A 115,343-nucleotide genomic window follows, 5' to 3' on the forward strand; every position below is an offset into this window, starting at 1 on the left:
TTATCGGATCTTTTTCTCCAACTCAGGTTCGGATGCCAATGAGGTAGCTTTCAAAATAGCCCGTCAGTATCATCACCAGAATGGTGAGCCTACGCGGCACAAGTTCATCTCTCGTCACCGTGCATATCACGGCAACTCCATGGGGGCACTTGGCGCTACAGGGCAAGCGGCTCGCAAGATCAAATACGAACCCCTCGGCGTTGGTTTCACTCATGTACCTCCGCCGTATTGTTATCGTTGTCCATTCGGTAAGAGTAAGGACGGATGCGGGCTCGAGTGCGCGACGATCTATGAAGAGGTCATTCGCTGGGAAGGGCCAGAGACCGTAGCCGCCGTCATTATGGAGCCGGTTATTACAGGGGGCGGCATGATTGTGCCTCCTCCGGATTACATGCGCACGGTACAGGAGATCTGTGAGCGCTATGGCGTGCTATTGATCGTCGATGAGGTCATCTGTGGTTTTGGTCGCTCCGGGCAAAAGTTCGGACATCACAATTACGGTGTGAAGCCTGATATCGTGACGATGGCGAAAGGCATGACCAGTGCGTACTCTCCATTATCGGCTACCGCCGTAAGAGCGGACATGTACGATTCATTCAAGGAACCTGGCGCGGATACACATCTTCGTCATGTGAACACCTTCGGGGGCAATCCGGTGTCTTGCCGGGTAGCGCTGGCGAATCTGGAGATTATTGAACGCGAAAATCTAGTCAGCCAAGCAGAATGGCTGGGGCGATTGCTCCGTGAGAAGCTCGAACCGCTCTTGTCGCTTTCGGTGGTCGGTGACATTCGCTCCTTTGGATTCGCCTGTGGTATCGAATTGATTGAGGCGGATGGCTCTCCGGCCAGAGCTGATCGGGTGATGAAGGTACTCGCTAGCTGTAAAAAGGATGGCATTCTCATCGGTAAAAATGGGGATACCGTACCAGGGTTTGCAAATATTCTGACGATTTCACCGCCATTCGTCACAACGGAAGCAGAGCTGGATCTCATTGCAGGCAGCCTACTGAAAGCACTACGTAATCTGGATTCAAGTTCATTAGACATGAACGGTGAAGCCATAACTGTACAAGGAGGAATTCGAAGTGCAGACGACTGAGGGGATCACCATTAATCAGGTTCGATTGGATGAGCGTATTGAACAACTATCTCGTATTGGACGCATCGTAGATACCGGTGTCTGTCGCTTAGCCCTAACACCGGAAGATATGGAAGGCATCATTCAGGTTCGTCTCTGGATGGAGGAGGCAGGGCTTACTACTCGGCTCGATGCCTTTGGTAATCTGATGGGTCGCTTGGAAGGTGCAGATCCTTCACTTCCGCTATTAATGCTGGGCTCACACATCGATTCCCAGCCATATGGTGGTCGCTATGATGGAGCGATTGGGGTGCTCGGCGCGCTCGAAGCGGTTCAATGTCTAATAGAGCAAGGGATTCAGCCCATGATGCCCATTGAGATCGTAGCCTTTTGTGATGAAGAGGGTTCGCGGTTCAATAAAGGTCTGTTCGGCTCCCGTGGGATAACCGGGCAGTTGGAGGAAGGCGAGCTGGAGCGACAGGATAAGCACGGGGTGACGCGGCGAGAAGCGCTTGAGTCCTTCGGCTGCTCCCCAGCACAATTTGCCGAATCGGTATACCCGCCTGGAGCGATTGGTGCATATCTGGAGCTGCATATTGAACAGGGACCTGTACTGGAATCGATAGATGCGCCAGTGGGTGTAGTGACTGGGATTTCTGGACCACTGTGGCTCACGGTGACTATGAAGGGGATGGCAGGTCATGCTGGATCGGTTCCGATGGGAATGCGGCATGATGCGCTTGTTGGCAGCGCCAAAGTCATTGCCGCGTTTGATGAGATGGTACGTGAAGATCCTGGTGCGCCTACGGTAGGAACAGTAGGAAGCCTGCGGGTGTTCCCCGATTCGCGCAACATTATTCCGGCAGAAGTTAGCTTTACCGTAGATTTGCGGGATATGGATATGGCGCGCAGAGATCGGCTGGAAGCCCGGTTCATGCAACTGCTGGAGGATGTAAGCAGGCAGCATGGGCTGAGCTATTCGCTCACGGTTGATACCAACAGTGAACCACGTTATTGTGCGGAGCGCATTAAATCTATGATTCACTCATCGGGAGAAGCGATGGGAATGACATTACCCGAGCTCATGAGTGGGCCTTTCCATGATGCACTGGCATTATCACATGTATGTGATTACGGTATGATCTTTGTCCGCAGTAAAGACGGCATCAGTCACCATCCGAGTGAATACTCTTCGCCAGAAGATATCGCACTGGGCACCGAAGTGCTATACCGAACCGTTCGGCAGATGTGTAATGGTCACACGATTATCGACACATTTTCATAAGGAGGCGTTCCAACATTATGGGCAAAATCAAGATTGGTTTGATCCAAGCGTCACACGCCATTGAAGGCACGGCTTCCGTTGAGGTTCATAAGGAAGCGGCGATACAGAAGCATATCGCCATGGTGCGGGAAGCTGCCGCCAAGGGAGCGCAAATTATTGGCCTACAGGAAGTATTCTACGGTCCGTACTTCTGCACGGAGCAGAGTCCGAAGTGGTATGCCTCTGCGGAGCAGGTACCAGAGGGGCCAACTACACAACGTTTCCAAGCACTGGCAAAGGAGCTTGGGGTAGTCATTATTTTGCCGGTGTATGAGGTGGAGGGCATTGCTTCGTATTACAACACGGCAGCCGTGATCGATGCGGATGGATCGTATCTGGGGAAATATCGCAAGCATCACATTCCGCATGTGGAAGCGGGTGAGGGTACTAATGGATTCTGGGAGAAGTATTATTTCAAACCTGGAAATCTTGGGTACCCGGTGTTTGATACGGCTTATGCCAGAGTGGGCGTGTACATCTGTTATGACCGTCATTTCCCGGAGGGAGCACGTCTGCTCGGTTTAGCGGGGGCTGAGATTGTATTTAATCCTTCGGCAACGGTGGCAGGCACGTCGGAATACCTGTGGAAGCTGGAGCAACCAGCACATGCGGTAGCCAATGGGTATTATGTTGCTGCGATCAATCGTGTAGGGGTGGAGACCCCTTGGAACATGGGAGAGTTCTACGGTCAGTCTTATCTCGTTGATCCGCGTGGCAAGATGGTTGCCATCGGCAGCAGGGATCAGGATGAAGTGATTATTGGTGAGATGGATACCGAGGTGATTCGGGAAGTACGCAATGTATGGCAATTTTACCGGGATCGGCGACCTGAAACGTATGAACATCTTGTTCATTTGTAGAGGTTGTTCAAAAAGTCCGTTTTTGATTACGAAGGATGCCCTGAGGCACAGATAGGATACACAGCCCAATAAATAATTTATGGAGGTGCATACGCATGATGAACAGCCCTGGAACCCCCATGTCCGACTATGGATGGGAGAGTCGTTTCACGGAGATGAAACCTGCGATGTCAGGTGCAGAGGCGATGGAGGAATCCAACCGCTGTCTATATTGTTATGATGCACCTTGCATCAAGGCGTGTCCAACAGATATTAATATTCCTTCGTTTATACGTAAAATCTCCACAGGTCACCTCAAGGGCTCTGCTCGAACTATTATGGATGCGAATCCGGTGGGAGCCAGTTGTGCGCGGGTCTGTCCGACAGAAGAGTTATGTGAAGGCGCCTGTGTTCTGAATGATTCGTCAAAGCCTATTCGCATCGGTGACCTGCAACGATATGCAACCGATTGGGCAAGAACGAAGAATGAACCTTTGTTCCATCCGGCACCTTCGAATGGACGTACTGTTGCAATTGTGGGAGCCGGCCCGGCAGGGTTGTCGGCAGCCAGAGAGCTGGGGCGTGCAGGGTATGAGGTGACGATCTATGAAGCGAAGGCGAAAGGTGGCGGACTGAACACGTATGGCATTGTATCGTTCCGTTTACCTGAATCCGTCGCGTTGTGGGAAGTACAGCAAGTGGAAGCACTAGGCGTACAGATTCGCTATGGAGTTCGTATTGGAGTAGACCTCTCGGCGGATGAGATTATGGAGCAATACGACTCGGTAATTCTCGCTTGTGGCATGGGCGCAGTGCCGATGCTTGGTATTGAAGGCGAGACACTTGAAGGAGTCTATGATGCCATTGAGCTGGTCGAATCGACGAAGCAAGGTGTCCCGCCAGCGCTCCATGGATTGAATGTTGCTGTGATTGGTGCAGGCAATACAGCCGTGGATGCGGCAACGTGCTCTGTACGTTTGGGTGCTGAGCGAGTACAGATGCTCTATCGACGCGGAGAGGGTCAGATGACGGCGTATGCGTTTGAATATACATTTGCGAAACAGGAAGGCGTGGAGTTCCGTTGGTTTACGATGCCGAGGCGCATTGTTGGAGATGAGAACGGCCGAGTTCGCGCTATTGAATGTGTGAAGATGCGGCTCGAGACACCGCCCGGCGGGGGGCGTGCATGGCCTGTACCGGTGGAGGGATCAGAGTTCACGATTGAATGTGATACCGTCGTGCGTGCAATTGGGCAGAATCGGTTGTTGCCGCTCATTGAAGCCTTTGGCTTGAAGCACCAAGGCGGTGTAGTGGAGGTGGAGCCGCACACTTATCGGACATCCCGTCCTCAGGTATATGCAGCAGGAGATGTTATCTTCGGTCAGGGGCAGGGCGAAGCCATGGTCGTATCCGCAGCCCAGCAGGGGAAGATGGCTGCGGCAGCGATCATGAAGGCATGGCCTGGTCAGGTGGAAGAGACAGCATAAGTTTGGAATCATGCCGCGCTCGGTGTAATGACACCAGCACCAGTCAATCAGTGAATGGTTTTGACGCCATCATTATTTGGAGCATATAGGGCGATTAATCTATCTCAAGCAATCCCAAGCCTGATATCAGGCAGCATCATTTGATTCGCAAATCAAGAGCTAATCAGTATCAAATCATAGATATCAATCCACATCTAGGAGGGATCGTTATGGCTGACTTATCTATTAATCTGGCAGGTATTCGATCGCCGAATCCGTTCTGGCTGGCATCTGCACCACCAACGAACACGGGATATCAGGTTCAACGAGCCTTTGAGGCAGGCTGGGGTGGCGCAGTGTGGAAGACACTCGGCGAGCCGATCATCAATACATCGTCGCGCTTTGCAGCAATTCATTTTGGTGGACAGCGTGTTGCCGGTTTTAACAACATTGAGTTGATATCAGATCGTCCATTAGAAGTGAATCTGCGAGAAATTGCCGAGACCAAGAAGCGTTTTCCGGATCGAGCGGTGATTGCTTCTCTAATGGTTGAGCCGAAGCGGGAGAAGTGGCATGAGATTGTGAAGAAGGTAGAGGCGGTTGGTGTCGATGGGTTGGAGCTGAACTTTGGCTGCCCTCATGGTATGGCTGAACGTGGCATGGGAGCCGCCTCGGGACAGCAGCCTGATCTGGTAGAGCTACAGACGATGTGGGTGAAGGAGGTAGCAACGACCCCAGTCATCGTGAAGCTTACGCCCAATATTACGGATATTACGGTGACAGCCAAAGCTGCCGTACGTGGTGGAGCCGATGCGATCTCCATGATTAACACTATCAACTCTCTTGCGGGTGTAGATCTGGATTCATGGAATACCGTGCCGCATGTAGGCGGTCAAGGGGCTCATGGGGGATATTGTGGCCCAGCCGTGAAGCCGATCGCTTTGAACATGGTTGCAGAGTGTGCGCGTAATCCTGAGGTAGGCGTGCCGATATCCGGTATTGGAGGCATATCCAATTGGCGGGATACAGCTGAGTTTCTGTTAATGGGAGCCACCGGCGTTCAGATATGCACGGCTGCAATGCATCATGGTTTTCGGATCGTGGAGGAAATGATCGACGGGCTGAATGATTACTTGGATGAGAAGGGTTTGCAAAGTGTAACCGAGTTAATCGGTCAGACAGTTCCTAAATACTCGGATTGGGGCAATCTTGATCTGAATTACAAAGTGGTCGCTCGTATTGATCGCGATGTCTGTATTAATTGCAACAAATGCCATATCGCCTGTGAAGACACTTCACATCAATGTATTGATATGTTGACCGATCCTTCGGGCTCCTATCTTGAGGTAGTTGAGGAGGATTGTGTAGGCTGTAACCTTTGTTCCATCGTATGTCCAGTGGACGGTGCAATTCAGATGGTGGAGGTCGGGCATGAACAAGCACCACTCACCTGGAATGAACGCCAATCGGCAATAGCGACGCTACAATGGACACGAGATCAATCAACGAAAGAGGCGATATCATGACTATCCGCAAATTGATTCGGAATGGTGTGTTGGTTACAGCGTCAGATACATTCGAGGCAGATATTCTAATCGAGCATGGCAAAATCACGCAGATCGGCATAGGGCTACTGCCGGACGAACGGACAGAGGTCATCGATGCTGCGGGTTGTTATGTGATTCCGGGCGGTATCGATCCACATACTCATCTGGATATGCCGTTTGGCGGAACCGTTACTGCGGATGACTTCGCGACAGGTACGGCAGCAGCAGCATTTGGCGGCACAACCACAATCATAGATTTTTGTTTAACGCAAAAAGGGCGACCGCTGCTGGAATCTCTCCAGCAATGGCATGACAAAGCAGAGGGTAAAGCAGCCATTGATTATGGTTTCCATCTGATGATTGGTGAGATGAATGACCAAGTGCTCGAAGAGTTACCTCAGATGATTGAAGAAGAAGGTGTGTCTTCCTTTAAGGTATTCATGGCATACAAAAATCAATTCCAAGCCGATGATGCCATCCTGTATCAGACGCTGCAAAAGGCGAAGGAGTATGGCGCTCTCGTCATGGTGCATGCCGAGAATGGTGATGTGATCGACCTCTTGGTGCGTGAAGCACTCGCGGCTGGTCGAACTGAACCGATTCACCATGCGCTAACTCGTCCATCGATCTTGGAGGGAGAGGCAACAGGTCGGGCGGCTCGACTGGCGGCGCTTGCCGATTCTCAGCTTTATGTTGTGCATGTGACATGCGCTGAAGCGGTTGAGCAGATTGCCCGTATGCGGGAGTTGGGTTATCGAATCTGGGGCGAGACATGTCCACAGTATTTAACATTGGATCAATCGATCATGGATCAGCCGAATTTTGAAGGTGCTAAGTATGTCTGGTCCCCACCTTTGCGGGAAGCATCTCATCAGGATGCATTATGGAATGCGCTCAAGAATGGTCAGCTGCAGACGATTGGCTCGGATCACTGTTCGTTTAACTTTAAGGGACAGAAGGATCTGGGAAAGGATGACTTTAGCAAAATTCCGAATGGCGGGCCTGTGATCGAGGATCGACTCAGCATCCTGTATTCAGAAGGTGTTGCCAAAGGTCGCATATCCTTGAACCAGTGGGTGGATCTGTGCTCTACACGGGCGAGCAAACTGTTTGGGCTCTTTCCGCAGAAAGGCACGCTGGCTGTTGGAACCGATGCAGATATCGTTATTTTTGACCCAGCGATGGAGAGAGAACTTTCTGCTGCGACGCATCATATGAACGTAGATTACAGTGCTTTTGAAGGAATGCAGGTTCAGGGATGTCCCGTTACGGTGCTGTGCCGGGGAGAATATGTGGTTCGTGATCGGCAGTTTGCAGGCAAGCCGGGTGCAGGTCAATACGTGAAACGTGCCAAATACGATGCTGGCGCGCCCGTTCCAGCGAAGAAAGTTGCGACAACAACGAGGGGGTGAGAGGGATGTCCGAGACAGCGGATTTTGAAGCAGAAAAAATAGCGATTGAACGTATGGTCGCTCTGGGCTACCGGATCTATACGGTGCAAGAGCATCTGGAGGGAGCGGATGTCGTCTGGGAACACCCGCAACAGCCGGGGGAGTGGAAGCAGCAACACGTCGGTACTGCCTCCGGCCGAAAGTGGTTTGGACACTTTCTCGTGCAGCAACTGCGAGAACAGCAGGGGGCATAATGAAGCTACGCGATCGGGCCGTTGACATATTCGTAACCATAGATGGCAAGCTCGATCGCAACCCTTTTCTCAGGAAGAACATAGTCTTCGCCTAGAAGAGTCTCGATTTTGTGTAATCGGTGATAGAGCGTTTGCCTAACGATGAACAGGCGGGTAGCGGTCTCTTGTTTGGAACAGCAGAGCACTAAATATTGCTTGAGTGTATGCAGAAGCTGCCCACCTTTTTCTGCATCATATCGGATGATTGGCCCCAAATACTCCTCGATAAAATCCTCCAAACTGCCACTCTGCTTCATGCCTGCAATAATACGGTAACAGTGAAGGTTGCTGTAGAAGGGCTGTTGCATCGCTCCAATATCCTTTTGAATCGCCAGTGTTTCTTTAGCTGAATCTAGACTGTCTTTGATACGAGCGAGGTTGGCACAACTCTGACCAATGCCTAGTAGACCTGAGAATAGACGATGGGTTTGATCTGCTTCGTGCTGCTGGAGCTGTTGAATGCAGTTCCATAGATGGCTTTTGCGTTGAATTCCAGGCTGAGGGTCGATGATGATAAGAATGATCTGATGATTAAGCACGGTACTGTAGAGGGTGAATCCTTCTCTTGAGAAAATGGAGCGGGAGACGATGTTGCGCTGAATGAGGAGCTTCTGTAGTTTGAGGCTATCTGAATAACCCGGAATACGGTCGAACAACATGACAGTGCCTGTGCCTGTTGCCAGAAGAGGGCTAGCAGTGGATAGATATTCGTGTATCTCTTTGGCAGAATGATGGCCGTTGAGCCAATCGATCACCCACATATCTTCCTTGTATCGGCGCTTCTCCTCCATGTATTTAGTGCGCATCCAGTCCTGGGCAATGGCAGCGGCACAACGCTCCATGGCTTGAAGGACGAATTCGCTCGACGGTTGATGTGTGTGCTCTAGATCCAGATCATGATTAGATGATTTGGCTGTGGTAAGTACGAGATCGGCAAAAGTATACTCTAGCGCTTGCACAGACAATGAGAGCGCAGCCGGAGAGGAACCATGATTGGTTGGCGTAGTGTTCTCCGTATGACTTTCCATTCTCGTTGTACCAGACTCCCGATGCATGAACCAGGACTGGCGGCGCGCTTCCAGATGTTCTGGTGCACAATAAGGCACCGCACTTGCCTCACCCTCAAGTGGATACAGAGCTACATCATAACCCGTCGTACGTGACAACAATCGAAGTAGTGGCTGCACACCATCGCCATTGAGCAGAAGTTGGTTGAATGAGGTGGTCAGGGTATCAAGTTCAGCGATTAACCGCTGGTGACTGCGGAGCAAAGTGAAATGCAGGTCTTGCGTAATATCGATATAGCGAACTTGTTCATGGAACCAGATGAGTGGAAAATCCTCGGCAGAAGCGATCTCTTTCATCGCCCCAAGCTGGGATTGGGTATGTACCCCAAGCTCAATACATAACCCCGCAGCCCCATGTGCAATTAACTGCCGTAGAAAAGAAAGCCCCTGCTGCGCATTATCCTGCCATCCGATGCCTGTAGTTAACACCAGTTCACCACCGTTTAGAAGGTTCCCCACTTCAGGCACTTCCATGATATGTACCCATCTGACGTACCTTGTCAGCGCACGTTCACTGGCGAGCACCTCTGCTTTGCGAAATACCGGACGTTTCAACATATCCCTCATCTGAATATGGAGCGTCGTCTCCCCCATATCCTCACCGTCCTTCCCCATGGTATGTCCTAGGCAATACCCAACCCAAGCTGCGCGGTTCTAGAAGAATGTTCTGTAAGCCATGAACGTATGTCATATCCGTAAACCTTAGTATAGAACCATTTCATAGAGATGAGATGATCTCTTACACCCATTTGTGTAATTTCCCAAAATGGATAGTTTGTTTTGTCATTTATTTCAAAGTTGCCATCGCGTTGACTACAAAACAAGCCCTGACTGCAAAAAAACACCCCTTGATGTGATGCTGGAATATGAAATCATTCCAATACATACCAAGGGGTGTGAATTGTTAATCTAGCTCAGATCACGAGTCGATCCTTGTGCTTAATTAATCTTCGATTCTTTTCTTTTTGAACTTCATCAGGAATTCATACACAATCGGCACGATCACCAGTGTGAGCAGCGTGGAGCTGATCAGACCACCGATAACGGTAATTCCCAGACCTTTCGAGATAATACCAGCGCTCTCTTCCAGCCCTGTAACGAGTGGAAGCAAAGCACCAATGGTAGCAAGAGCGGTCATCAGAATTGGACGAAGACGTGTTGCTCCGGCTTCCAGCAAGGCTTCACGAGTAGACAATCCCTCGTTTTCCTTGTGAATGACGCGGTCGATTAGGACGATGGCATTCGTGACCACGATTCCGATTAGCATCAGTCCACCCATCATGGCAGATACGTCGATTGTACCACCTGCTACGAACAGACCTACCATAATACCAATAACGGTGAACGGCAGGGAGAATAGGATGGCAAATGGCGCAAGTCCGCCGCCAAACGTAACAACGAGCACAAAGTATACAATAGCGATGGCTGCCAACATAGCCAGACCAAGCTGTGTAAATGTGTCATTAATTTGTTCAGTCGTACCGCCAAACTTCACTTCAACACCATCTGGCAGATCGATTTTGTCGATATTAGCCTGCAGATCCTGCGAAGCCTTCGCTACATTAGAAGCGAGAATGTTAGCGGATACCTGAACAACAACCTTACCATCAATACGCATGATGGAGTTCGGCGAAGTACCTTCTTCTACTTTTGCGACATCTTTAATGGGTACTTCGATGCCGAGCGGTGAAGTGACTGTTTCATTTTCAATCTCCGAAAGGCTATTAAATGTCTTTTTGTCCGTTTCAACATATACTTTATACGTTTTGTTCTCGATATCTACTTCGGTAAGCACCGGGCGTTCCCGCACTGGGCTTAGCGTCATAGCCAGTTGACCTGCAGTCAAACCAAGCGAACTTAGTTTCTCCTGATCTGCAACCAGCGTGTACTGTCCGTAGGTATCAGAGAGTGTTGTATCTGCTTTTTCGAATGATTCCGTATCTGCCTGAACCAGCTTCAGAATTTCATCGGAGACAGGCTTGATCTGTTCTACACTGTCGCCATAGATGGAAAGGCTCAGACTGCTTCCTCCCAGACCCCCAGACATATCAAGCTCACTCCAGGTTCCTACGGTAACTTGGTTCTTCAGACCTTCCACAAGATCTTTCTTCACTTGGGTAAATTCTTTGGTATCTTTGTTGTATTCAATATAGAAGAGTGCGGAGTTGGAGCTTCCTCCACCCATGCTGCTCAGCGGGTTACTGCCACCGATGGAGTATTGCATTTTCTCCAGACCTGGTTGCTGCAACAACCACTTCTCAGCGACAAGGGCTTCTTTTTCCACATCTTCACGCAGAGCTCCCGTTTCCGGACTGTACGTAACCATGACATATTTATCCTGTTGCTCTGGCAGGAAGCTTGCGCCGATGAACGGATACAGGAATAAACTACCGACCAATACGAGTACAGCGACACTTACAGTAATGAGTTTATGAGACAACGTCCAGTTCAAGAGTCGTTTGTATGTTTCCGCAAGCTTGCCCGGTTTTTCGTCATGATTTTGTTTGTTCTTAATCCCTTTGCGGAACAGGCTATGTGCCAGCATTGGTACGATTGTGATCGCAACAATAAGGGATGCCAGTAGGGCAAAGACCATCGTCAAGGCAAATGGTAAGAACAACTCACCGACCATACCGCTCACAAGTGCGAGTGGAAGGAACACGGCGATGGTAACAATGGTGGAGGAAAGGATCGGTACAAACATCTCGCGGGTTGCTTCCCGGATCAGTTCACGGCCTTTTAATTTCTCTCCTTTGAGTGTTAAACGGCGATAGATGTTCTCGATAACAACGATGGAGTCATCTACGACCCGCCCAATAGCAACCGTCATGGCGCCGAGCGTCATCATATTCAACGTAATGTCCATTACATTCAGCGCCGTCAGTGCAATGAGCAAGGAGAGCGGAATGGAAATAACCGAAATGATGGTAGAGCGGATATCACGCAAGAACAACAGAATAATCAAAATGGCGAACAAAGCACCAAACATCGCTTTGAACAACATTGTATTTACGGAATCTTGGATCGGTTTACCTTGGTCAAGTAAGACCGTTAGCTCCGCATTTTTGAATTGCGATTGCAATTCTTCTGCTTTTTTCTTAACGGCATTGACTACATCAACAGTATTGGCATCATTGGACTTAACGATAGAGATCCCGATGGATTCTTTACCATCTGTCCGAGAGATGGATTCTGCTTGACCAATAACTTCGATCTTCGCGATCTCACTTAATTTAACGGTTGGAATACCAGGTGCTGCGTTAGCTGCGCCTGCAGGATTACCAGCGCCAGCGTTACCGCTACCCGCTTGCCCTGCAGCTTGGTCAGATCCTTGTGCAGCCCCTGGTGCTGTACCTTGACCCGCTTCACCAGCTTGAGCCGATGAACCATCTGTTGGTGCTCCCGTGCCTTGTGGGGCAGTAACTGCACCATTACCTGCTGATGCGCCTGCACCACTTGGGATAACCGGAATAGCCAGATTGTTCAGGTCATCAATATCAATGATGTTACCATCAACAACGACAGCCTTTTGTGCTTTATCCAGTTCAAACAATCCAAGAGGTACACGGACAGACGAACCTTGAACGATGCCTTTGACTGTATCTTCCGTCAGACCGAGTTCGTTCATTTTGTCCTCGTCAAATTTCAGTTGAACCTCTCTAACGTATTGACCGGAAACTTGTACCTGAGCGACACCATCAATGTCTTCAAGTGCGGCCTGAATATCGTTCTGTGCGAGTCTTGTCAGTTGCTCCAGATCGCCGCCATCCTTATCGGACAAGCTCAGGGATACAACTGGGAATGAGTTGATGCTGAATTTGGAAATGGTCGGTTTCTGTACGCCTTCTGGCAATTGCACTTCGTTTAAAGCTTCACGAACTGCTGCGGTGGCATTATCCAGATCGGTTCCATAATCAAATTCAAGTGTAATGGAGGAGGCATTTTCCATGGAGGTAGAGGTGAGTGTTTTAATGCCCTCGACGTTCCTCAATGTTTGTTCTAGTGGTTTGGTGACATCCTCAACAATTCCCTCTGGTGCAGCACCAGGATCAATAGCAGTAACCGCCAGAAATGGAACGTTGATGTTTGGAATTGTCTCCTGCTTCATCGTTAGTCCACTGTATAGACCGGTAGCGGAAACGATGATGGTCAGAATCCAGATCGCAAACTTGTTGTTCAGTGAAAAGTTAATAATCCCTTTCATACGTTGGTTTCTTCTCCTCTCTGTTCTCCCTGTTTTTTTATTGGTTTGACGAGTCAGCTTGGATAAACCGGCTATACATGGCATCCATAATATGCTGAAGCTCGGAGTGCAATGGCTGAATGGCAGGAATGTGATTCAGATTGTGCATCATACCCAGGATAATCGCGCGCCTTGGCGTGAATTCCATCATCTCTCGTTTTAGAATGGCGATGGTCTCCAGCGCATCGGTTCGTAATTGTCCTGGTTGCAGATCAGAAGTGATGATATCCTGCATCTGTTTGATAATGTGAACCGGATGCCGCATGACGGTAGAATCTGCATTGAATTCACGCGTCCATGCTGGCCAGTGGTCTAACATAATTAAGGGCGCAGGCTTGTTCTGCAAAAGTCCTTGTGCTGCGTAATCCATCGTCCGCAGCAAGTTGGAAGCCATTTTGGCAACGGTGAGGGACGGCATTTCGGTGAACCATATTTTGACGTAGGAGAGAAACAGACCTTGCGTAAGCAGCATCAAATCAATGGTATAAGGTTCAATCTCGGGTCCATACATGGCCTCAAGCTTATCCTTGAACCAATGTAAGATGCGTACCTCCAGTTCTCTATGCTGCGGGTTGCATTGGTCACGGTGCTTCTGCTCATCGTCCATCATCATGCTGCGTAGCTGTACACGCAAAAATTCCCTCAGCTCAGATACATGGATGAGAAGTGTCTCAATCTGCTTGTGCAGACGTTCTCTTGAAGTGAGGCCAGCTTCTTGTTCAATCTGAGTCATTTCATCAATGAGAGTGAACATGCAGTATTCCAATGTGCTGGACTCTAATTCCTCCTTGGATTTGAACATGAGGTAGAGACTGCCCTTCGACATTCCGCACAGTTCAGCAATCTCCTGCATAGACGTTGCGGCACTGCCTTTGGCTGAGAACAGTTTGAGAGCTGTGGTAATAATGAGCTTTTTCTTTTCATTCATTTCATGGATAGGGTTCATTAACGATACATTCACCTCGTTATGGAACTTGTGAGTTCTCAGATTGACTTCAAGGTCAAAACAAGTATAAACGATCTGGGAGGTCGAATTCAAATGGAAGGGAATTGGAAAAAAGAGAGGAGAATACTTACCTAGTGAGGTCACATTCCACGCTGAAAATCATAAATAGCGAGCAGGATCACCGCTACGAGGGAGAACAGGAAGAACGCAGCTAATAGGATGAGGAAGGTGTACCCTGTGAATGCGCCAAGACGTCTCCATATTTTCTTCATATCCGTCAACCTCTTTTCCATACAAAAATAAAATCATTCGTTCGAATCGTTATGTAAAATGAGTAAATGAGTTTATGTCATTGACGTCCTCTACTTCCATCATATCTCAAACAGACGACTTCCTGATGAAGTCGCCTGATTTTTTACGTGAAATATAAATTTGTCTACCGTCGTATCAGCATTATTATCGTTTATCATTACGATATTGCTTGATCTTGCTGCATACGTTACGTAATTAATTTCAAACCAACCGCTGCGACCAGAATCATCGCAATAAATAGGAGTCGCTTCGCTTCTTTGCGTTCACCGAACAGGAACATGCCTGTCAGTGTGCTGCCTACCGTTCCGATTCCTGTCCACACAGCATAAGCTGTGCCCATAGGGATAGAGGTCATTGCGTAGGACAGAAGAGAGAAGCTGAATACAAATGAAACCAACATCAGTACGATATAAGGCCAGCCTTTTTTGGAGGAAGCTCCATTAATACCGATAACGCCAAAAATTTCACAGATACCTGCACCGACGATTGCTAACCATGCCATTATGCCGCACCTTCTTTCGCGGATTGCTGGTCTGTGACAAGTTTCAATCCAATAACACCACAGAGCAGTAAGCCGATCAGCAATATTTTAGCAAGGCGGAACTCCTCGCCGAATAACACCATTTCGGTTAGGACGGTACCTGCTGTACCAATTCCCGTGAAGACGGCGTATACGGTACCAACAGGCAGTCTTTTGGAAGCGGCGATGATGAGTCCAAAACTAATCACGATGGCGATCCCCGTTAGTGCCCATTCTAATGCAGTAGAAGCGTGCTTTAACCCACTTACCCATACAATTTCTATAATTCCTCCGATAAAAACATATAACCAGTTGCGGTTCATGATGGTGAATCTCCTTCCAGCACGATAGCTCGTGCTCCTTCGTTCAAATGATGTATGCCATGCCAAAAAACAGGCCAGGACGCTTCAAGGCGTCGTTTGTATCGACGTGAGCTTCCATAAATAATCTCCACCGTAATGCCGTCCAGGAACGTCATAAACGCAATCGCTACTTGTTCGGCTGGAACAGACGGTAGTTCTCCGTGGCGTATCGCACGCTCGAATAGCCGGATCAATATACGTTCCATGCCATCTAGAAACGGATACACAAGATCCATTACTTCGCTGTATAAATTCAGTGGTGGATAGTAACAATTGCGCAGCATAAAACGTGCGGATGCATGGGCGTGGTACTCTTCCTCAAACCAGAATAGTAAACCCTTCAGCCGTTGCTCTAGTGGTATATCCGCATGGTCACGGAAATATTCGAGTGTGTGCCGCCGTACCTCCTGGAATGCGAAGGCCAGGGTGTGCAAAAACAAGTCGTCCTTATTACTAAAATGTGCATATATCGATGGCTTCTTAATCCCGACTTCATCTGCGATGGCTCTCAGTGAGGCTCCTTCATATCCATCTCTAGCAAAATGAAAAAGTGCGGCATCCCGAATCGAATGTGCAGTCATAACATCACCTTCCTAACGGGCGTTAGGTAATAATATTTTCACATTTCACATCCCGTGTCAAGATACGAAACCGCCTGCACAATCAGCACAGGCGGTTAAGTTATAGTTATATGAAATTAGACTAACATTTACACCAGAGCGGAGAACCACAGAAAATCGCTTTGTAAAGGGTTCAAAAGGTCGTAAAGCCCAAGATGAGTTGAAGCTTATACAATATTCCTTTCAAGAACGTTGTTTTCTCCTGGAACTCATCGAGATTTAATGTGAATTCGGCATCATCATTATTCCATATACGGTCAAAATATTTCGCAATATTTTGAGTGAATTCGTTATCCGCAGGAGCGGCGACCCAAAGGTCGTTTTCCAAATTGTAATCATTCATATTCCGAGGTGTAAAATTGGTCGACCCGCCAAGGACAATGTGATCACCGTTTGCTTTGGCGATGTACATCATCTTGGTGTGATACTGTTCCTTGGTTGTGTTATACCAGCGAATCTGGATCTTCCCGTCTGACTTATCATGTAACTCGGCAGCTACAGGACGATTCGGAATGCCGATCTTCTCCTGACCAAACGCATTTTCGTTTGGATCAAGTACAAGCCGAATCTCTGTTCCGCGTTCTGCTGCTGCGAGCAACGCATCAATCACTTTAGGTGAAGCGATGTAGAACATGCCCATCCATAACACGTCACCCTTTTCGGCTGCGTTAATCTCATGCAAGGTTGCATCATTTACTTTGCCTTCGGTTAAGTAGCGGATACGCAGGTCACCCTCGTTCGAGTTCGTGCTCGACGTAGCGGGCGAATCGTTGGCAGAGGGAGAATATACGGGCACAGTACCACCACCGGAAATGTCTAATACCGCCTGTTCTGACCGAAGGATATCCTCAATTATTGGGCCAGAGACTTCAAAGGCAATGTTGGAATGATAGGCGCTCGCGTCATGGATATTGCCAGAGGAAACAATGGCTGTTTTCTCACTGACGACCACTTTGCGATGATTGGCTTTTACATTTAATAATTTTAAGTAAGATCGCAAGGTAACATCTGGGCCGTCACTTGCCATCAGGTTGGGAATCCAGCCTTTGCCGGACTGTCCGAACCATTGGAAGAAGGTGCGCCAGACTGCCGAGTAGACCGGTGTAGAGTCGCGGAGTGGATCAACATTGGTGATGACCACGTGAATTCCCGCTTGTTTCATTTGTTGCAGCAGCGGATTCGGCGCTGAGTTGTAATTTGTATTTACTTCGTCGGTAATAAACCAGATGTCCATTTCGGGATGCTGATTTTTTTTGGCTATCATCGCATCTGTGAATTCGGCACTGATTGGCGGGAATCGTTGTCCTTCATGCTGATAATCATTAAATAAAAACATATCTACGAGCACGAATTGTTCAGCATCTTCAACCACCTGAAGCATCCGCTGGAATATCTGCTGCTCATGCTCCATCAGTCCATCTTCGGAAGGGTACGTCAGATCATGAAGAAACTGCACTTGATCCGTGCGATACTCAGGACTTTCATAGGAAATGCCTGGTGGTAGCGGTTTATACGTCTGATAGAGCATGACTGCGATGAGCCATAGAATAAGAAGACCTAGAGCTATGCGTATGTATGGGAAGCGGCGTCCGGATGCCTTGGATTTAGTTGAGGTATGGCGAGAAGAAAACAAGTAATGACCCCCTTTCATATGTTGACTGACTACTATTACCACCTTCGACTGAAGGTTGACGCATCCCGCGAAATATAGATGATAAATTAGGCAAGCAGGATGTTACTGAATTGTCTTGATGAATCGACAGGGGTGTAGCTGTTGTGTATAATGAGTGTATTATTTTTGTAGAATGTTTTAAATTTCATATATTCTCGAAATGTGAACCTGGCGGAAACGGACAAGGCCACGGCAAGCATTTCAGAGCGTGTTTTATTGGAGATTTCAAGAAAGAGAGTGGGGACTAAAGTGTATTCCATCAAACAGGTCGCTGCCATGCTGGACATTCCAACGGTAACGCTCCGAGCTTGGGAAAATCGTTACAGCGCGGTCACTCCTGAGCGAACGGAATCGGGTTATCGGTTGTATACAGATGAAAATGTTGAAGATCTGCGCTGGTTGAAACAGCAGGTTGAGCAACATCAGACCAATATTTCAGAAGCGGTGCGAATGTTAAAGGCAAACAAAGCCAAGCCAGTCGAGCCATTCATTCCCACCCCGGTTACGGCTCCTGTGCCCACCATGGAAGAATCGTACCAACGGATTGCGGATCAAATTTACGATTCCCTATATCAGTTCCAGGGGGAACGAGCCAACGGTCTGATTGATTTTGGTTTTACAATGTATGGATACGACTCGATGTTCTATCACGTACTTGTGCCCATTCTAGTTCGGGTTGGTGATGCTTGGGAGCAGGGTAGAGCCTCTGTAGCGCAAGAGCATTTCATGACCCAGCTGATTTCACAGCGGTTTTATCAGTTTTTCCATCTGTTCCCGATCTATCCGCACTTACCCAAAGTTCTGGCGTTGTGCCCGGAAGGGGAGCATCATCAGGTGGGATTACTGCTATTTTCCCTGTTTATGCGTAAAAATGGAGCTGAGGTGCTGTACCTCGGAGCCAATACGCCGGAAGAGGGCATCTTTCCGATCATTCGTGAGCAGAAGATCAAGCTGGTCTGTCTCTCCATTACGAGTCCGGGATTGATGGAGCGCTGTGACCAATTGGTGAATCGAATCAAGGATGAATTTCCGCATATGCGTTTTGTCCTTGGAGGAAAAGGATATGAGCGTTCAGAGCATGCAGCCTATCCAGACTGGATCATGCCGGAGCATTCGTCCGAATGGCAAGGTTGGTTAGAGCGAGAGTACTTGGTTGATATGCCACCAGGCTCACAGTATTAACGTTGTAGAGTGAAATGTAAGGGACAGGTTACTGTATAGCCTAATAGTCAATTTCTGTGAACTAGCATCATTTGTTTAAATTTTGCATAAATAAAATCAATAATAAGCATCCTTGTACGCAGTAGCGCAGGGGTGTTTTTTTTGCATTCAATTTGATGTTATGTGTATTAAACAGGACGTGCAGATTGTACAGTTTACAAGGTCGTATAATATTTGTATTATATTTGTATAACGTTTATCATTTTATCCGCTTCGAAAGTTGTTGAATGGTTTAATAGTAGGTTAGAGGCTATAAGAATAGCGTAGCGAGATGAAGAAAGGTGAGTGGCTTAATGCCCAATCAGCAACGTAAACGTGCCGCTGTCATTGGCGCAGGCCCAGGTGGGCTTGCAGCAGCCATGTTGTTATCCGGTCAAGGATACGAAGTGGATGTTTATGAGAAACAACCTGTAATTGGTGGACGCTCTTCCAGACTTGAACTCGGCGAATATAAGTTTGACCGAGGTGCAACGTTTCTGATGATGCCCCAATTACTTGAGGAAATGTTCGATGTCGTGGGACGCAAGCTATCCGATTATGTGGATATGAAGGAACTGAACCCGCTGTATGCACTGAACTTTGGTGACACAGTATTCACGCCTTCTCGGGATCGCGAGCAGACAGCCGCACAGATTAAGGAGCTTTTTCCTGGCAATGAAGATAACTATCTTCGGTTCATGCAGGATGAAGAAGTGAAATTCGGCAAAGTGATGCCATTACTTCGTAGACCCTTTGGCAAGTTGACAGACTATCTGCGTAAGGATGCCATAACAGCTCTTCCTAAGCTTGATATCAACAATACCGTTTACGGGATTTTGTCACGTTACTTTACAGATGAGCGGCTTCGTTGGGCGTTTACGTTTCAATCGAAATACTTAGGCATGTCTGCCTGGGATTGTCCTGGCACATTCACGATTCTATCTTTTATAGAGCATCAGTATGGACTGTATCATCCAATTGGTGGTGTGAACCGTGTGTTCCATGCGATGGCTGATGTGATCACAGAGTTCGGCGGAAGAATACATACATCCTGCCCCGTAGACCAGGTCATTGTCCGCAATGGTCGCGCAGAAGGTGTGTTGCTTGAGAATGGTGAACGGATAGAAGCAGACCATGTTGTTGTAAATGCAGACTTCGCACATGCCGTAAGTAATCTGTTTGAGCCTGGTGTACTCAAGAAATACACACCTGAGAAGATGAAACGGAAGAAGTACTCCTGTTCTACAGCTATGCTCTATCTCGGTGTAGATGGCGAGATAGATCTGCCGCACCATTCCGTGTACTTCCCGGACGATTACCGAGTGAACGTAGACGAGATTACGAAGCACAAAGTGATGTCCGCTGATCCATCTCTATATATTCATAACCCCTCTAAGCTGGATTCGACGCTAGCTCCTGCAGGAAAATCTGCAATTTATGTTCTTATGCCCACTCCGAACCTTACAGGAGACATCGATTGGGAGAAGGAACGGGAGAATGTTCGCGAAGCGATGATGAAGCGGATGGAGGCGATTCCTCAACTGGCAGACATTCGTAGTCGCATTGAAGAATCGATGCTGTTTACGCCACTTGATTGGGCAAATGAACTGGATGTATATAACGGAGCAACGTTTAATATGGCTCACAATCTGGGTCAAATGATGTATCTGCGACCGCACAATCAATTCGAAGAGCTGAAACAAGTATGGCTCGTTGGTGGTGGGACGCATCCGGGTAGCGGATTGCCTACGATTTTTGAATCTGCACGAATTAGCGTGAGACTCATTCAAGAAGAAGATGCACGCACACAGTCCCGCCCGACTCCTTATGTGCAACAGTCGGCAGAAGCCGGAGGTCATTCATGAAACGAGCGGCGATTATAGGTGCAGGCATTGGAGGATTGACGTCGGCGTTATTGCTGAATCGCCAAGGTTGGGATGTTACGGTATATGAGCGAGGTTCACGTGTTGGTGGACGTATAGGATTCGAACAAGAGGGAGAATACCGGATCGATCAAGGACCAACGATTGTGCTTCTACCAGAGATGTTATTAGGCATTTTGGAAGAAGCAGGTGTAGATCGTTCCAAGGTGGAGTTGTTACGCTGTGACCCCCTGTACAGGGTTCATTACAGCAGTGGTCGAGTCATGACCAAAATGACCAGCCGTTCACTTCAGGCAGAAGAGATTGAGCGTCTGTTCCCTGGCGAGAGTAAAGGATTTAACCGATTTATGTCGGATATGGACACCCTGTTTCCAGCAGGACGTGCAGCGTTTCTAGAGCGGGATTTTCCTCGGAAAAGGGATTTCTTCACCCCGTCCCTGATGTCGCTCATGGGCAGACTGCGTGCACACAAAAGTGTGCGGAAGGCTGTGGGCGATTATTTTGAACACGAGGAATTACTTGATGCCTATTCGCTACAAAGCTTGTATATCGGTGGATCACCGTTCGGTACCCCTGGAATCTATTCGTTGTTGCCTTATGCGGAACATGAATATGGAATATGGATGGTCAAAGGTGGTTATGCGGCACTGCCGGGTATATTGGAAAAGGAACTGATTGCGCGCGGTGGACGCGTTGTATTGAATACCGAAGTGACTGGACTCCAGATTAACCAAGGAAAATGTGAAGGCATTGAGACTGCAAACGGCTTCGAGCCTATGGACGCTGTAATCTATAATGGCGATTTTCCTCACTTATCGGGTTTACTTGGAGAGATCCCTGAAGCACCACGAAAACGCAAGCCGTATCGTCCTTCTTCTGGATGTGTGTTAATCTATCTAGGAGTAGACAAAAAATGGGAGGATGCTACGACACATCAATTTTTCTTACCTCCAAGCCTTGATGGGAGTTTACGTGAAGTGTTCGACCGACGCCGAATTCCAGATAAGTCCTCATTCTACGTGTTTAACCCGGCTGCGTTAGATGAGACGGCTGCACCTCCAGGTCAGAGCGTATTGTATTTCCTCATTCCCGTACCGGATGCGGAAGGCGTGGACTGGTCACAGCAAGGTGAGTTGCTCGTAGAGCGTGTGCTTGAAGAAGCAGAACAACGTGGGTTCTCGGGACTGCGTGCTGCGATCCAATGGAAAAAAGTAAGAACGCCAGCAGATGCAGAGCGCGATGGACTATATGGCGGTGGAAGCTTCGGTATTGCGCCGGTTCTGTTTCAATCCGGGGTATATCGACCACAACCTAAGCCGTTTCCTGCAATTAAGGGGCTATATGCTGCGGGAGCATCCGTACATCCAGGTGGCGGAGTGCCAATCGTGATGCAGGGTGCGCGTATGGCTGTAAATCAACTCATGAAGGAGATGGGAACATGAACGAAGCAATTTTGAGCAGGTGCGAAGAGTTGATGAAGAAAGGTTCAACTTCTTTTTATCAAGCCTTTAAAGGTCTTCCCAGTCCACGTCGTGAAGCAGTGTATGTCATTTATGCGTTCTGTCGCATGATTGATGATAGCGTGGATGAGCCGGAACAATCGGCATATACCATCCATGAGATTCGTGATTTGTTTACACAACTGGACGAAGCCGAAGGACATTTCATATGGCCAGCGCTGAGATGGTTATTTGCAAGCTTTCCACATCTGGATAAAGGACCATTTTTCCGCCAAATGGAAGGGCAGCTCACGGATCTGGAAGTGACGCATTACACCACGATGAAGGAATTGGAGCATTATTGTTATCTGGTTGCTGGAACGGTAGGCGAGATGTTACTGCCTGTACTGCGTGATGATAATGGTGCAGAAGTGGCTGTCAACGGCATTGCTCTGGGCAAAGGCATGCAGATTGTGAATATTATTCGCGATGTGGGCGAAGATCGGGCAAGAGCACGGCGTTATGTACCGCTCGAAGTAATGGAGAAGCATGGATATACGGAGCTTGATTGGCAAAATGGAGTCATTGACGAACGCTGGATCGCGATCGTTCATGAATTGAAGGTCGCTGCACTGGACTGGTTCCGTGTAGGAATGGATCGTCTGGATACCTATCCGGTGGATAGTGCATTTGCGATTGAACTGGCTGCTGCATTTTATTCAACGATCTTACATGCGGTGGAGCGCAATGAATATGATGTATATTCCAAACGTGCTTATGTTACCGATGAACTGAAACTGGAGATGCTGGGTGCAATTGTGAAGCGGTATCCAATGCTGGCATTTCAGGCTTCCCGAACGGCGGTTTCCTAATGATTCAAGGTTTATATTGGGTGTGGTATACAATCGGCGCTGTACTAATGCTTACGATTGGTGTGCCGGATGTCTTATCCTTTTCTAATGGGCTTTTCTTAATCTTCTATGCGCTATATGTGCTAGACCTAATCTACAAGGGACGGTACCGAACTGGAATGTCCGACCGGTCAGTCATTTGGAAAGAACCCAGTCTCTGGCTGGCTTCATTCATCATATGGCTTGGCGGGATGGGCATTGAATGGCTGGGCGTTCACACCCAGTGGCCGTTCGGTGAGTATGCGTATTCGGACTACTTCGGCATCCACCTATTCAGCGTACCTGTGACATTAGGCTTCGCTTGGATTGCGGTTGTTGGCAACTCGGCGATCCTTAGTGGTGGTGGTTCAACGTGGTCCGGCAAGCTCATTCGTGCAGTCAAAACCGGATTCTGGGCGATTGTGCTGGACTTGGTGCTAGACCCGGTAGCTCATGCTCGCGGATTCTGGCATTGGGGAGCTGGGGGTGGATTCTACGGCGTTCCGTGGAGTAACTACGTAAGCTGGTTCATTATGGGCGCCTTTCTTTCGTTATTCCTGCCGGCTATGCCTGGAGATCGCAGCACACTGCTACGTGCCAAATGGTTATATCAATTGTTCATCCTTCTGTTCGGTGTGCTTGCACTGAAGGAAGGCATTACAGGTAGCTTCGTGATTGCACTTGCTGGCGTGCTTCTGGCAGAAGGGAGCTGGCTGTATGATTCGCGCCGCAAAGTCCAAATCGTTTAACCACGTGTTCTCACGGTATAACCACTATTATTTGCTGCGTCGGCGTTTTCGTTCGTTTACACTCTCAGGCTCGCTTGATCCGCACCGGATTCCCGGCTATGAGATGAAAGTCGAGCCGAAGAGACCCGTGATCTATTTCATGAATCACAGTTCCTGGTGGGATGGTCTGTTGCTTTATCATGCAACGCAGCAGACCTCGGTAGGAGATCATTACGTGATGATGGAGGAACAGCAGCTACAGCGGTTTGCTTTTTTTCGTAAGTTAGGGGCTTATTCGATCAACAGGGAGAGTGCGTCGGCGATCCGCGAGTCTCTGCAATACACGTCAGAACTGCTGAACGCAGGCAAAAGGGTATGGATCTTTCCGCAAGGCGAGATTCTGCATCAAGATGTAAGACCGATCCAATTCCGTCCGGGAATCGGGCTGCTACTTCGGCGCTCGCCAGAGGCGATTGCTGTACCCGTGACCCTGTGTCATGGCATGGTGCAGCATGATTTACCCGAAATCTCTATGCGTGCAGGTCTGCCGATCCTGGAAAACTGGCATGCTTGGAAGAGTGAAGAGATTGCCGCCAAACTTCGATTGGTGTTAGAACAGCAGCTAGATGATCACAAGGCAGAACTGATGAATAGCGCACAAGGCCAGTTGCAAGACGCGACGCCGTTGATTCGTCATCGTTCTTCCACGAGCGAAAAATACGATGCCGCACGGAAGCAGGTGAACCGTAAGCGATGACTGCATCTGAAATAGGTTGGATCGTTCTCACTGGTGTATTAGGTGTGCAATTGCTGTTTGCGATATGGAATCTATCCTGCTTGCCTAAAGTCCGTGCATTGGATGCACTGCGTATACTGCGTTCTCGCTCAGACGATGAAATTCTCGTCTCTGTGCTGATTCCTGCACGTAATGAAACACTACATATTCAAGGTTGTCTGGAAAGTGTGCTTGCGAGTGATACGTCTGGCTTCCGCATGGAAGTGTTGGTACTTGATGATCGTTCTGAAGATGATACGGCTGAGATCATTCAGCATATAGCGAATCAGGATTCACGTGTACGTCTATTACAGGGCATTGATCTGCCTCCAGGGTGGATGGGGAAATCTCATGCCTGTCACCGGCTGGTGCAAGAGGCGGCGGGGCAGTGGTATATGTTTGTTGATGCGGATGTACGATTGAAGCCTACTGCCATTCGGCAAACCCTTGCCGCAGGCGTAGAGCAAAGTAGAGGCTTAGTAACGGGTTTCCCTTATCAGGTCACGAAGACATGGATGGAGAAGCTTGTCGTACCGATGATGGTGTTCACCATTATTAGTCATCTGCCTATTTTTATGATACGCAGGTCGTCCAGCCCACTCTTCGTTGCTGCTACAGGAGCCTTCCTGCTGATCCATCGTTCCAGCTATGAAGCATCCGGAGGACATGCTGCCATTCAAGCGCATCTGGTAGATGATATGAGCCTTGCCAAGGCGGTAAAACGTGCAGGTCACCCTGTTACGCTGGCTGATGTGCATGACGTGACGACAACCCGGATGTATCAGAATGGCACGGAAGTGTGGAATGGGTATAAGAAAAATATGTATGAAGGCTTAGGGCGCAAGGATGCGCTCCTGCTGGGTACGCTGTTAATGTATACGCTGATGTATCTTGTGCCGCCGCTCGGTGTAATCTTCGGTGTGTTCACTGGTGATATGACCGCTCTTACGTATGGGCTCGTAGGAACCGTACTTGGCATGGCGGTAAAAAGAGTTGCGGACTATGCCGGGGGACAGCCTTGGTGGCTTGCACTCCTGCAACCGATTAGCATGGCCTGCGTTATAGCGATTGGCATTGCCTCGTGGCGGGCAGGACGATCCGGTAAAGGGTATGTATGGAAAGGCAGGCGGTATAATTGAAGAGAAGCGTCATTATTATCGGCGCAGGATTCGGTGGTTTATCCTGTGCTATTCGACTGGCTTCACAAGGCGTGCAGGTGACCATTCTGGAACGTCAACAGCAGGCGGGAGGCAAGCTGCAGCAGATTGAGAAGGACGGATACCATTTTGACCGCGGCCCAAGTACGATCACGATGCCATCCACATTTCGTTCGGTCTTTGAACATGCAGGTGTTGAGATGGAGGATTATGTGCGGTTGTATGAGTTAGAGCCGCGTACACGTAATGTTTTTGCAGATGGCACGGTAGTGGATCTGTCTCGGGATCGGCAGTGGATGAAGGAGCAGATTGCGGTATATAGCCCGGAAGATGCGCTCCAGTATGATACTTTTATGAATGAGTCGGCTGCACTCTATGCAGAAGCGAATCAACATTTTCTCGGTAAATTGCTGATCTCTCCCAAAGAAAAATATAACCTGCAAATGCTGCGCAGTCTGTTAAGGGTACGTCCAATGGTTAAGCTGGATACGCTACTTCGCTCCTACTTCAAGCATCCGCATACGCTAGCGATGATTGGTCGTTACGCCACCTATGTTGGATCATCGCCCTATCAGGCACCCTCAATCTTTGCGATGATGGGACATGTTGAAGCAGATGTAGGGATCTACGGCGTCGAAGGTGGAACTTATCAATTAATTGCAGGTATGGTGAAGCTGGCACAGGAGAAAGGCGTTCAGATCGTTACCGGGATTGAAGTTCAGCAGATTGTTGTTCGAAATGGGCAAGTGGTTGGGGTAGATACGGATCAAGGCTTCCGGGAAGCAGATCAGGTGGTTGCCAATGGAGATGTACTTAGCGTTAATCGGTTGCTGGTCGAACCTAAATATCGGAAACAAATGACGGATGCCCGTATTGCCAAATATGAGCCGTCCATTTCCGGTTTTGTTACATTGGCAGGTGTACGCAGACAATATGATGCATTGCTGCACCACACGGTATTTTTCCCAGAGCAGTACGAGCCGGAGTTCAAGGACATTTTCCGTGATCGTACGATGCCAACCGATCCAACGATCTACATCTGTTACTCCGGTTATTCGGAAGCGAGTAGAGCGCCTGTAGGTGCAAGTAATCTGTTCATTCTCGTGAATGCTCCCTACTTGTCGGATGCGTGGAACTGGGATGAGCAGATGGATCGGTATGGCGAGTTTGTGTTAGATCAACTGGAAGCGCGGGGCATCACGGGACTGAGACAATCGGACGTCCTCATCCGTTATACGCCTAAGCAGATTGAACAGGACACGCTTGCGCATCAAGGTTCTATCTATGGCATTTCGTCCAACTCGGTGAAGCAGACCTTTGCAAGACCAGGCAATCGGAGCAAGGATGTGCGCGGACTGTGGTACGTTGGCGGAACAACACATCCGGGTGGTGGAACACCTATCGTAACCCTGTCCGGTCAGTTGGTTGGGGAACAGATTGCTTCTGAGATGAGCGTAAGATAAAGACGGAAGAACTCCCCGGAATTCATACGTAGAATAAATTGTGTTTCGGGGCAACCTTTCATTCGTTAGTATGGAACGGTATACTGGTAGAGTTGATGCCAAATAGCGTCTACAACCGCTGAACCGATACGTTGCAAACGAGAGCGTTTGTACGGTACATATAAATACAATGGAACAATGAGTTTATAGATTGAACTAGACATTTACACAAGAGCGGAGAGGACAGAAATAACGTGAAGAAGCGAAGCGTTCGCCTTTATCCCCGGATTTTCCCTTTGGAAAAAGGAATCAGAAAAATCTGGGGATAACAGCGATCGGAGGGTTGTTCTGTCATCGTAGTGGTCAGTGTAAATAACGATAGTTTAATTTATATAGAAGTAGGAAAGTGGGCAGGTTATCCTGTCGATCAGCGCAATTCTCACATAAGGGGGTCTCATCATGAACGAACAAGAGCGAGCTGGCCAAAGACTGCTTCCTGACGTGGCTACAGGCGAACGGAAGCTGGAACATGTGCGCCTCTGTCTTGAGGAGAATGTGGCAGGGGAAGGGATAACCAGTGGTATGGAGCGGTATGCGTTTCGTCATAATCCACTGCCTGAATTGAACTTTGACGAGGTGAGTCTAGAGACGGCCTTTATTGGAAAAAAAGTACGTACGCCCTTGCTCATCAGTTCGATGACGGGCGGAAGTGAAACAACTGGCGCCATCAACGAACGGCTGGCGCGAGTAGCGAACGCCCGAGGCTGGGCGCTCGGCGTAGGTTCAATCCGGGCTGCGGTGGAACAGCCCGAACTAGCACATACCTTCAATGTACGACGCTGGGCACCGGACATCCCGGTCATTGCTAATCTTGGTGCGGTGCAACTGAATTACGGCTTCACAACCGCTGACTTCCAGCGTGCTGTAGACATTGCGGGTGCCGACATGCTTGTGCTGCATTTGAACAGCTTGCAGGAGATTTTCCAGCCTGAGGGCAACACCGACTTCAGTGGACTGTTACATCGGATCGAGGAGCTGTGTGCGAAGCTAGATGTCCCCGTTGGTGTGAAGGAAGTAGGCTTCGGCATGGATGGAGAGATGGCACAGCGGTTATATGCAGCAGGTGCAGCCTTCGTGGATGTAGCAGGTGCTGGCGGCACGAGTTGGGTGCAGGTCGAGAAATATCGGAATACCAATCCGGTACGACGTGCGGCAGCAGAAGCCTTCGCAGACTGGGGCATTCCAACAGCGGATTGCATCCGTGAGGTGCGTACGCTGAATCCAACAGGCGCGCTCATCGGCAGCGGCGGGCTCTATAGCGGAGTCGATGCCGCTAAAGCGATTGCGCTTGGCGCTGACCTTGCCGGGTTCGGACGCTCGCTGCTCGAATCGGCTGTTGCTTCTGATGAAGCGTTAAGCCAGCGGCTAGAGCAGGTCGAGTTCGAGCTACGCACCGTGATGTTCGGCATTGGTGCTGGGACTCTGGATGAGTTGCGTGGTACGCCGAGGCTTATGGAGAGGCGATAGGATAATTTATAGGTAGGGTATGGGGTTTGTTGCTGTCCCCAGTAAGGAGAGTTTTCTGTTCTGACAGGTGCGAACCCCAAGCTCACAATGCGTTTCCCAGGAGATTCGTCCTTCAGCAATACCCTTTCCAATAATACAAACAACCTTTCTTTTACTTGATGGTTAGTCAAATAAAGGAAAGGTTGTTTAGCAGTTAACGATAGGTCGTATCTACATCAAAATCCTTGTCAATTAACCTAATATATTATTCAAACCGTTAGATTAACTGCTTATACTGTAACAATCGATATAAAACATCAGCCAACAAGGCTCTTGTTACGGGTTTATTCACACCATTTTCAATGTCCTCTGCCTTCATAATCTCTAATTCTGATAAAGTTTGAGTGTAGATATAACTCCAATGTTTATTTTCTCCTGTAATTTTAGCTTGCTTTATATTAAACGCTTGTACTAATATTTTGGCAAGCTCACCTAGTGTTAACTGTCCTGATGGATTAAATGAATTTTTATAACCATCAATAACTCCACCTTGCTGTAGGTTCAATATTGCACTGTAGCTGGGATGCTTCGTCGGCACATCTTCAAAGTTTACAGCTTCCCTTACTGCATCAAGCTTTACTAAACGATTGATCAACAATGCAAGATGATGTCTTTGGATGAAGTCATTTGGACCGAATTGACCATTTTCATATCCCTTCAATATCCCTTTTTGTGCTAATTTATTAATACTATTCTCAGCCCAATGTCCATCTATATCAGTAAAATATTTTTCTACTGGTGCTTCAGGTTCTTGTTCTGATTCAATGTTTTCTGTATCTTCTATTTCTTGTTCGACAACTGCTGGCGTAACTGATGTTGTAACTGATGGTACAACCGGTGATGTAACTGGAGCTGGTGACGTAACTGGTGGAACAACCGGTGGGTTATTAATAGCAGTCCACTTTGCAAATAATGTTTTATTTTCTGTGACTTTGTCAGTATCGAAATTCCAAGTTGTTGTAAGAACTTGATCTACATACCATCCTCCGAATACATAACCTGACCTTGTTGGAGCCACTGGTGCTGTAATCGTCGTATCATAGGTTATATCAGCTAGATCCGCCACCTGACTACCACCATTGCTATTAAAGGATACCGTTAATTTATCGGGAATATATTTTGAATAAAATGTTGTATTAGGATCTATTGAATTAGTAAAGTCCCAAGCTGCTTGCAATGTTTCGTCGCTATACCAATTTTCAAATGTATAATTTGGTTTTGTTTGCGAAGCAACAACTGACGCATCCAATGACGGTAAGCTACCTTCAAACGTAATCGTATTAAGACTGTTAGAAGCAAAAGCGTACGAATCGATACTTGTAACGCTAGCAGGAATTGTTACATTGGTTAATTTATTGCTATTAAAGGCATTGTACCCTATCACAGTTAAGTGATCTGGAAGAGTTATACTCGTTAATTCATTACTGCTAAAAACGCCACTTGCAATAGAAGTTACACCATTTGGAATCGTTACATTCACTAGTTTATTATAAGAAAATGCATCTCTTTCAATAGAGGTTACACTATTTGGAATACTAACATTCACTAGCTTATTTTGAGAAAAAGCATCTTCTTTAATGGTAGTTACACTGTCAGGGATAGTCACACTGATTAATTCATTACTATGAAAGGCACCATTACCAATACTCGTCACACCATCAGGTATAACTACATTGGTTAATTTATTACTCATAAATACCGAAGGACTTAGACTCGTCAAACCACTAGGTAAAATGATACTTGTTAAATTATTATAGAAAAAAGCACCAGTGCCAATAAGCGCAACATGGTTTGAAAGTGTCACATTACTTAGATTATTAGAGGAGAATGCATAATCTCCTATACTTGTCACACTATCAGGGATAACAAGATCAACGATATTATTCGAAGCAAAAACACGATCTGAAATAGAAGTGATGCTGTTCGGAATCGTTACACTTGTTAGATTGTTACTATGAAATGCGCTACTACCAATGGATAGTACACCTTCAGGAATCGTTACACTTGTTAATCTTTTAGAACGAAACGCTTCATTTCCTATGGCAGTTACGGGATACCCATCTATTTCATCAGGGATAATAATATCGCTTGAACTACCCGTATATCCGGTTATTGTCGCCATTGAATTAGACTCTGTATATGTAAATTCACTTGGCATATCAGCATTTGCCTTATTAAAACTGATCGGTGAAACTAACAATGCTACTGCTAACATCAATCCCACTATTTTTTTCATAATCATTCTCCTTCTAATTATTAAAATTCTAAGTTAAAACTAATTTTGGAATGAAACATATAAATATATTGGTTGTGTCTTGTTACAATCACTTGAAATATAGCACACTTCACTTTACCTGCTCTGAGTGTAAAGAAATCTTTGTAATTAAAATCTGGATTATTCAGTTCAGTAGTAACGAATTGAGCCAATTTCAAATGATCAAGAACAAGCAATGGTATATTTTAATTTTTAACGATAGGTAATAATTTACAAGTAAAATATTGATATTAAATGTAAAAATAATGTATAATTTTATTGACCGTTGCCTAATTTCTTATTGAAAGGTGGTGTTCTCTTGAATTCAATTACCACAATTCGCGATCATTTCGAAGGTTATCTTAAGAGTAAACATATGACATTAAACTCTTTTTCCGAATTATCAGGTATTAATTCAGGCACACTCAGTAGTACGTTGAGTGGGCAACGTCCCATAGGAGTTCAGCAACTAGATCGACTCACCGCGGGGATGGGTTTACCCGAGGGATATTTCTACGATTTATACATAAATGAGTGTTTTGTTAATACGAATCCTGACTGGCGGAGAATAGGCCCTTTTCTTAAACGTTGTGCCGAACTCGGTAGAGTGGAGTGTATCGAAGCGACGGTTAAACTATTAATGGATAATCTTTCCTATGCCCCTCTCTTATTTGAGTTGGCTGAACAACTATATGCAGAAGGGAGGCTAGAAGCGGCTAAACCCCTTTATTTCTGTGTGGCCGAGAGTGAGAAGATGCAGCACTCCGAACGATTGGCTCTGAGTCAGTATCGTTTGTTCTCTATCGGACTTGGTAAAGATCAGCAAAAAAACTTGTCGCTAGCTACCCAATTCGAATTTTTTGTGGATCGTCTCGACGAGCCCTATCAGTTGGATGGGTTGAATGATTTGATCAATGCTTATGCTTCATTACGTCGCTGGGACAAGGTGGAGATTCTGGCTGAACAATTGAAAGTAAAGGCAATTATTCAGTATGAATTCAAGAAGATATCTAGAGCGACAGAGACCAGAACTAAAAAGCAGGTTATATTCTATGTTCTATACGCCTATTTGGCGCTTGGTGAAGTTTGTTTCAATAAAAAAGAATATCAAGATGGACTGGAGTATATCCTTTTATACAAGGATCATAGTTGGGTTAATGACCCGAGTGATAATGAAATAAGAGTCATTCGTCAGTTTGAGGAATGGGCTGAGGGTAACTACTATTTGTATGAGTTAATGTCTGGTAAGACAGAAGTGTTGCCAAGATATCTAAACTACATTTCAGCAAGAGAAAATGAAGTTTTCCCGGCATTGTGCGCAATAGTATCCGCAGCTAATCAATTTGAGATGAATATTCATTCCATCCTTGAACAGTATGACTCTTATTTCGCATACCGAGAGCAAGTCAGTCATATCGGGAAAATTAATGAACAATACACGAGTGACCAGTATGTCACTTTATTAGCAGATTTGGGAACATATTATTTAACTCATCGAGAATATAATAGAGGAATACATTTTATCCTTAGAGGTCTACAACTCGCTATTACAATTAAGAATAAAGACGGTATGTTGAGTTGCATCAAAACGTTTGAAGAATTTCGATATAATGCATCTGAAGAGGATAAAGTGAAATACAAAAATTTGATTTGTGAGGTGTGATGAAAATGAAATCAAAATTAGCTTTAATAGCAATTACATGTAGTGTGGCAGTATCTATATTAATCCCGACTACTCAACCAACACCTCCGGAAACAACACCTCCTGTGATCATGACAACGAATGGTCATGGAATGGGAAGCTAACGGTTGATATGACTTGAAGAGTGACACCATTGAGGTATTTATTTATACAGCAAAGAAGCCCTATGCGGATGAGCATAGGGCTATTATAAATTGGTGAAACCAAGCCTGGGGTTTGGGATAACCTTAAAGTTAATTAAAAAGACCTTATTACCAAATAAAATATAAAATTGATATAAATTGAAGGGGTGCTGTATAATTCTTATTTATTACTACTCAGTCGTATACCTCAGATAAGGTGGTGTTTTCTTGAACTCAGCAGCGACCATTCGTGATTATTTCGAGGACTATTTAAAAAACAAACGTATGACACTTCATCAGTTTTCAGAGGTATCTGGTATTAATTCAGGCACTTTAAGCAGTACCCTAAGTGGGCAGCGTCCTATAGGTGTGCAACAGTTAGATCGGCTCACTGCGGGTATGGGGTTACCTGAAGGGTACTTTTATGGATTATACATAAATGAAAGTTTTGTAAATGCGAGTCCGGATTGGCGCAGACTAGGCCCTTTTTTGTACCGCTGTGCTGAGTTAAATCAAATTGAAAATATAAAAGAAACGATCAGTTTAGTGATGGATAACCTCACGTATGCCCCTCATTTGTTTGATCTGGCGGAACAGTTATTTTCTGAAGGAAAGCTGGAAGCAGCTCGCCCCCTCTATTACAGTGTTGCTGAGAGTGAGAAGATGCAGCATTCAGAACGATTGGCTCTGAGTCAGTATCGTCTATTTACAATTGGACTTTCTAACAATCAACAAAATAATCAGTCACTTGCAACCCAATTTGAGTTGTTTGTAGATCGTTTGGATGAGATGTATCAGCTTGATGGGTTGAATGATCTAATTAATGTATATAGTTCATTACGAAATTGGAGTAAGTTGTTAGAACTGAGTGACAAATTGAAGATGAGAGCAGAAATTCACTATAAGTTGTATGGAAGACGTAAAGATGAGTGGGTGAAAAAGGAGATTGTTTTTTATGTGTTGTATGCCCACCTAGCAAAAGGGAGTGCGTACTCTTATCTTGGAGACTACAAGAACGCCCTGAAGTATGTTGAACAATATAGCAATTATACGTGGATAAAGTCTCCTAATGAAGCTGAATTGGTAGTTATAAATCAATTTAATGAATGGGCGGAAGCCAATCGGTATCTATATGAGCTGAAGTCAGGTAATGTTGATGTTCTTGAGGATTATCTTGAATATATATCTGAAAGAAAGAATGAAATCTTCCCAGCGCTATGTGCAATTGTAAGTGCAGCGAATCGATATAATATGAATATTGATTCGGTATTGGAACAGTATGAATCCTATTTTACCTACCAGGAGCAGGAAAATAGAATTGGAAAAGTTAGTAAGTATTTAACAAGTGACCAGTATGGGTCGCTATTGGCTGGATTAGGAACGTATTATTTAACAAATAAAAACTTTGATAAAGGCATGGAATACCTTCAACGAGGCTTGGATTTTGCCATGAATAATGGTAATAAGGATGCGATGCTGGACTGTCTTGGGTTATTTGGTGAACTTCGTGATTATCCTAATGGGGAAGGCAGTAGCACCAAAGCGGCTGTTCTTTTGGAGAAGATTAGTGAACGATTCTCGCACCCTAGTTAATCCCTTGAAAGCTAGTATATAGAACAGATATACGGGTGTTCCCTATGTGGATGACTTCCTTTAATGAGGAAGCTGGATCATACGGGACGCCTTTTTATGTTGATTTTTACAAATTAGCGTGTAAGGTTTTACGAAATGGGGTAGAACGACATGTAAAATTAAAATCAAGTTGGAGTATATATCCTTTCCCACTAAATAGCAGAATGCTCTAGAATATCACATCAGGGGAGGATGAATATGGAACGTAGTGACTTGATAAGACGAATTGAATTAGCGAGGCAGAAGCTGTATCAGACGAAGCTGAAATATGTAGATCTTCTGCATCCTGATGTCATTAAGCAATCCATGATTCTGGATGAGTTAATCAATGAATATAACCAGGCCAAAACAGAAAAGCCGATCAAGTAAACCCCATTGACTGTGGCTGAGCTCTTGGCGAGTCGCTCTTCCTATCATTTAATTTCAGCATGAGTTACAGTGTGGACAAGCTATTCATCCGTTGGATGAATGCTACGTACTTACTCGCTTAGGAGCATTCTTCGTTAACGGATATCGTATCGTTAGTCACCGTTACACGGGTATGACCAGCTAAATATTCGGTATAGCCGCAGACGGTCTTAGTGTAATTATTCCCACGGCTATCGCTAAATTTCAGATATATACTTCCCTCTCCAGAGAGCTTGAGCTGTGGAGTGAACTGAATCTTATGCCCACTAGGCAAATCTTGACCGGGGATGAAGAGGGACTTACCCATAACATTTGCGTTCTCAGAGCCGATCAATCCTGATTGGATGCCAGTAAGTTCGTATGCGGACTGATTGTCTATGGTGATGCGGAAGTCTTTGAATCGATCTATTGCATTCTGATAACTAAGATATAAGATGACTCCAACGAACAACGTTACAACAAGGAGAATAACAAATCTGGGCGTGAACCGCCTGTGACCTTTGTCCATTCTAATTCTCTCCTTTCTCTTAACATTATGGTATTAAACGCAAATTAGGGCGTAAAGGTTGTGCCCCCATTTTAATATAAAGATAGATATACATAGCTAAGATAAACAGCTTGTGAATTACAGGGCATCTACGTATGCTGTGAAATAGGAAGTTATAGCATGATTAATGGAGTAGAAAGAAGGAGAATTGAATGAAACTAGTACCTATGGGTGAGCAAGAGTTCGCGAGTTTTCGCGTTCGCTCCATTCAAGATTTTGCACGAGAGAAGGTAGAAGCGGGGACGTGGGCATCAGAAGAAGCACAACAACTCGCAGAAGCAGTGTATGACAAATACTTACCAGAAGGCATGAACACCCCTGGTGCTTATGTGTATAACCTCGTGCATGAGATGGACGGAAATGTAGGTTATATCTGGTTTAATATTACGGATAACCTTCGGGGCAGGGAGGCGTTCCTGCTGGATATTTTGGTTGAAGAAGCACATCAAGGCAAAGGTTATGGTACGGAGACCATGAAGGCACTGGAACAGGCTGCTATAGGTCTGGGGGTAGTTCGAATCGGTCTGCATGTGTTTGGACATAATGGTCGTGCAAGCAACTTGTATAAGAAGATGGGGTATGAGGTTACAGATCTAACGATGTACAAGGAATTGCGGAAATAATTCCGTTCATAGCGAATTAGCGAACTTCCTTGATGCACTGGGGGTTGTCATATATAATGAATAGGATTATTCGAACCGAACAAGTAATGAATGAGGAGTTGTCATATACATGGCTTTGAAAGCTGGAATCGTGGGTCTGCCTAACGTGGGTAAATCTACATTGTTTAATGCAATTACACAAGCTGGTGCGGAGTCTGCTAACTATCCGTTCTGTACAATTGACCCTAACGTAGGGATTGTTGAAGTCCCTGATGAGCGTTTGGACAAATTGACAGAACTCGTTGTACCGAAAAAGACAGTACCAACGGCGTTTGAATTCGTAGATATCGCGGGTCTGGTTCGTGGTGCAAGTAAAGGTGAAGGTCTTGGTAACAAGTTCCTTGCTCACATCCGTGAAGTAGACGCTATTGTACACGTGGTACGTTGCTTTGTCGATGAGAACATCACTCACGTAGATGGCAAAATTGATCCGGTAAGCGACATTCAGACGATTAATCTGGAGCTGATCCTGGCTGATATCGAGAGTGTTGAGAAAAAAATCGACCGTTCTAAGAAAAACATGAAGGGCGGTAACAAAACGGCTGCTCAAGAAGTGGAAGTACTGGAGAAAGTGAAGGCTGTTCTGTATGAAGACAAGCCAGCACGCAGTATGGAGCTTACAGATGAAGAGCGTCTGATTGTGCGCGATCTGCACTTGCTTACCCTCAAGCCTGTTCTGTATGCAGCCAATGTAGCTGAGGACGAAATCGGCGATGTAGCGAACAATGCTTATGTGCAAAAAGTAAGAGAATTCGCTGCTGCCGAGAATGCAGAAGTGGTGCCAATCAGTGCGAAGGTCGAAGAAGAGATCTCCGAACTGGAAGGCGAAGATAAACAAATGTTCCTGGAGGAACTGGGCATCGAGGATTCCGGTCTGAACCTGCTTATTAAAGCAGCTTACAAATTGCTGGGACTGTACACGTACTTCACAGCAGGGGTACAGGAAGTTCGTGCATGGACAATCCGTAAGGGTACCAAAGCTCCTGGCGCAGCTGGTGTAATCCATACTGACTTTGAGCGTGGATTCATCCGTGCAGAGGTTGTTTCCTATGAAGATCTGGTTGCGGCTGGTTCCATGAATGGTGCCAAAGAACGTGGACAGCTTCGTCTGGAAGGTAAAGAGTATGTTGTTAACGACGGCGATGTTATGCACTTCCGTTTCAACGTATAAACCTCTGAACTCGTATCAAACTTTAAAAAACTGAACCTACCAACGTAGGTCTATTGAAAATGGCTCTGTTACCTTCTTAGGAAGGTGGCAGGGCTTTTTTTTAACGATGATAAACACTGGAACTTACTGGATTATCCGAAACGTGTGGATATAATATAAGAAAGAGTTTTCTGGAGGTGGCCTATGGAACAACAGCTAACCAATGTTAGATACGACAAGGCTCTAGTTGAAGCTGCTCAGTTGCCGAAGGAGACGCAGGAACTGTTACTGCAATTGGGGTTACCGCAGCTCCGTTTGGCAGATGAGCATGTGCTCGGCGTTCATTTTACACCCCTAACGGATCAAGGACTGATTCAGACCTCAGATGGATACAAAACGTTGTTTCCAATCGGGTATGAATGGGAGGATAGTTCGATCATATTTGCTCTGGAAACAGAGATCGGCACACTCTACAGGTTGGATGGGCAGAAGGGTGAATATAGCGTTGTTAACACCAATCTAAGCCTATTTCTGGAGTTCCTACATCAATACATTTCGTTCATCCATGAGCATTCGAGAACCTCTGAGCCGAGTGTAATGACGTTGGAACAAGTGCAGGCGAAACTAGAAGCTTTCAGGAGAGGCGAAATTAAGCCTATAGCACAACCATCTTCTGATTCAGCAAGAAAAAATGCGCTGCACCAGCTCCGACAATTCTATACGGAGAAAGACCCGGTGAGTGTCTCGGATGAAGAGAGTTGGTGGAGTGTTGTGCTCGAACAATTAGAGGACGACCTTCTGTAGGTTGCTCATAACCGAAACAAGTATGCTAGTGAAGATACTATGACTTAGTTTCATGAATAGATGAAGGATGTTTTTCAGTTTCCGATTCATCATTGCCCATTACAATCTCTTGGAATGTGCAACTCTTATGTATTGAATAACGTTCAGGTAGTAACGTTACAATAACCATAAGGGGAGATTGTCATTTTAATTAAATCAAAGTTGTTGTATGTTGCATTTAGTATGGTGGTTGTGTTCCTAATATCGGCTTGTGCAAATGATACAACTAACGAGCTCTCTCCGAATATGCGAATTGAACCTTACCGTGTTGCGCTAGAAGAATTGATATCGATAGACGCGGCTCTTAATGCGAATATGGAGTACATTTCTCTGGTGCTGAACGAAGCAGTCCCTATTGAAGATTCTGAGCGAGAAGCAATTGAATCCTACCTCCTACAAAAATATAACGTTCCCATCTATAACTACACACATGAGCAATTGATCGAGCGGAATTTTGCTGAGCAGGGTGGAACAAGGCTTAAAGGCATTCTCCTAACCATTGAAGAACATAAGCCGTCAGACGATACGAATGAGATGACTCTTGAGGTCAGTAAGTATCGTGCGAATGAAGGTGCAATTGCTTTGGAAATGATATTAGCGTATCAAGAAGGACAGTGGGAAATTTCCGGTTATGTTACGGAGAGAGAAAGTTAGGGGCGAGATTCGCTTCTGGTGTCCGAAATAGAGTATAGTGGGCATAGTTGAACTTGATTTATAGGAGGCTACGACCATGTCACAGGATATCTGGATGAACCTACCGGTCAAAGATGTTGTGAAGTCAACAAGCTTTTACAATGAGATTGGATTCCATGCGGCGAACGTTGGTCACGAAAGAGCCAAGCTTACGATAGGTCAAACGACAATTCTGCTGTTCCCGAATGCGACGTTTGAGAAATTTACAGGTTCCCAAATTGCAGATACTTCCCATAGCGCAGAAGTGATATTCTCCATTGGTGCGGAGAGCCGGGAAGAAGTAGATGCCTTTATTCAAAAAGTAGAGAGCGCTGGAGGCAGCGTCTTTGGTAAGCCCAGTGAAACGGACGGCTGGATGTACGGTGCAGGCTTTGCCGATCTGGATGGTCACCGTTGGAACTTACTGTACATGGATGAGAGTCAAATGCCAAAACGTCAATAGAAGTCGTTCCATCCAAAAGTATGAACATGTATGAATGTGAAACGCCGGTTGCCTCATGAAGGTTATCGGCGTTTTTCCTACTCCATATAGATATAGAAAATTTAGTTCATCCGGTAGCAGAATGGTTGCTATTCAGATTCATAAGAATATGCTATAATTAAGAGTCGTATACCTTGGTTGAATGTGTTGCTTAACTCGATGAACGGAAGCGGGTTCTGTACAGGGTACGCGATTTCTTTATATCACTTTAAAAGTAAAGGATTTGATGACGTTGTAGCGATGTTATACGTCGATCGTCGATCATATATGAATATTTAATCCATGTTAAGGCCAGGGGATTTCACGGAAATCCTATGCGACTGAGAATTATAAATAGTACGAATACCGGTATGCAAGAAACGAATGAAAATAATACGTGAGGTGACGATATAATGTTGGATAAATTACAGGCTTTGGCCGACCGTTACGACAAGCTCAGCGAGCTGTTGTGTGACCCGGATGTAGCAAGTGATAACAAGAAGCTGCGTGAGTACTCTAAGGAACAATCCGATCTGCAACCAACTTACGATGCGTACAATGAATACAAACAGGTAAGTGAAGATCTCGATGCTGCGAAGGAAATGCAAGGCGAGAAGCTAGATGATGAGATGCGTGAAATGGTCAAAATGGAAATTGAAGAGCTGAGCACCCGCCAGAAGGAATTGGAAGAACTGATTCGTGTGCTTATGCTGCCGAAAGATCCAAATGACGACAAAAACGTTATTGTGGAGATTCGCGGAGCGGCTGGTGGAGATGAAGCAGCATTGTTTGCAGCGGATCTATATCGGATGTACACACGCTATGCAGACGCACAGGGCTGGCGTGTTGAGCTGATGGACGTGAACACGAACGATCTCGGCGGATTCAAAGAGGTTGTCTTCATGATTAACGGCCGCGGCGCTTACAGCAAAATGAAATACGAGAGCGGTGCACACCGTGTGCAACGTATTCCAACAACAGAATCTGGTGGACGTATTCACACGTCGACGTCAACGGTTGCGGTTATGCCGGAAGCGGAAGATTTTGATATTGAAATTCATGACAAAGACATTCGTGTAGATACGTTCTGTTCCAGTGGTGCTGGTGGACAATCGGTAAATACAACGAAATCCGCTGTACGTGTAACTCACGTGCCAACGGGTATTGTAGCAACGTGTCAGGATGGTAAGTCCCAGAACTCCAACAAAGAAAAAGCGTTGCAGGTTCTGCGTACACGGATCTTCGATATGAAACGTATGGAAGAAGAAGCGAAAATTTCGGTTGAACGGAAGAGCAAAGTGGGAACGGGTGACCGTAGTGAACGGATTCGTACGTACAACTTCCCGCAAAGCCGTGTAACGGATCACCGTATTGGTTTGACGATGCACAAGCTGGATCAGATCATGAACGGAGAAATTGAAGATATCTTGTCTGCACTGACCATTGCTCAGCAGACTGAGTTGATGGATAGAGGAGAATAATCTGTGACCCGCGCCCAGTTTGTGATGACGCAGGCACAGAGCTGTCGGGAAGCCTTCGTAGAGGCTTCCTCTTTTTTGGAGAAGTGCGGCGTGTACGAGCCGCACAATAACGCACGGCTGCTGCTGGAACATGTACTTGGCGTCTATGGCGCCCAGTACTATATGATGCAGCCGGAGCCCTTCCCAAGCGAGCTTCGCAGCCGCTGGGAAGACGCCGTCACGCGCAAGGCTGCGGGTGAGCCGGCGCAATACATTATCGGCAGCCAGGAATTCTACGGGCTGCCGTTCGAGGTCACGCCGGCCGTGCTAATCCCGCGGCCGGAGACCGAGCTGCTGGTCGAGGCTGTGCTGCGCGAAGCGGACCGCGTGTTTGCGAGCGGCGATGCAGTGCACGCCGTCGACATTGGCACGGGCAGCGGTGCCATCGCGGTGACGATGGCTTCGCTTCGCCCGCAGTGGCAGGTGGGCGCCGGGGATATCTCGGCGGCCGCCCTGCAAATAGCCGCGCGGAACGCGGCTGCGAACGGCGTACAGATCGACTTCCGTGAAGGCGATCTGCTCGCTCCGTTCGCTGGGGCACGGGTGGACATCCTGGTGTCCAACCCGCCATACATCCCGGCGGCAGATATCGCCGGGTTGCAGCCTGAGGTGCGCGATCATGAGCCGCGCACTGCACTGGACGGCGGCCCGGATGGGCTTGCGCCGTACCGGGTGATGCTGGAGCAGCTTACGCTGTTGCCAGCGCCGCCGCAGATTGTTGGTTTTGAACTGGGGCAAGGCCAGGCTCGTGACATTGCTGCCTTGCTGGAATCCGCCGGGCATTGGCCGGAGATTATCATCGTACCAGACCTTGCCGGGATCGAGCGGCATGTACTAGGTGTTCGCACTTCGGAACAGGTGACATAAATGTAAGATTGCGGAGGTTTTCTTTTTGCCGTGAAATCCTCTACAATGAGATATACCGAAGATTGCTGAATGCTTGGAGGAACATAATTACATGCTGCATAAATTCAAAAAAATTGACTACAACATCGTATTTATATTAGTTATCTTGATGGTTATCAGTATTTTATCCATTTATAGCACCACGTTTGGTCGTCCGAGGTGGGAATCCTATCCCCAGCGGGCTGGGATATTCTATATTATAGGTTTCATCGTGTTCTTCGGAATGTCCATGATCAACTACAAAGTGATTATCAAAAACTATTTATACATTTACGGTGGCGGTCTACTGCTGCTTGTTATCGTTAACTTTTTTGGTGTGACCTATTACGGCGCGCAGGGCTGGTTGTCCATATTCGGTCTAAGTTTGCAGCCGGCAGAGCTGTTTAAGTTGTGTTTGATTGTCTTTTTGTCTGCCTTGCTGTCTCGAAAGAAGAACAGACCTCTGTTATTTGGACGAGATGTCATCCCGATTGCTCTGTGTGTGTTGCCGCCATTGTTACTCGTTTTATTGCAAAATGACTTGGGGAATGCGCTCAGTTACGTCGTGATTCTTGTTGGATTGCTGTGGATTGGTAATGTGAAATTCAGCCACGCCCTGATTGGTTTTATCATCGCAGTTGCTGCTTTTGTTGCGGGAACGCAAGCGTACGTTCACTATCACGATCAGATCACCAAATTCCTTCAGGATATCGGGCGTGCTCACTGGGCAGATCGTTTCGATCCTTGGCTTGTACCAGATCAGACCTCCCGTGACGTCCTATGGCAGACGTATAACGCTAAGCTTGCCATTGGTTCTGGAGGTATTAGTGGTAAAGGATATTTGGAAGGTACAACCATCCAGTCCAACCGGGTACCGTTGGCGTATGCCGACTCCATCTTTGTTCAGATCGGGGAAGAGTTCGGTTTTGTAGGCGCTTCGGTGCTGTTACTGCTCTACTTCATTCTGATTCATAGGCTGGTATTGATCGCATTGGAGTGTAAGGATCGTGCCGGACCGTATCTGATTGTGGGTATCATATCGATGTTACTCTATCAGATTTTTGTTAACATTGGTCCGTTTATTGGTCTGATGCCACTGACGGGAATTACGCTGCCGTTTATCAGTTTCGGGGGTACCTCTCTTGTGCTCAATATGCTGAGTATGGGGGTTGTCATGAGTATCAAGGTGCACACGGAGGAGAACGAGGATATTCTGGGTTCGTCAGAACAACTTAGCATTACGGAACTGATTATGAAAGTGTTTAAACGCAAACCGTCACAGCAAGAACAATCCTGATTTTTGTTTTAAGGTGTGTAAAATGTGTAAGATATAAAACCTGAAAGCCATAGATTCGAGCAACGTGGATCTACGGTTTTCAGGTTTTTTTGTTATAGTATCGGTTTTGTGGTATCGGTGGATTAGGAAGGGGTGTTCCTTCAACATATCCATAAGTGTAAGGATTTCCATTTTTCATTCCAATTCTATACAATAAAGGGAGGAGAGATTGGCAAGACCATCTTAGGGGGAAGAGTGAGTACATGCTGAGAATGTTGAAGAAGATGGATGGAATCATACTGTTTGTACTGCTGTTGCTTATGGGAATAAGCATAGCTGCCGTATATAGCGGGACGCAGACCGATTCTACATTGAGCAACCATCATATCAAAACCTTACAATTTTATATCGCCGGATTCATTGTCGTGATTGGAATGGGGCTTATCAATTATAAGCTCATTGTGAAATATGCTTTTTATTTGTATGTCATCGGAAATATTTTGCTTCTCCTCGCCAATTTCGTAGGTGGCTCGGTCAACAATGCCAATGGCTGGCTAAAGCTAGGGGATACTTTCTCATTTCAACCTGCGGAACTGTTTAAAATGATCTTAATTCTATTTCTCGCCCATTTGATAATGAAGCGAAAAGGAAGAGAACTCGGTTTTTGGAGAGACATCGTGCCGATTGGGTGTTGGACCTTTATTCCCTTTGCACTTGTTATGATACAGAATGACTTGGGAAATGCCTTGGGGTATGTTGTTATTTTGGCAGCAGTGCTCTGGATCGGTAATATTAAGCTGAAACATGCCTTGATTGGTATTGCCATTATTGGTGTGGCTTTTTTTGGCTTCGTTAAATCATATGTCACGTATCATGAAGAAATTTTCACCTTTCTAGAGAAGGTAGATCGAGAGCATTGGGCAGAACGGATCGATCCTTGGCTTGTACCGGAGAAAGCGACTGCCAAAGCAACCTGGCATACCAAAAATGCGGGTCTAGCTATAGGATCAGGCGGCATTATTGGCAAAGGGTACTTACAAGGTACATCGGTGCAAAGCGGGCGAGTGCCTTATACATATTCAGATTCTATTTTCGTCGTGATTGCTGAAGAGTTTGGCTTTGTGGGCGGTGCAGTGCTGCTATTGCTTTATTTTGTCTTGATCCATCGGATGGTGCTTATTTCACTGGAATGTAAAGATCGAGCGGGGCCAGTAATTATTGTCGGGATTATAGGGATGCTGCTATATCAGGTGTTTGAGAACATTGGTGCTTTTCTGGGGTTGATGCCGCTTACGGGTATTACTTTGCCGTTTATTAGCTACGGAGGAACGTCACTACTTATCAATATGGCCTGCATCGCGATTGCTATGAGCATCAAACTGTATGGCCCCGAGGATGAAGATGTCATCGTGTCGGAGGAGCAGCCACCGAGTTTGCCAGCAAGAGTTCGGAGTTGGGTGGCGGGGCTGGATATGCTGAACAAGAGCAAGAAGAAGGAAGAGGAACTTGAACAGATAAAGGGAGAGGCGGGAAAGGGAAAAGATCAAGTAGGGATGTAATTGGAGTATGAACTAAACGGAAGCACGGATATAGAGTTAAACAAGAGTAGAGACAAAAACAAAGACAAAGACAAAGACATAAACAAAGGCACTAACAGAGGAACTAACAAAGACACAAACATAAACATAAGTATGCTATACGCAGGTGGTGTGGACATAAAGGTGCAAAGAGAAGAAAGAGTGGATATAAAGGTCGATAGGTAGGGGAGAAAGGAAAGGGAAGTATGAGCGTGTGAATGTTCTCCGCATGTTGAGGATGTGTTCCCCTTCGTTATAGCGGCATTAAACGGTAGAGTCGGTTATCACCATTAGAGGTGGGAGCGGCTCTTTTTGCTCTAAGGTGTGTCTGAGAACTCTTTGAAGGAAGGCAGAACTTGAAATTTTCGTTTCAAGCAAGGACGTTTTCCGCAGGTATGCCGGGTCGTCATGAGAAGTGACACAGCAGGCGCGAAAAGACGTCGGCAGTGGACGATGCCCCCTAAGTGAGCGTGAGATTTGAAGTTACGACAGTTGATCATGTGTTATCTCTAACGAACTCAGTTGGCCTTATTGGCGGGAAAATGGCACTCAGGAAATGCTAACGAATCGTTGACACGCTAATACTCCATTGGGGCGCGAGTTTTAGACTCATTCCGTGTTATTTTGTAATATAACGTTTCTCAGATTCGTTACCAGTTCCATTTGCCGTGATACGACCAAATAAGGTCTCTCAGATTCGTTAACGCCGACGTTGTATGGAGAGGGTTTCACCCTTTAACTGCTCCGTTTCAAACGTAACCTTCACCTGCTCTAGACCTGCTCCACGATCATCATTTATTTCTAATCATCTGTGCATCCTGCTCGTTGCCTCATTCGTTGTATTTCATACGTTTCTTTCAACACACGCGACATGATTTATTTGTTTAGAGACACATCCTAGCATATGTTGGATAAAAAAATTAAGAGTTATGGAGTTTAATAGGTTTAACCCTACTTCCTCTGGGCATACTGATAGACATGAGAGATTTATAGTGAGTTCATAGCGTAAGCACTTATAAAATCATGATCATGAGAGCCAAGGGGGAGAACGGCATGAGTAGACGAATCGTGAAACAAATTGGACTAATTGTGGTATGTCTTATGATGATTATTATGATGTGGGAAGGCCAGAAAACGGATGCGGCTGTAGCAGCTGCGGCAATTCCAGAGCAATCCATTCGGCTCCGTATTCTAGCCAACTCGGATTCGGCAGGAGATCAGTTGGTGAAACGTGAGATTCGTGATGCTGTTGTTGCTCAGATGGATCAATGGGTGACGGAGCTTGCCAATCCTCAAGATCTGGAGGAAGCCCGTGGAGTGATTCGTCAGCATTTGTCTGAGATTGAAGAGAAAGTTGGAGAAGAGCTTGCCAGTCGTGGTCTGGATTATGATTACCAGGTGGAGCTGGGGGTGGTTCCTTTTCCGACCAAACTATATGGTGGTACTGTATATCCGGCTGGAGATTACGAAGCAGTTCGTATAACAATCGGTAAAGGTGAAGGTCAAAACTGGTGGTGTGTATTGTTTCCTCCATTATGCTTCATTGATGCAGGTACAGGAGACGCAGTGACGAAGACGAATACAGCTGCAGCCGCCGCTTCGCCAGGAGATGTGGAAGCATCCGTACAAGTCGGAACACCGGAAACACGTTTCTTCCTCTGGGATATGGTTGTAAAGTTTTGTGGTTGGGTGACGGGATTGTTTGCTTAATCGGATCGTGAATAGGTTGATGTGATGTAAGGGCGACTTCAAGATTGATGAGGTTGCTCTTTGTTGTAGTGAGCTTTGTTGTGAATGGTGAGAGTGCGTAGTTTCATCTTTGAAACGAAGAGATATGTTATAATTATAGGAATTCAAAACCATAATCAATGCGGGTAGTCATTCATCAGACGTTTACGCATGTTTTACAACTTCGAAAGAAGCAGGTTTGGTTGAATTTTCGTTCAACACCAGGAAGTTTTTCGCTTACGTACCAGGTTGAGTCAAGAGAAAGTGACACAGCAGGGAGCGAGAAGACAGCGAAAGATGCTTGAGGTTAGATATAGGATACACCCAATGTTTACTACCTTATTGAAGCTTAGGAATGATGGATATATGAGAAATGAACAAGAGGCCAAACAGAATAAATTGCAGCAGAATGAACATGAACACACACCTTTAGATCGCGAGCAAATGGGGCGTGATGGACAATTGGGGAGCCAAGAGTTGCTTTTGACGTCAAAGGTTCAAGGTAACATGGATACACATCGACTCGACCAGCAGTCATCCCTTCAAAGTATGGAGGGCGAACCGGGTTTGGGTGAACAGGGGCAGGGATTGGCGCAGGAGATGGTTACCCTTATGTGGGATGTTCATGTGCTGCTTCATACCGCTGGAACGGATATGAATAATGCCAACGATGGTGGGAATCAAGTGGAGCATGAACAACAGGAGAGCTTATCTGCTGGACAAGTGTCTCTGCAGGTGACCACACCGAATGATGAGTCTGATGAAAAAAGGGAGAGCGCCTATGAACAGGCGCTCGCAGACTTGCGGGCTGCCGCAGCCTGCATTCGTCAAGGACAAACCGTGGCCTTTCCGACCGAGACAGTCTATGGTTTAGGGGCAGATGCCCGGAGCACAGCAGCGGTAGAAGCTGTGTTTGCGGCTAAAGGTCGCCCATCGGATAATCCGCTGATCGTGCATATCGCCCACCGTGACCAGTTGGATGCACTAGTCACAGAAGTGAATGCCACCGCGGAAGCGCTGATGACGGCCTTCTGGCCGGGACCGCTGACGCTGGTGTTGCCGGTTAGACCTGGGGCGGTGTCTCCACGGGTCACCGCCGGGCTAGACACGGTGGCCGTGCGTATGCCGGATCACCCTGTGGCGTTGCAGTTGATTGCCGCGGCGGCATGCCCTGTGGCTGCGCCGAGCGCTAACCGCTCCGGGCGACCAAGCCCAACCCTCGCAGCACATGTGCGCGAGGACTTGGCTGGCCGCATCGGCGGCATCGTGGACGGCGGCCCCACCGGGGTGGGCGTCGAGTCCACGGTCGTGCAGGTCGGTGACGACGGTACCGTCACCATCCTGCGCCCTGGCGGCATCACAGCGGAACAATTGTCCGCTGTGGCCGCCCGTGTCGCCACGGACCCGGCGATCCTCGCCGAAGGGTCCGCAGGCGAAGCCAGCCCGGCGCCGCGCTCGCCGGGCATGAAGTACACGCACTATGCGCCCGAAGGTGCGCTGTGCGTGGTGGAGGGGCCGCCCGCAGCGGTGGCGGCCTGGGTTAGCGCCGCCCTCGCAGAGGCGGCGCAGCGCGGAGAGCGCACCGCGGTGCTGGCGTTCGCCGAGCACGCGGAGCAATACCGCGCCGATGCCGTATTCTCGCTGGGCGATGCCAGCGAGCTGGAGGAAGCAGCGCGCCGGCTATATGCCGCGCTACGGAGCTGCGATGAGCAAGGCGCCACATATATTGTGGCTGAAGCCTGCTCACGCGAAGGGCTGGGCGCAGCCGTCATGAATCGGCTGCTCAAAGCGGCGGGTCACCGACTCATACAAGTCGGTTAACCCGCAACATCTACATGTCCAGTCGCCCAGTGTTCCCCATATATCAAGGCGAGTAGAACTCGCCATATAATCGGGTAAGCCAGGTTGCCTGGACGAACCAAGATATTTCGCAGAACTTAAATTGTCTGCGATCCGATTGTTCAAACATATCCTCTGGTCATGTTTAGGTCCTTGTCCGCATATCGTGTACAAGAACCTTTACGTGATGGGGGTATGGGAATGTGGGATATATCTGCCCATGTAGGGCAGTTAGTAACCATTTTGATTATGGCTGTGGCTCTGGGTTTCGACGCCTTCTCGCTGGGAATCGGGATGGGCATGAAAGGCATTCGTTTACGGGATGTACTGCGAATCAGTACAATCACCGCCCTGTTCCATATCATCATGCCACTGATCGGTATGTACACAGGCAAGTATGTCAGTTCATTGCTTGGCAACATCACCACGTATGCGGCGGGTGGTTTACTTGTTCTTTTAGGCGCGCATATGATTTTGAATGCGTTCCGTGAAGGAGAGACGAAGCTCGTGAATCCTCGCTCACTGGTGGGTGTGACTTTATTTTCACTAAGTGTCAGCATAGATTCGTTTTCCGTAGGGGTTTCCCTGGGGATGTTCAGTAGTGATCTGATCTTAACTGTGCTTGCTTTTGGTGTGTGCGGCGGCTTAATGTCAATGATGGGGCTGTTGCTTGGACGACGAGTGAGTCATAACCTTGGGGATTATGGTGAAGCTGTAGGTGGAGCAATCCTGCTCGCCTTTGGATTGTTGTTTATCTTTTGAGCTGTAATCGATGTTTTCACTGACTACATTGGACTCGAGTTCTGGCTGGTTCAGAGCCGGACGGTTGTATATCATTCTGGTGCGAGTATAATCGAATGAAAGAGATTGTGCAGACAGTAAGCTTTGATTACGGCGGATGCCTTGAGTAACTTCTCAGCCGAAATAAATAGAAGCATACGAAGCTGGTTTCCTTCGGGGGAAAATATAGTTGTCCACGTAGTTTAGCCTACGCCCTGTTCATCCATTTCTAGCTTTATCCCTTTTTTCTGAACATGGACTTCATGCAACTAATGTTGTGTAATCTGAATTGAATTTCTGAAACTATAATGTATACATTTGATAACATATATAAAATGGGGAGGCTACCACAATGAAACATATTTTGTTTGTATGTACAGGTAATACGTGCCGCAGCCCCATGGCAGAGGGGCTTTTGCGTAAGCTTGCTTCGGAGCGTGGCATTCAAGTAGAGGTGCGTTCAGCAGGTGTTGCTGCGACACAGGGAATGCCGATTTCACGTCACGCCGAGGCGGTACTGAGGGATCATCGTGTAGAGGGGCCGCCACACTCCACACAGCTGAGTGCAGGGCTTGTTGGCTGGGCTGATCTGATCCTAACACTTACTCGCAGTCATAAGCAGCATGTGCTGCAAGTTTTTCCAGACTCCGTCCACAAAACCTATACACTCAAAGAATACGTGGAAGATGATGAGCAAGTGATGAATGATCTGCAGGAACTGGACAGCCTATTCGCGACACTGGAGATGAAGCGTGCACTTGGTCAAGAGATATTAGCATCCGAGCGGGAACGTGTCATTGAGATTCGACAACGAATTCCAAGCTTCGACATCTCCGATCCGTTTGGCGGCAATCGGGATGATTACAACGTAACGGCTGCCGAGATTCGAACCGCGCTTGATCGACTTCTGGATAAATTGGAATAAAGCAGAGTGCACAGGGGTAATGTAAACAACGTATCAATAATGTAAACCTCGGAAGCTGAGATCGGTGATCAGTTTGATCATGCGATCATAACGCAGCTTAGCCATCCAAGGTTGAACCTTAATATTATTGATAGACATGCCTCACGTACTTCAAATGCCATATAGAAACAGAACATGGGATGTAAATTACCCGTTGATTTTAAGCGCAGGTTGTTTTATGATGAAGGGGAAAACAGGGATCCGGTGTAACTGGCGACGAAGTGGGCACAACCACAATGGAGCACCGGAACAAACGGCCGGTCGCCTGGGCAAAAGAGCAATTCTGCGATACCCGCAGACTGCTCTTTTTTTCGTCTTTCATCTGTTTATTCGCTATAATAGTACCTGAAATGCCATGTTGGAATACGAAAGGCTACCAATCGGAAGCTGGGCATGATGATATCGGGAGGCGATAGGATGACTATTGAGTTAGATTCGGAACAACCCGGATTGCAGGAACAGACCGCATCCATTTTGCGTGAACTGGCCATTGCAGGGAAGCTAGGTCCAGGACAGATCGTTGTCATTGGTACGAGCACGAGTGAGGTGGCAGGTAAACGCATTGGTACGAGTGGTGCGATTGAAGTGGCACAGCAGCTTCTTGCGGGTATTCGTGAGGTGCAGCAGGAATTCGGTTTTGAACCCGTCTTTCAATGCTGTGAGCATTTGAATCGTGCGCTGGTGATGGAACGTTCTGTGTTATTACGTCTGGGATTGACCGAGGTGGGTGCAGTACCTGTGCCTACAGCGGGTGGTTCAATGGCATCTGCAGCTTATCGATCACTTACCGATGCATGTCTGGCGGAACATGTGCAGGCACACGCAGGATTGGATATCGGAGAGACGATGATTGGCATGCATTTGCGGCATGTAGCAGTTCCTTTCCGTACATCGCTTCGGTACATCGGAGATGCCCGCGTGACGACAGCGTTAACGCGTCCGAAGTTGATTGGTGGGGAACGTGCAGTGTATCGTATGGAAGAACAGCCTGATTCGACATTTTGTGACTAACGTATAAAGTGAAATTATGTTTACACGTAAACGGAGAGTGCAACACCAATCTGGAGAAGCAGAGCGTTCGCGTTTATCACCGGATTTCCCCTTTGAAAAAGGGATTCAAAGAAATCTGGGGATAACAGCGATCGAAAGATGGTGAGGCAATCGAAGTCTGGAGTGTAACCTTATGTTTCACTTTATAACTTCACTTATATTAGGAGGAATTTAATCATGGAACAATTGCGTAAGAATGACCCGGCAGTGTTGGAAGCGATGAATCTGGAGTTGAAACGTCAGCAGAACAACATTGAGTTGATTGCATCTGAGAACATTGTAAGCGAAGCGGTTATTGAAGCGCTTGGTTCCGTTTTGACGAACAAATATGCTGAAGGATATCCAGGCAAACGTTACTATGGCGGTTGTGAGCACGTAGATATCGTGGAAGATATCGCACGTGATCGTGCCAAAGAATTGTTTGGAGCAGAGCATGTTAACGTTCAACCACACTCTGGTGCACAAGCGAACATGGCAGTTTACCTCGCAGCGCTTAAGCCTGGTGATACAGTACTGGGTATGAATCTTGCACACGGTGGTCACCTTACGCATGGTAGCCCAGTGAATGCATCTGGTTTGCTCTACAACTTCGTAGCATATGGCGTACAAGAAGATACATTCTTGATCGATTATGATGAAGTTCGCAAAGCAGCGTTCAAGCACCGCCCTCGTATGATCGTTGCAGGAGCGAGTGCTTATCCACGTACAATTGATTTTGAAAAATTGGCTTCCATTGCAAATGATGTAGGCGCATTGTTCATGGTAGACATGGCACACATCGCTGGATTGGTTGCTGCTGGTTTGCATCCAAGCCCGGTTCCACATGCACATTTCGTAACAACAACAACACACAAAACATTGCGTGGACCACGCGGTGGTATGATTCTCTGTACCAAAGCTTGGGCTGCTGCAATTGATAAAGCGGTATTCCCTGGTTCCCAAGGTGGACCATTGATGCACGTTATTGCTTCCAAAGCGGTAGCATTGGGTGAAGCATTGCAACCATCATTCAAAGAGTACGCGCAAAATGTAGTGAAAAATGCACAGGTTTTGGCTGAAACGTTGATCTCCGAAGGCTTGAACATCGTATCTGGCGGTACAGATAACCACTTGATGCTGATCGATACACGCAGTGTGAACATCACAGGTAAAGAAGCTGAGCACGTACTTGATTCCATCGGAATTACTGTTAACAAAAATGCAATTCCATTTGACCCAACAAGTCCGTTCATCACTAGCGGTATCCGTATTGGTACACCTGCGGCTACTTCCCGTGGCATGAACGAAGAAGCTATGGTTTCCATCGGTAAGATCATTGCTAAAACGCTCAAAAACCCTAAAGATGCGGCAACACTTGATCAAGCTCGTGCAGAAGTAACGGCACTGACAGATCAATTCCCGCTCTACACTGACCTTAAATACTAAAAAACGTTGCTCGCGCTGTTTGTATTTGAGTGTTCTTAAAATGGGATACAAAAAAGCGAAGCAGACAGAATGAAGCCGGAGAAGCGTAGCGTTCGCCTTTATCACGGGATTTTCCCCTTATTATGTTGAGGAGAATCAAAAAAATCCCGGGATAACAGCGATCGAAGGATCATTCTGTTAGCGGAGTGCTAATGTATCAATCATTTTTATCTTCTCAACGACATAACAGCAAGAGTCAAAAGGACCGGAAGACATCATGTTTCCGGTCCTGTTTTTGTAGTATTCGGTATTCTGTAATGATTAGGTGCCCTTTAATGGTGTAATTCGGTGTTGGTGATGATATAATATACAGGATTTATCGAGCCTATGAATGATGATTAGGCATTTATGGAAATGCTGTAACATGATGAACTTACCGGAGGGACAAATTAGATGGGAAAATTAGTAATATGTGATCACCCTTTGATCCAACACAAACTGACGTTTATACGCGACATGCGTACGAATACGAAAGATTTTCGTGAATTAGTGGATGAAGTAGCAACGTTGATGGCTTATGAAATTACAAGGGATGTTGAGCTGGAGACGATCGATGTACAAACTCCTGTAGCAGCAACACAAGGTAAAGTTATTTCTGGACGTATGCTTGGACTGGTGCCAATTCTGCGTGCAGGACTCGGGATGCTGGACGGCGTTGTTAAATTGTTGCCAGCGGCAAAAGTAGGACATGTTGGTCTGTTCCGTGACCCGGAAACACTTCAACCTGTTGAATACTACACCAAGCTGCCTACGGACGTAACAGAGCGCCAATTGATCGTGATTGATCCGATGCTAGCAACGGGTGGTTCGGCAATCGCGGCAATTGACGTGCTCAAAAAACGCGGATGCACACAGATCAAAATGATGAACCTCGTAGCCGCTCCAGAAGGCGTAAAAGCTGTGCAGGATGCTCACCCTGATGTGGACATCTATGTAGCTGCTCTGGATGATCGTCTGGATGATCACGGTTATATCGTTCCAGGCCTTGGAGATGCAGGAGACCGTCTATACGGCACTAAATAAGCATATGACATGCTTGTAGAGGTACGCAGGTAATAGAGGTTCGGAACTTATAGAAAAGGGGCTTTGCTCGAATGTCTAACAAAATTAAAGTGATGACGATCTTCGGGGTACGTCCAGAAGCAATCAAGATGGCTCCGCTTATTTTGGAGTTGCAGAAACATCCCGAGTCTATCGAATCTATTGTTTGCGTAACTGCGCAACATCGTCAGATGTTGGATCAGGTACTTGAGGTATTCGACATCCATCCGGATTATGATCTGGATGTGATGAAGGATCGTCAGACATTGAATGAAATCACGATTCGTGTCCTTGGAGGGCTGGAGCCTGTACTGCGTGAAGCGAAACCAGACATTGTGCTCGTTCACGGAGATACACTGACTACATTTGTAGCCAGCTATGCAGCGTTCTTGCAGCAGATTCAGGTAGGGCATGTCGAGGCGGGACTACGGACGTGGAACAAGCTATCTCCATATCCGGAAGAGATGAACCGTCAATTGACGGGCGTACTGGCTGATTTACACTTTGCGCCAACAGATAGGTCCTTTGATAATCTTGCCAAAGAAAATAAACCAGAGTCTAGTACGTACGTCACAGGCAACACGGTTACAGATGTGTTTCAATATACAGTACAGGAGGGCTATAGACATCCGGTACTTGATTGGGCAGAAGGCAAACGCCTTGTGCTGTTGACAGCTCATCGCCGTGAATCTCAAGGCGAGCCTCACCGCAACATTTTCCAGGCCGTCAAACGAATTGCTGATGAGTTTGAAGATATCGCCATCGTGTACCCGGTACATCCAAGTCCTGCTGTGAAGGAGCCGGCTCACGCGATATTGGGGAATCACCCAAGGATTCAACTAATTGATCCACTAGACGTAGTGGATTTGCATAATTTTTACCCGCATACACACTTGATTTTGACCGATTCAGGCGGTTTGCAGGAAGAAGCGCCTTCGTTCGGTGTGCCTGTTCTTGTCCTGCGTGATACGACAGAGCGCCCAGAAGGCATCGAGGCTGGAACGCTTGAGCTTGTAGGTACAGATGAAGAACGTGTATATGAACGGACAAAAGCGCTGCTTACAGACGAAACGTTGTATGCAAGCATGAGTCAAGCTGCGAATCCATACGGTGATGGACATGCTTCGGAAAGAATTGTCAATGCGATTTTGCACCATTTTGGAGTTAATAGCGAACGTCCGGAACCATTTCACAGAAAGTTCAAAAAATAATTCAAATTTTCTAGCGGATTTATAAAGGGCATAGTATACAGTTAAACTGTACGGTTTACGCGGGTTTATGGGCTCTGAGAGCCTGTTTACCTGTCGTTTTACCCTTTAAAACGCTAAAATCATTCAATTGACAAAGGCTCTCATCATTCAGTAAAATTAACTGGGATTGCAAGGGTGGCGTGGAAAATGGCCGATTCGAACAAACCAAATTCATCCCGTAACCATGACGATAATGTGTGGAAAGCAATGGGACTCGTGACAGCTTTTGGGATCGAGATTGCCATACTCGCTGTAGTCGGATATTACGCTGGCTCCTGGTTGGACAAGACCATTGGAGGTAACGGAATATGGATCGCCGTAAGCGTTCTCTTTTTTCTGGCAGCAGGCGGGGTAAGCATCTACTTTATCGCGAAAAAATTCATGGGGGAAAGTGATGAGTGAACTAACCAGATACCGCAGAATGATGACTGTTTTCATCATGTACTTTCTTATGATTTGTTTTCTCGCAGCGGCCTTCATGCCACGTGTGGAGACAATTGCTTTGGGATTGGCTCTGGGTACGGTAATTAGCTGGATCAATGCATTTTACCTAGGCTACAAAGTAAGGAAAATGTCTGATGATGCGGCAGAAGGTAACTTGAAGCGTGTGAACCTAGGATTTTTGACAAGAGCGGCGCTCGCTGTGCTCGGTATATTCATATCGATGCGCTTTCCGCAATACTTCAATACATATGCGGTTGCAGGCGGTCTGGTTATTGCACAATTTTCCTTACTGATTATAGGGATTGTCTATTCCCGCAGAGCAGAATGATGTTAGGTGCTGCAGCTTTCAAGTCGAGAAAGGGGTGAGAAAAATATGCATGAAGCTCCAATTATTATGCTTGGCGGATTTCGACTGGATTTATCTGTTGTGCTGATGCTGGTAGTTACAGGTGCCCTTGTTTTTATTTTCGCTGTACTAGCCACACGAAGATTATCCGTTGAAAACCCCGGCAAGCTGCAAAATTTTATGGAGTGGGCAGTAGAATTCGTCCGCAATCTGATTTCCAGTACAATGGATATGAAGAAAGGTAAACATTTTATCTCTCTCGCTCTTTCCATGATTATGTTCATTTTTGTAGGGAACATGCTCGGACTTCCGTTCCAAGCAGTAACCGCAGTGGACAGTGCAGAACACGCGCAGGTGTTTGGTAAGCCGATTGTAACCGCGGTGGAGGCGTTTGAAGAAGCGCATGCCAAGGATCCTGAGGCTCATCCACACGTCGAACTGGCTTGGTGGAAATCACCAACAGCCGACTTGTCTGTAACGATGGGACTAGCTCTTGTAGCGTTCCTCGTATCTCATGGTCTCGGATTATTCCGGAACACAAGAGGATATCTCAAGCATTACCTTCAGCCATTTGCCTTGTTCTTACCGATCAACTTGATCGAGACGGCATCGAAGCTGTTGACACACGGTATGCGTCTATTCGCGAATATCTTCGCGGGTGAGGTGCTGATCACAACGATCCTGAAGCTGACCACATTCAAGATATTTGGTGCCATTGCAGCGATTCCGCTATTAATGGTGTGGCAAGGCTTTAGTATCTTTATCGGCGCGATCCAAGCATTTGTATTTGTTATCCTGATGATGGTGTACATTTCACAAAGCATTGAGACGCACGAAGAGCATTAAGTTTCAAGCCTTCGAAGATTTCTTCATCAGGCTGAACAATAAAAAATTCGATTTATAATTTTAAGGAGGATATACAAATGGGAGCAATGGCATTAATCGCAGCAGCAATTGTTGCAGGACTGGGCGCATTTGGCGCAGGTATTGGTAACGGTATGGTTATCAGCAAAACGGTGGAAGGTATTGCCCGTCAACCGGAAGCTAAATCCACTCTTCAAACAACGATGTTTATCGGTGTAGGTTTGATCGAGGTATTGCCGATCATCGGTGTGGTACTCGCGTTCATGTTCTACGGTATGGCTTAATTAAATTGATAAAGGTTTGGCGGGGAAGGCCACAGCCGTCCGCGCCTTCTTTTTAGGTAATATCCGTTACTAGCGGATGAACGTTTCAAGGATACCTCCAGGAAGGAGTGAACAGATTGAGTTTCGTATGGGAAAATACGCTTCTTGCGATTATTGCATTCGCAATCTTATATTGGCTGCTTAGCCGTTACGCTTTTGGTCCATTGTTCTCCATTATGGAAAAACGTCGTGAACTCGTGCTGTCGCAGATGAATGAGGCTGCTCAGACTCGGGAACAGGCGATCGCCTATGTGGAGGAGCAAAAACAAGCTCTTGAGCAAGCACGTCAAGATGCTTACGACATCATTGAACAATCGAAACAAACGGGTGGCAAACAAGCTGAATCGATTTTGGCTGATGCCAAAGCGGAAGCTAATCGTCTGAAAGACGACGCAGTACGCGAAATCGAGAGCGAGAAGAACAAAGCAGTCGCAGCGCTTCGCAGCGAACTGGGTACCGCTTCCGTTCAGATTGCATCCAAATTGATTAAAAAAGAAGTTGAGAACGGTCCTGCACAAGAAGAGCTTGTGAACCAATACCTCAATGAGGTAGGAGGCCGACAATGAGCCGCGATACGATTGTTGCCAAACGTTATGCGAAAGCATTGTTCGAAGTTGCTCTTCAGCAACAACAAGTACTTGAGGTTGAACAAGAGCTGCGCGCCGTTGTCAGTGCATTGACTGGTGATTCCGATATTCAGAAGTTTATCGTATCTCCTAATATCTCTGATGAAGCTAAACGGAACGTGCTTCACTCAAGTCTTGATGGCAAGGTATCCGAGTCTGTCCTTCGCACAGTCTTACTGTTAATTGAACGCGGACGCGTTGAATTGCTGGAAGACTTGCTGAATGATTATCGGAAGATTCAGGGCGAGTCGCTCGGGATTGCTGATGCGCGTGTATACTCAACTTATGCATTGAATGATGAGGAAAAAGAAGCGGTTGCTCGTGAATTCGGTGGCCGTGTGAATAAAAAGATTCGTATCGAGAATTTTGTTGATCCGACTCTGCTGGGCGGATTGAAAGTCGCCATTGGCGATACGATCTATGACGGCAGCTTGGCTGGCAAGCTCGAACGTCTTGAGCAGTCTTTTAACAGACGAGTACAGTAGATTGGGGTGAGGACACTTGAGTATCAAACCAGAAGAAATCAGTACATTAATTAAGAGCCAAATCGAACAATACAAGACCGATATCGATGTAGTCGAAGTCGGAACGGTTATCGAGGTTGGTGATGGTATTGCTCGTGTTTACGGACTTGAGAACGTAATGTCCAACGAGTTGGTTGAATTCCCAAGCGGTGTTATGGGACTCGCCATGAACGTAGAAGAAAGCAACGTCGGTGTCGTTATCCTGGGACCTTACTATGATATTCGTGAAGGCGACCAAGTTAAGCGTACTGGTCAGATCATGCAAGTGCCTGTAGGCGAAGCATTGATTGGGCGCGTTGTGAACCCGCTCGGTATTCCAGTGGATGGCAAAGGGCCAATTGCTACAACGGAATTCCGTCCGGTTGAAGGTAAAGCACCAGGCGTAATGGATCGTAAATCGGTTCATGAGCCAATGCAGACTGGGATCAAAGCCATTGACGCAATGGTACCTATCGGTCGCGGACAACGTGAGTTGATCATCGGTGACCGTCAAACGGGTAAAACATCCATCGCGATTGATGCCATCTTGAACCAAAAAGGTAGCGGCATGAAGTGTATCTATGTGGCTATTGGTCAGAAACAATCTACGGTTGCACAGGTTGTGGAAACTCTTCGTCGTAAAGGCGCAATGGAGTACACAATCGTTGTAACTGCAGCAGCTTCTGATCCATCACCACTCTTGTACATCGCACCGTATTCCGGTTGTTCGATGGGTGAGTACTTCATGTACAAAGGCGAGCACGTTCTGGTTATCTATGATGACTTGACTAAACAAGCTTCTGCTTACCGTGAGCTTTCCTTGTTGCTTCGTCGTCCACCGGGCCGTGAGGCTTATCCGGGTGACGTCTTCTATCTGCACTCCCGTTTGCTGGAGCGTGCTGCGAAGCTGAATGATGAACTGGGTGGTGGTTCTTTAACCGCACTGCCGTTCATTGAAACACAAGCTTCCGACGTATCTGCTTACATTCCAACGAACGTAATTTCCATCACGGATGGACAGATCTTCTTGGAAGCCGACTTGTTCAATGCTGGACAACGCCCGGCGATCAACGTAGGTATCTCCGTATCCCGTGTCGGTGGTTCTGCTCAGATCAAAGCGATGAAAAAGGTTGCAGGTTCCCTGCGTCTCGACCTCGCTCAATATCGTGAGCTTCAAGCGTTCTCCCAGTTCGGTTCCGATCTGGACAAAGCGACTCAGGCTCGTCTGAATCGTGGTGCACGCATGATGGAAATCCTGAAACAAGGTGTTAACCAGCCGTTGCCTGTAGAACAACAGGTTGTCAGCTTGTACACTGCAGTTAAAGGATTCTTGGATGAAATTCCAACAGGTGATGTTACTCGTTTTGAACGTGAGTTCCTTGCGTTCATGGAGAGCACACATCCGGAAATTCTCGGATCCATCCGTGATACAAAAGAATTGACTTCAGACAACGAAAACGCACTGAAAGGTGCAATCGAGAAGTTCAGAAAGAGCTTCGCTGTCTCTGTCTAAATAGATGATTGCAGTCTGCGGAGTTGTTAACCGATTCCGCATGTCTGCATGTCAAACTTTGACTCTGTCAAAGTAAGATAATGCTTATGATCTAGTTTTGGCTTGGTCAGAACGAGTGTTGAGGCTTACGAAGTAACTTTGGCTTTGCCAAAGTTAAGGTTATGCTTACGATGTAGTTTTGACTTTGTCAAAACTGTGTGAATGCTTACGAAGTAACTTTGGTTCTGCCAAAGTTTTGAGGTGGTGAAATCATGGCAAAAGGCATGCGCGAAATTAAGCGGCAAATTAAAAGCGTACAAAGCACCAAGCAGATCACCAAAGCAATGGAGATGGTTGCAGCTGCAAAACTGCGTAAAGCGCAGGAAAAAGCTGAGGCAGCCCGTCCTTATTCGGAGAAGCTGAAAGAAGTTGTAGCTAGTATTGCATCCAGTACGCAAGGTATTCAGCATCCGATGCTGGAGAGCCGTCCGGTCAAAAAGACAGCTTATCTAATCATTACATCGGATCGCGGTCTTGCAGGTGGTTACAATGCGAACGTTCTGCGTCAGGTTAACCAGACGCTCAAGGAACGCCACACCTCTCAGGATGACTACGAATTGTTCGTCATTGGACGTAAAGGACGCGACTACTTCAGACGTCGTGAAATTGCGATGGCATCCACAACAACGGATCTGTCGGATTCACCTTCATTTGCAGATATCAAATCCATTGCACACGAAGCTGTTCATGGGTTTGAACTTGCTCAATTTGATGAATTGTACATTTGTTATAACCGCTTTGTGAATGCGTTGACCCAGATTCCTACGGTAGAGAAACTTCTTCCGATGGAAACACCTGAGGTGTCTGCTGCGGAAGGACCAACAGCAAGCTACGAATACGAGCCGTCTGCTGAAGCTGTACTTGAGGTTTTGCTACCGCGTTATGCGGAGACGCTGATCTATGGTGCACTTCTGAACGGTAAGGCGAGTGAGCTAGGCGCGAAAATGACGGCAATGGGTAATGCAACCAAAAATGCATCTAAACTCATTAATGACTTGTCATTGACTTATAACCGTGCCCGTCAAGCGGCGATTACGCAGGAGATTACGGAAATTGTGGCAGGTGCCAACGCAGCACAAGGATAACCGTTTTTTATTAATGAAGGCTTGCAGAGCAAAGATAAACGAACGGACATTATTTTTGCAAAAGTAGCAGGCTTGTAGGAGGGGAACGTTAAGATGAACAAAGGACGCGTTGTGAGCATCATGGGTCCGGTTGTTGACGTCGAGTTTGATCGCGGCGGTCTGCCGGAAATCCTCAATGCCATTACGATCACTACAGTAAGTGAGAGCGGCGTAAGTGTAAACCTTACACTCGAAGCTTCGAAACATCTGGGTGACAACCGGGTACGTTGTATCGCGATGTCCTCTACGGACGGTCTCGTTCGTGGTATGGAAGCAGTAGATACTGGAGCTCCAATCTCTGTACCAGTCGGAGAAGCGACACTGGGTCGTGTATTTAACGTACTCGGCGAAGCAATCGATACTGGTGGTACAGTAGCTGCTGAACACAAGAACCCGATTCACCGTTCAGCTCCTGCATTTGATGAACTGACTACCCAAGCAGAGATGCTGGAGACAGGAATCAAAGTTATCGACTTGCTCGCGCCTTATGCGAAAGGTGGTAAAATCGGTCTCTTCGGTGGTGCCGGTGTAGGTAAAACGGTAACAATTCAAGAGCTGATCAACAACATCGCACAAGAGCACGGTGGTATCTCCGTATTCGCGGGTGTTGGTGAGCGTACACGTGAAGGTAACGACTTGTATCACGAGATGAGTGATTCCGGCGTTATCAACAAAACAGCAATGGTCTTCGGACAAATGAACGAGCCTCCAGGCGCACGTCTTCGTGTAGCCCTCACAGGTCTGACGATGGCGGAATATTTCCGTGATGAAGAAGGCCGTGACGTGTTGCTCTTTATCGATAATATCTTCCGTTTCACTCAAGCGGGTTCAGAAGTATCTGCCTTGCTTGGACGTATGCCATCCGCGGTAGGTTACCAGCCTACTTTGGCTACAGAAATGGGTCAATTGCAAGAGCGTATCACTTCTACCAAAAAAGGATCGGTTACATCCATCCAGGCGATCTACGTACCTGCGGATGACTATACTGACCCGGCTCCTGCAACAACATTTGCTCACTTGGACGCAACAACGAACTTGGAGCGTAAAATCTCCGAGATGGGTATCTACCCTGCGGTAGATCCACTTGCATCCAGCTCACGGATCTTGGCACCAGAAGTTGTAGGTGAAGAACACTACAGCGTTGCTCAAGGCGTTAAGCGTATCTTGGCTCGTTACAACGAGCTGCAAGATATCATTGCAATCTTGGGTATGGACGAGCTCAGCGAGGAAGATAGAGCGCTCGTTTATCGTGCGCGTAAAATTCAACGTTTCTTGTCCCAGCCTTTCCACGTTGCTGAAGCATTTAACGGTATTCCGGGTAAATACGTTCCGGTTAAAGAAACGGTGCGCAGCTTTAAAGAAATTCTCGAAGGCAAGCATGACGATCTTCCGGAAGCAGCATTCCTCTTCGTTGGTACAATTGAAGAGGCAGTGGAGAAAGCCAAAACACTGGTATAATCTGACTCCAGGATTGTCCTTATGAAGCGAGCTATCCTTCGGATAGTTTTCAGGAGGGATGGAATTGAGCACCTTTTTGTTGGAGATTGTAACCCCTGAGCGTCTGGTCTACTCCGAACAGGTTAATAGTATCAGCGCTCGCGGTGTTGAAGGGGAACTGGGTATTTTGCCAGGACATATCCCTATGGTCACACCTTTGCAAATCGCACCAATCTTGATCAAAAACGGAAAAGAGACGAAACAAGTCGCTATTGGCGGTGGTTTTATCGAAGTCCGTAAAGACAAAGTGGTTGTACTTGCAGAGAGTGCCGAGTTTCCGGAAAATATCGATGTGGACCGTGCGCGTGCGGCCAAAGAGCGGGCAGAACGCCGGCTTGCTAGCCAAAGCAACCAGGATCATTTTGATCACCGTCGTGCAGAGATTGCTCTGCAAAAAGCGGTTAACCGGATTAACGTATTCGGCAAATAAACGATTCAATAAGTCTGGCGGCTTGTTCCGCCAGGCTTTTTTGACGTGTACAGGTGACATCTAAGCCGATTATATTGAGGTGAATTTGCTTTTATGTCTGTTTGCCCTTTTGAAATGGATGAAGGTCAATAGATCTGTGCAGATTGTTCTGTAGAGTCACGACTGTTGCATACAATGAGATCGCATCAATTTGAGCATCGATTTACAGTTCTGATTCCTACATATATGGATAGCTAGGCAATAGTGTTGCACGGTAAATTTGCATTTTTAATATGTTAAATTGTTGAGATGACAATCACCGTTTGGGTGGGCATGAATAGGATATAGGACTAAAGTAATGATGATAATGAAGCGGTAAGAACCATTTTTATAGACCAAAAACCAAATTATTTCCGAGGAAATGACAAGCTTGATATCAAAATAGCGCTCTTTTATGTCGTTTTAGTACCAAAATCCCGAATAATTTCATTTAGAATATTTCCGAAGTGGAAATCAATGTAATTGACAATGTATGATGAAAGAGCCTATATTCCATAGAGTCAGCAGAAGACGCAGTTGCAGTGATGAAATTCATAGTCATTCATAGCCAGTTTGTTGTTACTCAGTGATTGGGCATTGGAGAACTCACTTAGGTGCTCTCCAGCAAAATAGGCTCAGTGTATGCCGTGTTAATGATCAGTTTATCCTTACAAGACTACTTCAAAGGATGACAAGCAAATTTGCGCGGATCGCTGCAACAAATGTGGAGGTAATGAATATATGGATACTGATCTGACGAATCAGGTAAACCAGGCTCTAAGTACAAATGGTCTCGTTTCGATTATCGTCTCACTGATGTGCATAGCGTTGTCTTGGTGGGCTCTTCAGAACTTGAAGCTCGATCTAGTGATCAGACAGCCTAAAGGAGCTCAGGGAAGGTTGCTACACTTATTACTGGCCATCATTCTGGGGCATGCCGTTTCAGGTTTCGTTATCGATTACTTGTCATGGACACAAATGTTGCGTCATTTGTTTTAATCTTGAGATGGTTGGTTAATTCTCTCTTAGGCTCTTTCGAGTAGTGTCATTGTCGAATAACATCGATTAATTGTGTTAACAATTAGAGTATGGATTGTCGACGTGCTAATTACGAAAAAAATGTGACGTGAAATTGGATGATTTTGAGATGTTTTATGTAAAAATGCTTGTATCGAACAATTCAACAATGTTATGATGGAAGTTAGGGAAATCACAAATGTTCACTATTTATAAGGCTATAAACGGGATCTCCGGTTAAATCCGGCTGAAAATTATCCCAACTGTCAGTTTTTATTTTTCGCCGATCCATATGTCTTGTTTAACAAGGTATTGTGCACTTGATTCGGCTGTGTCATCATCAAATTTTTGAACTATAAACCAATTCTTTTCTGAGCAGACATCGATGGTATATTTTGCCATGATATGTCGGAATTCCACACACAGCAACAGTCCTTCTGCAAGAAGGGCTACACGTATTCCGGAATGAAGAAAAGGGAATAAACGCGCGGAGGGAACCATGATGAGCAAATTTATCGTCCGCGGTGGCAAAAGGTTGACCGGAAGTGTCAAAGTTAGCGGCGCTAAAAATTCTGTTCTTCCGATCATCGCTGCCTCTCTCTTAGGGGAAGAAGGACAAAGCGTTATTATTGACGCACCTCCTCTAGACGATGTGATGACGATTAACAAGGTGTTGGAATCGCTAGGAGCGGGTGTTACATACCGGGACGAAGTGATTACCGTAAATGCGGAAAAACTTACTTCCTGTGAAGCTCCGTATGAGTGGGTAAGTAAAATGCGGGCGTCATTTTTGGTAATGGGACCACTGCTTACACGTATGGGTCACACGAGAATATCGCTTCCTGGTGGATGTGCCATCGGTACACGACCTATTGATCAACATCTGAAAGGCTTTGAAGCCATGGGTGCGGAGATCAGTTTGGGTCAAGGTTATATAGAAGCACGCAGTCAAGGTAGACTACGTGGTGCTAAAATTTATCTAGATGTGGCATCTGTGGGTGCTACTCAAAATATTATGATGGCTGCAACATTGGCTGAAGGCGTGACTGTTCTGGAGAACGCCGCTAAAGAGCCAGAGATCGTGGATCTCGCGAACTTCCTGAATGGGATGGGAGCGAAAGTACGCGGTGCTGGAACTGGTGTAATTCGGATCGAGGGTGTGGAGAAGCTTTCTGGTGTTAGACACACTGTTATTCCGGATCGGGTTGAAGCAGGAACCTATATGGCTGCTGCTGCAATCTCCGGTGGCGACGTCTACATTGAAGGTGCAATCTCTGACCACTTGGGATCGGTTATTGCGAAGATGGAAGAGATGGGTGTAACGATTCAACCTGACGAGAACGGAGTTCGAGTTATCGCAGATCGTCCACTCAAGGCGGTAGATGTGAAAACATTACCATACCCTGGCTTCCCAACGGATATGCAGTCTCAGATGATGGCACTATTGCTGGCTTCCGAAGGAACTAGCGTAGTAACCGAGACGGTATTTGAGAACCGCTTCATGCATGTGGATGAATTCCAACTGATGAATGCGGAGATCAAAGTAGAAGGTCGTTCTTCTATTATTACCGGTAACGCCAAGCTGAAGGGTGCTAAAGTAACAGCTACCGATTTGCGTGCGGGTGCCGCACTTATTATCGCGGGTCTTGTTGCTGAAGGTACAACAGAAGTGGGCGGTGTTCATCACATCGACCGTGGTTATGTTCATTTGGCTGAGAAGCTGAATGGTCTTGGAGCCGATATTTATCGGATTTCCGTTGAAGAGCCTAAGCTTGATGCAGCGAAAGCATCCAATGATAAGGTTGAAGAGGAAGTACCGTTGTTCAAGGTACAACCAACTTTGGCTTAACATTGATGTGTGCTTAGTTGTTCGCTGTGCTTAACTGTTGTTGTGCGTGGTCATGCGAATGATGAATGAACTGTATTGTAAAGATGAACCAAAAGCTAAGCCATCTGGCTTGGCTTTTTTTTGTCCTTTTTTGGAACTAGGATCACGCTTAAGTGTTGATGTAAGTACCTGATTCTATTAATAGCTGATCCTAATCTATGTGTAGCATAACATTCAATTCTGAATTGATGCTGAACGAGAGAGAAGAGCTGGGAACGCTGGGAACGGAGTGATTAAGTAGGGGACGACGAAGCGTCAGATCGCGTCAGATCAATATTTATCGGTACTAAATACGTTTATAGATGCCCAAATGAAAGAATAGAAGAGAAGTGTGTTTCTCTTAAATGATGTTCTATCAGATCGATTCAACTCATACCCTAAACTATGGAATTGAACAAATTAGGCCGGTGCACAGTCACTCGTGGACAACGGAGGGTTATGTCGAAATGAAAGAAGCACGCATACAGGTTAAGGTACCTCTTGTGCCTCGCCCAGGAACTACAGATCAAGGCGAACAATCTTCTAATTCAGGTATGGAAAAAGACAAGCTAGCCTCAGTGACACCTATTCGGTTAGCATCCGTCGGCTCAGTAACAGCATCTGCTCCACACAAAGCGAGGGTAGATGCATCAGATGATGCAACAACAGGCGAGATGCATGTGCCTGTTATTGAGCTAGATCATTTCCGCCCTGTGAAGCGGCGGCGAATGCGGACATTTGGACGAGGAAATCGGTGGGGAAGACACAAGCCTCCACGTTGGCAACCTGTTGCAGCGGCAACTACACTACTCACGCTTGCCTTGCTCATCCCGGTTATTCTGGTCTGGCCGCGAGCAGATGACCCGGTTAAATCGGTACCAGCATCACCGACCGCCAATAGTACATCTACTCCAGCACCCACTCCTGCTGTACCTGTAACGTACCCAGAGCCTAATGTACGGGTATATCTGTCGGCGACAGGTACAACAATGGAGCTTCCACTGGAGAAGTATGTATCCGGCGTGGTCGCCGCAGAGATGCCAGCTGAGTTCAGACTGGAAGCGTTGAAGGCTCAAGCAATTGCAGCTCGCACGTTTATCGTCAGGAGATTGGCGGCTAATGATACAAGCGGTGTGCCCTCAGGAGATGCGGACGTTACGGATACGGTAAGTCACCAAGTATTTATCCCACCAGATCAAGCAAAGGCTGAATGGACGCGGCTTGGCAAAGCGAACGATTGGGAGAAGCTAGAGCAAGCCATTCGTGAGAGTCGTGATGCGGTCATGACGTATCAGGGCCGAGCAATAACCGCTTCTTTTTTCTCAACAAGCAATGGGTATACCGAGAATGCAGAAGACGTATGGGGAAATGTTGTGCCTTATCTTAAAAGTGTAGACAGCCCGTGGGACAAGAAGATCGCCCCGAGATTCGAGGAGACCGTTACGATGAAGCGTAGTGAAGTGTTGCAAAAGTTAAAGCTCAGCGCCAGTGCAATACCTGTCTCAGCTCAACAAGGAAGTGCATGGATGGAAGTGCTATCGACAACGAAGGGACACCGGATCAAAGAAATGCAGATTGCTGGTCAGACGTTCAGCGGCCCTGAGGTTAGGAACTTACTCGGACTCCGATCGAGTCAATTCAGTTGGAAGAGCGATGGCGACGAAATCGAGTTCACAACTTATGGATACGGTCACGGTGTAGGCATGAGCCAGTGGGGAGCCAACGGCATGGCGCAAGAGGGCCACACGGCAACGCAAATCCTCAAACACTACTATACGGGCATATCTTTCGGACAGGCATCCAAGATGCTGGCATCAAAGTAGAGGAGATGGGTGCCGTTGGTGTTTAACGAATCTGAGAGACATTATTAGGCTCTATCACCGCGATTGGAAATTCTAACGAACCTCAGAAGTGTTATAGCGAGAAAAACCACAGAATTAGTGCAATCATAGTGGCCAAATGAGTGATTAGCGTGTCGACGATTCGTTAGAATTCTCTGGATGCCATTTTCTCACCAATAAGGTCATCTGAGTTCGTTAGAGATATAACATGCTTGGTGTGTCCAACCATCTCTAACGAATCGATAACTTAGCCGTTGCACCAACTCCCAAACTAGCAAATTACTGGCTCATTCAGTGCACCAACGACAAGTTAGCGAATTAGGAACTCATCCAGAGCACTTACCACCAAACTAGCGAATCCCAACTAAGCTAGTACACCAATCTCAAACCGGCAAATTGCCTATATGCCTGCTGAAGCTAATCACCATCTATCTAACCCAAGGCTACTCTACTTACCTACCCTCCCATTCTAATACTTTCAGCTTTGTCTATATGGGTAGGTGTACATTGTTAACCTGAACGGAGCGGAGTGCATACTATTTACTCCATCCTACCCCACCTGCCCGCCTATCCTTAAAACTTTCAAGCTTTGACTATATCATCGGAGGGAGAGTGCGAGTGTTGGGTGAGCGTAGGGGACAGAAAAGGCCTGTAGAAGCGAAGCGTCCGCCTTTATCCCCGGATTTCTTCCTTAGGAGATTTTAATCAGGAAATCCGGGGATAACAGCGAGTAGAAAGGTTTTCTGTCACCGGAGCGGAGCGCATACCAACTGCACATCTATGTCATCCTATCCTACTACCCGCCCCGTCTTAATACTTTCAGCTTTGCCTATATCGGATGGTATGCATTGTTGCGCCTGAACGGGGCGGACAGAGATAATCTGGAGAAACGGAGTGCTCGCCTTTATCCCGGGATTTCAACCTTTGAAAAAAGGTATAAAGGAAATCTGGGGATAACAGCGATCGGAAGATTGCTCTGGCTGTGGAGTGGTCTAGGGTAACCCGCATCACCCTTATATAGCACTCTCTGAAAGTTTTATGAAAATAATTAGAGTCGCGCGTGTATAAAAGAGTTGCACCCGGTAACACTTGTTACTGAGGTGATCAAGATGAATGAACAAAACAAAAAAACAGTCCAAGAAGAAACTCCTAAAACAACACAAGGAGTACCGGCTAGCCAGCCCTCTTCATGGAAAAGAGCAATGTCCAAACGTTGGGTGTTCCCAGCAGCCTACATCGCAGCAGCAGGTATTATACTAACATTAGTGTGGGTCTATCAGGGAACAAGCGAACAAGCGCTTAACTCGGATCCAGCGGGTGTAGTAGAAACCGGCACCAAGGGTACAGAAGAAACAGCAGTGGTTGATGGCGAACAGGAAAGTGTGGAAGTTGTTGCGAAGTCGGAAAGTTTTGTATGGCCAGTAGCTAGTCCTTCGGAAGTATCAATTGTTAAGCCTTTCTATGAAAACGAAGGTTCGACGGAAGAGCATGAAGCTGCGATGGTACAGTATAACGATACATTTATCCCGAATACCGGTGTAGACCTGGCAAGAGGAGATAACAAATCGTTCGAAGTAAAAGCAGCACTTAGCGGAACAGTAACCCGGGTTGAACAAAATCCGCTGACAGGTCAAGTTGTGGAAATTACTCACGACGAGAACCTTAAGACGGTATACCAAAGCTTGTCCGATGTGAAAGTAAAAGAAAATGACGAAGTGAAGCAAGGAGATGCCATTGCATCTGCAGGCGTGAATGAGTTGGGTAAAACGCTTGGCAACCATCTGCACTTCGAAGTTTATGAAGACGGACAGCCGGTTAACCCAAAAGGATTTCTCCCGGAAAAATAATTGATTTTTTACCGCAGTATGCCGAAGGCAGAGGGAACGCTCCCTCTGCTTTTTTTACGTTTTCTGAAAATTATGGGACCTTCGAAGCTTGTCACACCTCTAAACCGCGAATATATAGGCATGCTCCTCATATAATGTACCAAACTATCCACACAGTAGGGAGGCGGGAGCGTGCACGATTACATCAAGGAACGGACCATCAAAATTGGTCGCTGCATTGTTGAGACAAGAAATACGGTCCGTACCATAGCCAAGGAATTCGGCGTGTCAAAGAGTACTGTGCATAAGGATCTGACGGAGCGTTTGCCGGAAATCAACCCTGATCTTGCTGACCAGGTGAAACACATTTTGGAGTACCACAAGTCGATCCGTCATTTGCGGGGCGGGGAAGCGACCAAGATCAAATACAAAAAAACGAGTGGAAAAAAGCGTGAAGTGTTGGCTTCTGCAAAATCGTAATCATCTTTGACAAGACATAGGCCAAAAAGCTCAAACTTGGATTGAATCCCTCCCCTGAAGTATGATATGTTAAAAGCTGGTACAGGATCGAATTATGACATCTTATCAGCCCGATTTTTACATATATATGTTGCACTTTGTCGAACGAGCGGTGACGTGATAAGGGACTCTTTTTCACAGGATACGCTGACCAAATAATATCACTTTGGGGGCTCTTTTATGTTAAGCAAGGATATCGGTATTGATCTTGGCACGGCGAACGTGCTAATTCACGTGAAAGGAAGCGGGGTTGTCCTCGATGAACCTTCCGTTGTGACCATTGAAAGCGATACGAAGCGGGTCCTTGCTGTTGGGGAAGAAGCGCGTCGTATGGTGGGGCGTACTCCAGGTAACATTGTTGCCATTAGACCGCTGCGTGACGGCGTTATTGCGGACTTCGAGATTACGGAAGCGATGCTCAGACATTTCATTAACCGTGTGGGGGCGAGAAGCTGGTACAGCCACCCACGGATTTTGATCTGCGCACCGACCAATATTACTTCCGTAGAGCAGAAGGCGATCCGTGAAGCCGCTGAGCGCAGCGGTGCCAAAGAAGTATTCCTAGAAGAAGAACCGAAAGCGGCAGCGATCGGTGCAGGCATGGATATTTTTCAGCCGAGCGGCAATATGGTCGTGGATATCGGCGGCGGAACGACTGACGTTGCAGTCCTGTCTATGGGCGACGTAGTCACCGCCTCTTCTATTAAAGTTGCAGGGGACAAGTTCGACGAAGCAATAATCAAGTTTATCAAAGCCAAATATAAGCTCATGATCGGTGAACGTACAGCCGAGGATCTGAAGATTGCCATTGGTTCTGTGCACCCAGGCGGACGTCAAACGGAGATGGATATCCGTGGTCGTGATATGGTAACCGGTCTACCGATTACCGTAACGGTGTCAGGCAATGAAGTACAGGAAGCCCTGTGGGATTCGGTACAATCCATCATCGTAGCAGCGAAGTCCGTATTGGAGCGGACACCACCTGAATTATCAGCGGACATCATTGACCGTGGTGTTGTGTTGACAGGCGGGGGCGCTTTATTGAACGGATTGGACGAGCTGTTATCGAATGAATTGCATGTACCGGTATGGGTAGCGGAGGATCCAATGCATTGTGTTGTAAAAGGAACAGGCATTATGCTGAATAATTTGGATCAAGTGGTTAAGAAAAAATTCTAATCTGCCGATATAATCAACAAAGGTTCGCCCATGCTCGGGTTAAGAACGGACAAGCCATAAGCCTGCTAATGCAGGACAAGCGCTTGAGGAGAGGGGATCAACCATGCTAAGAGGTCTATATACGGCCACCGCGGGAATGCTTACGCAACAACGTCGCCATGACACAGCAACTCAGAATATCGTGAATATGAACACAACGGGATACAAACAGGTGAGTAGTGTTAGCCGTTCTTTCCCGGAAATGCTCATTACTTTGGTGGGTGGAGATGCGAATACTCCAACAAAGCGGTTGGGTAGATTGAACTCAGGTGTATTTGCCGAAGAGAGCTTGTCCATGAATGTGCAAGGTGCGATTAGAGAGAGTGGGCAGAAGAGTGATTTTGCCATTTCATCTAATTTGGTGGTAAACGATCCACAGACGGGACAACCTGTTACATTTGATGCATCAGGTAAGTTTGTGAGAGAAGATGGTACCGTTACGTACCAACCACAAGCGTATTTTACGGTACAGGATGCCGATGGTAATACAAGATACACACGTGATGGACATTTCACTGTTACGGGAACCGGACAATTGCTGAGCTCGACGGGCTCACAAGTGTTGGATAATAATGGACAACCTGTCGTGTTGACAGGTTCAGTGGAGCAATTTAAAGTGGATGAGCAAGGTCGTCTCGTGAATGCAACTACAGGTGCACCGACAGGCGTTACACTTGGAATTAGCGTGGTTGATCTGCCGAATCAGTTGGTACGTCAAGGTGACGGTAACTTCAGCCTGGACGAACAGGGCGGTGCAACGGCGAGAATGATGGCTGCTGGGGATAACGTTCAGATTCGCCAAGGTTACTTGGAGGGCTCCAATGTGGATGCATCTCAAGCAACGGTGGATATGAATGCTGCGTTCCGTGCGTATGAAGCCAATCAGAAAATTGTACAGTTCTATGACCGAAGTTTGGATAAAGCCGTTAATGAAGTTGGACGTGTATAACGTCAACCGTAGATATAACCACGTAGTGGGGAGGGTAAACCACCGATGAATAATTCCATGATTAGTGCCAAGGTTTCCATGACTGGCATTCAGCAACGTCTGGAAGTCATTGCCGATAATATTGCCAACGTGAACACGGCAGGATATAAGAGCAAGCAGGCAGCGTTTGAAGATGTTTTGACTCGTGTACAACAACAGCCTGAGAAGTATCAACTAGATGGTCGTTCTACACCGATGGGATTTAACCTTGGGTTTGGCGTGCGTTTGTCAGATGTTACGAAGGATATGACGCAAGGACCGCTTAATGAGACGGGTAACCCGACGGATCTGGCAATTGAAGGCAATGCTATGTTTGCTGTGGAAGCGAATGGACAGAAAATGTGGACACGTCAGGGTGCATTCCATTTTGTACCTGATGAGAGACCGAATCCGAACCCGAATGCACCTCAGATGATGGTACTTGTTAACGGTGAAGGACATTTTGCACTTGATCGCCAAGGCAATCGGATTACCGCACCGCTGAATAGCAAAGTCGCATTTGATGAGAATGGGAATTTGCTGATTCGTCGTGGTAATGCGGCTAATGCAACCATCGGTGCTCAGTTGCAACTCGTTGATATTGAGCGTCCAGAAGGTTTGGTGCAGTTTGCCGATAACCTGTTTGGTTTGGACGTTGGTTTAACCGAAGATGATGTATTTGGAGCTAATGCGGCGACGCGTCAAGCGGCAGCTACAATTCGTGCGGGTTATCTGGAGCAGTCCAATGTGGATCTGACTTCGGAGATGGCTTTGCTGATGCAAGGACAGCGTACGTATCAGTTGGCAGCTCGGGCACTGACATCCAGTGATTCGATGGCGGGTCTAGCCAACAATTTGAGAGCATAAAAGGTGAATGTGATGACAGATACAGAGCAGCAGAACAGTAAGCCGGATAAGACGAAAGTCAAGAAGAAGAAGAGTGGATGGCGTATCGCCAGATGGTTTCTGGTTCCGTTTCTGCTTGTTCTTGCCCTCGCTGGTGGTATGGTCGCTGGCTATGTAGTACTGGGTAAACAGGATATCGGCTCCGTATTGGAGTGGAGCACTTGGGAGCATGTGTATAATCTGGTGTTCGCTCCATAGGACGTGTAATGAGGGAAAACTCCTGCGTAGGCAGGAGTTTTCTTTTTGGTGTTGAAAACAGTATAATGATGGATGACGTTTGACTTCTGATGTCTAATGCCTAACGTCTAACGTCTAACGTCAAAAGAGGCCTCCCCTGCGAATGATATGCGTCATCGCCAAGAGAGACCCCTTATCTCAACCTTCACTACTGCAGTCATGAAGGATATTTCTAGTGTTAACCGAAAATGCGCTTTTTAAACAAATACAATAACTATATTTTATATGAGACCTGTTTTTTAAATGTTTGTCATATCAGCATACGTAGTGTAGGGAAAGGAATCGATTCTGAAGAAGCGAAAGCTACAAGCTTTCTCAAGAAAGCTTACTTCGGAAGCATAAACTCACCTTTGTTTTCTAATTTTAACCTTTTAAAAAGTAAATTCAGATAAAATTAGAAAACAACAGCGATCGAAAGAACGATCCGCACCCGGAGCGTCTACGAAGCAGGTAACGTAAATCATTTAGCCACGAGTCTCATATAAAACACGACACGAAAGGAGAATACAACGTGCTCGATAGCAAACAGATTCAAGAGATCATTCCGCACCGTCCCCCGTTCCTACTGGTGGACAAGATTGTAGAGATGGAGGAGGGCAAGCGTGCCGTCGGTTTGAAGAATGTAACGATTAACGAACCGCACTTCCTGGGTCATTTTCCAGAGTATCCGGTAATGCCGGGTGTTTTGATTACAGAAGCACTGGCTCAAGTTGGCGCAGCGGCTATGCTTAGCATCGAGAGCAATAAAGGCAAGATTGGATTTTTGGCGGGACTGGACAATTTCCGATTCCGTGGACAAGTTGTGCCTGGAGATACGCTGATGCTTGAAGTGGAGATCACTCGACTGAAGGGCTCTATTGGTAAAGGTAAAGCTACAGCTAGAGTGGAAGATAAAATTGTCGCTGAAGGCGAGATCATGTTTGCATTGTCTGACCCAAGCTAAGAGATAAGTAATTTATTGAATGGACATAGAGGAAGGGGTTTGCAGGAATGGAACAGTTAAGCGAAACAGCAGCATTGACGCTGCAGCAATGGTTGGAGGATGCTTCGATTGATGAAGCGACGAAACAGGAGCTTCGTGACTTGCAGGATCAGCCGAAAGAGCTGGAAGACCGTTTCTATCGTAATTTGGAGTTCGGTACAGGTGGATTACGTGGTGTGATTGGCGCCGGAAGCAACCGGATGAACCGCTACACGGTGGGTCGTGCAACACAAGGATTCGCTCGGTATTTGTTGGAACAGCATGGTGACAAAGAAGGCAGGCCTTCTGTGGTCATTGCGCATGATTCCCGTCACTATTCACCAGAGTTCACACTGGATGCTGCACTCGTTCTGGCAGGCAACGGGATCATGGCGAAGCTGTTCACATCCTTGCGCCCTACGCCTCAATTGTCCTTCAGCGTGCGTCATTTGCAAGCAACAGGCGGCATTGTGGTGACAGCGAGCCATAACCCTCCTGAATATAACGGATATAAAGTGTACAACCACCAAGGGGGTCAACTTGTGCCGCATGAAGCGGAGAAGGTGATTCAGTACATCCAGGAGGTTCCTTCTCTTGCCGATGTCAAAAAGTTGACTCAAGAAGAAGCCGAAGCACAAGGGTTGCTCGTATGGCTTGGGGAAGAAGAAGATCAAGCATTCTTCGATACGGTGGCGAGTCAGAGCTTGAGTCGTGAACTGATCCAAGACGGTGTAGGACGTGATTTCAAAATCGTCTTCACACCACTGCACGGAACAGGAAACGTTCCTGTACGTCGTGTATTGGAACAGATCGGATTTGAACAACTGCACATCGTAGCAGAGCAAGAACAACCAGATGCGGAATTTTCTACTGTGAAGTCCCCTAACCCGGAAGAACGCGAAGCATTTACGCTGGCGATGAAGCTGGGCGAAGCAGTTGGAGCAGACATTTTAATCGGTACAGACCCCGATGCAGACCGCATGGGTGCAGTGGTTAAAGACAACGATGGCAAATATTTCGTCTTGTCCGGTAACCAGTCCGGTGCCATTATGGTTCATTATGTATTAAGTCGCCTGCAAGAGACAGGTAAGCTGCCAAGCAATGGTGCGGTAATTAAAACAATTGTAACGAGCGAGTTGGGCGCGGTCATCGCGGAGCATTATGGTGCAGAAGTGATGAACACCCTGACAGGCTTCAAATATATCGGTGAAAAAATGGATCAATTCGAAGAAAGCGGCAGTCATACGTTCTTGTTCGGATATGAAGAGAGCTATGGTTACCTGGCAGGTAATTATGCACGCGATAAGGATGCCATCCTTGCTTCCATGTTGATCGCTGAGGCAGCTGCATATTACAAGAGCCAAGGCAAAACGTTGTACGACGTACTGCAAGAGCTGTATCGCCAGTTCGGAACGTTCTTGGAGAAGCTGGAGTCCCGTACATTGAAAGGCAAAGATGGAGTCGCTCAGATTCAAGCTAAAATGACAGACTGGCGCTCCAATCCGCCACAAGAAGTCGCGGGAATCGCAGTACAAGACGTACTAGACTACTCGCTTGGCCTAGACGGTCTGCCAAAAGAAAATGTACTCAAGTTCATTTTGGCGGACGGATCATGGTTCTGCCTGCGTCCATCAGGAACTGAGCCTAAGATCAAAATTTACTTTGCCGTACGTGGTGAGAGCACAGACGATGCTCAGAGCCGTATCGAGCGTTTGTCTGACGCAGTAATGGCGCGTGTAGACGCGTAATTCAGTTACAGGTTCTAAAGGTTGTAGCTTGAACATGAGAAAGCCTCTCCGCACCGAAAGGTTGGTTGGCGGAGGGGCTTTTATTTTAGAGTGAAGAGTTAAACTTAACGTTTACATGAGAACGGAGAGGACAGAAATAACATGAAGAAGCGAAGCGTTCGCCTGAAAGCTTTCTGTAAGAAAGCTACATCGGAAGCATAAGCTATCCCCGGATTTTCCCTTTAAATGAAGGGTTCAAAAAAATCTGGGGATAACAGCGATCGGAAGGTTATTCTGTCATCGGAGTGGATATTGTAAAAGTGGAATGAATGATGGAATTACTTGAGCTGAACGTGGATTTTGGTTCCAACACTTGAGGAGGTACACGTATAGTGCGTCAAAAATGGCTTTATTGGAATACCGCTTCCCGGAAGTGGCTGTGGCTTGTTGTCATCATTGGATTGGTAGCCTCCATTCCAGTGATTAGTGATCGAGTGCAGACGGAGTCTTCTGCCAAGAAGGTAGAACTGGTCTTCAATTATCGGGGTCTGCTGGATATCTCAGCATATCAGGCTCATCCGCAAGATTTTATGAATGAACAATTAACACGTCTAAAAGACGCTGGCGTAACGACCATGGCGGTGTTCGAAAGTACACTGGATGAGTTGAGAAAGACACGCCGTATTATGGTATATAACGGTCAGGATCTCGCGAATCTGACGAAGAATGTGATTCCTTCGAATGAGAACTACACCTATGTGTTGTTCACCAATGAAGCGAATGCACAGACATATGCCCCTATCATTGAACAAACGTTCGCTGACCGCCAGATTCCTGTGGTTCCATGGGAATACGAAGGCCGTAGCGGCTTAATATTGCAGACGCCACCGGAGAATGCCAACATGCAGCCATTGCAGCCTGACCCGGTTGCTGTGAAAATGCTGCGTGATCATGGCTTCCACATCTTGCCGCGGATCTCGGATAGTGTACCTTACAACCAAGCCTCCATGGAGAGACTGCTGTCGTTTTTCAAAGAGAATGGCGTTACACGCATCTTGTTTGATGGGGATGCTGTGAAAGGGTACAATGATAATGCGGAGATGAAGAGTATTGATCAATTCGCTCAATTGCTCAATAAATACGATATCGGACTCGCAGCAATCGAGAATCTGAAGAAGCCGCAATCGGGCTTCCAGACACTCGCTTACAAAATTGATTATAATGTTGCACGCCTATATTCCCTGAGTGATGCCGATGCCAATCTGGACGTAGATACCATTGCAGACCGTTTCGTATTGGCTACGAAAGACCGTAACATTCGCATGCTCTACATGAATGCTTCACCAAGTCGGAATACGTCCAAAGCCATGATTACAGATCCAATAGAGAATCTGATCAACAGTCTGGGCGAACCAGGCCATGCGGTTGAACGTATGGGTAAATTCGGATTCGAGCTTGGACAAGCTGAAGCATTTACGGTGAAGGATTCGTCCATTCAGCGTTATGCCAAGCTGGTTGCTCTGATTGGTGCGATTGCCTTGATTACACTCATGGTATCGTACTTTGTACCACTGCTAACTCTGCTTGTGTTCGCACTAAGCTTAGTGGGAAGTGCAGGATTGTTCTTGCTGAAACCGACACTGCTTGAGCAAGGGATCGCCTTGCTAGTAGCCATTGCGGCACCGACAATTGCCATGGTGCTTGCCGTTCGCACGGTGAATTACCAACAGCAACGTCAGCCAGATGCGTCAGCAGGTCGTCGTTTAGGTCAGACCATCATTCTCTATGTAAGAACATCGATTCTTTCATTTATGGCAGTGCCGTTTGTGATCGCTTTGCTGAACAGCATTACGTACAGTCTGGTCATTAACCAGTTCCGGGGCGTAAGCCTGTTGCACTTTGCACCAATCGCGCTGGTCGCGATTTATGTTGTGTTCTATCGGGGTTCGGGCAGCTTCTCGATTAAGAAAATCAAAGAAATGCTGCGCATGCCAATTAACGTGTTGATGGTTGTTCTCGCAGTCATTGCTGCAGCTGCAGGTTATTATTATTTGACGCGGACAGGCAATTCAGGCTCGGTTACACCACTTGAAATGTTCCTGCGTACAGCGCTTGAAGATACGTTCGGCGTTCGTCCAAGATTCAAAGAGTTCATGGGAGGACACCCACTGTTCATCGTTGGTGTGTTCGCTGCATTGAAATATCGTAAATTCGTTTTTGTTCTTATTATTGCAACGATTGGACAGTTGTCCATGGTTGATACGTTTGCGCATATCCACACACCAGCTGTGTTGTCCCTCATTCGTGGTGTGATGGGATTGGGACTTGGCTTAATCTTCGGGATCATTGCTGTGGGTGTGTGGCAAGTCGCGGAAGGATGTTGGAAAAAATGGTCACCACTTCTCAAAAATTAGTCATCTCAGGATATTACGGTTTCCGTAACAGCGGAGACGAAGCGGTGCTGAAGTCAATTCTGACAGCACTGGAAGAGGAGAGCCGCAAGTCGGGGATCACCATTGAACCCATTGTGCTCTCCGGGGATCCAGAATCGACCACTGCAATGTATGGTGTTCGTTCTGTTCATCGTATGAAATTCAAGGAAGTTCGAGAAGCCATCAAGGAAAGTGACGGGTTAATTAGCGGTGGTGGTAGCCTGCTACAGGATGCAACAGGGCTGAAGTCCATCCCGTATTACCTAGGTGTTATCAAACTTGCCCAGTGGTTGAAGAAACCAACGTTTATATACGCACAAGGGATCGGCCCGGTGAACCGGAAGATTTTTAATCCGATGATCCGTTCCGTGTTCAAAGCCTGTAAATATGTATCGGTTCGTGATGAGCAATCTGCTGAGCTGCTTCGCCAGCTGGGATTACAGTGGAATCAGATTCACGTTGTACCTGATCCGGTAATGGGACTGCCATTGCCGGAGAATGGAGCAACAGAGAAGTCTGTTGTGGCGGAATCAGGTGAGAAGCCTTCGGTGAATGAGGGACCTTCCGATAATAACCATTCCCCGGGGAATACTAAACTTCCCGTTATCGGGATCTCGGTTCGCTTCTGGGAGTCGGATCGCAAAGAGCTTACGGCTATTGCAGCTGGATTGAAGAAGCTCTGTGTGCACAAAGCTGTACATTTGAGATTCATGCCATTCCATCTGCCTAAGGATCAAGAAGCATCACGATTCGTGATGGAATTGATGGGCGATGTGAGTAGCAAAGGGAGCGAGGTCAGCATAACGGACAATCTGACCGATCCACAGCTCATGCTGCAAGAGGTAAGTCAGTGTGATATCGTCATTGGTATGCGACTGCACAGTCTGATCTATGCGGCTTCGCAATATGTACCGCCAGTGGGAATTTCCTACGATCCGAAGATCGATCAGTTCATGCTTCGCCTGGACAGCGATCCTGTAGGTAGCACAAGCACGCTTGATGCAGATCAACTGGCCAAGCATGTATCGAAGCTTCTCGATCAGCGGTCACAATGGCTGAAGGAGCATGAGGAGCTGATTACGGAATTGAAGCAGGAGGCCAGAGTGCCTGCCCAGCAGATTATTAACTATTTAGGCCGCAAAGGGTGAGAAGATAATGAGTCAGACCGGCACTATACCTACCGTTTCCATCTACGGTATTCCTTTTTCCAAATTGCCAATGAGTGAGACGGTAGAGGTTCTCCGAGAAGCGGTGCTGTCGAAGCAGCCGCATCACGTCATTACAGCCAATCCAATCATGGTTATGGCGGCAATGGAAGATCCAGCCATCATGCGCGTTATGCAATCGGCTGAGATGGTCGTCCCTGACGGTACAGGCGTTGTATGGGCTGCGAATTATTGCGGGGATCCTGTAGCTGAGCGTGTTCCCGGATATGAACTTTTACATGAATTGCTGCGCGTTGGAGAAAACTATCGTTGGGGTGTATATTTACTCGGTTCTACACCTGAGGTGATTCAAGAAACGGCAGTTCGGTTACAACAGCAGTATCCGGCGATTCGTATTGTAGGTTATCGTGACGGCTTCTTCGGTTCGGATGAAGATGATCAAGTCGTGGCTGCAATTCGTGAAACTGCTCCGGATCTATTGTTTGTTGCGCGGGGTGCAGATACTCAAGATCCTTGGATTAACAAGTTCAAGGATACACTCCAAGTTCCGGTGATGATGGGTGTTGGAGGAAGCTTCGATGTCATCTCAGGCAAAACGAAACGTGCGCCAAAACTGTTCCAGAAGTTAAGACTGGAATGGTTCTATCGCTTGCTTCGAGAACCAAGTCGGGCAGGTCGAATGCTTGCGCTCCCGAAATTTGCACTTAAAGTCATAACGGACAAAGAAAACGTGACAAAAGCCCAATAAATATAGGCTAATACGAGAAAAATGCGTGTTTTTGCTAAAAATTGAGGTTGGCGTTTCGTTGGGGTTCAGCGTATAATTCGTTCTGGATTACATGTGTGCCACTGAAATGAGTAAAACGTTACACTAACCACTACAAGATCAAGGCAACCTTTCGATCGCCGTTATCCCCAGATTTCTTTATTCCCCTTATATAAGGGAGAAATCCGGTGATAAATGCGAACGTTGCACTTCTCCAGGTTTTCCTTGCTCTTTCCGTTACCGTGTAACAGATAGTTCATCATTAAACATGTCTAACAAGTAATTTTATATATAAAAGAGGATTAAAACCTCAAACAGAGATCAGGGGATTTAACATTATGCACGGCATTATAATTGGGGGTCGAATGTTCAAATGGTAGCGATCTTTATCATTGGATTTATCGTGTCAATGGGACTGGCTCTTGCCCTGACACCGCTTGTCAAAAAGTTCGCAGTACGTATTGGCGCGATGGATACGCCGAATGCACGTAAAGTGCACACTCGGATTATGCCACGTTTAGGTGGACTCGGAATTTTTCTAGCTTTTGTTATTACGGTTGCAGCCCTGCTGCCTTTTGTGTCGGCATGGTTTACAACAAGAGATATGAGTTTTGTTAGTGCGTTTCTGATCGGTGGTTCCATTATCGTGCTGATTGGTGCACTGGATGATCGATTTGAATTGTCAGCCAAAGTGAAGTTGCTTGGACAGATCGTTGCTGCTTCTGTAGTTGTGTTTGGCTTCAATATTCGTGTAGACTTCGTTAACATTCCATTTCAGGATGCGTATTCTTCACTGGAAGCTTGGGTAGCGATTCCGCTGACCATCTTCTGGATTGTTGGGGTAACGAATGCGATCAATCTGATTGATGGCTTAGACGGTCTGGCAGCCGGTGTGTCCGGTATTGCCATTGGTACAATCGCCGTGATGTCCTTCTTGATGGGGAACATGATGATTGCCTTGATGTGTCTTGTGTTGCTCGGAAGTATTATCGGGTTCTTGTTCTTTAACTTCCATCCGGCGAAGATCTTCATGGGAGATACCGGATCACTATTCCTTGGTTTCTCACTGGCGATGCTGTCTATGCTCGGATTCAAGCAAATTGCAGTCGTGTCCTTCATTACACCGCTTATCATCATCGGTGTGCCGCTTTCGGATACCTTCTTCGCGATCATTCGTCGTGCGGTACAACGGAAGCCGATTTTCTCACCGGATAAAGGCCACTTGCATCACTGCTTACGCGAGCTTGGGTTCAGCCACCGCCAGACGGTGCTGATCATTTACGGTATTGCTGCATTCTTCGGTGTGCTTGCGATTATCCAATCGTCTGCTGCCATGTTCGAAGCCAACTGGGTGACGTTCGTCGTGATCTGTATCATGATGTTCTTCCTGCAAGTCGGCGCAGAGGTCATTGGCTTAGTCAGCAAAACGAGAAGACCAGTTATTAATTTCCTAATGCGCATGCGCGTCAAACTAAGTCCAGAGACTCGCTCGAAATCATAACATAATAAACGATATGCCTAACGCTATATATACCATTTTTCTGCCCCAAGCCTTATCCCTCGTGGATAAGGTTTTTTGTTTTTTTTGCTGTTTTTACTAAATAATTGGAACCTTCTGTCCGATATATAACTCTAACTGACTTAAAAGAAGGAGAGATGATACTTAATGCAACAGAAAAAACGACCATTGGTATGGGTCATGTTGGTCGCTATGGTGTTCTCATTGTTCCCACAAGGACTGTTCGGTGGATTCGTTGCTTCCGCAGCGGATGATCCTGCTTCAACTGGGCCGAGTACAGCCTCTTATTTCATACCGGATTTGAAAACCTTGCGAGAGACATCTGATCTTTCAATTGATTCTACGATTACGGGCAAGACGTTCCTTACCAGAGATAAAGCCTATGTAACTAAAGATTCAAAAATTACGGTTACGGGTACATTCTCGGGAGTTAGCACAGATAACTTAAAAGCTTCTGTAGAACAGCTAACTTTATCTAGTAACAACACTAAATGGACAGTGGATGCAGGAAGAACGAGAACAGGGAGTATCCTAGCTGATGCGGGTTCTCAAGCAGCTCCTAAGTTTACAGCTACATTAGATCTATATCCAGGGTTTAACCGGGTTACTCTAACTGGAAGTGGGCTAAATAATGTTGAACGGTCTAACACATTTTATATTTTATATGAGGAAACTCCGTTAATTGAAAAATTAACTGTAACTACAGATTTCACCACAGGGAATGGACAAGAATTCAACCTGAATGGTGTGTCTGAGACAGTAGTAGATACGAAAGATGTTACTTTTGGTTTAACACTTCAAAATGCAACAAAGGTTTCCCTTTCTATTAATGGTGGGGCAAAAGTGGACGCTTTTCCTACACAAAACAGTGAGATTAGTCAGAAGTTCTTTACTCCACCATTAACACTTGCGAGTGGTAAAAACAAAGTTGTGTTTGACATTGTTGGTCCGTCAAGTTCAATGACTGTCGAAAGAACGTTATATTACTTTGACAAAAACCAGTCATTTGCAGACCTACAAATTACCATTGGTGAAGTCGCTGGAGCCGGTGGAGAGAAGAAGTCTGTTCTGAATAACAAAGCTAACTTCTCAACACCAGGAACAACGGCCAAACTGTCGGGTCAAATCATCGTGCCTTACTCTACAACTCCATTTGATGGTGCGACAGGTATTGAAGTGAATGATGTAACCTATCCTGTTCAAGTTGACGCTACTAAAGAAATTCTTATTACTGGGGCTAACGGGGTTGACTATCAGTACCGTATGATAACCTTCGAGGGTGTTGGTGAATATACTCTTGCAGCTACAGGTGGCACAGTTAACAAGAACCAACCGATCAAAGTTGTTGCAAAATATGGATCATTCAATACGGGCTACACAGGTGAATTCACGTATTCACCAGATAGTAAAGACATCACGAATATTTACTATCTACCTGGTTACACAAGTGGGCCGGTTGATTCAAAAGTTCTTTTGAACAAAACCGATTATACGAAAGTCTCGGATAATACTTTTTACATTTTGGTTGAGTCAACTCAAACAATCAAGGGTGTAGACATCAATGGTAAGTATCTGCCTTCATTGACATCAGTCCTTGATATAGATACGGTGGACTCTAGTGATGCAGGTCTCAAAGATACTCAACAAATCTATAAGGTTAACAAAATGTCAGGTGGGCAACAGAAGATTAGTTTCTTTTACGGAGATGCAACCAAAGCACCTGAATTGCCTTTCGTAGGATGGGTAAGTTTTGCATCAAGCAGCTCGATCTATATTGAAAACCTTCAAGACGGACAAACATTCACATTCAATTCAGGCAATAACTCTGCCAAATTAGAAGTGATTGGTAAATACCTTGATTTCCGCAATGTAGATATTGCAAAGGGGCCTCTAGAAGGTTTCAAATCAGAATTACAGGTAAATGGTAAGGTTGAGAAACCGACGACAGGGTTCCCATCTTCAGGTGGTAATAACTTTAAATTCGATCTAGGGATTACAAAAGACGGCCCTCTAGGCTATGGTCAGAATATCATTCGTATTACGGCTACAGATGAGGATGAAAAGGGTGCGCCAGTAATTATTACGAGAACAATTACGGTGTATATCATTGACGAAAATGTATCTACTATTGATTCATTTATGCCTACGGCAGTACCCAAATCTTCTAATGCACGTGCACCATTTTATGAGAAGGAAATAACAAGCTATACTACTGAAGAGATGAATAACATCTTTGCAGTAACAACTGATTTTGCGTTCAAAGAGAATAAATACGTAACAAGTGAGGACACCTATGATCTCGTGTTCCGAGGTGGAGGCGCACAGATTGCGAATGTTTATTTCGGATCTGAGTTGATTTTCCGTCATGATCAGACGAGCACAGTGACACTTGATTTAGATAAAGATGGTCCAGCACCGCAATCGAAGAAGTATGATTTTGCGGGAACGGAGAAACAATTCATAGCTCGGATCAAAAACCTGAAATTTGATTCACCAGGAACTCAGGTATATACACTTGAGTTAATCAACAGCACTGGTGCAAGAACAACACAAAGGCTCGAAATTGTACGTGAACCATCTTCATTCCGTATTGTCGCTCCACAGCCGACAGTTGGGGATAAAATTGTTGTCAACAAAAACTATATCCGATTCGATATCGAAGCGGAGGGTGCATCCCGAGTATTAATTGACAAGAATGTGGCAACAAAACGTACAGATATGAACAATCGATATATCTATGATTACGTTGGCTTGAAACCAGATAAAGATAATAAGATCAAAATTTCGATTGAACGAGATGGTAGTACAATCAATGAAACCATCAATGTATTCTACACAGGCGCAGTAACCGTAGATAGTCAGTTTATGGCTCCTAAAGTAGCTAACAAATACACAGTTTTTAATAAAGAATTAACGTTATCTTTCCCTAAGGGAACAATTCTTAAAGCGAAAGTGGATGGAGGAACCAAGTTCTACCCTGATAATAAAATTCTATTTGGTATTGCTGATCCACTAAACGGTGTACTAGAGCGTAAGAATGACTACGGAAATGTAATGAATATTGACCGTGACATGAGAACCGTTCGTGGAGAGAGTGCTATTGCTCTGCGCGAAGATTTGATTAGTGCATTTAGTTCAACCAATAATACAGGAAACTTTACGTTGATCTCAGATGTATATTGGATTAATGGTGGTCTTGGTGAGCTAAATAATCTACCTTATACAGATGGAATACCACCATACTCAATTTATGGTTATTATCCTGAATATCCAACTTCAAGAATTCTCACTCCATCACAGAGGGGGAGTCTGACGCTGAAATATGATCCAAGTATTGTTGATGAAGTTGGTTCGACGATTACAGTATTCCGCTATACAGATGTAACCGACCAGAAACAATGGATACCAATTGGTGGCGTTGTGGACACTAAAGCACACACGATTACTGTACCTTTTGATGAATTTGGTTATTATAAAGTCATGAAGCAAAGTAGAAGTTTCCAAGATGTGACCAACCATCCTTGGGCTCGTAATATGCTGAATGCTTTGTATTCCAAAGGCATCATGAAAGCTCTACGTACAGCTGAGTTCGGTGCAGATGATCAAACCACACGTGGAGAATTTGCCACTTTGTTGGTCAAAGGTCTGAACATCCCACTGAATTATGACGAAAATAAACAGACGTTTATTGATGTATCAAAAAGAGCAGAGAAGAACTCTTGGAGCTTTGCTGCCATTGAGACAGCAGCTCGTGCGGGTATTGTAACAGGATTAAGCGATGGATACTTTGGGGTGGAGGATCGAATTACGCGCGAGCAGGCGGCTGTCATGATTGCGAGAGCGATGAGTAGTAAGCTTGCGACAAATGATAGCAAACTGTCATCTGCTCTTGCTAAGTCGTTCCAGGATTCCGGTTCTATTGAGTACTATGCTCGTCCAGCTGTACAAGCTGTAACCAAGGCTAAAATTATGGAGGGTAGTCCTGTAACAGTAACGGGTTCTACTAAGCAGCAATTCCAGTTCAATCCAAAGGGTAATCTGACACGTGCAGAGGCTGCTAAAATTGCAGTAGAATTACTCAAGAAAAGCACGAAGTTATTCCCTAAAAACTTGAGTTAATTCATTCAAGATATCAATGCATTTAGGAAGGACCTGTCCCTTACACTAAAGGGGCAGGTCTTTTTATGATTGTTCATTAATCTGTAAAGAACACTTTTATAATAGAAGAAACAGATTTTTTACCAATAACTAATTTTGTAATTTGCTAGAGTTTAAGATACAATAACGGTAAATACACAATGATCTAGAGGGTGAAGTTAGCTAATGAAACCGATTTATTCAAAAGCTCAGTTGGGCTACATGAAGGCAAAGACACAGTTCGAGAAGCAGGCAGTCATTCTGGAGAAAAAGTTGGAAGATACACGTAAGACACAAGAGATCTCTCAGGAAGTCATGGAAGGACTTGTACAGTCTACTGGATTCCATGATGCATACAATAATTTGGTCTTGGCTGAGAATGAACTAATTGAATGGTCTCATACAACAATGAAGCATGAGAAAACATATCGTGAGAACAGACTTCCGATCGATGATATGTATCTGAGATTGAATAGTGATCCACAAATGCGTGCCCAAATTATTGAACTTGCGATGAAAATTCGCTAACCAATATAGCCAAGAATACGCAAAAGCATCCTTACGAGGATGCTTTTTTTATTTTCGAATTTGAGAAAAATGTCGGTTCAAGGATAAAAATGGAGGGTATATTTAAACGTTGGCATTCGAGTGGAAACAAATCCTAAGAGTTGGAAACGCTGATGTATCAATGGTTTGCGGAGGTTTTGAATTCTAAGAAGACCCGCATGGTAACAGTACATAAATAAATTCAAAACTTTTTTTGTGGAATCCGCAACTTTTCAGAATCTACTGCGTTTAAGATGTAGAGTCAAAAACATTGGGGAACTTACCAAGAATGACCTCGTGAAGAATCTTGTCTATTTATTAGAAAAAATTGCTTTACGACTCGCAAGACCCATTGTATAATACGTAGGTAGGATTAGGAAACTACTCTATTTTCGTATGATTCTGCTTTGCGAACTAGTTTACAAGTTTCTGTGATAGCTCACAGACATCATTTATATTAACTTGCTCAGAACTCTGGAAAGGGGGTGCCACAATAGAATGAGAAATACGAGCAACCCTATTAAAGAAAATTCCAATGTTATGAACACCCAAGGAGGAGAAAAAAAGGTTATGAAGAAAATTTTATCCGTCGCTTTGTCTACAGCAATGGCATTCTCAATGTTTGCATCTGTAGCATTCGGTGATACAGCAGTTTCACCACAACAGAAGTTTGATGCATTGAAAGCAAAAGGTATCTTCAATGGTTATCCAGATGGTACAGCAGGTCTTGAAAAAGACATGACTCGCGCTGAGTTCGCTAAAGTCATCACTAAATTGCTCGGCCTGAAAGAAATTACTGGTCAATTGTCTTACACAGACAAAAACTACACAGCTAAGAACTGGGCTGTACCTTACATTGAAGCAGTAACTGCTGCAGGTATCATGGAAGGTAAAAACGTTGAGAAGAAAATCTTCGACTTCAACGGCAAAGTGACTGTGTCCGAGATGGCTACAATCCTTACTCGTGCACTTGATCTTGAAATCCCAGCTGAAACAAACAACAGCGCTCCTGAATGGGCTAAAGGTTACGTTCAAGCAGCAATCAACGCTGGATTCTTGGATGCTAACGCTAACTTCGCAGGTAACGCTTCCCGTGAATTGCTTGTAGGCGCAGCTTACGTAATTGACGAAGCTCAAAACCTGAAAGTATCTTCTTACACAGTATCTGAAGCTGGTAAAGTAGTTGAGTTCAAAATCAGCGACGGCGAAACTGTAAAAGTAACTTTGGATAAAGCTCTTGAAGCTAACAAAGAAACTGAAGTGAAATTCACTTACAAAGATAAAGAGTTCACTGAGAAAGTTACTTATGTAGTAACTACTGCTACTAAAGTAGAAAAAGTATCTGCAGCTAACCTGAAAGAAGTAACTGTTAACTTCGATGGTACTGTTGATGAAGATACTGCTACAGACATTTCTAACTACTCTTTGAAATCAGGTAAAGCAATCAAAACTGCTACATTGTCTGATGACAAGAAAACAGTTACAGTAGAGTTGCAAGGCACTCTGAACAACAATAAAGTTGATTTCTTGAATGTCTCCAACGTTAAAGCTGGTAATGTTGTAGTAAGCGCAAAAGATGTTGAATTCTCAATCGCGGACAATGAACTTCCTGAAGTTGAATCAGTTAAATCTTTGGGTACTAAATCCGTTAAAGTAGTATTCAGTGAGCCGGTACAATTGCCAGCACAAGGTAACTTTGAACTTGATGGCAAAGCATACTTCGGCAAAATCACTCAACCTACATTGAGAACAGTTGTGTTGACACCTTACAGCACTTCAGCTCTTACTGTTGGAGATCACAAACTGACTGTAGTTGGCGTTAAAGACTATGCTGGGTTTGTATCCCTGACTTCTTCACATGACATCACAGTTGTTGAAGATAAAGAAGCTCCAACAATTACTGCAGCAACAGCAACTTTGGAAAGTGTAACACTTACATTCTCTGAAGAAGTTGATCCAGAAACTCTTGATTCAGACAACGTATACTGGAAATCCGGTACTGACAAAATCAAAGCTACTGGAACTCCAAAAGCATTGGCTGACAACAAATACAAATTCACTTTTGACAAAGCAAACGCTCTGCCAACAGGTGCTGTATTGATCTATGTTGAAGGAGTAAAAGATTACTCTGGAAACCAAATTGCTAAGGACACTTCAGTTACAGTTAACGCTGAAATTGACCAAACTCGTCCTGAAGTAAGAAAAGCAGAAGCAATTGATTCAAAACACGTTCAAGTGACTTTCTCTAAAGCTCTTCTTAATGAGTCTGTTACTGATACTAAAAATTACAGTGTGACTGACAAAGACGGAAAAGTTGTTGCTGTTAAAGCTGCTACAAGAAGCGGAAATGATAACAACGTTGTTACAATTGAATTGTATACTGCTTTGTCCACAGGTGATAACACAGTAACAATCAAAAACATCAAAGATAACACAAGACTTGGTAACACAATGCTTGATTACAGCGGTAAAGTGAACTTGGCTGATGTAACGACTCCTAAATTGGATTCGAAATTGGTTAGTGTGAGCAACCGTACTGTAATTGTTGGCTTCGACAAGAAAATGGATCCAGCAACACTTGCTGACTACTCTAACTATCACGTTCAAATCAACGGAGACAGAGTTACATTGACTCCTGAATTGGCTGATATTACTGTACTGAACGACAGCAAAGCTGTTTCTATCAAATTCGTTGAAACTTACAAAAACCAACCTGTTGTATTCGCAGCTGGTAACTCTACTACACAAAGAAATGTACAAAACTTGTATGTTCTTGGTGTGAAAGATACAGCGGGCAACTTGCTGAAACAATTCGTTGATAACAGTGGTTTGAATGTAATTCCTACAACTGCTGATATTACTGTTGGATTGGCAACCTATGATACAGACTATGCTGGTTATAGTGCAGCTCTGACAGCAAAAAACACAATTCAAGTTAAATTGTCTTCTAGCGTAACTTCTGCTCCTAAAAATGCATTTACTGTAATTAATGCTGAAGGTAATGCAGTTGCTATTAAAGAAGTTGTACTTGATGGAACTTCCGTTGTTAAATTGGTTCTTGAGAATGATATTGGTACTTCTGCAAGTGATGTGAGTGTGAAAGTTGATGTTAACAGACTTGGTACATTGGCTGGCACTTATGCTACAGTTGCAGAACAAACTACTACTGTACTTGACAAAGTAGCTCCAGTTGTTAAAGCTAATGTGTCTGGTGGATACCAAAACTTTAAAGTTACTGGAGAAAGTATCCAAGTAGACTTCTCTGAGAATCTTAAATTGGATAATGCTGCAAACGTAGACTTGCTTGCTAAAGATTTCGAAGTTATTCGCTACAATGATGGTGAAAAATTAGTTGCGGGTAATGACTTTAAAGTAAGTTTCACCAATGGTAATGCTTATGTTACTATCAATCTTCTTGATGCAGCAAGCAGAACTACTACTACTAAATACACAGTGAATTTCACAGGATCTAAGTATCTTACAGATGATACTAATGTGAAAAACGAAGTTGCTGCTTTCACTGGTAAAGAAACTAATGGTACTGTAACAGGTACTGCTGCACCAACTTTGACTACAGTAAACTCATCTTATGCTTCTAACGATGATGGTGTAATCAAAGGTCTTGATGCTGCGAAACGCTATGAATACAAACTTTCAAGTGCAACATCTTACACTAGTGTAGCAGCGAATGCGACTGAGATTGATGGTCTGGCTGCTGGTACTTACAATGTACGTGTTGCTGCAATTGCTGCAAGTGCTCCTGGAGTAACTCCAGTCACTCCTGCAATTCCTGCTGGCGCTGTAACAACAGTAACAGTTTCTAAAGCTACAAATGTTGCTGCAGATACTGCTTTGAAAGCTGCTAAAGATGCAGTTGCTGATTATGTTGCATTGCCTGTGACTACTAGCAATGAAGTTACTCTTGCTAAAGCTGCAGGTGTAGTTGCTACTGGTAAGATCGCAGAAGCTGTAACTGCAGGTGCTCCAACAGCAGATACAAACGCTTTGACAACTCAAGTTACTACTAAAAACACTGCTGTTGCTACTGCTGAAGCTACACTTGCTACAGCTGCAATCAATGCTGCTGCAACTGCACTTGTTGAACCTACAATCGCTGCTGGTGGTGCCAATCTAGGTACGCTTCCTGCAACAGCTGCTGATGGAGTTGCTATCGCTTGGACTTCAGGTGATGCAACTGTAATTTCTAATACTGGTGTTTACGCTGCAGCAGGTACTACAACATTAACTGCTACACTTACTAAAGCTACAGGTACTACTGCTACAGTTACATTCGATGTAGTAGCTGACGGTACTGGAATCACTTCAATCACTAAAAACTAATTAAAGTATGAGACGATGTTACTCTAATGAGTAGGATTGTCGAATTAGTAAAGACCCTGTAGAGAGTAATCTCTACAGGGTCTTTTTAATGAATAAATTTAACCATAATCAGTATATCTTGAATATGGTATAACCTTTAAAAGATTACCATTTTTGGAATGGCAGTATTATTAAACAAATTATTCATCCTGTTATTTTCTAAAACAAACAACATCGTAACTTTCTCACTCTCTCAAACGTTTATACTATAAAACAACAAGCAACTTATGGGAGGTTTGGAAGTGGAGCAAAGGAAAGTTTTAGTGGGTCTTTTGGCGAGTGCCTTGGTTTTGAGTTCAACTGCTGGAATTACTGCCGCAGCGAATGCGGGTAATAATAATGATAAAACAACTACCAATAGTTCCAATACTACATCTAGTAAACCAGCATCAGAGAACAAGGTAGTACATACTTTAGGGAACTTGTCCCCTGTGAAGGTAACTGCACGTAGTTCAGTTCGATTAACTGACGTAAACATTCTCTCTCAAGATGATGGTAATGTGGTTACGTACACACTGACATATAAGAATAATGATAGCAAACCATTAATGATGCTCGATTACTGGAGTAAAGTGAAAACAAAAGGTGGGACAAGCTTCTCCCCGAAATTAATTGCTAAGGATCAAGAAAAGAAAACCGTCGCTGCTGGATCAAGTGTGGATCTAACCTATACAATGAAGGTTGGACGCGAAGTAAAGCTGAGTGATCTGAACTTCCTGATCGTAAAGTGGGATTTCAGTAAACCTAACTATGAAAGTACACTCGGGAAATTTAATGTTCCTGCATCCTATAGCATTACGACACCTGTAGGTAAAACAAAAACAGTTCGTCTGAGTGACTCATCTGTAAAAGTGAAGGTATCAGGTATCAAAATTTTCCCTGGGGAAAACAAGAATCAATATGTCAAAGTCGGTGTTAACCTCAATAATATCAGTTATAAATTACTTGAAAACCCAAATATTAAGTGGATTTTGCGCACTCCAAGTGGAACCAATTATCCTTTAACTCCAGATAAAGATAGCGCAAGTATTAGTATTCAAGCTCAAGCGAACAAGACCCTTAGTTTGATGGCATCCTTGCCTACCTCAGTAAAGTTATCAAGATCAGAACTACTGCTGGTAGAAGAACAGGGTGAAGAGAAGACAGCACTGCCTGTAGCAGCACTTCAACTACCAGAAGCAAGCACCTCAAACGTAGAAACTACAGAGAATGAACCTAACATTATCTCTGTTGAAGGTCAAAGACTGTCAACGTTGCTTGAATCTGCGAAAATACGTGTGAATGACAGCGATTATGATTTGAATATGCAATTTGTATTGAAAAACGAAGGTAAGAAGGCTATTAAAGTGCCTACGTATACCTTCGAAATTCGTACTGAGGATGGTACCATTTATCCTATTGATACGAAAGCATTAGAATCGTTGAAATTGAATCCAGGAGATATCAAGACGATTAAATTGAATACGACGATTCAAGGAATTGGTGATGCAAGTCAGATTAAGTTATATGTAATGAGTCCTGTAGATAAGAATGAGAATACTGAAAATGCGAGTCCGTCTAATCCGATTGTATTTTCTTACCCTGTTGGAATCTATGCTATTCCAGAATCTGTGTCAAGTGGCGATGGTTTAACTACGGAGACCGTGATTAAGAACAATAAAGGAACATTTGGTGTATCCTTGGGTTCATTACAACGCTTACCATGGCTAGATAGTGATATTGTGGCGGCTAAAGTTACAATTCGAAATGCAGGCACTAAAACAGTACAGCTTCCAGAGCTTGAAGCGATGTTTACGATTGATTCGGCTCAGATTGATGGAGACAAGAAACTGATCTACACTCAAAGTGGAAAACTCCTTGGAGCGGGTATGAGTACAGAAGCTTATCTTTTGACGAAGATACCTTCAGAACTGCGTATGGGACGTCTAGAGGTAAGTTTGATTGAGAAGGTAAGTGAAGAAGAAACGAATGAGTGGATTACTCTTAACACATCTGGATTGATTCAACCTGTATCATACGTTGGAGCTGGCAAGACTTACACAACTGGAGCTACGGATAAAGAGACTGAAATGAGTGTACGTAGAACAATCCGTTATCCTGGAACATCTTCAGATACTGTATATACTGAGTTTGAGATGACCAATAAATCACTCCGTCAGAATGGAATTGGCAAATTAGTAGGTTACTTTAAAACGTCAGACGGTCAATATTACAAAGCAACGTCTAAGCAATCCGAACGTTCTCCTGGGCCAGGTCAGAAGTCAATTGTGACGTTCTCGGCTAAACTTCCGAAGTCGGTTACATTCTCAGATTTGCGTCTGCTTGTAGGTGAAGGTATTGCGGATAGCAAGTTTGTTACTGGTGATGGAGAAGCTACTGCTTATGTGAATGCAATGGCATTCGAGGTACCGCCTACTACGATAAGCGTTCAAGGTAACTTTACTAATATTGATCTTTATCCATATGCATTAAATGCAAACAGCGTACGTGCTTATCTGGTGGGCAGTAATTCTGTACAAGTCGACATGAATTACACACTAGATCGCAGTGAAGAGATCGAGATGGCTGAGTACGAACACAAATGGATTCTTACCTTTACTGCTCAGAATGGAAAAGTATTCGAGAAAGAACTGACTCCAGGAACAGATGTGAAAGTAGGGAGCAATCAGACATTAAGTTGGAGTGTAGAGGATAGCTTCTTCGAAAAATTAAGAGGTGGCTCATATCGACTAGCTTTGTATGACCAATTCCAAGGACAACGTCTTTTAATTGCGGATCAAGCTTATGGGTATGATGTATCCAAGCTACCGAAAGAAGAACCTGAAACACCTGTGATCCCTGAGGGTGGGGTTGAATAAGGTAATAAAACAAATTCAAATTACTTGTATTAAGAGATTTTAGTTATCAATTTGCCAGGTAGGCATCCAAAACCTCGTCTCTAGTGTAATGGAGACGAGGTTTTGCTTGTCGCATCGAGCTTTTTTCTCTATAGTAAATATTAGATAGATTACCAGAGGAGGAACATAGACAGATGAAACCTTATATGAAAGTATCCCTGGCGGCGCTGGCGATTGGTATTGGCGTGTGGGTTGGGTCGGTATACAGCAATACGGCAACTGGTGCAGGGACAATTCAACCGGGAACAGCAGATGATCCCGTTGTGACCAAAAGTTATGTAGATCAGCAGATTCAACAAGCCTTGGGCGGTAAAATTACGACAGGTGGAAATACCAATACGGGTAGTAACAGCAGTGCTGGAACAGGAAATACTGACACAGGTACAGGTTCGACTCCACCTTCTACAGGTAGCACAGGTGGGGACACAACGCTTCCTCCATTAGTATCCGGTGCTTCGGAATCACTGGAGATTGTTATGGTGAAGCCGGGTCAACAGCTTATCGGTGCAACCGGCGCGGAGTTCATTGTACGTAGCGGTAAAGCTGTGATCGTCAGCGAGGGTACGAATGGTGTAGCCGATCTGACGGACGGGGTAGACCTCACGAATGGTCAAGAAGCACCGACTAATCATCTTCTTTCTTTTCCAAAGGATGGGCGCGGTATTGCAGTTCTTGACGGTAACAAATACAGCCTGACTGTAATGGTACGCGGCGGATATACTCTGAAATAGAGTGTGCATAAGTAATAGGAATTATTCATGATTATGTATAAACGATTGCGCAGATTAACCAGTTCTAACAAACATTTATACGGCTAGCCAGCCTGCTTCTGGATCAATCTAAACCTGTAAACAACCAATAACCGGAGGTGCAGGAACGATGGCTAGAAGCAACCGTAAAGTGGTACCGGAAAGTCGGCAAATGCTGGATCAGATGAAGTATGAGATTGCAGCGGAGTTTGGTCTGAATGTGGGGTATGGTGGTAAAGGTAGTCTTGCTGGTGCAGATACTGAATTTGGTTCTGAGCTGGGCGAGATCAATCATTCATATGGTCAATACAAAGGCTGGGGACATCTGACATCCCGTGAGAACGGATCGGTCGGTGGAGAGATCACCAAAAGGCTGATTCGCAAGGCAGAGCAGCACTTATTATAGATATTCTTTCATATTGAGTGGTTTGACACTACTTGACAAATACGATAAGATGGCAGTTGAGGTATGCAACCTTTTCCATGGTAGGAGAAGGTTGATTTTTTATTGGGGCAATTACCTGAAAAATCCTTATCTTCGTAACTTAGGACTCCGGGTCCTTTATTCCGACTGGAAAGCTTCGAGGGTACAGTGAACGAACCACCGTAAATGTTTTGTTCGGGCAATCGCCATACTACTCGTTATGGGAGGTTGAAACTTCAATGTCTATTAAAGGCCGGCATCTATTCACATCGGAGTCTGTAACTGAAGGACATCCGGATAAAATTTGCGATCAGATTTCGGACGCCGTGTTGGACGCGTTCCTTGCGAACGATCCTAACGCTCGTGTGGCGTGCGAAGTTTCCGTAGCTACAGGTCTTGTGCTTGTCATCGGTGAGATCAGTTCAGCTTCTGAATACGTGGACATTCCGTCCATCGTTCGTAATACGATTAAGGATATCGGATACACACGTGCGAAGTTCGGTTTTGATTATAACACTTGTGCCGTACTGACTTCTCTGAACGAGCAGTCTGCTGATATCGCACAGGGCGTAAACGCAGCTCTTGAGCATCGTGATCCAGAGCAAGTTGCGCGCGAAACAGAAAATATTGGTGCTGGCGACCAAGGTCTGATGTTCGGTTTTGCTACGAATGAAACACCTGAGCTCATGCCTTTGCCAATCGCACTATCCCACCGTATCGCACGCCGTCTGGCAGAAGTGCGTAAAGACGGTACATTGGAATACCTTCGTCCAGATGGTAAAACTCAAGTAACGATCGAATACGACGGCGACAAGCCAGTACGTGTGGACACGATCGTTGTATCTACTCAGCATGCGGAAGAAACGACGCTTGAGCAGATCCAAAAGGATATCAAAGAACATGTCATCTTGCCTGTTGTACCAGCTGAATTGCTGGATGAGCAGACTAAATATTTCATCAACCCAACAGGACGTTTCGTTATTGGCGGACCACAGGGAGATGCAGGTCTGACTGGACGTAAAATCATCGTAGATACCTACGGCGGTTATGCACGTCACGGCGGCGGTGCGTTCTCTGGTAAAGATCCGACAAAAGTAGACCGTTCTGCTGCATATGCAGCTCGTTACGTGGCGAAAAACCTCGTAGCAGCAGGTCTTGCAGACAAAGTAGAAATCCAGCTCGCTTACGCGATTGGTGTAGCCAATCCGGTATCGATCAACGTAGATACATACGGAACAGGCAAAGTCAGCGAAGAGAAATTGGTTGAGCTTGTACGTAACAACTTCGATCTTCGTCCGGCTGGCATCATCCGTATGCTGGATCTGCGTCGCCCAATCTACAAACAAACCGCTGCTTACGGTCACTTTGGCCGTACAGACTTGGATGTACCTTGGGAGCAAGTGGACAAAGCAGATCTTCTGAAATCTCAAGCGGGTCTGTAAGTAGTATTAATTAGCTAATGAAAGAACCTTAGTCCTCTAAAAAGGATTAGGGCTCTTTTTGTTTAGAGAGTGCTCTAATCCTTTTTGTTTTCTTTCTTTATTTTCCATATTGCTAAAAGAAATCTCTGTTAAACCCGATATACAGAATAAGGTCTGTATAATGAAGATGTAGGTCAATTTGATTCGGATGAGGAGGAATAAGACGGTGAGCACTACAAGATTGGCTCGTAAGGGTATCATTTTTCTACTTGTTTTATTGTTGACTGTTCAAGGCAGTTTAGGGTTCTTAAGTAGTAACAATAAGGCATATGCAGCAGAAGATGATCCACGTTGGGAAGAGATATTATTTGAATCAACCGTTCCAGCAGTGAACGCTGTGGACGTAGATGGTAAGGAACCTTTAGTCATTAACTTCAAAGAAGCGGTTCGAAAGGGGAATTCCGACTTAAAGCTGTACATTGATCGTTATCAAGATGGTGTACCAGAAGAGGTAGTCGTCGTTAATAGTGAAAGTATTCTAATTGGAGATCCTTCTACTGATCCAGCGATACCTGCCAGTAGTTCGGGAACTGGGACTCAGGTAACGATTAAACACAAAGAATTGCCTGGTGGTACATATTATGTAATGTATGATGAAGGTGCTTTTGTTACTGTAGCCAATAATCAAGGATTAGGTTCTCCTTCATCGGGGCTATGGAGGTTTAAAACAAAAGGCATAGGTACAGCCAAACCAACAGCATTTTCCCCTTTGAAAGGCGCCAGTTCCGTTCCTCTCGCTTCCAATATTCAACTTACCTACAGTGAAGCAATTAAGGCGGGCGCAGGTGAAATTCAGATTATGCTAGGAAATAACGTATTTGAAAGGTTCAATGTCAAAGATACCAATCGAGTTCGTATTAATGGTAGTTCTATCATAATTACACCATCCAATAATTTCGAGAATAAGGGTACATACTCAGTTGTTGTTCCAGAAGGTGCACTACGGGATGTTAGACAAGGTAATGACGTATCAGCCATTGCACAAGGGGAATGGAGCTTTACAGCGTTTCAATCTGATCCTACTGCATTGACAGTAACTACTCTGTTTCCTGCTAATGGAGCCAGTGGTGCTCCCTTAACCGGAGATTTGCTTGTAACCTTTAACAAGGACTTAGATCAGAATCTAATTGGAGGAATTACTTTAAAGAATGCAAATGGTTCTGTAGTAGCCACTACCCCATCATTTGTAAGCTCGAATAAAAGACAATTGCGGATTACGCCAAGTACAAGTCTTACTAGTAACACTAGCTATTCAGTAGATATTGCAGGAGGAGCCTTGCAGGATTCAACGGGTAATATATTCGCTGGTTTGAATGGAGCAACATCATGGACATTCCGGACGCTCAGCCCAGATACCAAACCTCCTGTCATTAAGACAACTAAAATGCATGACAATTCAACCATTCGTTTAACGTATGACAAATGGCTTAGTAGCATTAGCCCGCTGAGCAACAGTTATACGGTTACCGTTAATGGTGAGAATCGGAATGTTAGCTCTACTTATATTTCAGGTGATAGCGTATACGTTGTACTGGACACGGGTGTGGCCGTAGGACAGGTTGTACGGATTGCTTATGCTCCTAGTACGACAAGTAATCGCGTGACCGATCAGTCTTTTAATGCTGCGGCTGCATTTGGCGCACGAGATGTAGAAAATGGGTTAGATTCCGTCATGTCCAAGCCACGAGAAGGCAACGTGTACTACAACACACTTACGCTCTATTATCCTGAGACAGTCTATATTACTTCGAGTGATGCAGCGAGACAATTCAGTGTAACGGCGGATCAGTCGAGTGTTGGGATTAATAGCATTTCAATCAATAATAGTTCTGTCGTGACTTTGAACCTCAGTCGCTCCATTACGGATGGCGAAGTAGTTCGTGTGGCGTATACACCAGGCTCCTGGCCTGTAAAAGATACACGTGGACAAACACTTGCAGGATTCAGTGGTTTCTATGTTCGTAACGCAATTGATACCAAACCACCTGAGTTCAAGAGTGCAGAGGTCAGTGGTAACAAATTGTGGGTTCGCTACAATGAGCCACTGAAAACGACAAATAAACCAGCGAATAGCCAGTACTCTGTTCTAGTCGACGGCAAGCCGGTCTTCGTGAATGATTCTGAAATTGAAGACGATCTGATTACGTTAACACTTGCCTCAGCTGTGAAGGATACACAAAATATTTCATTATCATATGTTCCTGGTGCGTTACGCTTGACGGATCTGAATAATAATCCTGCAGGATATCTGAATCTAACGCCAGTAACGTATACCTACGGTAACGGCAAAATCCTGTCAGCTACGATCCAAGGAGACACGGTTCAGATTAATTTCCGGGATGCCATCCAGTCTCAGACGGCATTAACGGTTGCTCAGTTCAGTGTTGCATTGAATAATTCAAATGCAACTGTATTGTCTGCTTCTGCTTCCAACTCGGTGGTGACATTGAAATTGGATACGTCAACTGTTGGGGTAGGAGCTACCACAACGTCGCAGACAGGAACGGTGAGTTATGTCCCTGGCGCTGTACCCATTCGTGATATGTCCAGTGTAACTTTACCGGCATTTGGGCCACTTACATTGCAGCAGACAACCAATAATAATGGTAGTAGTAATCAGACGGGAAACCGTCCTGCTTGGTTGGCTGAAGTAGATGCATCAAACTATGGTCAGCCTCTACTTGTGATGAACAATAACTCTGCCTCAGCCGCCGAGTCTACGATGTCACGTAATAACCGTTCGACTCGTCAATTCAATGTGGATGCAGCGAAATTGATCCAGGCCTTTGAGTATGCTTCAACTGCTGGGAAACTTAATCAGCCAGTGGTATTCGAGATTCCAGATAGCGAAGCCTCTGCGTTTGTTGGGTTCCCATTAAATGCATTGACCCAGTTGGCTTCAAACTATCGTACAGGCACGATTGGTGTAAAATATGGTGATCGTCTCTGGACGGTGCCACTAGCTAATCTAGATCTGGCGGCGATGAGCCGGAGCGTGGGAACGATTGGTGCATCTACTGCAATTACGCCGATTAATACAAGTACAACAACAGGATCGAGGGGACCATTTTTCTATGTACAGCTAGAGACAGTACCGGTACTAGCGTCAGGAACAATGGATGGAATGCTTATAAACGCAGGAGCACAGAAACTAAGTAATAACACGGATGTGTTCATGTTTGCTTTTAATAGTAATAATAATCAACGTATGGAATTGGATACTAGAAGCAATTTGTCTATGAAATTACCTACTAATACGCCTACAGCTACATCAGGGTTTACGTATATCGATCCAATTACTTTAATTTTATCTAATGTGCCTAGTTCTTTTAAAAACACTGCTGATGGACTAGTCATCTCAGGGCAACTGAATGGCAATCAGACGATAGTCCCTGTAAATCATATCGTTAGTTATCGGGATACAGCTTCACACTGGGCAAGTGAGGTCATTAAGGAACTTTCGGCTAAATGGATCATTAGTGCACCGAATGGTTCATACTACCGTCCAAATGAGAACATGTCACGTGCAGAGTTCGCTGAGTTAATTGCTAGAGGACTAGGATTAAACGGAGAACCAACTGCTGCAAGTCGTTTCCCTGATGTTCGTAGTGGGAGTGTCACGAGTGCTTATATTGGTGCCGCTGCTGAGGCAGGAATCATTACAGGTAATACCGATGGTACGTTTAAGCCAGACCGTCCAATTACTCGTGAACAGATGGCCATCATGATGGTTCGTGCATTGAATTATGGAGGTAAGCAAACGGTGCTGAACTCTTCATCAACGTCCATTTTATCGAAGTTCAATGACAACAAGAAAATCCAATCCAAGGATTCTGTCGCCAAAGCGGTGCAAGAGGGAATCATTCAAGGGATGACATCGAGAACATTTGAACCCCAAGGCAATGCGACCCGTGCGCAAGCTGCGGTGATGTTGAAGCGTGTATTGAATAAGTTAGGGTATCTGTAAAGGGTATAGATTAACAATACTAGTAATACGATTCATTTAAAGTTAAAGCATAGAGATTAATTGATAGGAACACTTCAAGAAATTACATTTCTTGAGGTGTTTTTATTTTTTTTCAGAGTGTAAAGGCCGGCTTACTTCTTAAATAGGGCTTATCAGATACCCTCATAGTCTGAATATTTTTTATGTCTGTATGTATGATGAATTCTTGTTATCCGAATTCGAAAAGGAGAATAATCCCAGAAAATAAGGACTATCTTACTATTACCTAAAATTAGGATAATGCCGATATTAATTATTCACAATCCATTTGAATATCTTTTTAGGGATTCAATGGATGAATGTTACAAAAGGAGGAATTTGATTTCATGAGTTTAAAAAAGGGTTTTATTGTTTTAATGATGGCTGTATTGTTGATTGGCACCATATATCCGACAACCGGTTATGCTCTATCTGATCAATCTGATGAGATCGTTACAATGGAGGATGACATCGAGAACGTCGATGTCTTTACTGAGGATCCAGCTTTGGCAGACGAGGATAATTTGGATATTACAGATCAGGACATCCAAGAAGGACCAGAAGGTGTGGACGAAGATAATGATGAGTTTGAAGATATAGAAGGAATTTACGAAGAACCAGAGGACGTAAATGAAATTATTGAGGAACCAGAAGGTGCATCAGAGGTAACTGATGGTACATACGAAGAAGATATTTACACTCCTCAATCTATGGCTCTGGCGGCTGAGGATATTTTGATCATGAGCCCAGGAGACTCCTATACGTTTACGAATAACGGAAGTGCTACAAGATCGTTAAGTACTGATGCGGCGACCTCAAGAAGCAGTGCTTACGATTATGTTGTTTATAGACCGGATGGGAGTATTATGGGCGAAAATATGAACTCTATTAACAATTTGTCAGTAGGTTCAGGTTATACAGCTGTAATTACCTCAACGGGGCAAAACCCGTTTACAGTGACAGTCCGTTCAGAATTTTCATATAGCGTCTCAGCCAACCCGGCCATGAATAGAGTTACTTTATCCAATGGAGAGAGTTATCGCTATTTCAATAATGGCACACAGTCAAGAGTCTTAAGTGCCGATACTTCCACAGCTCAGGATAGGAGGATAGACTACGCTTCTTATAAAGAAGATGGTAGTCTAGTAACTTCAAATTTCCAAACGACGGGGAAACCTTCACTTGCAGCAGGGAACGAAATCATTATTACTGGTGCTGGCTCACAGCCTGTTAGTGTTGGATTTCCCTACGAAGTTTATAGTGGTGAGTGGACCGATGAGCCAGCGTATACTCGAGTGACACTTAGCCAAGGCGAAAGCTACCAATTCACCAATATTAGCGCTAAGTCCGATGCACTTCAAAGTGATGGTTCCACCAGAGATAAGCATGATTATGTCGTTTATCTTCCAGATGGCACGGAAAGTTCCACTGGTACGAATACATCCACTAAGCCTACGGTAGCTGCTGGGAGAACCGCTATAGTGACCTTGGTAACAGCAACACCGGTAACATACGGTGTGCCGTATCGAACATTTGATGTTCAGAAAGCCGGTGGTGACGCCATTACTCGAATTACCGTTTATCCCGGTGAATCCGTGATTTTTCGGAATAACGGTTCCTTGGCTAATCCGATAAAAAACAATGCAAGCAGTTCCAATGGAGCTGTTTTTGATTATGTCCTGTATACAGCAGAAGATGTTGTTCATTCAGATGGCTTTAACAAAACTACGAATCCGACCATTCGTTCTCAAGGTTATGCAGTCGTGACAGTAGCTGGTCAAGTTCCGATTGAGTTTAGTTACACGGATGATTTCTCCGTTGAAGAAAGCATGGAACCCGCCTATCATCGGGTAACACTGAATCAGGGAGAAAGTGTGACATTTTGGAATAACAGTACCGACCGAGAGTATCTCGACAGTGATGCGTCCATCAGCCAAGGGCGGATATTTGATTACGTAACCTATTACCCGGATGGTACTGAGCGGAGCACAAGAAAAGCAACGGCAGTTAGTCCTGTTGTCTTTTATGGAAATAAAGCTGTAGTTACGGGTGTATCTGCTCAGCCAGTAACCATAGGTGCAATTTATACGATTTTTGATGTAGAAGACCGACCGAATGAAGCGCTCAGTAAAATTACTGTGTCACCAGGCCAGTCAGTCAAATTCCATAATGGGGGTTCACTTAGCAACCCGATCCGCAGTAATGCCAAAAAAATAGGTGCAATATTTGATATTGTCGTGTATAAGGCAGACGGCAGAGCACATAGCGACAAATTCAATAGCAATGTAAGTCTCGCTACCATTCCTTCTGGTGGTGAAGCCATCGTTACTGTAGGTGGAAGTACACCTGTGTTATTTGAATATACGGATGACTTCTCCGTAGTGGATAGCCAGGAACCAGCTTATCTACGTGTGACTTTGAACAAAGGTGAGAGCTATGCTTATACCAACATAAGCTCTGATTCGAAGAGGCTACGAAACGATGCTTCCAGCAGTGCAGGGCGAGTGTATGATTACACGATTTACAACGTAGATGAAACAGTATCGAGCAGTAGATCAGCCACAGCAATCGAACCTCTTGTCCTGGGTGGCAGAAAAGTTGTTGTTACCAATGTCTCAGATCAACCCATCACGTATGGTGGCATTTACCGTGTTTTCCGTGGACAAGATGATCAAGTGCCTTCACCAGAAACGGAAATTACAATCAATCAAGGACAGAGCGCAGTATTTACGAATCCGAGTGCACAACCTGCACAGGTTAACCGAGTTGGAGTAACCGATTCTATTGTGGATTTCGTAGTCTACGAAGCAAACAATAAATATCAGTATTTAGTGGTAGGCTCAAGTCTTGATACATGGGAAATTCCAGCGGGTGGAACGCTTGTTGTAACTGTAATATCTCCAGAACCGGTAACCATTCAATATAACGTTCCCGTGACAGCTAGTCCTAGTCAGGAGCCAGCGCTCATCAAACGGAGTTTGGAGCCAAATACCACGATGTTGTTCTCGAACTCATCAACTTATTCATCAGTGCTCTTTACATCTCATGTAGAAGCATTAGCCTATGATTACGTTATACGGGATCAGAACCAAGTGGTTGTAAGGGAAGGTAAGAATGCGGTAGGGTCACAACACATACCTGGAAAGTCTAATATTCAGGTGCATAATCAGTCGTCCCAATCGCTAAAATTTGTAGCTCCTTACCGTCATTTTACGGTCAAAGAACCAGAAGTCGAGTTTCTGACGTTGTATGAAGGTTTGGAAACAGCGCTGCCTGATAAGCAACAAGGAAGCGTGTACTATCGCTTTAATCCTTACGGTACTGGTAAGTATCGAATAGCGATTAAAGAGTCAAAAGATTTTTCCATTGAGCCTTGGCTTGAGTTATATACAGATAAGGAACTAAGCAGTCGAATAGCTGCTTCAGTCGAACAGGAGCAGGTGTATGGGGAACAGTATACCGTGCTGGAGTGGGAACTCGAGGGTGGACAGAACTATTATCTGAAGTTAGGCGAAAAGGATGGGAAACCAGTCCAAGGTGAAATTAAAGCAGCGGAAATGATCATGCGAAGTGATAACAGCTATGAATACGGTTATGGCAATCAACTGCTTAAAGTAGTTTTATTTACAGGGGACCAAATTGTATTTGAGTATGACCGTAATGGTAATTTGACGAAACGAACGAAGAAAATCTTCCCGTTTAACTAAACGATTCTCTATAACTAGGTTGAGGTGATGAAGTGTTTAAGAAATTAACGATTATTTGGTTATGTGCGACTTTGATTTTTAGTGGATTTACTTCTTTTGGATACGGAGGACAAGCAGCAGCGGCAGCAGAAGGTAGGGATTCCCTTCCTTCCGCTACCTACATTACAATTCATAGTTTACAAGGACAATTTGGGATTGAAGAAGATTGGATTGAACAGAAGCTAGATCAAGGGTACTCGTTGTATCAACTGTACAAAGCTTTACAGACAGACCGCACAGGCGGCGAGGCTGCTGAGAAGTGGCTGAGAACACAAGAAATCAACGAACCAATTCAAATGGAGGGGCTGCTCCCTTCCAGATCATTGCTGCCTGAGTCATCAAAACCAAATACATTTACAACGAATGCGATTGAAGATGAAGAACCAGGTACCGGAACGACTATAGACAAAACAGGTCTGGATCATGTCGATCTTCGCGATGATGCATCGCTGTATATGGCGTCTTATGGAGCCGAATCAATCTCTGCTACTACAGGGGAGATGATGATTCAGAGCACTGACCTTTCTCTGCCTGGACTCATTACGTTTGATTTAACACGTGTCTATGATAGCGCTAGAGCAAGTGGACAACTTGGTGTTGAATATGATGAAACGACGCAAACGTACGCCAATGTGGTTACGCCACGTAAGGAAGAACTTTCTGCTGGATTAGGGCAAGGCTGGCGTTGGGACATCCCTTACATGGAGACACGTGGAGATAATCAGTATATTCTGATTCCGGGCGTGGGCTATTACCGCTTAAACGCGAACCTGGAACTGGAAGGTTACGTATGGAATGACTTAACCATTAAGCGAGATACGACCGTTACTGTTAATGGCATATCTAGCAGTTACCGTCTATCCATCCGTAACGGCTACGATTATCTTCTTAATGAAGCCGGGGAACTGTTGCAAATCACAGACGGCTACCGGAATAATGTGGATTTTCACTATACGACATTGAATGGAAATCAAGTGATTTCAAAAATTGTAAATAGTGAGGGTCAATCACTGACATTTGCTTATGACAATCTGAAGGTTACCGTACAACTATCCGGGACAGATCGGAAAGTAACCTATACACAACGTGAAGACGATGGGATCCGTATTTTGCGAGAGTTTACGGATGCATTAGATCGGACAACCACGTATACGTACTATTATCCAGAATCCAAATTTAACTTTTTACCTGAATTGCAAAGCAACCAGAATGCTCAGGGTGTAATGCATACAGCATTGCTATCACGTATTACAAGCCCTTCATCAGCTATAACGGATTACGCATACATTCCTGCTTTGAAGCAGATCGGAGAATCTTCCTCTCATTTCGTATTCAAAGTCAGAGAGAGAAAGAGTCATTTTAGTACAACAGATGGCGAAGGCTTCCTAGGCAAGGTTAACTTTGAGTACTCTGAGGAAGATCTTGACAGCTATGGTCAATCTGCATCATGGACAACGAAAGTAAAAGCAGAGAACACTGTAGATACTTGGATGTTTTCCAAAACGTTTAACGCTGCAGCGCATCCAGATTTGGTTTATGCAGATAAGCACATGTTAACTGGAGATGACACAACTTCTTCCACGGAGTTCCAGTATGACAGTCAAACGAAGCGGAACCTTCCCATTCAAATGACAGAGTGGGTTAGTGAGGGTGGCCGTAATGGCGAAAAACTGAGCACGACTTACACATATGATGAGAACGGAATGGTAACTTCCGAAAAGCTTAGCACAGGGCAAGAATCAACGTATGCGTATGAAACAGGAAGAACACCATATCATTGGATCAAGCCTATTCGATCGACAACCAAGATTAATAGTTCATTGGAGAGATACACCGAAACAACATATAACAGCCAAGGTACCGTCTTGAAAAGTACAACTAAAAATGGATATGGTGGACAGCTACTCTCTGAATCGGAATTGAAGCTGGACAGTAAAGGAAGAGTGGTAAGTACCACAGATAAGGGCGGTTATCTGGCAAAAGACAGCGTCACAACTCTAAGTTATGATACGAACGCGGGACATTTAGTTCAATCGAGAACCATCATTGTAAATGATGTCGCTGGCAAAGGAGAATCTTATGTGGACTCCTATGAGTATAATGGTGCCAGTGAATTGACCAAAACAACAGATCCTTCTGGTGAAGCAGAAGTATATCAGTATGATCAAGCAGGACGGATCCTTCAGTCCATACATGCTGACGGTACCAAATCAATGACATCCTATGATGATACCAAAAATATCATTATCAATACTGCACCAGACGGTATAATTACCAAAGAGCAGTACAATCCATTGGATTTATTGGTTGAAGAGCAAACAGCAGAAGCTACTTACAAGTATGCCTATGATCGTGAAGGTAATGTTACAGCTGTTGAAGATGCAGAAGGGAATGTTACAAGATTTGTAGTTGATGCATTTGGACAAACGACCAAGACACAGTACCCAGATAAGTCCACCTCAACCACAACCTATAATTTTGTCGATCGGATGGTAACCTATGAGGACGCGGCTGGTAACAAAACCCGAGAGAAGAAGGATCTATTAGGCCGCTTGACAGTGATGGAAGAATATCGAAATGGTTCATACGTTCCATTACAACAAAACGAGTACGATCTGGACGGAAACGTAATAGCATCCGTTGATGGCAACGGAGAGCGAACGACTTATACGCACGATGCGATTGGACAAATAACGGCTGCGACGACACCTAAAGAAGAAACAAGTCGCTATTTCTACAGCAATCAAGGTCAAGTAACGCAGGTGGTATCGCCGAACGGACAGACGGTAACCAAACAGTATGATGAGTTGGGAAGATTGATTAAACAAACACCTACTATTCTGGATGGTTCTGCAACCAGCTACTATTATGATAAACGAAGTAATCTAGTCAAGAAGCAAGATCGACTTGGTCAAGTAATAGAATATACCTACAACAGTGACAACATGCTCACTAGCATGAAGGCGCCGGATACGAGCGTATCTTACACGTACGATAATGTTGGACGCAGAATATCAATGACTGACGATCATGGGAAAACCACGTACAGTTATCAAGTATCAGATGGTATGTTAGATGGACTAACGTTTCCAGATGGAACACAGCTGAAATATGAAAGTAATACCCAGCAACGTCTAGGGTATACCATGACAGATGCACAAGGACAAGCATTGCGTGTTCACGGTGAAGTAGATGCTATGAACCGGGTAACTTCCATGGACATTACCTCAGGAACAACAATTGTGGATCGAATGACGTTCAGTTATGCACCAAACAGCATGTTGGAAAAATTATCTTTTGGTAAAGGACTTAGTACAAGTTACCAGTTCAGCGGATATGATCTATTAGGAGTTACTATTTCTCAAGGGACATCCACGGTACATCAGTTTACTTATGAATACGATGGAAACAAAAATATCACTTCTCGGACACAGAACGGAGAGGCTGATCAATATACGTATGATGAACTGAGCCGGATTCAGGCCGAAACGGGTACACAACAGGAAACATACACATACGACTCTAATGGTAATCGGTACAGTACAGGAAATAATAAGGTCTATGGGCTGAAAGATGCGCAGTACACGTATGACAGCCAGAACCGCCTGATTAAAGCAACAGGTGAAGGCAAAACGGTGACCTATAGCTACAACGGAGATGGGTTATTGTATGAACGTACCGAAGGTGAGCAGACGGTTCGGTATTATTATGATGAAGAAGCCAAACTGATGGCTGAAGCAGTTGTAACATCCGGCAAGGTGGAGCTTACTTACGCTTATATCTATGACTTGTATGGACAGCTATGGGCTCGGCAGGACAAGAAGACAGGCAAATTAGAATACTACCAGTTGAACGGACACGGAGATGTCATCGGGCTTGTGGACGATACAGGTCAAGAATTAAATAAATATACGTATGATATCTGGGGTGGACCGTTAACAACGGAAGAAAATGTGCCCAATATACTTCGCTATGCAGGGGAGTATTGGGATGAGACAGTAGGGCTTCAATACTTGAGAGCTCGGTGGTATGACCCTAGCATGGCACGATTCATCGGTGAGGATACGTACGAAGGGGAACTAAATGATCCACTGAGTTTGAACTTGTATCCGTATGTTCATAACAATCCGTTGAAATATGTTGATCCAAGTGGGCATCGAAAAACTTCGACGTATTACGAAATTGAAATGATGTTGAATGCGGCAATGAAAGGAGATAACTCCTATAAATCCAGCCTAGATAAAGTTTTTACTAAGGTCTACAATGATAAAGGTGTTAAATTTTCTAATTTATATGCACAATTAACCCAAACTAGCGGTGCATATATTAATTCCCCATATAATGCGAATATGGCAAAAGGGCAGTTGTTGTCAGCCTATGAGAACGGACAAGATAGTTTTGATGTTAAAGTAGCTTGGACCTCAGTAGCTGGTAGTTTTTTATCTGGAAGAGTAAGTAGCTCACTTGGCATCAGCGGATCGTCCTCATTACTTCTTCCCACATCTCGTTGGATAGCACGACCTACCTTTGATGCTCTAAGAAAGCTTGGTTTAAATCAGCAGTTCGCAAGAGCGATGCAAAAAGGGTTGGCTAATGCGAGATATGGAGATAACGGTATTATCCTCTTATCTCAAGGAGAACAATTAACTCACAAAGGAAATTTATACATTGTAAAATTAAAAGTGGCTAAAGCGCCAAATCACGTAAGAGTGTATGGGAGGCTAGATGAGAAGGGGGGGCTGGTCTTTGATTACATTAAAACCGGAAAATAGGAGGACTATATATGAACTTATTTGATTTACAAAAATATTTTAATGAAATATATCATTTTGACAAACTCAAGATAAGTTCAATTATCTTCTTTGAAGAAATGATTACGAATTGTCAAAATAATTATTTGAAAGAAGAAGATGATTCATTACCTGATGGGCTTAAATTAAAAGATTTTATTATAGAATACAAATGTGTTGAGTTAATAATCAATGACCGAAATAGGCTATATCCATTCTTTAGAGTTTGTCTTGAATTATTGCATCCAGAGACAGAGATTGCAGCGTATTATTATGACATTGAGTATTCAATTGAAGGGGAGCTATCTGACGAATATTTCGGAAAAAAGTTCCCTGAAATAACTTAAAAGTAAACCTTGAAGACATGTATGCATAATAGTAGGGAAATGGTATACCAACGTGCTAACCTAGTGGGCGTTATATGCTATTGGAACAGGTAATTTACTTTTATGTCGTAAATCTGTCCAGTGAACTAATGACTTCATAGACCTTGGGGAATCCTCAAGGTCTTTTCTATGTGTGCCAAACAATGGTGATTAACTAGGCGGTGAAAGTCCGCTGTGGGGGCTTGGAGTTTCCAACTACTAGCTTGAAATCATATGGTTTAAATTCTTCAGAGTGTAGTAATAGAATGACAGTATATATTGTAAAAGGTGGTATAGCGGCTTTTGTTTAATTTGAATACAAATGTCCTTAACTATTAATTAAAGGTGGGATTAGGTGGATACGTGTGCCATTATAAAGTACATTCTAAAAGAATCCTAAGCAATTCATTAAAGCTGCTGTCTGTAATTCACAGGCGGCAGCTTTTTTGAATTCCAATATAACCCTCAATCTTGGTGATGGGCGTAACTTTTTCCTGAAATAGAAGTCTATTAATAGAAGAGTATGCTAGAGATCTAGCCTTTTTCTGCATTTTGGTAGAGAGGTGTAATCTCTAAGATTGATATACAAGATGGGAGAGACGTTTCGAACATGCTGGGGAAACGCGAGAAACAGCTGGTAGACGTTAAGGGTAGTAAGGCGAAGAAATGGATGATCGTGACGCTGGCAGGCGTAATCTGGATTGCACCGGTTATGGATGTAGGACAACAGGTCTTGTCTGGAACCTCATGGCAATCCGTGGCTGCAGCGGCATCTACAAATACAACGAAGCTGGGAGAAGAGATTCTCACTTCCGGTGCGAAGCTAATGAAATACAGATATACGACGACACGCTCAGGCTCTAAGGTGAATGTCCTGGCCGACGTTATCCAAGTGGACTTACAGAATCCGTATGTGAAGCTAGATGTGATGACAGGTAAAGGCGGTACGCTGAACACGAAACAGAGCACGGGTGGCATGGCGAAGGAAAATGAAGCAGTTGCCGCAGTAAATGGCGATTATTTCAACGTATCTGGCGAGCTAGCGCCCATTGGTGGACAAGTATCGGATGGCGTTCTGATCTCTACACCTTCTGAACTGTCAGGGATGTATGCTCTCACGGTAACCAAAGACGGCAAGCCGATGATTGATGAATATTCTTTTGATGGCACAGTAAAAGCAAGTGATGGTTCAACCTTCGCTCTGCGTGGGATAAATAAAGAGGACTATACGGTAGAATCCGGCGCGGTGAAGTACAGCCATGCGAACTCGATGTATATTTATACATCAGCCTGGATTTCGGATAAACGTCCGAATGACCCTTCCACCACACCAACTGAAGTACTCGTACAGAACGGCGTAATCACCCAAATATCCGATAAAAAAGCACTGAACATGAAGGTGCCAGCAGATGGATACATTTTGCGTGCTCATGGAACGGCGGCAACGTGGATCATGAGTCATCTGTCTGTTGGTCAGCCACTCACTGCGGATTACAAGTTAAAAGCCAAAACGACAGGGCAAACGGTTGATCCGAGTAATCTGGACATGATGATTGGTGGACACACCATTCTGGTGAATGGGGGCAAAGCGGCGGCATTTTCCCGTGACATTGCCTCATCCGGTATCGGTGGTATTCGCGCAAGAACAGCGGTGGGATACTCGCAGGATGGTCGTTACGTGTACATTATTGCTGCAGAGAAAAACAGTAACAGTAGCGGCATGTCGCTAAACGAACTGCAATCCTTCATGACCAGTGTCGGCGTATGGAAAGGTATGAATCTGGACGGCGGTGGATCAACTACAATGGTAACCCGTCCATTAGGAGAGCAGTCTGCAGGTCTTACCTTCAACACAGAGTATGGTACGGAGCAACGTCAGGTTGTTAATACACTGGGGGTATTCTCCACGGCTCCAGAAGGTAAACTGAAAGGCTTCGCCATTAGTGGCAGCAAAACATTGTTAGTTGGTCAGCAAGGAACGTATACGTCCAAAGGCTATGACACGTATTACAATCCAATTGCAACAGGGGATCTTAACTTCTCATGGAAGTCGAGCAACAATGGCATTGTAAGTGTGAGTAATGGTGTGATCAAAGGCGTGAAGCCAGGAACAGCTACACTGACTGCATCAAGCAATGGTGCTTCCTCTTCTATTAAGGTCACAGTGCTCGGTGGAAACGAACTTGCTTCCTTGAAGGCTGGATCAGGGCTTGGCTCACTGAAAGCAGGATCAACGATTTCTATCCCGGTTACTGCACAGACGAAAGATGGACAGAGCGTAACGGTTCCGGCAGATTCACTGACTTGGGAATTTATCGGATTCAAAGGTAAGGTTGCAGGAGATCAGTTGACGGTATCTTCGGTCAATTCGGGAGCACAGGTAGGTTATGCGATTGGTCGTTACGATGGCTATAGCACAGTTGTAGTACTCTCTGCTGCTGCAAGTGAGACGATGTGGGAGAACTTTGAGAACGTGAATTACCCAATTAACTTCACTACGAATGCAGCGGGTGTGACGGGTTCAGCAACGGTTGTAAATGGAACTGGTGAGAAGTCAGGTTCCAAGGTGCTTGAACTGGGCTATGATATGACTGCAGGAACAGGTAAAATGTATGCTTATGCACAACTCAACGGTACAGTTGGCAGAGAAGTATCTGCGGCGGCAACCTCCATGTCCCTAGATGTGATGGGCGATAAGAGCTTGAACTGGCTCCGTGCAGAGTTCACTGATGCGAATGGCAAAACCGTCTATGCTGATCTTGCGAAGGCAATTGATTGGACAGGTTGGAAGAAGGTGAATGTCGATCTGAACGGTCTGAATATTGCTTACCCAGCGAAGCTGAAGCGAGTGTACGTGGTTAATGTGGAAGAGGGTCAGGACGAGCGTGCGATGACAGGTAAGGTTGCTTTTGACAATATTGCCTTCACGATGCCATCTAAATCAAGCGAGGTTGGACTGCCGACGGGCACAGCTTCCCTAGTGCTTGGACAGAAGTCGATGACCGTTAATGGAACGAAAAAAGCGATTGATGCAGCACCTGTATTGAAAAATGGAACAACGTATGTACCAATTAAGCATGTATTGGATGCATTTGGCGGACAGGCGAGCTGGGATAGCAAAAATCAACGTATTACCGTTTTGCGTGGTGGAAAGTTGATTGATCTGGTGGTTGGTCAGAAAGAATTCATTATTAATGGTAAAAGACAGAGTGCAACTGTAGCTCCGTATGTATCAGGGGGTAGGACTTTAGTCCCTCTTCGTCTCGTTTCCGAGCAACTTGGATTGACTGTAAAATGGGAACAGAAAACGAAGACCGTTACCATCTCATCGTGATATGGTATGATATATACCGGAAACGATAGAAATGGAGTCGAACAAACGTGGATTTACAAGCCGATGCCATAGACCGCGTCATAAAAAACGCCATACAAGTCATGGAAAACAGCAAATATCAAATGTTCGAAATCATGGACTCGACGCGTGAGGAGCTCAAAACCCTCAATGAAGAGCTGAAGTCTGTTCTGAAGGAAGCGGCGGAAACGATCGAGAAAGTAGATCAATTGGAGCTTAATTACCGCCGCTCCCGGATTCGGCTTACCGAGGTGAGTCGTGACTTCGTACGCTATTCCGAGCATGATATCAAGCAGGCGTATGAGAAAGCGACACAGTTGCAGCTGGATCTGATGATTTATCGTGAGAAGGAAATGTATCTCAAAGCCCGCCGGGATGATCTGCAGAAGCGTGCCAAAAATGTGGAGGCTTCCGTAGAGCGTGCCGAGACCATCGGTTCCCAAATGGGTGTTGTCTTGGAGTATCTGTCAGGTGAACTAGGTCAAGTGACCCGGATTATCGAATCTGCCAAGAATCGACAAATGATAGGTTTGAAAATAATTTTGGCCCAGGAAGAAGAGCGGAAACGTATTGCACGTGAGATTCATGACGGGCCTGCGCAGATGCTTGCCAATCTAGTGCTTAGGACGGAAATTGTAGAAAGAATGCTCATTAAGCAGGATTTTAAGATGGTTCAGGCCGAAATAGTAGATTTGAAGGGCCAGGTTCGTTCCAGTCTTGAAGAAATGAGAAAAGTAATCTTCAATCTGCGTCCAATGGCACTGGATGACCTGGGATTAATTCCAACGCTTCGCAAGTACGTGCAGGATTTTGAAGTAAAAACAAAAATCCGCGCGCTTTTTGAAACCAGAGGCAAGGAACATCGTTTATCTTCTGCTATGGAGGCTGCGATCTATCGTCTCGTGCAGGAGGGGCTGTCCAATGCGGCCAAGCATGCTTATCCCACTTATGTTGTAGTGGAAATTACATACCAGGCTCAGCTCGTCAAAATTGTCGTTCAAGACAATGGGCTTGGGTTCAAACCGGAGCTTCTTGCACAGAAAAGCAAGGATCATACCCACTTCGGTCTGATTGGGATGAGAGAGCGGGTTGAACTGTTAGAAGGAAGAATAGAGATCGAATCGGGCGAAAATCAAGGAACCAAAATCGTGATTCATATCCCGACAAACGTGGATAAGGGAAAGGAGTAGCAGGATGGAAAACCGTGATACTGGTAAAACATCAATTAAAGTTCTTTTGGCTGATGATCATCAGCTGTTCCGTGAAGGGCTTAAACGCATTTTGAATATGGAGGACGACATTGAGGTCATCGGTGAATGTGGTGATGGGATTCAAGTGCTCGAATTCTGCAATCAGGAGAAACCAGACATCGTCTTGATGGACATCAACATGCCAATCGAGAACGGGGTTGAAGCAACAGAGAAATTGCGTGAGCTGTTCCCGGATGTCAAAGTTATAATTTTGTCGATCCATGATGATGAGAGCTATGTATTTGAAACGCTTCGTAAAGGGGCTAACGGATACCTGCTGAAGGATATGGAGGCAGAGTCTCTAATTAATGCGATTCGTTCTGTTCATGAGGGACATGCATTTATCCACCCTAAAGTAACAGGCAAATTGATTATGCAACTGCGCCGTATGACGTATCTGAATGAAACTGGTGCGATGAGTGAGGGAACTTCCAAAGAGGCAGGCGTGAAGTTTGTCGCTGGCGATAATAACCCATTGACTCGTCGTGAGGCTGAAGTATTGCGTTTGATGGCTGAAGGTAAGAGCAATAAAATGATTGGTGAATTCTTGTTCATCAGTGAAAAAACCGTTAAAAACCATGTCAGCAGCATTCTGCAGAAGATGGAAGTGGATGACCGTACACAGGCTGTTATCAACTCGATCAAATATGGTTGGGTTACGCTCTAATCTTTAATAATGAAAAGTACCTATGTATGATTAGTTAAATGTTTGATTATAGATTACTGTTCACTCGCGCCTTTTCCAAATATTGGATTAGTTCGCGGGTTAATAGACTTTATTGCTGCAAATGAGCAAAGAGTAAAGGTGTACGGAACATCTGTTCAACGTTGAGCATGGATGAGTAATGATCTAGCCTTTCTTTTGTCTCCAGCGTCGATCGGGGATAAGAGGTTGTCCAAGATAGTATCTTGGAATACGCGAGATAAGCGATGTGAGTCTTCACATATGTAACTGTAACCCTTCGTAGTGTGCGGCATATACTGCTGTATACAGGGATGTTCGCCATGGGTGAGCATAACCTTCCGAGGAGGTGCAGTTGCCATGGTTGCTCATTTGACTATGATTCTGCTCATATACTTCCTGGCGGCAGTGGCCGTTCATGCGATACACCAGCGCCATCTATCCCGTCCGGAATCCGAAGGCTTCGAGCAGATTCTGCTCATTCCTTCTAATCAGGAACATCGGATCGAAGGTATTGTAAGGGCACTTTGCCGGGAATTGCTCTACCGTGGAAAAAGCTTCACGATGACGGTTGTCGCTGAACGTAAGGAAACGGAGACAGTTCGTATTATTGAGAAGCTAATGCTCAGGCAAGGCATGGAGCTATCTTACTTGCCTGTTGTCCCCTCTGATATGGAACAGGTTCTACAGACGGAGAAGCATAGGATTCGTTTAATTGACCTACGTGAATCTAAGCAGTGAACAATGTTGTGACCTGGATTAGTCAGGTTGTATAGATCCGCAGAAAAGATTACAGCATTGGCTGTAGTCTTTTTTTGTAATTGTAGTCAAGGTTGCTATTAAATTGAAAATGGGTTTTTATGCAATGTATGGATATTGCGCTAAAGAATTGGATGTTGCAGAGCGAAACTACATTGGGACGATTCGAGTTAGATCGATTGTACAATGGACGCTCTAAGGACATATGCTTTTTGACTCGCTGATATCCCATTGCCAAAGACTCATTTGAACTCGGAAATCTTAACTTAAAAGTATAGACGATTTCTTCTGGAAAAAGTTTCGCATAATAATTAGAAAGATTCTCGTTATTAGAGGAATGCTCAAAAGTATTGTATAGGGTGAATTGACTCCTATGAATGAAGGATAGCAATAGAGGCACCTTTGCCAAATATATCTTTTGCGAATATGTGATCTACCTCTTAGTAGCTTGCTTCTTAATCGTTGTCTTATTGTTGCAAGGATGTGAGAGTTGACCG

The 115,343-nt window shown here is 45.4% G+C and carries 86 protein-coding genes and 1 riboswitch (1 of these 87 cut by a window edge); of the genes, 76 read left to right on the forward strand and 10 right to left on the reverse strand.

Annotation, left to right across the window (positions count from 1 at the left end):
• The 7 genes from M3636_RS17735 to M3636_RS17765 form a co-directional block, all read left to right on the forward strand.
• Window positions 1-1,099 carry the 3' portion of an aspartate aminotransferase family protein gene (locus tag M3636_RS17735; protein WP_285858997.1) on the forward strand. 335 nt of this gene lie to the left of the window's left edge, so only the last 1,099 of its 1,434 coding nucleotides appear in the window; its start codon lies beyond the left edge, outside the window; its stop codon occupies window positions 1,097-1,099.
• Window positions 1,086-2,363 carry a M20 family metallo-hydrolase gene (locus M3636_RS17740; protein WP_251383402.1) on the forward strand — a complete coding sequence of 426 codons (1,278 nt, stop codon included), beginning with the start codon at window positions 1,086-1,088 and terminating at the stop codon, window positions 2,361-2,363. Before M3636_RS17735 ends, M3636_RS17740 begins: the two co-directional genes overlap by 14 nt.
• Before the next feature lie 17 nt (window positions 2,364-2,380).
• Complete coding sequence (locus M3636_RS17745) at window positions 2,381-3,262, forward strand: nitrilase-related carbon-nitrogen hydrolase (RefSeq protein WP_186323315.1); 882 nt, start codon at window positions 2,381-2,383, stop codon at window positions 3,260-3,262.
• 95 nt (window positions 3,263-3,357) lie between these two features.
• Window positions 3,358-4,728: an NAD(P)-dependent oxidoreductase gene (locus M3636_RS17750; protein ID WP_483311523.1), complete on the forward strand. Its 1,371-nt coding sequence runs from the start codon at window positions 3,358-3,360 to the stop codon at window positions 4,726-4,728.
• 209 nt (window positions 4,729-4,937) lie between these two features.
• A complete protein-coding gene (gene preA / locus M3636_RS17755; protein ID WP_145407010.1) occupies window positions 4,938-6,233 on the forward strand; it encodes an NAD-dependent dihydropyrimidine dehydrogenase subunit PreA in 1,296 nt (431 codons plus the stop codon).
• The gene (gene hydA, locus M3636_RS17760) at window positions 6,230-7,666 is read left to right on the forward strand and encodes a dihydropyrimidinase (RefSeq protein ID WP_251383403.1); all 1,437 of its coding nucleotides are present in this window, start codon (window positions 6,230-6,232) and stop codon (window positions 7,664-7,666) included. The genes preA and hydA overlap by 4 nt, the downstream gene beginning before the upstream one ends.
• 5 nt (window positions 7,667-7,671) lie before the next feature.
• Window positions 7,672-7,899: a hypothetical protein gene (locus M3636_RS17765; protein ID WP_251383404.1), complete on the forward strand. Its 228-nt coding sequence runs from the start codon at window positions 7,672-7,674 to the stop codon at window positions 7,897-7,899.
• A gap of 5 nt (window positions 7,900-7,904) precedes the next feature.
• Here M3636_RS17765 and M3636_RS17770 read toward each other — a convergent pair whose 3' ends face one another.
• The 8 genes from M3636_RS17770 to M3636_RS17800 form a co-directional block, all read right to left on the reverse strand.
• Window positions 7,905-9,599, reverse strand: a complete 1,695-nt coding sequence (locus tag M3636_RS17770; RefSeq protein ID WP_251383405.1) for a PucR family transcriptional regulator — start codon at window positions 9,597-9,599, stop codon at window positions 7,905-7,907.
• 349 nt (window positions 9,600-9,948) lie between these two features.
• Entirely contained in the window at window positions 9,949-13,209 is a 3,261-nt protein-coding gene (locus M3636_RS17775; protein WP_251383406.1) for an efflux RND transporter permease subunit, read from the reverse strand.
• 37 nt (window positions 13,210-13,246) lie between these two features.
• Complete coding sequence (locus tag M3636_RS17780; protein WP_251383407.1) at window positions 13,247-14,194, reverse strand: TetR/AcrR family transcriptional regulator; 948 nt, start codon at window positions 14,192-14,194, stop codon at window positions 13,247-13,249.
• Between the two features lie 140 nt (window positions 14,195-14,334).
• Window positions 14,335-14,466 carry a hypothetical protein gene (locus M3636_RS29585; protein WP_285858998.1) on the reverse strand — a complete coding sequence of 44 codons (132 nt, stop codon included), beginning with the start codon at window positions 14,464-14,466 and terminating at the stop codon, window positions 14,335-14,337.
• A gap of 227 nt (window positions 14,467-14,693) precedes the next feature.
• Window positions 14,694-15,008 carry a DMT family transporter gene (locus tag M3636_RS17785; protein ID WP_056702138.1) on the reverse strand — a complete coding sequence of 105 codons (315 nt, stop codon included), beginning with the start codon at window positions 15,006-15,008 and terminating at the stop codon, window positions 14,694-14,696.
• Window positions 15,008-15,349 (reverse strand): DMT family transporter, encoded by a 342-nt coding sequence (locus M3636_RS17790; RefSeq protein WP_145407004.1) that lies wholly within the window; start codon window positions 15,347-15,349, stop codon window positions 15,008-15,010. The genes M3636_RS17785 and M3636_RS17790 overlap by 1 nt, the downstream gene beginning before the upstream one ends.
• The gene (locus M3636_RS17795; RefSeq protein WP_251383408.1) at window positions 15,346-15,969 is read right to left on the reverse strand and encodes a TetR/AcrR family transcriptional regulator; all 624 of its coding nucleotides are present in this window, start codon (window positions 15,967-15,969) and stop codon (window positions 15,346-15,348) included. Before M3636_RS17795 ends, M3636_RS17790 begins: the two co-directional genes overlap by 4 nt.
• 172 nt (window positions 15,970-16,141) lie before the next feature.
• Window positions 16,142-17,659, reverse strand: coding sequence for a phospholipase D family protein (locus M3636_RS17800; RefSeq protein WP_483311524.1), 1,518 nt, complete (start codon window positions 17,657-17,659; stop codon window positions 16,142-16,144).
• A 258-nt stretch (window positions 17,660-17,917) separates the two neighbouring features.
• On the opposite strand from M3636_RS17800, the gene M3636_RS17805 reads away from it, so the two are divergent.
• From M3636_RS17805 to fni, 9 genes are all read left to right on the forward strand, one after another.
• A complete protein-coding gene (locus M3636_RS17805; protein WP_251383409.1) occupies window positions 17,918-18,862 on the forward strand; it encodes a MerR family transcriptional regulator in 945 nt (314 codons plus the stop codon).
• Between the two features lie 332 nt (window positions 18,863-19,194).
• Window positions 19,195-20,745: a phytoene desaturase family protein gene (locus M3636_RS17810; protein WP_251383410.1), complete on the forward strand. Its 1,551-nt coding sequence runs from the start codon at window positions 19,195-19,197 to the stop codon at window positions 20,743-20,745.
• Window positions 20,742-22,205: a phytoene desaturase family protein gene (locus M3636_RS17815; RefSeq protein ID WP_251383411.1), complete on the forward strand. Its 1,464-nt coding sequence runs from the start codon at window positions 20,742-20,744 to the stop codon at window positions 22,203-22,205. Before M3636_RS17810 ends, M3636_RS17815 begins: the two co-directional genes overlap by 4 nt.
• Complete coding sequence (locus tag M3636_RS17820; protein WP_056702151.1) at window positions 22,202-23,074, forward strand: phytoene/squalene synthase family protein; 873 nt, start codon at window positions 22,202-22,204, stop codon at window positions 23,072-23,074. Before M3636_RS17815 ends, M3636_RS17820 begins: the two co-directional genes overlap by 4 nt.
• Window positions 23,074-23,841 carry a carotenoid biosynthesis protein gene (locus tag M3636_RS17825; protein WP_128103817.1) on the forward strand — a complete coding sequence of 256 codons (768 nt, stop codon included), beginning with the start codon at window positions 23,074-23,076 and terminating at the stop codon, window positions 23,839-23,841. Before M3636_RS17820 ends, M3636_RS17825 begins: the two co-directional genes overlap by 1 nt.
• On the forward strand, window positions 23,810-24,577 hold the full coding sequence (locus tag M3636_RS17830; RefSeq protein ID WP_251383412.1) for a lysophospholipid acyltransferase family protein: 768 nt from the start codon (window positions 23,810-23,812) through the stop codon (window positions 24,575-24,577). Before M3636_RS17825 ends, M3636_RS17830 begins: the two co-directional genes overlap by 32 nt.
• Window positions 24,574-25,734 (forward strand): glycosyltransferase family 2 protein, encoded by a 1,161-nt coding sequence (locus tag M3636_RS17835; RefSeq protein WP_251383413.1) that lies wholly within the window; start codon window positions 24,574-24,576, stop codon window positions 25,732-25,734. The genes M3636_RS17830 and M3636_RS17835 overlap by 4 nt, the downstream gene beginning before the upstream one ends.
• A complete protein-coding gene (locus tag M3636_RS17840; protein WP_251383414.1) occupies window positions 25,731-27,215 on the forward strand; it encodes a phytoene desaturase family protein in 1,485 nt (494 codons plus the stop codon). Before M3636_RS17835 ends, M3636_RS17840 begins: the two co-directional genes overlap by 4 nt.
• A gap of 438 nt (window positions 27,216-27,653) precedes the next feature.
• Complete coding sequence (gene fni / locus M3636_RS17845; protein WP_251383416.1) at window positions 27,654-28,721, forward strand: type 2 isopentenyl-diphosphate Delta-isomerase; 1,068 nt, start codon at window positions 27,654-27,656, stop codon at window positions 28,719-28,721.
• Between the two features lie 256 nt (window positions 28,722-28,977).
• Here the strand turns inward: fni and M3636_RS17850 are convergent, their stop codons facing one another.
• Window positions 28,978-30,996: a leucine-rich repeat protein gene (locus M3636_RS17850; RefSeq protein WP_251383417.1), complete on the reverse strand. Its 2,019-nt coding sequence runs from the start codon at window positions 30,994-30,996 to the stop codon at window positions 28,978-28,980.
• A 337-nt stretch (window positions 30,997-31,333) separates the two neighbouring features.
• Between M3636_RS17850 and M3636_RS17855 the strand changes: the two genes are divergently transcribed.
• The 3 genes from M3636_RS17855 to M3636_RS17865 all read left to right on the forward strand — a co-directional run bounded on the left by M3636_RS17855 (window position 31,334) and on the right by M3636_RS17865 (window position 34,839).
• Entirely contained in the window at window positions 31,334-32,677 is a 1,344-nt protein-coding gene (locus M3636_RS17855; protein ID WP_251383418.1) for a transcriptional regulator, read from the forward strand.
• Window positions 32,678-33,066: 389 nt separating this feature from the next.
• A complete protein-coding gene (locus tag M3636_RS17860) occupies window positions 33,067-34,431 on the forward strand; it encodes a transcriptional regulator (RefSeq protein WP_251383419.1) in 1,365 nt (454 codons plus the stop codon).
• A gap of 237 nt (window positions 34,432-34,668) precedes the next feature.
• Window positions 34,669-34,839, forward strand: a complete 171-nt coding sequence (locus M3636_RS17865) for an aspartyl-phosphate phosphatase Spo0E family protein (protein WP_128103809.1) — start codon at window positions 34,669-34,671, stop codon at window positions 34,837-34,839.
• Between the two features lie 118 nt (window positions 34,840-34,957).
• Here M3636_RS17865 and M3636_RS17870 read toward each other — a convergent pair whose 3' ends face one another.
• The gene (locus M3636_RS17870) at window positions 34,958-35,386 is read right to left on the reverse strand and encodes a hypothetical protein (RefSeq protein WP_251383420.1); all 429 of its coding nucleotides are present in this window, start codon (window positions 35,384-35,386) and stop codon (window positions 34,958-34,960) included.
• Window positions 35,387-35,577: 191 nt separating this feature from the next.
• On the opposite strand from M3636_RS17870, the gene M3636_RS17875 reads away from it, so the two are divergent.
• The 57 genes from M3636_RS17875 to M3636_RS18155 all read left to right on the forward strand — a co-directional run bounded on the left by M3636_RS17875 (window position 35,578) and on the right by M3636_RS18155 (window position 114,828).
• Window positions 35,578-36,048 (forward strand): GNAT family N-acetyltransferase, encoded by a 471-nt coding sequence (locus tag M3636_RS17875; RefSeq protein WP_251383422.1) that lies wholly within the window; start codon window positions 35,578-35,580, stop codon window positions 36,046-36,048.
• 109 nt (window positions 36,049-36,157) lie between these two features.
• Window positions 36,158-37,258 carry a redox-regulated ATPase YchF gene (gene ychF, locus M3636_RS17880; protein WP_056702168.1) on the forward strand — a complete coding sequence of 367 codons (1,101 nt, stop codon included), beginning with the start codon at window positions 36,158-36,160 and terminating at the stop codon, window positions 37,256-37,258.
• A 183-nt stretch (window positions 37,259-37,441) separates the two neighbouring features.
• Window positions 37,442-38,041, forward strand: coding sequence for an SUKH-4 family immunity protein (locus M3636_RS17885; protein ID WP_251383423.1), 600 nt, complete (start codon window positions 37,442-37,444; stop codon window positions 38,039-38,041).
• A gap of 285 nt (window positions 38,042-38,326) precedes the next feature.
• Window positions 38,327-38,734, forward strand: a complete 408-nt coding sequence (locus M3636_RS17890) for a hypothetical protein (protein WP_251383425.1) — start codon at window positions 38,327-38,329, stop codon at window positions 38,732-38,734.
• A gap of 76 nt (window positions 38,735-38,810) precedes the next feature.
• The gene (locus M3636_RS17895; RefSeq protein ID WP_251383426.1) at window positions 38,811-39,215 is read left to right on the forward strand and encodes a VOC family protein; all 405 of its coding nucleotides are present in this window, start codon (window positions 38,811-38,813) and stop codon (window positions 39,213-39,215) included.
• Between the two features lie 431 nt (window positions 39,216-39,646).
• A complete protein-coding gene (gene prfA, locus M3636_RS17900; protein WP_128103803.1) occupies window positions 39,647-40,714 on the forward strand; it encodes a peptide chain release factor 1 in 1,068 nt (355 codons plus the stop codon).
• Between the two features lie 24 nt (window positions 40,715-40,738).
• Window positions 40,739-41,620, forward strand: a complete 882-nt coding sequence (gene prmC / locus M3636_RS17905; protein WP_128104628.1) for a peptide chain release factor N(5)-glutamine methyltransferase — start codon at window positions 40,739-40,741, stop codon at window positions 41,618-41,620.
• Window positions 41,621-41,711: 91 nt separating this feature from the next.
• Entirely contained in the window at window positions 41,712-42,935 is a 1,224-nt protein-coding gene (locus M3636_RS17910; RefSeq protein WP_128103802.1) for an FtsW/RodA/SpoVE family cell cycle protein, read from the forward strand.
• A 242-nt stretch (window positions 42,936-43,177) separates the two neighbouring features.
• Window positions 43,178-44,473: an FtsW/RodA/SpoVE family cell cycle protein gene (locus tag M3636_RS17915; protein ID WP_251383427.1), complete on the forward strand. Its 1,296-nt coding sequence runs from the start codon at window positions 43,178-43,180 to the stop codon at window positions 44,471-44,473.
• A 1,071-nt stretch (window positions 44,474-45,544) separates the two neighbouring features.
• On the forward strand, window positions 45,545-46,201 hold the full coding sequence (gene spoIIR / locus M3636_RS17920) for a stage II sporulation protein R (protein ID WP_251383429.1): 657 nt from the start codon (window positions 45,545-45,547) through the stop codon (window positions 46,199-46,201).
• A gap of 525 nt (window positions 46,202-46,726) precedes the next feature.
• Window positions 46,727-48,040 carry an L-threonylcarbamoyladenylate synthase gene (locus tag M3636_RS17925; RefSeq protein ID WP_483311527.1) on the forward strand — a complete coding sequence of 438 codons (1,314 nt, stop codon included), beginning with the start codon at window positions 46,727-46,729 and terminating at the stop codon, window positions 48,038-48,040.
• 219 nt (window positions 48,041-48,259) lie between these two features.
• Window positions 48,260-48,820 carry a manganese efflux pump MntP gene (locus M3636_RS17930; protein ID WP_128103799.1) on the forward strand — a complete coding sequence of 187 codons (561 nt, stop codon included), beginning with the start codon at window positions 48,260-48,262 and terminating at the stop codon, window positions 48,818-48,820.
• Window positions 48,821-49,190: 370 nt separating this feature from the next.
• The gene (locus M3636_RS17935) at window positions 49,191-49,763 is read left to right on the forward strand and encodes a low molecular weight protein arginine phosphatase (RefSeq protein ID WP_128103798.1); all 573 of its coding nucleotides are present in this window, start codon (window positions 49,191-49,193) and stop codon (window positions 49,761-49,763) included.
• Window positions 49,764-49,998: 235 nt separating this feature from the next.
• Window positions 49,999-50,080, forward strand: a riboswitch (ZMP/ZTP riboswitch).
• A gap of 139 nt (window positions 50,081-50,219) precedes the next feature.
• Complete coding sequence (locus tag M3636_RS17940; protein WP_128103797.1) at window positions 50,220-50,813, forward strand: TIGR01440 family protein; 594 nt, start codon at window positions 50,220-50,222, stop codon at window positions 50,811-50,813.
• A gap of 216 nt (window positions 50,814-51,029) precedes the next feature.
• Window positions 51,030-52,277 (forward strand): serine hydroxymethyltransferase, encoded by a 1,248-nt coding sequence (locus M3636_RS17945; protein WP_145406981.1) that lies wholly within the window; start codon window positions 51,030-51,032, stop codon window positions 52,275-52,277.
• A 432-nt stretch (window positions 52,278-52,709) separates the two neighbouring features.
• Window positions 52,710-53,339, forward strand: coding sequence for a uracil phosphoribosyltransferase (gene upp, locus M3636_RS17950; protein ID WP_017691929.1), 630 nt, complete (start codon window positions 52,710-52,712; stop codon window positions 53,337-53,339).
• A 71-nt stretch (window positions 53,340-53,410) separates the two neighbouring features.
• Window positions 53,411-54,568, forward strand: coding sequence for a non-hydrolyzing UDP-N-acetylglucosamine 2-epimerase (wecB, locus tag M3636_RS17955; protein ID WP_251383431.1), 1,158 nt, complete (start codon window positions 53,411-53,413; stop codon window positions 54,566-54,568).
• Window positions 54,569-54,754: 186 nt separating this feature from the next.
• The gene (locus tag M3636_RS17960; RefSeq protein WP_145051553.1) at window positions 54,755-55,009 is read left to right on the forward strand and encodes an AtpZ/AtpI family protein; all 255 of its coding nucleotides are present in this window, start codon (window positions 54,755-54,757) and stop codon (window positions 55,007-55,009) included.
• Window positions 55,002-55,379 (forward strand): ATP synthase subunit I, encoded by a 378-nt coding sequence (locus M3636_RS17965; protein ID WP_128103793.1) that lies wholly within the window; start codon window positions 55,002-55,004, stop codon window positions 55,377-55,379. Before M3636_RS17960 ends, M3636_RS17965 begins: the two co-directional genes overlap by 8 nt.
• A gap of 45 nt (window positions 55,380-55,424) precedes the next feature.
• A complete protein-coding gene (atpB, locus tag M3636_RS17970) occupies window positions 55,425-56,243 on the forward strand; it encodes a F0F1 ATP synthase subunit A (RefSeq protein ID WP_128103792.1) in 819 nt (272 codons plus the stop codon).
• Window positions 56,244-56,320: 77 nt separating this feature from the next.
• The gene (atpE, locus tag M3636_RS17975) at window positions 56,321-56,545 is read left to right on the forward strand and encodes a F0F1 ATP synthase subunit C (RefSeq protein ID WP_017691934.1); all 225 of its coding nucleotides are present in this window, start codon (window positions 56,321-56,323) and stop codon (window positions 56,543-56,545) included.
• Window positions 56,546-56,661: 116 nt separating this feature from the next.
• On the forward strand, window positions 56,662-57,150 hold the full coding sequence (atpF, locus tag M3636_RS17980) for a F0F1 ATP synthase subunit B (RefSeq protein ID WP_128103791.1): 489 nt from the start codon (window positions 56,662-56,664) through the stop codon (window positions 57,148-57,150).
• Window positions 57,147-57,695, forward strand: a complete 549-nt coding sequence (locus M3636_RS17985) for a F0F1 ATP synthase subunit delta (RefSeq protein WP_145051544.1) — start codon at window positions 57,147-57,149, stop codon at window positions 57,693-57,695. Before atpF ends, M3636_RS17985 begins: the two co-directional genes overlap by 4 nt.
• Before the next feature lie 16 nt (window positions 57,696-57,711).
• Window positions 57,712-59,226, forward strand: coding sequence for a F0F1 ATP synthase subunit alpha (atpA, locus tag M3636_RS17990; RefSeq protein WP_145406978.1), 1,515 nt, complete (start codon window positions 57,712-57,714; stop codon window positions 59,224-59,226).
• A gap of 251 nt (window positions 59,227-59,477) precedes the next feature.
• On the forward strand, window positions 59,478-60,350 hold the full coding sequence (gene atpG, locus M3636_RS17995; protein WP_145406977.1) for an ATP synthase F1 subunit gamma: 873 nt from the start codon (window positions 59,478-59,480) through the stop codon (window positions 60,348-60,350).
• A gap of 93 nt (window positions 60,351-60,443) precedes the next feature.
• Window positions 60,444-61,847, forward strand: a complete 1,404-nt coding sequence (gene atpD / locus M3636_RS18000; protein ID WP_145406976.1) for a F0F1 ATP synthase subunit beta — start codon at window positions 60,444-60,446, stop codon at window positions 61,845-61,847.
• A 64-nt stretch (window positions 61,848-61,911) separates the two neighbouring features.
• Window positions 61,912-62,316, forward strand: coding sequence for a F0F1 ATP synthase subunit epsilon (locus tag M3636_RS18005; protein ID WP_128103787.1), 405 nt, complete (start codon window positions 61,912-61,914; stop codon window positions 62,314-62,316).
• A gap of 759 nt (window positions 62,317-63,075) precedes the next feature.
• On the forward strand, window positions 63,076-63,333 hold the full coding sequence (locus M3636_RS18010; protein ID WP_251383432.1) for a DUF1146 family protein: 258 nt from the start codon (window positions 63,076-63,078) through the stop codon (window positions 63,331-63,333).
• A gap of 520 nt (window positions 63,334-63,853) precedes the next feature.
• Complete coding sequence (gene murA, locus M3636_RS18015) at window positions 63,854-65,200, forward strand: UDP-N-acetylglucosamine 1-carboxyvinyltransferase (RefSeq protein WP_145051586.1); 1,347 nt, start codon at window positions 63,854-63,856, stop codon at window positions 65,198-65,200.
• Between the two features lie 485 nt (window positions 65,201-65,685).
• Window positions 65,686-67,041, forward strand: a complete 1,356-nt coding sequence (gene spoIID / locus M3636_RS18020; RefSeq protein WP_251383434.1) for a stage II sporulation protein D — start codon at window positions 65,686-65,688, stop codon at window positions 67,039-67,041.
• A gap of 1,127 nt (window positions 67,042-68,168) precedes the next feature.
• Complete coding sequence (gene spoIIQ, locus M3636_RS18025) at window positions 68,169-68,906, forward strand: stage II sporulation protein SpoIIQ (RefSeq protein ID WP_056693835.1); 738 nt, start codon at window positions 68,169-68,171, stop codon at window positions 68,904-68,906.
• A gap of 171 nt (window positions 68,907-69,077) precedes the next feature.
• The gene (spoIIID, locus tag M3636_RS18030) at window positions 69,078-69,365 is read left to right on the forward strand and encodes a sporulation transcriptional regulator SpoIIID (RefSeq protein WP_024632710.1); all 288 of its coding nucleotides are present in this window, start codon (window positions 69,078-69,080) and stop codon (window positions 69,363-69,365) included.
• A gap of 219 nt (window positions 69,366-69,584) precedes the next feature.
• On the forward strand, window positions 69,585-70,583 hold the full coding sequence (mreB, locus tag M3636_RS18035; RefSeq protein WP_251383436.1) for a rod shape-determining protein: 999 nt from the start codon (window positions 69,585-69,587) through the stop codon (window positions 70,581-70,583).
• 103 nt (window positions 70,584-70,686) lie between these two features.
• Window positions 70,687-71,571 (forward strand): flagellar hook-basal body protein, encoded by an 885-nt coding sequence (locus M3636_RS18040; RefSeq protein ID WP_251383437.1) that lies wholly within the window; start codon window positions 70,687-70,689, stop codon window positions 71,569-71,571.
• Window positions 71,572-71,616: 45 nt separating this feature from the next.
• A complete protein-coding gene (locus tag M3636_RS18045; RefSeq protein WP_251383439.1) occupies window positions 71,617-72,456 on the forward strand; it encodes a flagellar hook-basal body protein in 840 nt (279 codons plus the stop codon).
• 12 nt (window positions 72,457-72,468) lie between these two features.
• Window positions 72,469-72,693 (forward strand): DNA-directed RNA polymerase subunit beta, encoded by a 225-nt coding sequence (locus tag M3636_RS18050; RefSeq protein WP_056693821.1) that lies wholly within the window; start codon window positions 72,469-72,471, stop codon window positions 72,691-72,693.
• A gap of 550 nt (window positions 72,694-73,243) precedes the next feature.
• Entirely contained in the window at window positions 73,244-73,675 is a 432-nt protein-coding gene (gene fabZ / locus M3636_RS18055; RefSeq protein ID WP_251383440.1) for a 3-hydroxyacyl-ACP dehydratase FabZ, read from the forward strand.
• Between the two features lie 47 nt (window positions 73,676-73,722).
• Window positions 73,723-75,441 (forward strand): phospho-sugar mutase, encoded by a 1,719-nt coding sequence (locus M3636_RS18060; RefSeq protein WP_251383442.1) that lies wholly within the window; start codon window positions 73,723-73,725, stop codon window positions 75,439-75,441.
• A gap of 371 nt (window positions 75,442-75,812) precedes the next feature.
• The gene (locus tag M3636_RS18065; RefSeq protein ID WP_251383444.1) at window positions 75,813-77,834 is read left to right on the forward strand and encodes a DUF5693 family protein; all 2,022 of its coding nucleotides are present in this window, start codon (window positions 75,813-75,815) and stop codon (window positions 77,832-77,834) included.
• On the forward strand, window positions 77,810-79,000 hold the full coding sequence (gene csaB / locus M3636_RS18070; RefSeq protein WP_251383445.1) for a polysaccharide pyruvyl transferase CsaB: 1,191 nt from the start codon (window positions 77,810-77,812) through the stop codon (window positions 78,998-79,000). The genes M3636_RS18065 and csaB overlap by 25 nt, the downstream gene beginning before the upstream one ends.
• Before the next feature lie 7 nt (window positions 79,001-79,007).
• Window positions 79,008-79,766, forward strand: coding sequence for a WecB/TagA/CpsF family glycosyltransferase (locus M3636_RS18075; protein ID WP_251383446.1), 759 nt, complete (start codon window positions 79,008-79,010; stop codon window positions 79,764-79,766).
• Window positions 79,767-80,157: 391 nt separating this feature from the next.
• Window positions 80,158-81,285 (forward strand): glycosyltransferase family 4 protein, encoded by a 1,128-nt coding sequence (locus M3636_RS18080; RefSeq protein WP_145051510.1) that lies wholly within the window; start codon window positions 80,158-80,160, stop codon window positions 81,283-81,285.
• A gap of 165 nt (window positions 81,286-81,450) precedes the next feature.
• The gene (locus tag M3636_RS18085) at window positions 81,451-85,422 is read left to right on the forward strand and encodes an S-layer homology domain-containing protein (protein WP_251383448.1); all 3,972 of its coding nucleotides are present in this window, start codon (window positions 81,451-81,453) and stop codon (window positions 85,420-85,422) included.
• Between the two features lie 204 nt (window positions 85,423-85,626).
• Window positions 85,627-85,968 carry a hypothetical protein gene (locus M3636_RS18090; RefSeq protein ID WP_128103774.1) on the forward strand — a complete coding sequence of 114 codons (342 nt, stop codon included), beginning with the start codon at window positions 85,627-85,629 and terminating at the stop codon, window positions 85,966-85,968.
• A gap of 516 nt (window positions 85,969-86,484) precedes the next feature.
• On the forward strand, window positions 86,485-90,327 hold the full coding sequence (locus M3636_RS18095) for an S-layer homology domain-containing protein (protein WP_251383449.1): 3,843 nt from the start codon (window positions 86,485-86,487) through the stop codon (window positions 90,325-90,327).
• Between the two features lie 281 nt (window positions 90,328-90,608).
• Window positions 90,609-93,224 (forward strand): hypothetical protein, encoded by a 2,616-nt coding sequence (locus M3636_RS18100; RefSeq protein ID WP_251383451.1) that lies wholly within the window; start codon window positions 90,609-90,611, stop codon window positions 93,222-93,224.
• Window positions 93,225-93,397: 173 nt separating this feature from the next.
• Window positions 93,398-93,994 (forward strand): hypothetical protein, encoded by a 597-nt coding sequence (locus M3636_RS18105; protein ID WP_251383452.1) that lies wholly within the window; start codon window positions 93,398-93,400, stop codon window positions 93,992-93,994.
• Between the two features lie 148 nt (window positions 93,995-94,142).
• Window positions 94,143-94,418 (forward strand): alpha/beta-type small acid-soluble spore protein, encoded by a 276-nt coding sequence (locus M3636_RS18110; RefSeq protein WP_251383453.1) that lies wholly within the window; start codon window positions 94,143-94,145, stop codon window positions 94,416-94,418.
• A gap of 257 nt (window positions 94,419-94,675) precedes the next feature.
• Complete coding sequence (metK, locus tag M3636_RS18115; protein ID WP_128103769.1) at window positions 94,676-95,878, forward strand: methionine adenosyltransferase; 1,203 nt, start codon at window positions 94,676-94,678, stop codon at window positions 95,876-95,878.
• A gap of 205 nt (window positions 95,879-96,083) precedes the next feature.
• Window positions 96,084-99,884: an Ig-like domain-containing protein gene (locus M3636_RS18120; RefSeq protein ID WP_251383454.1), complete on the forward strand. Its 3,801-nt coding sequence runs from the start codon at window positions 96,084-96,086 to the stop codon at window positions 99,882-99,884.
• 365 nt (window positions 99,885-100,249) lie between these two features.
• On the forward strand, window positions 100,250-103,609 hold the full coding sequence (locus M3636_RS18125) for an RHS repeat domain-containing protein (protein ID WP_251383456.1): 3,360 nt from the start codon (window positions 100,250-100,252) through the stop codon (window positions 103,607-103,609).
• A 32-nt stretch (window positions 103,610-103,641) separates the two neighbouring features.
• Window positions 103,642-108,420: an RHS repeat-associated core domain-containing protein gene (locus M3636_RS18130; RefSeq protein ID WP_251383457.1), complete on the forward strand. Its 4,779-nt coding sequence runs from the start codon at window positions 103,642-103,644 to the stop codon at window positions 108,418-108,420.
• A gap of 11 nt (window positions 108,421-108,431) precedes the next feature.
• Window positions 108,432-108,785, forward strand: a complete 354-nt coding sequence (locus M3636_RS18135; RefSeq protein ID WP_251383458.1) for a hypothetical protein — start codon at window positions 108,432-108,434, stop codon at window positions 108,783-108,785.
• Between the two features lie 628 nt (window positions 108,786-109,413).
• Window positions 109,414-112,137 (forward strand): stalk domain-containing protein, encoded by a 2,724-nt coding sequence (locus M3636_RS18140; RefSeq protein WP_251383459.1) that lies wholly within the window; start codon window positions 109,414-109,416, stop codon window positions 112,135-112,137.
• 47 nt (window positions 112,138-112,184) lie between these two features.
• Complete coding sequence (locus M3636_RS18145) at window positions 112,185-113,345, forward strand: sensor histidine kinase (RefSeq protein WP_128103763.1); 1,161 nt, start codon at window positions 112,185-112,187, stop codon at window positions 113,343-113,345.
• 4 nt (window positions 113,346-113,349) lie between these two features.
• On the forward strand, window positions 113,350-114,072 hold the full coding sequence (locus M3636_RS18150) for a response regulator transcription factor (RefSeq protein WP_056693769.1): 723 nt from the start codon (window positions 113,350-113,352) through the stop codon (window positions 114,070-114,072).
• Window positions 114,073-114,447: 375 nt separating this feature from the next.
• Window positions 114,448-114,828, forward strand: a complete 381-nt coding sequence (locus tag M3636_RS18155) for a hypothetical protein (protein WP_251383461.1) — start codon at window positions 114,448-114,450, stop codon at window positions 114,826-114,828.
• The last annotated feature ends 515 nt before the right edge of the window (window positions 114,829-115,343 follow it).

The organism is Paenibacillus sp. MER 99-2 (assembly GCF_023714095.1).
Classification (GTDB): Bacteria; Bacillota; Bacilli; order Paenibacillales; family Paenibacillaceae; genus Paenibacillus.

Bases quoted from the DNA above. Each gene is read 5' to 3' on its own strand.
- M3636_RS17745 (WP_186323315.1), top strand. From the start codon at position 2,381: ATGGGCAAAATCAAGATTGGTTTGATCCAAGCGTCACACGCCATTGAA.
- M3636_RS17750 (WP_483311523.1), top strand. From the start codon at position 3,358: ATGATGAACAGCCCTGGAACCCCCATGTCCGACTATGGATGGGAGAGT.
- preA (WP_145407010.1), top strand. From the start codon at position 4,938: ATGGCTGACTTATCTATTAATCTGGCAGGTATTCGATCGCCGAATCCG.
- hydA (WP_251383403.1), top strand. From the start codon at position 6,230: ATGACTATCCGCAAATTGATTCGGAATGGTGTGTTGGTTACAGCGTCA.
- M3636_RS17765 (WP_251383404.1), top strand. From the start codon at position 7,672: ATGTCCGAGACAGCGGATTTTGAAGCAGAAAAAATAGCGATTGAACGT.
- M3636_RS17770 (WP_251383405.1), bottom strand. From the start codon at position 9,599: ATGGGGGAGACGACGCTCCATATTCAGATGAGGGATATGTTGAAACGT.
- M3636_RS17775 (WP_251383406.1), bottom strand. From the start codon at position 13,209: ATGAAAGGGATTATTAACTTTTCACTGAACAACAAGTTTGCGATCTGG.
- M3636_RS17780 (WP_251383407.1), bottom strand. From the start codon at position 14,194: ATGAACCCTATCCATGAAATGAATGAAAAGAAAAAGCTCATTATTACC.
- M3636_RS29585 (WP_285858998.1), bottom strand. From the start codon at position 14,466: ATGAAGAAAATATGGAGACGTCTTGGCGCATTCACAGGGTACACCTTC.
- M3636_RS17785 (WP_056702138.1), bottom strand. From the start codon at position 15,008: ATGGCATGGTTAGCAATCGTCGGTGCAGGTATCTGTGAAATTTTTGGC.
- M3636_RS17790 (WP_145407004.1), bottom strand. From the start codon at position 15,349: ATGAACCGCAACTGGTTATATGTTTTTATCGGAGGAATTATAGAAATT.
- M3636_RS17795 (WP_251383408.1), bottom strand. From the start codon at position 15,969: ATGACTGCACATTCGATTCGGGATGCCGCACTTTTTCATTTTGCTAGA.
- M3636_RS17800 (WP_483311524.1), bottom strand. From the start codon at position 17,659: ATGAAAGGGGGTCATTACTTGTTTTCTTCTCGCCATACCTCAACTAAA.
- M3636_RS17810 (WP_251383410.1), top strand. From the start codon at position 19,195: ATGCCCAATCAGCAACGTAAACGTGCCGCTGTCATTGGCGCAGGCCCA.
- M3636_RS17815 (WP_251383411.1), top strand. From the start codon at position 20,742: ATGAAACGAGCGGCGATTATAGGTGCAGGCATTGGAGGATTGACGTCG.
- M3636_RS17820 (WP_056702151.1), top strand. From the start codon at position 22,202: ATGAACGAAGCAATTTTGAGCAGGTGCGAAGAGTTGATGAAGAAAGGT.
- M3636_RS17825 (WP_128103817.1), top strand. From the start codon at position 23,074: ATGATTCAAGGTTTATATTGGGTGTGGTATACAATCGGCGCTGTACTA.
- M3636_RS17830 (WP_251383412.1), top strand. From the start codon at position 23,810: ATGATTCGCGCCGCAAAGTCCAAATCGTTTAACCACGTGTTCTCACGG.
- M3636_RS17835 (WP_251383413.1), top strand. From the start codon at position 24,574: ATGACTGCATCTGAAATAGGTTGGATCGTTCTCACTGGTGTATTAGGT.
- fni (WP_251383416.1), top strand. From the start codon at position 27,654: ATGAACGAACAAGAGCGAGCTGGCCAAAGACTGCTTCCTGACGTGGCT.
- M3636_RS17850 (WP_251383417.1), bottom strand. From the start codon at position 30,996: ATGAAAAAAATAGTGGGATTGATGTTAGCAGTAGCATTGTTAGTTTCA.
- M3636_RS17865 (WP_128103809.1), top strand. From the start codon at position 34,669: ATGGAACGTAGTGACTTGATAAGACGAATTGAATTAGCGAGGCAGAAG.
- M3636_RS17870 (WP_251383420.1), bottom strand. From the start codon at position 35,386: ATGGACAAAGGTCACAGGCGGTTCACGCCCAGATTTGTTATTCTCCTT.
- M3636_RS17875 (WP_251383422.1), top strand. From the start codon at position 35,578: ATGAAACTAGTACCTATGGGTGAGCAAGAGTTCGCGAGTTTTCGCGTT.
- ychF (WP_056702168.1), top strand. From the start codon at position 36,158: ATGGCTTTGAAAGCTGGAATCGTGGGTCTGCCTAACGTGGGTAAATCT.
- M3636_RS17885 (WP_251383423.1), top strand. From the start codon at position 37,442: ATGGAACAACAGCTAACCAATGTTAGATACGACAAGGCTCTAGTTGAA.
- M3636_RS17890 (WP_251383425.1), top strand. From the start codon at position 38,327: ATGCGAATTGAACCTTACCGTGTTGCGCTAGAAGAATTGATATCGATA.
- M3636_RS17895 (WP_251383426.1), top strand. From the start codon at position 38,811: ATGTCACAGGATATCTGGATGAACCTACCGGTCAAAGATGTTGTGAAG.
- prfA (WP_128103803.1), top strand. From the start codon at position 39,647: ATGTTGGATAAATTACAGGCTTTGGCCGACCGTTACGACAAGCTCAGC.
- prmC (WP_128104628.1), top strand. From the start codon at position 40,739: ATGACGCAGGCACAGAGCTGTCGGGAAGCCTTCGTAGAGGCTTCCTCT.
- M3636_RS17910 (WP_128103802.1), top strand. From the start codon at position 41,712: ATGCTGCATAAATTCAAAAAAATTGACTACAACATCGTATTTATATTA.
- M3636_RS17915 (WP_251383427.1), top strand. From the start codon at position 43,178: ATGCTGAGAATGTTGAAGAAGATGGATGGAATCATACTGTTTGTACTG.
- spoIIR (WP_251383429.1), top strand. From the start codon at position 45,545: ATGAGTAGACGAATCGTGAAACAAATTGGACTAATTGTGGTATGTCTT.
- M3636_RS17925 (WP_483311527.1), top strand. From the start codon at position 46,727: ATGGATACACATCGACTCGACCAGCAGTCATCCCTTCAAAGTATGGAG.
- M3636_RS17930 (WP_128103799.1), top strand. From the start codon at position 48,260: ATGTGGGATATATCTGCCCATGTAGGGCAGTTAGTAACCATTTTGATT.
- M3636_RS17935 (WP_128103798.1), top strand. From the start codon at position 49,191: ATGAAACATATTTTGTTTGTATGTACAGGTAATACGTGCCGCAGCCCC.
- M3636_RS17940 (WP_128103797.1), top strand. From the start codon at position 50,220: ATGACTATTGAGTTAGATTCGGAACAACCCGGATTGCAGGAACAGACC.
- M3636_RS17945 (WP_145406981.1), top strand. From the start codon at position 51,030: ATGGAACAATTGCGTAAGAATGACCCGGCAGTGTTGGAAGCGATGAAT.
- upp (WP_017691929.1), top strand. From the start codon at position 52,710: ATGGGAAAATTAGTAATATGTGATCACCCTTTGATCCAACACAAACTG.
- wecB (WP_251383431.1), top strand. From the start codon at position 53,411: ATGTCTAACAAAATTAAAGTGATGACGATCTTCGGGGTACGTCCAGAA.
- M3636_RS17960 (WP_145051553.1), top strand. From the start codon at position 54,755: ATGGCCGATTCGAACAAACCAAATTCATCCCGTAACCATGACGATAAT.
- M3636_RS17965 (WP_128103793.1), top strand. From the start codon at position 55,002: ATGAGTGAACTAACCAGATACCGCAGAATGATGACTGTTTTCATCATG.
- atpB (WP_128103792.1), top strand. From the start codon at position 55,425: ATGCATGAAGCTCCAATTATTATGCTTGGCGGATTTCGACTGGATTTA.
- atpE (WP_017691934.1), top strand. From the start codon at position 56,321: ATGGGAGCAATGGCATTAATCGCAGCAGCAATTGTTGCAGGACTGGGC.
- M3636_RS17985 (WP_145051544.1), top strand. From the start codon at position 57,147: ATGAGCCGCGATACGATTGTTGCCAAACGTTATGCGAAAGCATTGTTC.
- atpG (WP_145406977.1), top strand. From the start codon at position 59,478: ATGGCAAAAGGCATGCGCGAAATTAAGCGGCAAATTAAAAGCGTACAA.
- atpD (WP_145406976.1), top strand. From the start codon at position 60,444: ATGAACAAAGGACGCGTTGTGAGCATCATGGGTCCGGTTGTTGACGTC.
- M3636_RS18010 (WP_251383432.1), top strand. From the start codon at position 63,076: ATGGATACTGATCTGACGAATCAGGTAAACCAGGCTCTAAGTACAAAT.
- murA (WP_145051586.1), top strand. From the start codon at position 63,854: ATGAGCAAATTTATCGTCCGCGGTGGCAAAAGGTTGACCGGAAGTGTC.
- spoIID (WP_251383434.1), top strand. From the start codon at position 65,686: ATGAAAGAAGCACGCATACAGGTTAAGGTACCTCTTGTGCCTCGCCCA.
- spoIIQ (WP_056693835.1), top strand. From the start codon at position 68,169: ATGAATGAACAAAACAAAAAAACAGTCCAAGAAGAAACTCCTAAAACA.
- mreB (WP_251383436.1), top strand. From the start codon at position 69,585: ATGTTAAGCAAGGATATCGGTATTGATCTTGGCACGGCGAACGTGCTA.
- M3636_RS18040 (WP_251383437.1), top strand. From the start codon at position 70,687: ATGCTAAGAGGTCTATATACGGCCACCGCGGGAATGCTTACGCAACAA.
- M3636_RS18045 (WP_251383439.1), top strand. From the start codon at position 71,617: ATGAATAATTCCATGATTAGTGCCAAGGTTTCCATGACTGGCATTCAG.
- M3636_RS18050 (WP_056693821.1), top strand. From the start codon at position 72,469: ATGACAGATACAGAGCAGCAGAACAGTAAGCCGGATAAGACGAAAGTC.
- M3636_RS18060 (WP_251383442.1), top strand. From the start codon at position 73,723: ATGGAACAGTTAAGCGAAACAGCAGCATTGACGCTGCAGCAATGGTTG.
- csaB (WP_251383445.1), top strand. From the start codon at position 77,810: ATGGTCACCACTTCTCAAAAATTAGTCATCTCAGGATATTACGGTTTC.
- M3636_RS18075 (WP_251383446.1), top strand. From the start codon at position 79,008: ATGAGTCAGACCGGCACTATACCTACCGTTTCCATCTACGGTATTCCT.
- M3636_RS18080 (WP_145051510.1), top strand. From the start codon at position 80,158: ATGGTAGCGATCTTTATCATTGGATTTATCGTGTCAATGGGACTGGCT.
- M3636_RS18085 (WP_251383448.1), top strand. From the start codon at position 81,451: ATGCAACAGAAAAAACGACCATTGGTATGGGTCATGTTGGTCGCTATG.
- M3636_RS18090 (WP_128103774.1), top strand. From the start codon at position 85,627: ATGAAACCGATTTATTCAAAAGCTCAGTTGGGCTACATGAAGGCAAAG.
- M3636_RS18095 (WP_251383449.1), top strand. From the start codon at position 86,485: ATGAGAAATACGAGCAACCCTATTAAAGAAAATTCCAATGTTATGAAC.
- M3636_RS18105 (WP_251383452.1), top strand. From the start codon at position 93,398: ATGAAACCTTATATGAAAGTATCCCTGGCGGCGCTGGCGATTGGTATT.
- M3636_RS18110 (WP_251383453.1), top strand. From the start codon at position 94,143: ATGGCTAGAAGCAACCGTAAAGTGGTACCGGAAAGTCGGCAAATGCTG.
- metK (WP_128103769.1), top strand. From the start codon at position 94,676: ATGTCTATTAAAGGCCGGCATCTATTCACATCGGAGTCTGTAACTGAA.
- M3636_RS18125 (WP_251383456.1), top strand. From the start codon at position 100,250: ATGAGTTTAAAAAAGGGTTTTATTGTTTTAATGATGGCTGTATTGTTG.
- M3636_RS18135 (WP_251383458.1), top strand. From the start codon at position 108,432: ATGAACTTATTTGATTTACAAAAATATTTTAATGAAATATATCATTTT.
- M3636_RS18140 (WP_251383459.1), top strand. From the start codon at position 109,414: ATGCTGGGGAAACGCGAGAAACAGCTGGTAGACGTTAAGGGTAGTAAG.
- M3636_RS18150 (WP_056693769.1), top strand. From the start codon at position 113,350: ATGGAAAACCGTGATACTGGTAAAACATCAATTAAAGTTCTTTTGGCT.
- M3636_RS18155 (WP_251383461.1), top strand. From the start codon at position 114,448: ATGGTTGCTCATTTGACTATGATTCTGCTCATATACTTCCTGGCGGCA.